At 42.3% G+C, this 115,343-nt stretch carries 103 protein-coding genes (1 of these 103 running past the window's edge); 51 read left to right on the forward strand and 52 right to left on the reverse strand.

Annotation, left to right across the window (positions count from 1 at the left end; genetic code table 11):
• Nucleotides 1-511 precede the first annotated feature (511 nt).
• A complete protein-coding gene (locus tag TY87_RS13595) occupies nt 512-1,069 on the reverse strand; it encodes a hypothetical protein (RefSeq protein ID WP_100187485.1) in 558 nt (185 codons plus the stop codon).
• A 638-nt stretch (nt 1,070-1,707) separates the two neighbouring features.
• On the reverse strand, nt 1,708-3,087 hold the full coding sequence (locus tag TY87_RS13600; protein ID WP_100187486.1) for an MATE family efflux transporter: 1,380 nt from the start codon (nt 3,085-3,087) through the stop codon (nt 1,708-1,710).
• A 136-nt stretch (nt 3,088-3,223) separates the two neighbouring features.
• Between TY87_RS13600 and TY87_RS13605 the strand changes: the two genes are divergently transcribed.
• Nucleotides 3,224-4,108: a LysR family transcriptional regulator gene (locus tag TY87_RS13605; RefSeq protein WP_100187487.1), complete on the forward strand. Its 885-nt coding sequence runs from the start codon at nt 3,224-3,226 to the stop codon at nt 4,106-4,108.
• Here the strand turns inward: TY87_RS13605 and TY87_RS13610 are convergent.
• Genes TY87_RS13610 through TY87_RS13625 form a run of 4 tightly spaced genes read right to left on the reverse strand, consistent with a single transcriptional unit; the run spans nt 4,101 to nt 7,048 of the window.
• The gene (locus TY87_RS13610) at nt 4,101-4,640 is read right to left on the reverse strand and encodes a GNAT family N-acetyltransferase (RefSeq protein ID WP_100187488.1); all 540 of its coding nucleotides are present in this window, start codon (nt 4,638-4,640) and stop codon (nt 4,101-4,103) included. The genes TY87_RS13605 and TY87_RS13610 overlap by 8 nt on opposite strands.
• Nucleotides 4,641-4,680: 40 nt before the next feature.
• Nucleotides 4,681-5,187, reverse strand: coding sequence for a GNAT family N-acetyltransferase (locus tag TY87_RS13615; RefSeq protein ID WP_100187489.1), 507 nt, complete (start codon nt 5,185-5,187; stop codon nt 4,681-4,683).
• Between the two features lie 7 nt (nt 5,188-5,194).
• A complete protein-coding gene (locus TY87_RS13620; protein WP_072838154.1) occupies nt 5,195-6,211 on the reverse strand; it encodes a DUF2333 family protein in 1,017 nt (338 codons plus the stop codon).
• A 12-nt stretch (nt 6,212-6,223) separates the two neighbouring features.
• Complete coding sequence (locus TY87_RS13625) at nt 6,224-7,048, reverse strand: tetratricopeptide repeat protein (RefSeq protein WP_100187490.1); 825 nt, start codon at nt 7,046-7,048, stop codon at nt 6,224-6,226.
• A gap of 117 nt (nt 7,049-7,165) precedes the next feature.
• On the opposite strand from TY87_RS13625, the gene dsbD reads away from it, so the two are divergent.
• The 9 genes from dsbD to purD all read left to right on the forward strand — a co-directional run bounded on the left by dsbD (nt 7,166) and on the right by purD (nt 18,111).
• The gene (gene dsbD, locus TY87_RS13630) at nt 7,166-9,001 is read left to right on the forward strand and encodes a protein-disulfide reductase DsbD (protein ID WP_100187491.1); all 1,836 of its coding nucleotides are present in this window, start codon (nt 7,166-7,168) and stop codon (nt 8,999-9,001) included.
• Between the two features lie 250 nt (nt 9,002-9,251).
• Nucleotides 9,252-9,695: an acetyl-CoA carboxylase biotin carboxyl carrier protein gene (gene accB / locus TY87_RS13635; RefSeq protein ID WP_100187492.1), complete on the forward strand. Its 444-nt coding sequence runs from the start codon at nt 9,252-9,254 to the stop codon at nt 9,693-9,695.
• Between the two features lie 20 nt (nt 9,696-9,715).
• Entirely contained in the window at nt 9,716-11,056 is a 1,341-nt protein-coding gene (gene accC, locus TY87_RS13640) for an acetyl-CoA carboxylase biotin carboxylase subunit (protein ID WP_072838158.1), read from the forward strand.
• Between the two features lie 119 nt (nt 11,057-11,175).
• A complete protein-coding gene (prmA, locus tag TY87_RS13645) occupies nt 11,176-12,066 on the forward strand; it encodes a 50S ribosomal protein L11 methyltransferase (RefSeq protein WP_072838159.1) in 891 nt (296 codons plus the stop codon).
• A 45-nt stretch (nt 12,067-12,111) separates the two neighbouring features.
• The gene (locus TY87_RS13650) at nt 12,112-13,470 is read left to right on the forward strand and encodes a zinc-ribbon and DUF3426 domain-containing protein (RefSeq protein WP_100187493.1); all 1,359 of its coding nucleotides are present in this window, start codon (nt 12,112-12,114) and stop codon (nt 13,468-13,470) included.
• Nucleotides 13,471-13,626: 156 nt separating this feature from the next.
• Complete coding sequence (dusB, locus tag TY87_RS13655) at nt 13,627-14,595, forward strand: tRNA dihydrouridine synthase DusB (RefSeq protein WP_100187494.1); 969 nt, start codon at nt 13,627-13,629, stop codon at nt 14,593-14,595.
• A 118-nt stretch (nt 14,596-14,713) separates the two neighbouring features.
• The gene (gene fis / locus TY87_RS13660) at nt 14,714-14,992 is read left to right on the forward strand and encodes a DNA-binding transcriptional regulator Fis (RefSeq protein ID WP_012070668.1); all 279 of its coding nucleotides are present in this window, start codon (nt 14,714-14,716) and stop codon (nt 14,990-14,992) included.
• Between the two features lie 87 nt (nt 14,993-15,079).
• Complete coding sequence (purH, locus tag TY87_RS13665) at nt 15,080-16,657, forward strand: bifunctional phosphoribosylaminoimidazolecarboxamide formyltransferase/IMP cyclohydrolase (protein WP_100187567.1); 1,578 nt, start codon at nt 15,080-15,082, stop codon at nt 16,655-16,657.
• A gap of 167 nt (nt 16,658-16,824) precedes the next feature.
• On the forward strand, nt 16,825-18,111 hold the full coding sequence (gene purD, locus TY87_RS13670; RefSeq protein ID WP_100187495.1) for a phosphoribosylamine--glycine ligase: 1,287 nt from the start codon (nt 16,825-16,827) through the stop codon (nt 18,109-18,111).
• A gap of 90 nt (nt 18,112-18,201) precedes the next feature.
• On the opposite strand, the gene TY87_RS13675 is transcribed toward purD, so the two are convergent.
• Entirely contained in the window at nt 18,202-18,459 is a 258-nt protein-coding gene (locus TY87_RS13675) for a hypothetical protein (protein ID WP_072838163.1), read from the reverse strand.
• A 58-nt stretch (nt 18,460-18,517) separates the two neighbouring features.
• Here TY87_RS13675 and TY87_RS13680 point away from each other — a divergent pair, with 58 nt between their 5' ends.
• The 4 genes from TY87_RS13680 to pdxH are packed head-to-tail and all read left to right on the forward strand — an operon-like array spanning nt 18,518 to nt 22,492.
• The gene (locus tag TY87_RS13680) at nt 18,518-20,815 is read left to right on the forward strand and encodes a sensor histidine kinase (protein WP_100187496.1); all 2,298 of its coding nucleotides are present in this window, start codon (nt 18,518-18,520) and stop codon (nt 20,813-20,815) included.
• Nucleotides 20,816-20,859: 44 nt separating this feature from the next.
• On the forward strand, nt 20,860-21,201 hold the full coding sequence (locus TY87_RS13685) for a histidine triad nucleotide-binding protein (protein ID WP_100187497.1): 342 nt from the start codon (nt 20,860-20,862) through the stop codon (nt 21,199-21,201).
• Between the two features lie 14 nt (nt 21,202-21,215).
• A complete protein-coding gene (gene coq7 / locus TY87_RS13690) occupies nt 21,216-21,848 on the forward strand; it encodes a 2-polyprenyl-3-methyl-6-methoxy-1,4-benzoquinone monooxygenase (RefSeq protein WP_100187568.1) in 633 nt (210 codons plus the stop codon).
• 2 nt (nt 21,849-21,850) lie between these two features.
• Nucleotides 21,851-22,492, forward strand: coding sequence for a pyridoxamine 5'-phosphate oxidase (gene pdxH, locus TY87_RS13695; protein ID WP_072838166.1), 642 nt, complete (start codon nt 21,851-21,853; stop codon nt 22,490-22,492).
• Between the two features lie 44 nt (nt 22,493-22,536).
• Here the strand turns inward: pdxH and TY87_RS13700 are convergent, their stop codons facing one another.
• Nucleotides 22,537-23,094 carry an alpha-ketoglutarate-dependent dioxygenase AlkB family protein gene (locus TY87_RS13700; protein WP_072838167.1) on the reverse strand — a complete coding sequence of 186 codons (558 nt, stop codon included), beginning with the start codon at nt 23,092-23,094 and terminating at the stop codon, nt 22,537-22,539.
• On the opposite strand from TY87_RS13700, the gene TY87_RS13705 reads away from it, so the two are divergent.
• The 4 genes from TY87_RS13705 (at nt 23,076) to yfaE (ending at nt 27,985) form a co-directional block, all read left to right on the forward strand.
• A complete protein-coding gene (locus TY87_RS13705; RefSeq protein WP_232617141.1) occupies nt 23,076-23,843 on the forward strand; it encodes a heparan-alpha-glucosaminide N-acetyltransferase in 768 nt (255 codons plus the stop codon). The genes TY87_RS13700 and TY87_RS13705 overlap by 19 nt on opposite strands.
• A 298-nt stretch (nt 23,844-24,141) precedes the next feature.
• Nucleotides 24,142-26,406, forward strand: coding sequence for a class 1a ribonucleoside-diphosphate reductase subunit alpha (gene nrdA / locus TY87_RS13710; protein ID WP_072838168.1), 2,265 nt, complete (start codon nt 24,142-24,144; stop codon nt 26,404-26,406).
• Between the two features lie 165 nt (nt 26,407-26,571).
• The gene (gene nrdB / locus TY87_RS13715; protein WP_100187499.1) at nt 26,572-27,705 is read left to right on the forward strand and encodes a class Ia ribonucleoside-diphosphate reductase subunit beta; all 1,134 of its coding nucleotides are present in this window, start codon (nt 26,572-26,574) and stop codon (nt 27,703-27,705) included.
• Nucleotides 27,689-27,985, forward strand: a complete 297-nt coding sequence (gene yfaE / locus TY87_RS13720; protein ID WP_072838170.1) for a class I ribonucleotide reductase maintenance protein YfaE — start codon at nt 27,689-27,691, stop codon at nt 27,983-27,985. Before nrdB ends, yfaE begins: the two co-directional genes overlap by 17 nt.
• A 21-nt stretch (nt 27,986-28,006) precedes the next feature.
• On the opposite strand, the gene TY87_RS13725 is transcribed toward yfaE, so the two are convergent.
• A complete protein-coding gene (locus TY87_RS13725) occupies nt 28,007-28,612 on the reverse strand; it encodes a CDP-alcohol phosphatidyltransferase family protein (RefSeq protein ID WP_100187500.1) in 606 nt (201 codons plus the stop codon).
• A gap of 113 nt (nt 28,613-28,725) precedes the next feature.
• Here TY87_RS13725 and TY87_RS13730 point away from each other — a divergent pair, with 113 nt between their 5' ends.
• Entirely contained in the window at nt 28,726-29,487 is a 762-nt protein-coding gene (locus TY87_RS13730; protein ID WP_100187501.1) for an alpha/beta fold hydrolase, read from the forward strand.
• 3 nt (nt 29,488-29,490) lie between these two features.
• On the opposite strand, the gene TY87_RS13735 is transcribed toward TY87_RS13730, so the two are convergent.
• Genes TY87_RS13735 through TY87_RS13745 form a run of 3 tightly spaced genes read right to left on the reverse strand, consistent with a single transcriptional unit; the run spans nt 29,491 to nt 33,286 of the window.
• Complete coding sequence (locus TY87_RS13735) at nt 29,491-30,393, reverse strand: hypothetical protein (RefSeq protein WP_232617142.1); 903 nt, start codon at nt 30,391-30,393, stop codon at nt 29,491-29,493.
• Between the two features lie 17 nt (nt 30,394-30,410).
• Complete coding sequence (locus tag TY87_RS13740; RefSeq protein ID WP_100187502.1) at nt 30,411-32,417, reverse strand: TonB-dependent receptor plug domain-containing protein; 2,007 nt, start codon at nt 32,415-32,417, stop codon at nt 30,411-30,413.
• A gap of 2 nt (nt 32,418-32,419) precedes the next feature.
• Nucleotides 32,420-33,286, reverse strand: a complete 867-nt coding sequence (locus tag TY87_RS13745) for a prephenate dehydratase (RefSeq protein ID WP_100187503.1) — start codon at nt 33,284-33,286, stop codon at nt 32,420-32,422.
• 112 nt (nt 33,287-33,398) lie between these two features.
• On the opposite strand from TY87_RS13745, the gene yidD reads away from it, so the two are divergent.
• On the forward strand, nt 33,399-33,674 hold the full coding sequence (gene yidD, locus TY87_RS13750; protein ID WP_100187504.1) for a membrane protein insertion efficiency factor YidD: 276 nt from the start codon (nt 33,399-33,401) through the stop codon (nt 33,672-33,674).
• 2 nt (nt 33,675-33,676) lie between these two features.
• On the opposite strand, the gene TY87_RS13755 is transcribed toward yidD, so the two are convergent.
• From TY87_RS13755 to TY87_RS13770, 4 genes are all read right to left on the reverse strand, one after another.
• Nucleotides 33,677-34,324 (reverse strand): LuxR C-terminal-related transcriptional regulator, encoded by a 648-nt coding sequence (locus TY87_RS13755; RefSeq protein ID WP_072838176.1) that lies wholly within the window; start codon nt 34,322-34,324, stop codon nt 33,677-33,679.
• A gap of 28 nt (nt 34,325-34,352) precedes the next feature.
• The gene (gene acs, locus TY87_RS13760) at nt 34,353-36,311 is read right to left on the reverse strand and encodes an acetate--CoA ligase (RefSeq protein WP_100187505.1); all 1,959 of its coding nucleotides are present in this window, start codon (nt 36,309-36,311) and stop codon (nt 34,353-34,355) included.
• A 99-nt stretch (nt 36,312-36,410) separates the two neighbouring features.
• Complete coding sequence (locus TY87_RS13765; RefSeq protein ID WP_072838178.1) at nt 36,411-37,151, reverse strand: class I SAM-dependent methyltransferase; 741 nt, start codon at nt 37,149-37,151, stop codon at nt 36,411-36,413.
• Nucleotides 37,152-37,238: 87 nt separating this feature from the next.
• Nucleotides 37,239-37,856, reverse strand: coding sequence for an HAD family hydrolase (locus TY87_RS13770; RefSeq protein ID WP_100187506.1), 618 nt, complete (start codon nt 37,854-37,856; stop codon nt 37,239-37,241).
• A gap of 280 nt (nt 37,857-38,136) precedes the next feature.
• Here TY87_RS13770 and TY87_RS13775 point away from each other — a divergent pair, with 280 nt between their 5' ends.
• Both TY87_RS13775 and TY87_RS13780 read left to right on the forward strand, forming a co-directional pair.
• Nucleotides 38,137-39,165: a TAXI family TRAP transporter solute-binding subunit gene (locus TY87_RS13775; protein ID WP_100187507.1), complete on the forward strand. Its 1,029-nt coding sequence runs from the start codon at nt 38,137-38,139 to the stop codon at nt 39,163-39,165.
• A 96-nt stretch (nt 39,166-39,261) separates the two neighbouring features.
• Nucleotides 39,262-41,385 (forward strand): TRAP transporter permease, encoded by a 2,124-nt coding sequence (locus TY87_RS13780; protein ID WP_072838181.1) that lies wholly within the window; start codon nt 39,262-39,264, stop codon nt 41,383-41,385.
• A 128-nt stretch (nt 41,386-41,513) separates the two neighbouring features.
• On the opposite strand, the gene TY87_RS13785 is transcribed toward TY87_RS13780, so the two are convergent.
• Nucleotides 41,514-43,007, reverse strand: coding sequence for a peptidoglycan DD-metalloendopeptidase family protein (locus tag TY87_RS13785; RefSeq protein ID WP_232617143.1), 1,494 nt, complete (start codon nt 43,005-43,007; stop codon nt 41,514-41,516).
• 424 nt (nt 43,008-43,431) lie between these two features.
• On the opposite strand from TY87_RS13785, the gene fdhD reads away from it, so the two are divergent.
• Together fdhD and TY87_RS13795 are read left to right on the forward strand one after the other, a co-directional pair.
• Entirely contained in the window at nt 43,432-44,319 is an 888-nt protein-coding gene (gene fdhD, locus TY87_RS13790; protein ID WP_100187509.1) for a formate dehydrogenase accessory sulfurtransferase FdhD, read from the forward strand.
• Entirely contained in the window at nt 44,303-46,630 is a 2,328-nt protein-coding gene (locus tag TY87_RS13795) for an FdhF/YdeP family oxidoreductase (RefSeq protein WP_100187510.1), read from the forward strand. The genes fdhD and TY87_RS13795 overlap by 17 nt, the downstream gene beginning before the upstream one ends.
• A 113-nt stretch (nt 46,631-46,743) precedes the next feature.
• Here TY87_RS13795 and TY87_RS13800 read toward each other — a convergent pair whose 3' ends face one another.
• Nucleotides 46,744-48,198: a TrkH family potassium uptake protein gene (locus TY87_RS13800; RefSeq protein ID WP_072838185.1), complete on the reverse strand. Its 1,455-nt coding sequence runs from the start codon at nt 48,196-48,198 to the stop codon at nt 46,744-46,746.
• Nucleotides 48,199-48,463: 265 nt separating this feature from the next.
• On the opposite strand from TY87_RS13800, the gene TY87_RS22925 reads away from it, so the two are divergent.
• Nucleotides 48,464-48,589: a hypothetical protein gene (locus TY87_RS22925; protein ID WP_269777514.1), complete on the forward strand. Its 126-nt coding sequence runs from the start codon at nt 48,464-48,466 to the stop codon at nt 48,587-48,589.
• A 96-nt stretch (nt 48,590-48,685) separates the two neighbouring features.
• Here TY87_RS22925 and TY87_RS13805 read toward each other — a convergent pair whose 3' ends face one another.
• The 9 genes from TY87_RS13805 to TY87_RS13845 all read right to left on the reverse strand — a co-directional run bounded on the left by TY87_RS13805 (nt 48,686) and on the right by TY87_RS13845 (nt 59,044).
• A complete protein-coding gene (locus tag TY87_RS13805) occupies nt 48,686-49,618 on the reverse strand; it encodes an electron transfer flavoprotein subunit alpha/FixB family protein (RefSeq protein ID WP_100187511.1) in 933 nt (310 codons plus the stop codon).
• Nucleotides 49,618-50,367, reverse strand: a complete 750-nt coding sequence (locus TY87_RS13810; protein ID WP_100187512.1) for an electron transfer flavoprotein subunit beta/FixA family protein — start codon at nt 50,365-50,367, stop codon at nt 49,618-49,620. Before TY87_RS13810 ends, TY87_RS13805 begins: the two co-directional genes overlap by 1 nt.
• Before the next feature lie 20 nt (nt 50,368-50,387).
• Entirely contained in the window at nt 50,388-50,804 is a 417-nt protein-coding gene (locus TY87_RS13815) for an acyl-CoA thioesterase (RefSeq protein ID WP_072838188.1), read from the reverse strand.
• Between the two features lie 30 nt (nt 50,805-50,834).
• Nucleotides 50,835-52,688 (reverse strand): feruloyl-CoA synthase, encoded by a 1,854-nt coding sequence (locus TY87_RS13820; RefSeq protein ID WP_100187513.1) that lies wholly within the window; start codon nt 52,686-52,688, stop codon nt 50,835-50,837.
• A 133-nt stretch (nt 52,689-52,821) separates the two neighbouring features.
• Nucleotides 52,822-54,600, reverse strand: coding sequence for an acyl-CoA dehydrogenase family protein (locus tag TY87_RS13825; protein WP_198432097.1), 1,779 nt, complete (start codon nt 54,598-54,600; stop codon nt 52,822-52,824).
• 13 nt (nt 54,601-54,613) lie between these two features.
• The gene (locus tag TY87_RS13830) at nt 54,614-55,381 is read right to left on the reverse strand and encodes a 3-hydroxyacyl-CoA dehydrogenase (RefSeq protein WP_100187515.1); all 768 of its coding nucleotides are present in this window, start codon (nt 55,379-55,381) and stop codon (nt 54,614-54,616) included.
• A gap of 79 nt (nt 55,382-55,460) precedes the next feature.
• Nucleotides 55,461-56,219 carry a crotonase/enoyl-CoA hydratase family protein gene (locus TY87_RS13835; RefSeq protein ID WP_072838192.1) on the reverse strand — a complete coding sequence of 253 codons (759 nt, stop codon included), beginning with the start codon at nt 56,217-56,219 and terminating at the stop codon, nt 55,461-55,463.
• Between the two features lie 24 nt (nt 56,220-56,243).
• Nucleotides 56,244-57,446, reverse strand: coding sequence for a thiolase family protein (locus tag TY87_RS13840; protein ID WP_072838193.1), 1,203 nt, complete (start codon nt 57,444-57,446; stop codon nt 56,244-56,246).
• Between the two features lie 32 nt (nt 57,447-57,478).
• Nucleotides 57,479-59,044 carry an acyl CoA:acetate/3-ketoacid CoA transferase gene (locus TY87_RS13845; protein WP_100187516.1) on the reverse strand — a complete coding sequence of 522 codons (1,566 nt, stop codon included), beginning with the start codon at nt 59,042-59,044 and terminating at the stop codon, nt 57,479-57,481.
• A 329-nt stretch (nt 59,045-59,373) separates the two neighbouring features.
• Here TY87_RS13845 and TY87_RS13850 point away from each other — a divergent pair, with 329 nt between their 5' ends.
• From TY87_RS13850 to TY87_RS13870, 5 genes are all read left to right on the forward strand, one after another.
• On the forward strand, nt 59,374-60,408 hold the full coding sequence (locus tag TY87_RS13850) for a TRAP transporter substrate-binding protein (protein ID WP_072838414.1): 1,035 nt from the start codon (nt 59,374-59,376) through the stop codon (nt 60,406-60,408).
• Between the two features lie 303 nt (nt 60,409-60,711).
• Nucleotides 60,712-61,749, forward strand: a complete 1,038-nt coding sequence (locus TY87_RS13855) for a TRAP transporter substrate-binding protein (RefSeq protein ID WP_072838195.1) — start codon at nt 60,712-60,714, stop codon at nt 61,747-61,749.
• A 27-nt stretch (nt 61,750-61,776) separates the two neighbouring features.
• Nucleotides 61,777-62,280 carry a TRAP transporter small permease gene (locus TY87_RS13860; protein WP_072838196.1) on the forward strand — a complete coding sequence of 168 codons (504 nt, stop codon included), beginning with the start codon at nt 61,777-61,779 and terminating at the stop codon, nt 62,278-62,280.
• Nucleotides 62,273-63,592, forward strand: a complete 1,320-nt coding sequence (locus tag TY87_RS13865; RefSeq protein ID WP_100187517.1) for a TRAP transporter large permease — start codon at nt 62,273-62,275, stop codon at nt 63,590-63,592. Before TY87_RS13860 ends, TY87_RS13865 begins: the two co-directional genes overlap by 8 nt.
• A 131-nt stretch (nt 63,593-63,723) precedes the next feature.
• The gene (locus tag TY87_RS13870; protein ID WP_072838198.1) at nt 63,724-64,182 is read left to right on the forward strand and encodes a MarR family winged helix-turn-helix transcriptional regulator; all 459 of its coding nucleotides are present in this window, start codon (nt 63,724-63,726) and stop codon (nt 64,180-64,182) included.
• Nucleotides 64,183-64,312: 130 nt separating this feature from the next.
• Here TY87_RS13870 and TY87_RS13875 read toward each other — a convergent pair whose 3' ends face one another.
• Nucleotides 64,313-68,611 carry a PAS domain-containing hybrid sensor histidine kinase/response regulator gene (locus tag TY87_RS13875; RefSeq protein ID WP_100187518.1) on the reverse strand — a complete coding sequence of 1,433 codons (4,299 nt, stop codon included), beginning with the start codon at nt 68,609-68,611 and terminating at the stop codon, nt 64,313-64,315.
• Nucleotides 68,612-68,903: 292 nt separating this feature from the next.
• Between TY87_RS13875 and TY87_RS13880 the strand changes: the two genes are divergently transcribed.
• Nucleotides 68,904-69,893, forward strand: coding sequence for a 2-hydroxyacid dehydrogenase (locus TY87_RS13880; protein WP_100187519.1), 990 nt, complete (start codon nt 68,904-68,906; stop codon nt 69,891-69,893).
• Between the two features lie 141 nt (nt 69,894-70,034).
• Nucleotides 70,035-70,985, forward strand: coding sequence for a sugar-binding transcriptional regulator (locus TY87_RS13885; RefSeq protein ID WP_100187520.1), 951 nt, complete (start codon nt 70,035-70,037; stop codon nt 70,983-70,985).
• A gap of 139 nt (nt 70,986-71,124) precedes the next feature.
• Here the strand turns inward: TY87_RS13885 and TY87_RS13890 are convergent, their stop codons facing one another.
• The 8 genes from TY87_RS13890 to TY87_RS13925 all read right to left on the reverse strand — a co-directional run bounded on the left by TY87_RS13890 (nt 71,125) and on the right by TY87_RS13925 (nt 79,511).
• Entirely contained in the window at nt 71,125-71,697 is a 573-nt protein-coding gene (locus TY87_RS13890; RefSeq protein ID WP_100187521.1) for an RpiB/LacA/LacB family sugar-phosphate isomerase, read from the reverse strand.
• A gap of 130 nt (nt 71,698-71,827) precedes the next feature.
• Complete coding sequence (locus TY87_RS13895) at nt 71,828-72,880, reverse strand: ABC transporter permease (RefSeq protein ID WP_100187522.1); 1,053 nt, start codon at nt 72,878-72,880, stop codon at nt 71,828-71,830.
• Between the two features lie 2 nt (nt 72,881-72,882).
• Nucleotides 72,883-74,412, reverse strand: a complete 1,530-nt coding sequence (locus TY87_RS13900) for a sugar ABC transporter ATP-binding protein (protein ID WP_100187523.1) — start codon at nt 74,410-74,412, stop codon at nt 72,883-72,885.
• Nucleotides 74,412-75,002 (reverse strand): DUF2291 family protein, encoded by a 591-nt coding sequence (locus TY87_RS13905; RefSeq protein ID WP_100187524.1) that lies wholly within the window; start codon nt 75,000-75,002, stop codon nt 74,412-74,414. The genes TY87_RS13900 and TY87_RS13905 overlap by 1 nt, the downstream gene beginning before the upstream one ends.
• 79 nt (nt 75,003-75,081) lie before the next feature.
• Complete coding sequence (locus tag TY87_RS13910) at nt 75,082-76,014, reverse strand: D-ribose ABC transporter substrate-binding protein (protein WP_100187525.1); 933 nt, start codon at nt 76,012-76,014, stop codon at nt 75,082-75,084.
• 226 nt (nt 76,015-76,240) lie between these two features.
• Complete coding sequence (locus tag TY87_RS13915) at nt 76,241-77,725, reverse strand: FGGY family carbohydrate kinase (RefSeq protein ID WP_100187526.1); 1,485 nt, start codon at nt 77,723-77,725, stop codon at nt 76,241-76,243.
• 18 nt (nt 77,726-77,743) lie between these two features.
• Nucleotides 77,744-78,688 carry a transketolase family protein gene (locus tag TY87_RS13920; protein ID WP_100187527.1) on the reverse strand — a complete coding sequence of 315 codons (945 nt, stop codon included), beginning with the start codon at nt 78,686-78,688 and terminating at the stop codon, nt 77,744-77,746.
• The gene (locus tag TY87_RS13925; protein WP_100187528.1) at nt 78,681-79,511 is read right to left on the reverse strand and encodes a transketolase; all 831 of its coding nucleotides are present in this window, start codon (nt 79,509-79,511) and stop codon (nt 78,681-78,683) included. The genes TY87_RS13920 and TY87_RS13925 overlap by 8 nt, the downstream gene beginning before the upstream one ends.
• 288 nt (nt 79,512-79,799) lie before the next feature.
• Between TY87_RS13925 and TY87_RS13930 the strand changes: the two genes are divergently transcribed.
• Nucleotides 79,800-80,654, forward strand: coding sequence for an inositol monophosphatase family protein (locus TY87_RS13930; RefSeq protein ID WP_100187529.1), 855 nt, complete (start codon nt 79,800-79,802; stop codon nt 80,652-80,654).
• Nucleotides 80,655-80,692: 38 nt separating this feature from the next.
• Here TY87_RS13930 and TY87_RS13935 read toward each other — a convergent pair whose 3' ends face one another.
• Nucleotides 80,693-81,592 (reverse strand): LysR family transcriptional regulator, encoded by a 900-nt coding sequence (locus TY87_RS13935; RefSeq protein ID WP_100187530.1) that lies wholly within the window; start codon nt 81,590-81,592, stop codon nt 80,693-80,695.
• A 122-nt stretch (nt 81,593-81,714) separates the two neighbouring features.
• On the opposite strand from TY87_RS13935, the gene TY87_RS13940 reads away from it, so the two are divergent.
• Both TY87_RS13940 and TY87_RS13945 read left to right on the forward strand, forming a co-directional pair.
• Nucleotides 81,715-82,581, forward strand: coding sequence for an MBL fold metallo-hydrolase (locus TY87_RS13940; RefSeq protein WP_100187531.1), 867 nt, complete (start codon nt 81,715-81,717; stop codon nt 82,579-82,581).
• Complete coding sequence (locus tag TY87_RS13945; RefSeq protein ID WP_100187532.1) at nt 82,575-83,195, forward strand: DsbA family protein; 621 nt, start codon at nt 82,575-82,577, stop codon at nt 83,193-83,195. The genes TY87_RS13940 and TY87_RS13945 overlap by 7 nt, the downstream gene beginning before the upstream one ends.
• 70 nt (nt 83,196-83,265) lie before the next feature.
• Here the strand turns inward: TY87_RS13945 and catA are convergent, their stop codons facing one another.
• The 4 genes from catA to TY87_RS13965 all read right to left on the reverse strand — a co-directional run bounded on the left by catA (nt 83,266) and on the right by TY87_RS13965 (nt 86,947).
• Nucleotides 83,266-84,183 carry a catechol 1,2-dioxygenase gene (catA, locus tag TY87_RS13950; protein ID WP_100187570.1) on the reverse strand — a complete coding sequence of 306 codons (918 nt, stop codon included), beginning with the start codon at nt 84,181-84,183 and terminating at the stop codon, nt 83,266-83,268.
• Between the two features lie 70 nt (nt 84,184-84,253).
• On the reverse strand, nt 84,254-84,532 hold the full coding sequence (catC, locus tag TY87_RS13955; RefSeq protein WP_012070723.1) for a muconolactone Delta-isomerase: 279 nt from the start codon (nt 84,530-84,532) through the stop codon (nt 84,254-84,256).
• A 36-nt stretch (nt 84,533-84,568) separates the two neighbouring features.
• The gene (locus tag TY87_RS13960; protein WP_100187533.1) at nt 84,569-85,687 is read right to left on the reverse strand and encodes a muconate/chloromuconate family cycloisomerase; all 1,119 of its coding nucleotides are present in this window, start codon (nt 85,685-85,687) and stop codon (nt 84,569-84,571) included.
• A 258-nt stretch (nt 85,688-85,945) separates the two neighbouring features.
• Nucleotides 85,946-86,947: a DctP family TRAP transporter solute-binding subunit gene (locus tag TY87_RS13965; protein ID WP_100187534.1), complete on the reverse strand. Its 1,002-nt coding sequence runs from the start codon at nt 86,945-86,947 to the stop codon at nt 85,946-85,948.
• 186 nt (nt 86,948-87,133) lie between these two features.
• Between TY87_RS13965 and TY87_RS13970 the strand changes: the two genes are divergently transcribed.
• On the forward strand, nt 87,134-88,036 hold the full coding sequence (locus tag TY87_RS13970) for a LysR family transcriptional regulator (protein ID WP_100187535.1): 903 nt from the start codon (nt 87,134-87,136) through the stop codon (nt 88,034-88,036).
• A 19-nt stretch (nt 88,037-88,055) separates the two neighbouring features.
• Here the strand turns inward: TY87_RS13970 and TY87_RS13975 are convergent, their stop codons facing one another.
• Complete coding sequence (locus TY87_RS13975) at nt 88,056-88,856, reverse strand: IclR family transcriptional regulator domain-containing protein (protein ID WP_100187536.1); 801 nt, start codon at nt 88,854-88,856, stop codon at nt 88,056-88,058.
• A 185-nt stretch (nt 88,857-89,041) separates the two neighbouring features.
• On the opposite strand from TY87_RS13975, the gene TY87_RS13980 reads away from it, so the two are divergent.
• The 5 genes from TY87_RS13980 (at nt 89,042) to TY87_RS14000 (ending at nt 93,895) form a co-directional block, all read left to right on the forward strand.
• On the forward strand, nt 89,042-89,857 hold the full coding sequence (locus TY87_RS13980; protein ID WP_100187537.1) for a CoA transferase subunit A: 816 nt from the start codon (nt 89,042-89,044) through the stop codon (nt 89,855-89,857).
• Between the two features lies 1 nt (nt 89,858).
• Nucleotides 89,859-90,692: a CoA-transferase subunit beta gene (locus TY87_RS13985; RefSeq protein WP_072838218.1), complete on the forward strand. Its 834-nt coding sequence runs from the start codon at nt 89,859-89,861 to the stop codon at nt 90,690-90,692.
• Nucleotides 90,689-91,900 (forward strand): 3-oxoadipyl-CoA thiolase, encoded by a 1,212-nt coding sequence (pcaF, locus tag TY87_RS13990; RefSeq protein ID WP_100187538.1) that lies wholly within the window; start codon nt 90,689-90,691, stop codon nt 91,898-91,900. Before TY87_RS13985 ends, pcaF begins: the two co-directional genes overlap by 4 nt.
• Entirely contained in the window at nt 91,900-92,670 is a 771-nt protein-coding gene (locus TY87_RS13995) for an alpha/beta fold hydrolase (RefSeq protein ID WP_100187539.1), read from the forward strand. Before pcaF ends, TY87_RS13995 begins: the two co-directional genes overlap by 1 nt.
• Nucleotides 92,671-92,932: 262 nt before the next feature.
• Entirely contained in the window at nt 92,933-93,895 is a 963-nt protein-coding gene (locus tag TY87_RS14000; RefSeq protein WP_072838221.1) for an AraC family transcriptional regulator, read from the forward strand.
• 54 nt (nt 93,896-93,949) lie between these two features.
• Here TY87_RS14000 and TY87_RS14005 read toward each other — a convergent pair whose 3' ends face one another.
• The 6 genes from TY87_RS14005 to TY87_RS14030 form a co-directional block, all read right to left on the reverse strand.
• Nucleotides 93,950-94,759 carry an IclR family transcriptional regulator gene (locus TY87_RS14005; protein ID WP_100187540.1) on the reverse strand — a complete coding sequence of 270 codons (810 nt, stop codon included), beginning with the start codon at nt 94,757-94,759 and terminating at the stop codon, nt 93,950-93,952.
• A gap of 195 nt (nt 94,760-94,954) precedes the next feature.
• A complete protein-coding gene (locus TY87_RS14010) occupies nt 94,955-95,665 on the reverse strand; it encodes an ABC transporter ATP-binding protein (protein ID WP_100187541.1) in 711 nt (236 codons plus the stop codon).
• A complete protein-coding gene (locus TY87_RS14015) occupies nt 95,665-96,426 on the reverse strand; it encodes an ABC transporter ATP-binding protein (RefSeq protein WP_100187542.1) in 762 nt (253 codons plus the stop codon). Before TY87_RS14015 ends, TY87_RS14010 begins: the two co-directional genes overlap by 1 nt.
• Nucleotides 96,416-97,384 carry a branched-chain amino acid ABC transporter permease gene (locus TY87_RS14020; protein ID WP_100187543.1) on the reverse strand — a complete coding sequence of 323 codons (969 nt, stop codon included), beginning with the start codon at nt 97,382-97,384 and terminating at the stop codon, nt 96,416-96,418. The genes TY87_RS14015 and TY87_RS14020 overlap by 11 nt, the downstream gene beginning before the upstream one ends.
• Nucleotides 97,385-97,399: 15 nt before the next feature.
• Entirely contained in the window at nt 97,400-98,263 is an 864-nt protein-coding gene (locus tag TY87_RS14025) for a branched-chain amino acid ABC transporter permease (protein WP_072838226.1), read from the reverse strand.
• A gap of 90 nt (nt 98,264-98,353) precedes the next feature.
• The gene (locus TY87_RS14030) at nt 98,354-99,529 is read right to left on the reverse strand and encodes an ABC transporter substrate-binding protein (RefSeq protein WP_100187544.1); all 1,176 of its coding nucleotides are present in this window, start codon (nt 99,527-99,529) and stop codon (nt 98,354-98,356) included.
• A gap of 218 nt (nt 99,530-99,747) precedes the next feature.
• Here TY87_RS14030 and TY87_RS14035 point away from each other — a divergent pair, with 218 nt between their 5' ends.
• The 10 genes from TY87_RS14035 to TY87_RS14080 all read left to right on the forward strand — a co-directional run bounded on the left by TY87_RS14035 (nt 99,748) and on the right by TY87_RS14080 (nt 111,024).
• Nucleotides 99,748-101,289, forward strand: a complete 1,542-nt coding sequence (locus TY87_RS14035) for a methyl-accepting chemotaxis protein (protein WP_100187545.1) — start codon at nt 99,748-99,750, stop codon at nt 101,287-101,289.
• 158 nt (nt 101,290-101,447) lie between these two features.
• Entirely contained in the window at nt 101,448-102,488 is a 1,041-nt protein-coding gene (locus TY87_RS14040; protein ID WP_100187546.1) for a 2-keto-3-deoxygluconate permease, read from the forward strand.
• Nucleotides 102,489-102,878: 390 nt separating this feature from the next.
• Entirely contained in the window at nt 102,879-104,225 is a 1,347-nt protein-coding gene (benA, locus tag TY87_RS14045) for a benzoate 1,2-dioxygenase large subunit (RefSeq protein ID WP_100187547.1), read from the forward strand.
• A 10-nt stretch (nt 104,226-104,235) separates the two neighbouring features.
• Nucleotides 104,236-104,730 (forward strand): benzoate 1,2-dioxygenase small subunit, encoded by a 495-nt coding sequence (benB, locus tag TY87_RS14050; RefSeq protein ID WP_100187548.1) that lies wholly within the window; start codon nt 104,236-104,238, stop codon nt 104,728-104,730.
• A 102-nt stretch (nt 104,731-104,832) separates the two neighbouring features.
• Entirely contained in the window at nt 104,833-105,849 is a 1,017-nt protein-coding gene (gene benC / locus TY87_RS14055) for a benzoate 1,2-dioxygenase electron transfer component BenC (RefSeq protein ID WP_100187549.1), read from the forward strand.
• 11 nt (nt 105,850-105,860) lie between these two features.
• Complete coding sequence (locus TY87_RS14060; RefSeq protein WP_100187550.1) at nt 105,861-106,646, forward strand: 1,6-dihydroxycyclohexa-2,4-diene-1-carboxylate dehydrogenase; 786 nt, start codon at nt 105,861-105,863, stop codon at nt 106,644-106,646.
• Nucleotides 106,647-106,731: 85 nt separating this feature from the next.
• Nucleotides 106,732-107,124: a RidA family protein gene (locus tag TY87_RS14065; protein WP_100187551.1), complete on the forward strand. Its 393-nt coding sequence runs from the start codon at nt 106,732-106,734 to the stop codon at nt 107,122-107,124.
• Between the two features lie 43 nt (nt 107,125-107,167).
• The gene (locus TY87_RS14070) at nt 107,168-108,343 is read left to right on the forward strand and encodes a benzoate/H(+) symporter BenE family transporter (RefSeq protein WP_100187552.1); all 1,176 of its coding nucleotides are present in this window, start codon (nt 107,168-107,170) and stop codon (nt 108,341-108,343) included.
• Nucleotides 108,344-108,360: 17 nt separating this feature from the next.
• On the forward strand, nt 108,361-109,830 hold the full coding sequence (locus tag TY87_RS14075; protein WP_100187553.1) for a benzaldehyde dehydrogenase: 1,470 nt from the start codon (nt 108,361-108,363) through the stop codon (nt 109,828-109,830).
• Between the two features lie 63 nt (nt 109,831-109,893).
• Nucleotides 109,894-111,024 (forward strand): NAD(P)-dependent alcohol dehydrogenase, encoded by a 1,131-nt coding sequence (locus TY87_RS14080; protein WP_072838236.1) that lies wholly within the window; start codon nt 109,894-109,896, stop codon nt 111,022-111,024.
• A gap of 126 nt (nt 111,025-111,150) precedes the next feature.
• Here TY87_RS14080 and TY87_RS14085 read toward each other — a convergent pair whose 3' ends face one another.
• The 4 genes from TY87_RS14085 to TY87_RS14100 form a co-directional block, all read right to left on the reverse strand.
• Nucleotides 111,151-112,092, reverse strand: coding sequence for a lipid A deacylase LpxR family protein (locus TY87_RS14085; RefSeq protein WP_232617144.1), 942 nt, complete (start codon nt 112,090-112,092; stop codon nt 111,151-111,153).
• Between the two features lie 358 nt (nt 112,093-112,450).
• Nucleotides 112,451-113,824 (reverse strand): short-chain fatty acid transporter, encoded by a 1,374-nt coding sequence (locus tag TY87_RS14090; protein ID WP_100187555.1) that lies wholly within the window; start codon nt 113,822-113,824, stop codon nt 112,451-112,453.
• A gap of 129 nt (nt 113,825-113,953) precedes the next feature.
• Nucleotides 113,954-115,129, reverse strand: coding sequence for an acetyl-CoA C-acetyltransferase (locus tag TY87_RS14095; protein WP_100187556.1), 1,176 nt, complete (start codon nt 115,127-115,129; stop codon nt 113,954-113,956).
• 48 nt (nt 115,130-115,177) lie between these two features.
• Nucleotides 115,178-115,343: the 3' end of a CoA transferase subunit B gene (locus TY87_RS14100; RefSeq protein WP_100187557.1), read on the reverse strand. 500 nt of this gene lie beyond the right edge of the window; the window shows 166 of its 666 coding nt (coding positions 501-666); the start codon falls outside the window, past its right edge — the gene reads right to left on this strand; the stop codon is at nt 115,178-115,180.

Genomic DNA, 115,343 nt, shown 5'->3' on the forward strand with positions numbered 1-115,343 from the left:
GCGTGATCTGACGCTGAAAGCGAAGCTTTCATATTCTAGGGTAGGTCGCGGCTTGAGCCCGACGCGGAATTTAGACGCCATTCAAACGCTTTGTACTCCAGACCTTTTTTCCGCCCTGCTGGGCGGGTAACTTTTGTCCAGATCCACAAAAGTAACCAAAAGGTCTCTTTATCGGGCTTTCGCCCAAACGTCTTATTCATATTGTTTGACATCACGTCTAGCAACACGATTTTTATCGTAAGGCATAGATTGAGCTTATTGTTCGAGAGAGTCCTTCCGTTAATGACTCTGAAACTCCATAAAGTCGCGCAACTTCGTCGCGTCGAACAGACTTCTTCGGTCTGCAGTGATGGAAAACAAAGACGTAGAGTGACATGAGGGAGGTACGACCGTAATGCGCCGATGAAAGCGAAGCTTTCATTTTCTATGGAGGTCGAATATTGAAGGTAACGTTTACTAATCACTAAATCCCTTCCCCTTTTGTCTTCCAAGGGGGAGGCGGAGGATGGGATTAATCTCTTCTTTGGGTACTATTCAAATACATTATCTCTTCACCATATCCTTGGAAATCGTAATTCAAAGACAATTTGTTCATAAAACCGTGAAGATAGGATACTTGGCGAATGGACACGTTTTGCTTTCCCGATAGTTGATGAATCAATTCATCAACTGAGAAATGACGCTCCATGGAAGGAAACACTAATTCGATAGGAAACCGTGGATTACAAACAACATTGCTTCTAATCTGCGAGCCGTAGTAACAGATCGCTTTTTTGACTACCGTGATAGACTCATCACCTGAAATATTCCAGATAGCTGAAGCACCAACACTGAAGCCAATCAACAACACCCCACCTTGTTGTTCCAGCAAAACTTGCTTTAATTTATCAGCGTAGGAACCCAAACCGACATTCTCAGAAAAATACGCATAAGCAGCCTCTTCGTTTTTAAAATTCATAAACTCTGAATCATATGGATCTAAAATTAACGCGTCTTCGCTTATCTCTGCGGTAAGGCGTTCAAGGGCTGCGGTTCTACCAAAAATATCTGTGATTATGATGGTTTTCATTGGTGTATCCAGTGGTATTTCTGCGTAAAGTTTGTCTGACAATATAACCTAGTTAAGGGTAACCTACATTTTTGTTTAATGCCTGTGATACGTAATTAACTAGAGAAATCGCCTTTAAACTATTAAGCTTGCTTCCGTAATCTAGTGATTCGCCATGCAATACCATATGCCTATTAAGAAGATTAAACCCTTTTTCACTTTATTCCAGTTTTCTGTCGTCCAGAAGGACAGCCTACCTTAAAGATGAAAGCTTCGCTTTCAACCGGCACATTACGCTGCGCTTAAGATGCCCTACGTTTTGGTTATACACGAATAGCTACGAAGAAGTCAGTTCGACGCGACGAAGTTGCGCGACTTTATGGAGTTTCAGAGTCATTAACAGACAAAGTCTCTCGAACAGAAAAAACCAATCTATGCCTTACGATAAAAATCGTCTTGCTAAACGCAACATTAAACAAAGTAAATGATACGTTTGGGCGAAAGCCCGATAAAGCGAATTTTTGGTTACTTTTTGGGTGCTAGCAAAAAGTTACCCGCTCAGCAGAGCGGAAAAAACTTTAGGAATACAAAGCGTTTGAATGGAAACGAAGAAGCCAAATTTGAAGAACACTTTGAGCAAAGTGTTCTTCATCGGGATGTCACTGGCAAACAGCCACGCCCCCATCTGAATTGTTCTGCTGTCTATGCATTTTCATTAGTCCTTTCAGGTTGATCAATAGCATCGGCAGTACAATCAGTGCGAAGGTGATGTTGGAAAGAGGAACGGCTAACCAAACACCATCAATGCCTAGGTATTTCGGCAAGATGAATAGGAATGGAAACTGTATCAACATGTTACCTACGGAGACAAACAGGGCTTGCCCGCTTTTACCGACGGCAACAAAGTAGATGGACGCCATAAATAAAAAGCCGTCTAAAAACAGTGCCATTAAGTGCAGGCGAATGCCATTTTTACTTGCTTCAAGTAATGCATCGTTGCCTGTGGTAAAGATGCTAATAAAGAGCTCAGGAACAATGTTAAACAGTATAACCAAAGCGATGCCGGATCCAACGGTAACAGAAAAAGCCAGTTTTACGGTTTCGATAATGCGCTTGTATTGCTTGGCGCCTAGGTAGTAACTCACCGGTGGCTGCAAGCCGCTGACTAAGCCTTCAGCGAAGAAGTAGTAACAGCTCGCTAAGTAGCCAACAATCGCGAAAGCGGCTAATTGCGTGGTGTCTCCGTAGGCCATAAATTGCATATTATGGAACGCCATGACGAAGCTGAAGTAGATAAACATCACTAAGTTTGACGCACCCAATTGCACGATACGAATGGCGATGGTTTTATCAAGTTGCTTAATAGTCAGCTTGGTTTTGACTTTTGCCGACGTAAAATAACGTAGACACAATACACAAGTCGCCAGTTGAGCTATTAGGGTGGCAATGGCTGCACCTTTTAACCCCATGTCAAGATGGCCTAAGAAAACATAGTCCAAGACAATGTTGGTCAAGGCGCCAACGATGATGAATACCGTCGCAAGATTTGGGCTGTCGTCATTTCGGACCAACATCGGCATGGCACTCGCACCAATCGAAATAAGCGCACCAAACGACATTACCTGCACATAACTCCAGCTCATTTCTAGGATGACGCCCGTCGCGCCTTGAATATTGAGCAAACTTTTACCAAAAGCAATAAACACGATAGTTGCCAATAAGCCAATCAAAATGATCAAAAAAAGCGCCGTGACGAGTGTTGCTTGAGTGGCTGCGAGGTTTTTCTCGCCACGATATTTAGATAATACACTGCCGCCGCCCATACCCACAAGCAAGCCAAAACCCATGATTAAACCAAGCAATGGAATGGCCATGTTGATGCTTGCGAGTCCGTGTGCACCAACAAAGTGACCAACGAAGAAGCCATCAATAATCTGATATAGACCACTGACTAACATAGCGACTATGGAAGGAATGGCAAAACGCCAAAATGTGCTTGCCACGGATTGTGACGGTTGAACAGGTGTAGCGGCTTGCATAACTTAAATATCCAGAAAGTAAGAATGCAGGCATAATATATATAATTGAGATATAAGAAAGTTAGTTACCATCCGTTTATAGGATGGATTAAGCAATAATCTATGCCGCGAGAGTAACCATTTTATGAGCAAAGAAATGAATTGGACACTGGATCAGTTACTGGCTTTTGTTACCGCCGCAGAGTTGGGTTCTTTTTCGGCAGCAGCAAGGCAATTACAAAAGGCACAATCGCGTATCAGTAGTGCCATCGCCAATTTAGAATTGGATTTAGGGTTTGAGTTATTTGATCGCAGCTCTAAATTCCCCGCATTAACGCCTCTGGGTAAAGAAATGCTCCCCGAAGCGCGAGCCGTGCTTAATCAGTGCTTACGTCTAGACTCACGTGCTTTATCAGCAGCGAACAAAGAACCCATTTCATTACGCATCGCGCTAGATGAAGCCTTGCCATTGGAAACCATCCACTCTATTTTTTCTCAAGTTGGCGATTTATTTCCTAACACGCATTTAGTTATTACCAATGGGTCACAAGACGACATCGCCATAGCCATTGCTAATCAAAAAGCTGACATTGGTTTTATGATTAGCAACAGTGCTTTGCCACCAAAGTTAACTTTGCAGTCTTTGGGATATTTTAAAAAAATCCTGATTGTCGGTAAAAAGCACCCTCTTGCTAAAGAAAATATATTGAGTCTTGCGCAACTACAGCAATACCGTCAATTCGTACTATGCAATCGTTCAGGAGAAAACCGCGAAAATGCCCTAAGCCCAGATCATTGGGATTTAGACAGTTATTATCTAATTTGTGAATTGGTAACGCAGAATCAAGGTTGGGCCATCGTACCTGAGCATATTGCCAAGGCACATTGGTTTTTTGAGCAAATAAAAATCGCCAAAAGTGACTTTTTAACGGATCAATTAATTGAAATAGGTATAGTGAAACGACTCGACAGCCCAAGTAATAAATTGACAGATTGGATCACTGAACAGATGCGCCACTTAACGGATAATCACTCTATTTAGATAATAAAAGCTTTTCAGCCAAGGTGTCTGGCAGCCCCCAGCTGTAGATGAATTCTTTTGTTTGGTTGCCACAAGGTGTATGCCAATAAGAAGAGCCGATATTTTTAGCGCCAAGGGCTTCATAGAATCCAATGGCTTTGGCATTAGACTCTAAAACTTCTAAATATAAGTCTGTGTTTTTATAATGAGCCGCAGCCCAAGATACCACAGCGGCGAGTAATTGACGGCCAGTACCTTTGCCTTTATTACCCGATTTTACATGTAGGTTATCGATGATAGTGCCGAAAGTTGGATGATTATCGCCAAACGCACAAATGAAGCCGCATATATGGTCATCTATCTCAGCGACTAACACCAACTGGTTGGTTAAAGGGTTGTTTAGTCGAGATGTCCATACTGCTTGCCTATCAGTAAATACAATTTTTTCAAGGTACTCTTCAGACAAGACATCACGGTAATTGTCACGCCAACTTTGGGCATGTAGGTTTGCAATACTGGACAGATCGTCTAAACACGCTTTTCGAATGATCATATTTTCATTCAGTTCCTATCAATCGTACTGATATTGATCACTAGAAAAACTCTCTTCCAAGAATAAACACGTCTTCTTTAATCTGTTCATTCTGAGCAATATTCGGCAGCAATCCCCATTGATCAAATCCTTGGCGTTTGAAGAAGCCTTGGCTTTCGAGGTTGCTGGCATAGATGTAGGCAACGAGATGGGTGAAACCAAGTTCTGGTCGGTTCGTTTCTAGGTATTGAAATAACTGTGTGCCAATGCCTTTCCCCTGCCTGTTTGGTAATACATAGAAGCTGACCTCACAAGCAGTATCAAAAGCGGGTAAGCCATAAAAAGGTTCAACGGAGCACCAAGCAATCACATTGCCCTGTTCTTCTAGGACTAACATGGGATGGTTATCAGTGACGCTTTCTAGCCAGTCCATGACATCGATCAAACCAATATGATCTTGTCGATGGCCTGTGCTGGCAAAAAGGTCGCAGTGCTGAAAGATGTCTAATATCGCAGGGGCATCGTCTAATACCGCTAGACGAATTTCCCTGCTGTGACTAAGTGGCATTGCCGCGTTAGCCTTGTTCAAGCAAACGACGTAGGTCGATAATCGCGGTATTTGCACGTGCGATATAAGAAGCCATAACCAAGGAATGGTTCGCCAATACGCCGAAGCCACTGCCGTTTAAGATAAAGGGCGACCAGACATTGGCTTGGGTTGCTTCTAGTTCACGGATAATTTGACGCAAGCTAACCAGTGCGTTTTTGTCCTGTAAAGTGAAGATGAAATCTACTTCTACAGCACGCAACATGTGGATCAGTGCCCAGCTTGTGCCACGAGCTTCATAAAAAACATCATCTACTTTAGACCAAGGCGTACGCACGTAACGGGTATTTTCGTCTGATTCCAACTGTGGTTTGTCTTCTATTACACTTGCAGATAAACGCTGAGACAAGCTACCAAGACGAGTACTGACGTCTGATAACCAGTCCGAAAGGTTATCGGCACGAGCATAGAATTGGGCTTTGTTGTTTGATTGGCCAGCCAAACGATCAAGATACTCCATTAGCTCTTTATTACCACGACGATATTCGCTTTCACTAGATGGCAAGGCCCAGCTTTTGTTGTCGAAGTTGAATTGTGGCTCGGCTATTTTTAAGTTTACATCTTCTGTGGACTGGGACTGAGAGCGGCTAAACTCTTTACGGAACGCTCTAGCCAAATCGCGAGACTGAACCAACACACCAAATTCCCATGCTGGCATGTTGTCCATAAACACACCTGGCGGCAGTATGTCATTGCTAATAAAACCGCCTGGTTTGTCCAGTAATGTTTCCATGATGGTGTGCAGTGTGCTTGCAGTTGTGTAGCCAACAACGAGCTTTTTACTATTGTTTAAATAACCACGCTCGGTAGCCTTTTCTTTTGCTGTAGCAACGACATCAAATTGATCTGGTTCACTACTCCAATACATACCTAAAAAGCTCAACAATACAGCAGCAATGAGCACAGCAGATATGGCGACTTTCCCCACACTCGAGAAATTAATACTTGGCTTTAAACCTTGTAACTTATTCGCTAACCACGACATTCTTGACCTACCTTAATCTTGTTGTAATTCGACCATGTAATCAGCACGATGATATGTCATCGCACGAACACGAAATTCGGGAACACGGCTATTAATGATTTGATAAATCAAACGTGCTTCTTTGTCATTTGGCCAGTAAATAGCGATGGGACGATCCGCTGTTGCCACTTCATCTATAATAGGCTGAATCTTTGCGATTATCTCTTCTTCACTCAAACTAAAAAGTGTTTCGGGCAATAAAAACTGTCCCTCTTTTAGAGCTTTCGGTTCTTTCGACTCTGGCTTTGTTTTTGAAATCTTAGCAGCCTGCTCTCGTTTCGCTTTCAAATCACTAACACGCGACGTCATTTCTATGATGGCAGGATCTTCTGGATTAACGGAGCGTGCAGAATCTAAATATTTTGCAGCCTTCTTATAATCACCGTTTCTAGCCGCTTGCCATGCCCATTGCGTATAAACATCCACAATGGCAGTAATGCCTTGAATTGCACGGAAATTACCAGGATCACGTCCTAGCGCAGCCTGAAAGTACAAGTTAGCATTGTCGTCTACTGGCGTTAAAAATCGCTCTGCAGCTAAAGCTATTTCGCCCTGTTCTATCAATCGCTGCGTCAATCGTTCAAAAGCCGTTGGGACTTTGGCAGCTTTAGGTTGCTGTGTTTTTATCGCCGTTGGCTTTTCAATATTGACTGATTTATTAACAGAAGCCTTAGCTACTACAGCTTGGGTGACTTCCACTTCTTGTAGTGGCTGGCTTTTCTCTGTTGACTTCACATTTTCCTGACAGCCTGTCAGGAAAACTACAACAATTAGAAAAGAAACTAGGTTTTTACTCAATTTGCCCCCTTGCGATTGGCAACTTAAAGGTGGATTGGTAGTCTACACCTTCTATCTAGCGTGATGAAATATGGATTTACAATTTACACAATACGCTCAATTTGATTGAAGATATTTATGCGCCTACTTGTTCTACTGTTTTTACTGATATTTCAAAGCGTTTCTCACGCCTTCACTTTCGGCCCCACATCAAGACTTGCAGAACCAGAATTTTTAACTGTAGACCAAGCTTTCCAACTATCCGTCTCGGCTCCTAAAGACGGAAAATTAATGGCAACATGGCAGATTCATGATGGCTACTATTTATATCAAGAACAATTCGCCTTGTCTGGTGATGCTGCAGATAAACTGCATTTTTCGCCTTTTCCTGCCGGCGAAATCAAACAAGATCCTTATTATGGTGAAGTAACGGTTTATCGCGAGCAATTAACTCTGCCCATTTATTACGACATCAAACTGACAGCAGGCACTAAAGTTAATGCCGTACTATCTTATCAAGGCTGTGCCGATAAAGGCTTATGTTACGCGCCACAAAAAATGCCGATTCAATTTACGGTTCCCGCACTATTATCATCAACAGAAAAACTGGCATCGACAGAAAAACATCTAACAGCATCTCAACCTGGAGCAGAAAACCCTCAATCTTCCAACACAATACTTGTACCTTCCGAAGCGCAATCAGTAAGTCAGTTGCTCAGCAATAACAATACTTGGGTAACTCTCATTGCTATCTTTAGCTTAGGGTTACTTTTATCACTAACGCCTTGCGTACTTCCTATGGTGCCTATTGTCAGTGCGATTGTCATTGGCACTCGTAATTCAAAATTAGGCGCATTTTATTACAGCTTTATTTATGTACTAGCCATGGCATTGACCTATGCGGCCATTGGTGGATTGGTCGGTGTTTTTGGTACCCAGCTCAATCTACAGGCCCAGCTACAAAACCCTATTTTATTAATTAGCAGTGCAATCATCTTTGTATTACTGGCCCTAGCAATGTTCGGTGTCTATGAAATAAGACTGCCAAGCTCATGGCAACAGCGCCTTCAAGTGTCGACCAAATCAACAAGTTCTACTTGGAAATCAACCGCGAGTATTTTTATCGCTGGGGTTTTATCTACGCTAATAGTCTCACCATGCGTCTCTGCACCACTTGCTGGTACCTTACTATATATAAGCAGCCATGGTAATGCGTGGTATGGCGCGACGATGCTGTTTGTCATGGCGCTAGGCATGGGGGTTCCACTATTACTAGTCGGCCTTTTTGGGCCTAAAGTATTACCCAAAAGCGGAGAGTGGTTGCACGATATTAAGGTACTCATGGGCTTTGGTTTACTCGCTATGGCAGTCTGGATGATTACTCGTTGGTTACCAATGAACAGCCACTTGTATCTATGGAGCATTCTTGCATTGGCAATAAGCGGCTACTTCATTCATCGAGCTTATAAAGTAACCTCGCACCCTATTCGTTGGTTTTTGGCCTTAGCCTTTTTCCTTATCGGCAGTGTTGAGTTTATTGGCGGCACAACAGGTAGCAGCAGTCCACTGCAACCCTTGAAAAAATTATCATCACCCTCAACAACACTAGAGGAGAAAGTAATATTTGACGCCACAATTACGAACTTAGACGAACTTGATGGAATTATAGCAAATCAAGACTCTCGCCCTATCATTTTAGATCTTTATGCAGATTGGTGTATCAGCTGCAAAATATTAGAAGACATGTTTGCTTCATCTGACGTGTTACCACTGCTCGATAAGGTTCAATTAGTTCGAGTTGATGTCACGGAAAATTCAGCGAAGAACCAAGCATTAATGCAGAAGTTCAACTTATTTGGGCCGCCATCACTGGTATTTTTAGATAGTAAAGGCGAAGAGCGTAAAGCATTAACTTTGATGGGCGAACCGACAAAATCCTTACTAATTGATCGCTTAAATCACGCTATCGACTAATAACTTTTATAAAAAAGCACGGCAGTTTACTTTTGACTAAAAATAAACCAGCAAGAACATTTTTCGGTTTTTTTAACGCAAAACTGGACAATATCCCGCTTTTTATCGATAATTTCGCGTTACAAGCTTTTACAATTCGTTTTTTTATAAAAGCCCTGTTTGTTGGATAACACAAGCAGTACACAGATTTTATAATAGTCAGTGGATAACATAACCACTGAAACACCAACACAGACAGAAGAGAGTATTTATGGACATTCGTAAAATCAAAAAGCTAATCGAACTTTTAGAAGAATCTAACGTCTATGAGATTGAAATCAAAGAAGGCGAAGAAGCTGTTCGTATTAGCCGTGGTGGTGCTCCAGTTCAAGCACCTATGATGGCCGCTCCAATGATGGCTGCACCTGCTGCTGCACCAGTTGCTTCTACTGCTGCACCTGAAGCACCAGCTGCTTTCGCCGGTCACTCTGTAAATTCTCCAATGGTCGGTACTTACTACAAGTCTTCTGCACCAGGTGCTAAGCCTTTCATCGAAGTAGGTCAAAAAGTTAACGCTGGCGATACTATCTGTATCGTTGAAGCAATGAAAATGATGAACCAAATTGAAGCAGATAAATCTGGTACAATTGGCGCTATCCTTGTTGAAGACGGCGAGCCAGTTGAATTTGACCAGCCTCTTATTACTATCATTTAATCCAACGCAAAGGTTTCATCATGCTCGATAAGGTATTGATTGCTAACCGAGGCGAAATCGCGCTACGTATTTTACGTGCGTGTAAAGAACTCGGTATCAAAACCGTTGCGGTTCACTCTAAGATTGACCGTGACTTGTTACATGTGCGCCTTGCAGACGAATCTATCTGCATAGGGCCAAATCCATCAGCTCAAAGTTATTTGAATATTCCAGCTATCATCAGTGCTGCAGAATTGACAGACACTTCAGCTATCCACCCAGGCTATGGATTCCTTGCTGAAAATGCGGATTTCGCAGAGCAAGTTGAGCGTTCTGGTTTTACCTTCATCGGTCCTAAGGCCGAAACGATTCGCCTAATGGGTGACAAAGTTTCCGCGATTAAGGCAATGAAAGCAGCTGGTGTTCCGACTGTTCCAGGTTCAAACGGCCCAGTACCTACAGATCCTGAAGAATGCATCCGTGTTGCTAATGAAATCGGCTTTCCGGTTATCGTTAAAGCAGCGGCAGGCGGTGGTGGCCGTGGTATGCGCGTTGTTCACAACGAGGGCAGCCTACTAAAATCTATCAGCATTACACAATCTGAAGCAGGTTCTTACTTCGGTGATAGCACGGTTTATATGGAAAAATTCCTACAAAACCCGCGTCACGTCGAAGTTCAAGTATTGGCTGATGGTCAAGGCAATGCCGTTCATCTATACGACCGTGATTGCTCTTTGCAACGTCGCCATCAAAAAGTGCTGGAAGAAGCGCCAGCACCGATGCTGAACGAAGAATCTCGCCAAGCTTGTTTAAAAGCGTGTGTTGATGCTTGTATCAAGATCAACTACCGTGGTGCGGGTACTTTCGAATTCCTATACGAAGACGGCAACTTCTACTTCATCGAGATGAACACTCGTGTGCAAGTAGAACATCCCGTTACAGAAATGGTAACTGGCGTAGATATCGTTAAAGAACAACTTCGTATTGCTAGCGGCTTGCCATTGTCTTTTAAACAAGAAGATATCAAGTTAAATGGCCACGCTGTTGAATCTCGAATCAACGCAGAAGACGCTAAAACCTTCATGCCTTGCCCTGGTAAAGTGGAATACTTCCACGCTCCAGGCGGTATGGGTGTTCGTGTTGACTCTCACTTGTACAGTGGCTACACAGTACCACCTACGTATGATTCTATGATTGCTAAAATCATTTGTCATGCACCAGATCGTACTGCTGCACTAAAACGCCTTTCTGGCGCTCTAGATGAAACATTCATCGATGGTATTAAAACCAATATAGAGCTACAAAAAGACCTAGTAAATGATGCTAATTTCATTGCTGGTGGCGTTAATATCCATTATTTGGAGAAAAAACTCGGTCTATAAAGACTGCAGTTTTGCCCCTAGTGACTACATAAATCACTAGGGGCAATCATTTTCCTCTCGCCTCTCGCTCTAAGCTTCGCTATTCTATTCCTGTTTGTTTTACTGTTGGACTTCACTTTATGCCTTGGCTTCAAATACGTATCAATACCACGCCCGATCACGTCCCAGCTTTCGAAGATACTCTTCTTGACTGTGGCGCCATGGTTGTCACCTTTGAAGACGTCCATGACGATCCTGTATACGAACCAGACCTAAACACTACACCTCTATGGAAAAACACTAAGGTGACTGGCCTGTTTGAAGCAGACGCCGATATTGAACACATTCGTCCAGTAATTGAACATAAAGCCGAGTCCCTTGGTGAAACTGATATCGATATGAAAATAGAGATAGTCGAAGACAAAGATTGGGAAAGAGAATGGATGGACAACTACCATCCAATCCAATTTGGTGAACGTCTTTGGGTTTGCCCTAGCTGGCGTGAAGTACCAGATCCAAACGCAGTTACACTGATGCTAGATCCAGGCTTAGCATTTGGTACAGGCACTCACCCCACTACCGCATTGTGCCTACAATGGCTAGATAGCATTGATTGCAAAGATAAAACCATCATAGATTACGGTTGCGGCTCAGGTATTCTTGGCATTGCGGGCTTACTACTTGGTGCAAACAACATGGTTGGTATCGATATCGACCCACAAGCTGTGCAAGCAACAGAAGCTAACGCTGAACGCAACAAGATCGACCCAAGCCGCTTAGAAGTAAAACTGCCTCCGTACGAATCTGACCTACAAGCCGATATCGTAGTTGCAAATATTCTTGCAGGCCCTCTTGCTCACCTTGCGCCGACTATTTCCGCTCTGGTTAAAAATCAAGGTCAATTAGCCCTTTCTGGCATCCTTGCCAACCAGGCCCAGGAAGTGATTGAGGCGTATAAAGAGTGGTTTACAATTGACTCCATTACCGAAAAGGAAGAATGGATTCGTATTGTAGGTACTAAGCACGCATAATAGCCGTTTTACTCAGCACAGTTTTAGACAGGAAGATTACACCCTATGGCCAATAGCCTAATAACACGTTGCCCAAAATGTTCAACCGCATTTCGAGTAAGCGATGAAGTATTAAGCATGGCCAAGGGCAAAGTCAGATGCGGCCAATGCTTCCATATTTTTAATGCCAACGATGCGGCAAACAACAAGACTAATCCTGCCAATACAAGAGAACAGTCACTACAAGAAAACAATGATCCAGCAATAGAAACGGTCGCGCCCAAAAAACAAGCACAAGCTGATTTGACTCGCCAGCCGACAGATCAAAACAACATAGCTCAAAACACTATAGTTCAAAACAACACCCCTCCAAGCAATGAAGCTCACGCAAACTTAAAAGCATCTATTGATAATAGGCTCGCTCCTGCAGAAGAAATTGTTAATCCAGATTGGCTACACACGCTATTTGATGACGAGGACCTGCAACCACAGAGTGAAGATACAACAAGTTCAAAAATCAGCAGCATACTAGAAGAAGACGAAGCCTTCGAAGCAAACAATGCTTACCAAGAGTCCGTTCACAAACAAGAACAAGCCAAAAGAGCAGCTGCAGAAACAAAAAGACAAGATGAGCCAGCACCATGGGAGTTAGAGCTTGCTGAAGTAGAAGCCGCACTTAAGGCGACACCACAGCAACCCTTTACAGCAAATAAACCCGCAGCCAATCCAACAAAGCCAGCCGCGACTGAAGCCTCTGTAGCAGCCAATCCTGAGCCAGACTATATGGTTGCCCTGCATTCCTTAGCGCAAACTGCTGCGGAACAAACACGCCCATCCGACATAAAAAATCAACACACCATCCTTGAGCAACTATCCGCTCAACAAAGCTTAGCGCCATTAATGGGCGAGAGCGAATCATTCACAAGCAAGAAAAAAGGACACCCTTGGCTATGGTTTTTTGCTTCGTTATTAGGAATCGCCTTATTGACTGCACAAGTGGCTACGCATTTTTTTGAAGAAGGCAGTCGCTCCTCTAATTTTAGAGCCATCTACAAAACGATTTGCTCTTACTCTGGCTGTGCACTACCAAGATTCGAAGACATCAGCGCCATCACCATTCAACATGTTCGCATCCAAAGCCACCCGTCCATACCGAATACACTTTTAGTAAACGCCATTATCACCAACACCAGTGATTTCTCTCAGCCAATGCCAAAAATTGCCTTAGAGTTTTTTGACTTAAACGGTCTACCAGTGGCAGCAAGACTCTTTTCGCCAAACGATTATCTGCACAAAGACTTTCTCGATATCACCTATATGCCACCAAATACCCCGATCCACTTGGTCATTCCGATACAAGATCCAGGCGCTCGAGCGGTCACTCATCAGCTTAGAGCCTTCCCAACAGACACTCGCTCTTACTAGTTTTTCACTGTTTTAGTACTAAGGTTAAAAAAAGAACAAAAAATAGTCAGTTTTTAGCCTGTCAAGACTTCAAAAACAACGATTGCATAGGTATTATTCACGCCCGCTCGACGCTGTCGACGATCTTTAACATTCAATCCAGTATTCAGGAACATCATGGCATTTGCTATTGGCCCATATTGCGTTGACAAGCCCGTTATTCTTGCCCCTATGGCAGGCGTAACAGATTTGCCTTTTCGCCGCCTTTGCCATGACCAAGGCGCAGGCTTAGTAGTATCAGAAATGGTCACTTCTGATGTTCGCCTGTGGAACTCGACAAAAAGCCGCCATCGTTTAATTCACGACGCGGAAGTCTCGCCGAGATCCGTTCAAATTGCTGGCGGTGACCCTCAAATGATGGCTGAAGCCGCTCAACAAAATGTTGAGCTAGGCGCACAAATCATTGATATAAACATGGGTTGCCCCGCTAAAAAAGTATGCAATAAAGCGGCAGGCTCTGCATTACTTAAAGATGAAGCACTTGTTCGAGAAATACTGGAGTCTGTTGTAAATAGTGTTTCTGTTCCAGTCACTCTAAAAATCCGTACTGGATGGAGTCTTGATCAGAAAAACGGTCTTGCGATTGCGAAAATGGCAGAGGATATTGGCATTCGAGCATTAGCGATTCACGGACGAACACGGGAATGTAAATTCCAAGGACAAGTTGAATACGACACGATTGCAGAGATTAAGCATCATTTAAACATCCCTATTTTTGCTAATGGAGATATTAAAGACGCGCAATCCGCAAAATTCGTGAAAGATTACACCCAAGCGGATGGCATCATGATTGGTCGAGCCGCCCAAGGAAGACCGTGGATTTTTCGCGAAATAAACCACTATTTAGAAACAAACGAATTGTTAGCGCCTCCTTCTTTATCTGAGGTGAGACAGCTTGTTATCAACCATGTGAACGCCTTACACCAATTTTATGGTGATTATTTAGGCGTGCGTATTGCTCGCAAGCACGTTGGTTGGTACCTGCAGACGTTAGCGGATAAAACACAATTTCGCAGTCTGTTTAACCGTATTGATAATACGCAAGAACAGCTTGATAAATTGGAAGAGTTCTTTGTTTGCCAATAGGCAAACGAACCTTACACTTAATGTACTGAAAATCAAAAAAGAAGACCTAGATCACCCTTCTCAATGACAATCAACGTGCATTAATAAATGGTTAGCTTTAAAAATAGAAGGTCATTCTGTGGTAGAACAAACTCATACTCATACGTTTCAAGCCGCTTCTTCAGAGCAGTCACAAACCCTACGTGACAATGTTGAAAAAGCCCTACAAAACTATTTCGCTCATCTTGATGGGCAGCCAATAACAGACTTATATCAGTTAGTCTTAGCAGAGGTTGAGGCGCCTTTGCTGGAGTCTGTCATGAGCTACACAAAGGATAACCAAACAAAAGCATCCACCATCCTTGGTTTAAACCGAGGTACACTTCGCAAGAAGCTGAAGCAATACGGTATGCTATAAGCACAAAGAAAAAAGGGCGAATTCGCCCTTTTTTTCGTCTTACCTTCCCCTTGTTTATTTAGTGTTAAATTAATTGCGAGAACCATGATGGCAAATCAAAATACAGTAACTCCAATCAAACGAGCGTTAATCAGTGTTTCCGACAAAACAGGCATTGTCGAATTCGCACGCGAACTGACCGCTCAAGGTGTTGAAATTCTTTCAACTGGTGGTACTTACCGTCTTTTATTGGACAGCAACGTTAAAGCAACTGAAGTTTCTGACTACACAGGCTTTCCAGAAATGATGGATGGCCGCGTAAAAACTCTACACCCAAAAGTGCACGGTGGCATTCTTGGTCGTCGTGACATCGATGGCGCCATCATGAAAGAACACGGTATCGAAGAAATCGATATGGTGGTTGTAAACCTTTACCCATTCGAAGCGACTATCGAACGTCCTGATTGCGATTTACCAATGGCGATCGAAAATATCGACATCGGTGGACCAACTATGGTTCGCTCTGCAGCGAAAAACCATAAAGACGTTGCTATCGTAGTTTCCCCTTCTAACTACGAAGACATCTTGGCATCTATTAAAGCAGATGGTGGTTTGACTTTCGAACAGCGTTTCGACCTTGCTGTTAAAGCATTTGAACATACTTCTCACTACGATGGCGCTATTGCTAACTTCCTAGGTAAAAAAGTAGAAGGCGGCAGCGACGACTTCGCTCGTACCTTCAACCTACAATTCCACAAAAAAGAAGAAATGCGCTACGGTGAGAATCCACACCAGAAAGCCGCTTTCTATGTTGAAGCAAATCCTAAAGAAGCGTCCATCAGCACTGCTAAACAAATCCAAGGTAAGGCACTGTCTTATAACAACATCGCAGACACCGATGCGGCTCTTGAGTGCGTAAAAAGCTTCGATAAGCCAGCATGCGTTATCGTTAAACACGCTAACCCTTGTGGCGTAGCAACAGCAGCGACTCAATTTGAAGCCTACGATCTTGCTTTCCAGACAGACCCAACGTCTGCATTCGGTGGCATCATTGCTTTCAACCAAGAGCTAGATGCTAAAACAGCTCAAGCGATTGTTGATCGTCAATTCGTTGAAGTTATCATTGCACCAAGCGTAAGCAAAGAAGCCGCCGATATCGTTGCTGCGAAGCAAAATGTTCGTGTACTTGAATGCGGACAATGGTCAAAAGACAAGCCAGCAGCACTAGATTACAAGCGTGTTAACGGCGGCTTATTGGTTCAAGACCGTGACGATGGTGTGATTACTTTAGACGATCTTAAAATCGTTTCTAAACGCCAACCTAGCGAAGAAGAGCTAAAAGATCTATTGTTTGCTTGGAAAGTGGCTAAATTCGTTAAATCCAATGCGATTGTTTATGCAAAAACGGAACAAACTATTGGTGTAGGCGCAGGCCAGATGAGCCGTGTTTACAGTGCTAAAATCGCTGGCATTAAAGCAGCTGACGAGAAACTAGAAGTAATTGGTTCTGTCATGGCGTCTGATGCATTTTTCCCATTCCGTGATGGTATCGATGCTGCAGCACAAGCTGGCATTACGGCTGTTATCCAGCCTGGTGGCTCTATGCGTGATGAAGAAGTCATCGCTGCTGCTGACGAAGCAGGCATGGCAATGGTCTTCACTGGCATGCGCCACTTCCGCCATTAAGAACGCATCATTAATAGCACGTTATTAAAAGCGTATCATTAAGAGCGTATCATTAAGAGCGCACCGCTAAGAAGCCGTATTAATGGAAACAACCATTAATACTTCAAAACTTTTTAGTTAGTCACTGGAGGCTTCGGCCTCTGGTTCGCAATACAAAGGATTAGATCATGAAAGTTCTTATTATTGGTAACGGCGGACGTGAACATGCTCTAGCATGGAAAACCGCAGAATCTAGCCATGTCGAAAAAGTTTTCGTTGCTCCAGGCAACGCAGGCTCAGCAACAGAAAACAAAGTCGAAAACGTTAACATTGGCGTCACTGATATTGCAGATCTTGTTGCTTTTGCAAAAAAAGAAAACATCGACCTAACAATTGTTGGTCCAGAAGCGCCATTGGTTATTGGTGTAGTAGACGCATTTGAAAAAGAAGGCCTAGCTATCTTCGGCCCAACGGCGGCAGCAGCACAACTAGAAGGCTCTAAAGCCTTCACTAAAGACTTCTTAGCTCGCCACAATATCCCAACTGCGGCTTACGGTAACTTCACCGAGATCGAACCTGCTATTGCTTACATCAAGCAGCATGGTGCTCCAATCGTTGTTAAAGCCGACGGCTTAGCAGCAGGCAAAGGCGTTATTTTGGCGCAAACAGAAGCCGAAGCTATTGAAGCTGTTGAAGACATGCTACAAGGCAACGCTTTTGGTGATGCAGGTAGTCGTGTTGTTATCGAAGAATTCTTGGTTGGCGAAGAAGCTAGCTTCATCTGCATGGTTGATGGCGAGACCGTTTTGCCAATGGCGACAAGCCAAGACCACAAAGCACGTGATAATGGTGACAAAGGCCCTAACACTGGCGGCATGGGCGCTTACTCTCCAGCACCTGTTGTTACACCAGAAATCCATGATCGCATTATGAACGAAGTCATCATGCCAACGGTCAAAGGCATGAACGCTGAAGGTAATCGCTACCGCGGTTTCTTATACGCTGGCGTGATGATCGCACCAGATGGCACACCAAAAACGCTCGAATACAACTGCCGTTTTGGTGATCCAGAAACACAACCAATCATGATGCGCTTGCGTTCTGATTTGGCACAAATGTGTTTGGCTGCAATCAATGGCAAGCTAGATACAATCGAAGCTGATTGGGATCCTCGCGCAAGCTTAGGCGTGGTTCTTGCTGCTGGCGGCTACCCTGCCGATTATCCTAAAGGCGATGTAATTTCTGGTTTGGACACAGTACTTCCTGCAGGCCAGAAAGTATTTCAAGCTGGCACAGCATTAAAAGATGGCCAGGTGGTTACCAATGGCGGCCGTGTTCTTTGTGCCGTTGCTCTTGGCGATACGGTTGCAGAAGCACAAGCGTCTGCTTACGATGTGGTTAAGACATTGTCTTGGGACAAAGTTTATTTCCGCACCGACATCGGCCATCGTGCAATTGCTCGTGAGCAAAAGTAATCTGCAGTCGACTTAAAGTGTAAATACGTTATTTATTAACAAAAAAGGCCTCAATTGAGGCCTTTTTTACATCTTAAAATTGATCCAGACTTATGACTTATTTTTCAGCTGAGACTCTTTTTTGTCTAACCAAGCCTTAAACAAGCGCCCTACTTCCAGCACCAATAAACCAAAAATAATGCCAGCAACCCAATCTAAACCAAGCACAAAACCTAGCGCTGCAATCATTCCATAGCCGTACATTAGATTAGTTCGGGTTGTCGGTTTTGCTTGCCTAGCAAACCAAGTTACACCCAACAAGAGTATGCTAAACCAAACATAATACTCCACCAAAATTGGATATAGCATTTGATCCCCTATCTAGTTAATAATGATAGCCTTTATACAATATAATTAGGCTAGCGTTTTGCTTTATCGATTTATTTTACTGTTTTTACTTAGCATCTCCAACACCGCGTGGAGCACAAACACTATTGCCATCATTGATGATACGAATAGTACGTTCAATATTAGCAAAAGCGGCTCTTATTTTATCGATGAAGATCAAGCCCTCCCATTTAGCACTATTGCGTCTGACGAATATGCAAAGAGATTTCGTCCAATTAACCGTGAATACTTACAATTGGGATTGGTAAAAGGCAACATATGGATTCGCACCGATGTAGCAATACGAACTACCAACAGTACGCCTATTTTACTAGAAATAGATTCGCCTAGACTACAATATCTAGACATCTACCTACCTAATTTATACGAAAATCAGATCCAGGCAGAGCTCGGTGGTGCGCGCCCTTATAACAACAAAGAAATCAAAGCACCAAACTATATTTTTTCAATTCCAGCCAACTCGCCCCCCGTGTTCACCTTGTACATTAAGCTATCATCTCACTTACCAATTAATGCACAAATCGAGCTTAAAACCCTTTCTCAACTAAGCCAAGACACTCAAAAAAGCCTAACTTTCACCGGGGTTCTCATTGGCATATTGTTGGCTTTACTAGTTTGTAATGCCTTCTTTTTTGTCAAAACATCACACCCTATGTATTTAATCTACTGCATCTTGCTCATTGGCATAGCAGTTCTACATCTCGCACTTCACGATCAGATTTCTCAGCTGTTTCCAAACCAGATCAATATTCAAGAACGAATATACAATCTAGCCGCATTATCTTGTTTATGCGCCATTGTATTTTTCTCCCGCCTCTATCTTGATACCAAAGAACATCTGCCTAAATTAGACAAACTATTAATCGCAGTCGGTTCTATTAACGCGTTATTTGCCATCATTTTCACCGTTTCACCAGAAAAAATAAACATAGCGGCTCTTTCTTTCATAGTGGTTGGCACTCTTATTATATTAACTGTGCATGCTGTCATCGCCTTTATGAAAAATATACCGTTTTCTGGGTACTACCTGGTTGCTCGACTAACATTACTTTGCGGCCACTTTGCTTGGCTTATGTCAGCCTATGGCGTTATTCCAAGCGCGTTATTGTTTGAGTGGGGGTTAACCATCACTATAATCATCGAAGCAATGATTCATTTCACTGGTATGATTGCGCAAACAACGCCACTACTACAAAGGCATTCGAAAAAGAGCAAACAAGCTCAAACAGAAATAACAGACCTTTTATCCGACATTTCCAACAGGCTTCGCCGTCAAATCAATATTCTTGGAGGTACGCTCTCCCACCTTGAACAAGCAGCTACATCAAATGATACCAAGCTGTTTTTAACCAGCAGCCTGACTGCCAACAACAACCTAAAAAATCTGATTGAGCGAATTGACCTAATTAGTGATATTAAAGAACATACGCCACCAGATCAGCCGTACCCGCTATCACTTAATCAATTAATAGATAATGCTTACAATAACGTTCAACGCTTAGATCAAGATAACACGCAGATTGAGCTGAATACTTACAAGACAGATCAAGTTGAAATCTTACAGAATGCATCTATTTTGCAGCACCTTATAGAAAGCCTAGCGCAAGAATTCAAGCACTTCACAGATCAAATATTAACCATCAACATTACCCGCCATGAAATAAACAGAGAAGGTGTAACTTTACTAGAGCTCAGCTGCTTTCCGCTGCCGACACAAGTTCGCACTACTGCAACCAGTTTTGATCTTGGAATGCATTACATATCACTTCTCACCCAACACTTAGAAGGTGAGATACAAATATCTGAAAATGCTCATATGCGAAGCGTTAACATCCAGCTCCCTATACGCGCGCACATACGCCCTTTAAATAACGATATCAGCCAACAACATCACTTTGACATCATATTATTTGGCCAAGAAGACAGCGACCTACAAAAAGCACTAACGATCTTGCAAAGTCATACCAATAAAATAGAGCACTTCACCACTCTAGAAAGTTTATTGGATTATTTAGAGCTGCCTGCAAAAAGAGAATCAGGCTCTGTTATTTTAGTATTTGATAACGGCGGGCACATTCCTCACATTACACAGCAAAGATTACTTCCTTTAATGCGGCATGAAGATCAGTGCTTACTCATCAGCAACAATGTTAAAATGTCGCTAGATTATGCAAAAAAGCTGGGATTTGATGAATTACTAGCCTGCTCTGAGTTAGAAAACCATCTAGAGCAAAGGATATCGCGCCTTATACAAAAAGGGGACAGACTAAAGAACACATCTTTGTCACGGATCAACCCTTTGCGCAAAACGCCTTGAAGCAAAACCACTAACCTTGAATAATACAACCGAAAGGAGATGATATGGACTGTTTATTTTGCAAGATAGTAAAGGGTGACATTCCGGCAAACATTTTATTTGAAGACAATGACGTTATTGCTTTTGAAGATATTATGCCTAAAGCGCCAACCCATTTTCTTGTCATCCCGAAGCGTCACATTAGTACGCTGAATGACCTTACAGATGAAGATGCTCCAGTGGTTGGCAAACTACAAATTACCGCTGCGAAAATAGCAAAACAGAAAGGCATCAGCGACGCAGGCTATCGCGTTGTCATGAACTGCAACGAAATGGGTGGGCAAACCGTTTACCACATTCACATGCATGTATTGGGTGGCCGCGCGATGACATGGCCTCCAGGTTAACAAGAGGAAATATGATGATCTCTTTTCTAGATAAAGCCGTATTACAGTTTGACCGCGCTTTACAAACGCTTGTCCCTCACGCAGCGAAAGCAAATCGATCTTCCCCTGCTGATAAACTAGAAGAAGCAGAATTGGATCAAAGCGAGCGTAAGCATTCATCAGGTCTAATGCGTATTAACCATACTGGAGAGGTATGCGCACAAGCCCTTTACGCGGGCCAAGCTACTACCGCAAAACTAGCTACAGTTCGCCAAGAGATGGAGCATGCCGCAGACGAAGAAATAGATCATCTAGTCTGGTGCGAACAGCGTCTTTATGACCTAGGCAGCAAGCCGAGCATTTTGAACCCATTATTTTATGGTGCGTCATTTATGATAGGAGCTGGAGCTGGCCTTATTAGTGATAAATTAAGCTTAGGCTTTGTTGCAGCAACAGAAGATCAGGTTTGCATTCATCTTCAAAAACACATGGCGACCCTGCCAATGCAAGATGCAAAAAGCAAAGCTGTATTAACGCAAATGCACATAGACGAAGCCAGACACAAAGCAATGGCGTTAGAAGCAGGCGGATACGAGTTTCCACAACCTATTATGGCCATCATGACCCAAGTATCCAAAGTCATGACCATAACCACTTACCGGATTTAATCATGAACAGAGATCTTCATTCTATTCGTCGTGACTACCAATTCGACGATCTTTTGGAAGAACAGGCTGGTAACAACCCACTTGCTTTATTTGACAATTGGCTCGAAAAGGCTATCGAATCTTGCCCTGATGATCCAACAGCAATGGTATTAAGCACTATTGGACTAGATGGTTGGCCTCATTCACGCGTGGTGCTATTGAAACAACGTAACGACGCTGGATTTTCATTTTTCACAAACTATGACAGTGAGAAAGGCCAACAGCTCGCGCAAAACAATAAAGCTAGCATGACCTTCTTTTGGCCTGCGCTGTCTCGTCAAGTTCGTGTAGAGGGCACTATAGAGAAAGTTTCCCGCACAACTTCAGAGACGTATTTTGCAACTCGCCCACGCGGTAGCCAGCTAGCAGCAAGAACATCAAAACAAAGTACTGTAATTGCTAGCCGTGACGCACTGCAAAAAGCCTTTAACGCAGAAGAACAAGCTTTTAATGATTTAGAAGTACCTTGCCCAGAAAACTGGGGTGGCTATGTGCTAAAGCCTAGTTTCATTGAATTCTGGCAAGGACGACCAAGCCGACTTCATGATCGCATTTGCTACACACTCAAAGACAACGATTGGCTAAGAACACGCAAAGCGCCTTAATTATTAGACTCTACCAAAGAAGTATTAAAGTAAGTAGATAAGGATCAAAGCAGGAGACGAAACGTTAAGCTTATTCGCTCCTCTTTGATTCGCTTTCTTACTGGTAAAGAATGCTGCCACAATACTTGCGTTGAAGCAGACATAACCAACCAGCTTGCGTCTTCTAATTCCACACTGTGTTTAATTTGATGATTCGCTTTAAGGCGAAATAGAAACGGCCGACTCGCTCCGAGGCTTAACATAGCAACGACTGGCGCAGGCCCTAATGATTTTTCATCATCGGCATGCCAGCCCATATATTCATCACCATCTTGGTACCAATTCAATAACACCGCATTAAAAGGCTGCTCTGCAAGGTGTTCTGCCTCTTCTTTGATAGGCAATAGCCAATCAGGCCAACCAGCACCATGATGATCTTTACCAGAATAGCGATAACAAATACCAAAATCCGCAATAAACGCAACTTTTCTTGGCACCGATATATCGCGGCCAAACATGAGCAAATTTTCTCTTTCCCACAGTAAATTCAACTTAAGCTGTGGCATAAGCTGCTGCAAGCTTGAGCTAGAAATTGAGTATCGGTATGATGGCCGAGCTTCCATTTAATTATTCACCTTGGACTTCAATGCAAACCTCTTCCGTTTTCGAACCCACCAAACGCAGTGCATTTTTAGACGTTTATCGCGGTACCGCCGTACTACTGATGATGATATTCCATTTCTGCTGGGATTTGCGGAATTTTGGCTTTATGGAGTTTTCCATTTACGACCCTTTTTGGGTCTATTTTCGCAGCCTAATTCTAACCTTATTTCTATCTGCAATTGGCTGGTCAACTTATCTAGCATTAGGAAAGGCTAGTAGCCAGACGTTTTGGAAACGCGATGTAAAACTATTTATTTCCGCCGCTGCTATTTCGTTAGCTACCTATCTTGCTGTCCCTGACCAGTGGATATATTTTGGTATTTTGCATTTTATCTTTATCGCATCGTTGATCACTAGACCCATTGCGCAATGGCCAATTCTTTCAGCACTATTCGGTGCCATAATTATAATCATCTATCACACAACTAACTGGCTACACTTCCCTAACGCCTTCTCGACCATCACTTCCTACATAGCTCTGCCACAAAGAACCTTGGATATCGTGTTTCCATTCCCATGGATTGGTGTTGTTTTAGTTGGCCCTCTTCTTGGATACCTAAATTGGCATAAGTGCCCCATACCAAACAACCCAATAATACATATTTTGGCATTTATGGGACGTTATGCACTACCAATATACCTTACCCACCAAGTAATTTTATTTGCACTGGTTGCGGCGTTCAAAATGGTGCTTACCCTCATTTCTTGATCACTTTTCGTGCGTTCAGGCAGTTGAGTTTTTTTCAGCAAAAAATAGATAAAAATAGCCCTTATGGTATTGCCAATTGCTAACTTTACGCTTTTTCAGGCAAGTAAAGTAAGTGACCACTTAGCTATTATTCAATTATCATTTTAGAGTTTTTTTCAAGCCTTGATTTTCACCTAAATGAGCACTATTGTTCGCTACAGATTAACAACGAAACACTACATATAGTGTGTTAGCTAAAAAATACACACTACATAGAGTAAATATCCTTTTTTATATTGCGCTAATGGGAAGTCATTGAATGAGCACTCTCACAGTTACTAAACGTAACGGGACGACAGAAAACATCAACCTAGAAAAGATTCATAAAGTCATCGCATGGGCTGCCGAAGGGTTAGACAATGTTTCTGTTTCCCAAGTAGAGCTAAAAGCACGAATTCAGTTCTTTGAGGGTATTCGTACTACAGACATCCACGAAACACTTATTAAGTCTGCTGCAGATTTAATCTCCGAAAGCACTCCAGACTATCAATATCTAGCAGCTCGTTTAGCTATCTTTCACCTACGTAAAAAAGCCTTTGGTGATTTCGAACCACCACACCTTTATAAACACGTAAAAAGTCTTGTTGAGCAAAAGCGCTATGATGCACAGTTGCTAGAAAAGTACACAGAAGAAGACTTTAACGAGCTAAATACATTCATTGATCACTCTCGTGATATGGATTTTTCTTATGCTGCGGTGAAACAGCTTGAAGGTAAGTACTTGGTACAAAACCGAGTAACTGGTGCAATATACGAAAGCCCTCAGTTTATCTACATACTTGTCGCTGCTTGTTTATTTGCTGAATACGACAAAAAAGAGCGTTTAAACTTAATCCGCCGCTTCTATGACGCAGTATCTAAATTCAAAATTTCATTACCAACACCTATTATGTCTGGTATTCGCACACCTACTCGTCAGTTCAGTAGCTGCGTATTGATTGAATGTGGTGACTCTTTAGATTCTATCAACGCCACATCAAGTGCTATCGTTAAATACGTTAGCCAGCGCGCTGGTATTGGTGTAAACGCCGGTGCAATTCGTGCTCTAGGTAGCCCTATCCGTGGTGGCGAAGCCTTCCACACAGGCTGTATTCCATTCTACAAACACTTCCAAACAGCGGTAAAAAGCTGTTCTCAAGGTGGTGTTCGTGGTGGCGCAGCTACCGTTTTCTACCCAATTTGGCACTTAGAAGTCGAAAGCCTATTGGTACTGAAAAACAACCGTGGCGTAGAAGAAAACCGTGTTCGTCATTTGGATTACGGCGTACAGTTTAACCGCCTGATGTACCAACGTTTGATTAAAGGCGGCAATATCACTTTGTTTAGCCCATCTGACGTACCAGGTCTATACGATGCTTTCTTTGCTGACCAAGAAGAATTTGATCGCTTGTATACTATGTATGAGCAAGATGTTTCTATCCGTAAGCAAACGATTAAAGCAACGGAACTATTCACTCTATTTGCTTCTGAACGTGCAAGTACTGGTCGTATATACCTACAAAACGTGGATCACTGTAATACTCACAGCCCATTCGATCCTAAAGTTGCTCCAGTCAAGCAAAGTAACTTGTGTTTGGAAATCGCCCTTCCAACCAAGCCACTGAATAGCATTGATGATAAAGAAGGCGAAATTGCCCTTTGTACTTTGTCTGCATTCAACCTAGGTGCACTTGAAAGTCTAGATGAGCTAGAAGAGCTAGCAGAGCTTATTGTTCGCGCTTTAGACAGTTTGTTGGATTACCAAAATTACCCAATCCCAGCAGCACAACGTGCTACTGAATTGCGTCGTACTTTAGGTGTGGGCGTTATTAACTACGCGTACTACTTAGCGAAAAATGGCGTTAAATACTCTGACGGTAGTGCAAACGAACTAACTCACAAAACATTTGAAGCGATTCAGTATTTCCTACTAAAAGCTTCTAACAAGTTAGCGAAAGAGTTTGGTCCATGCTTGGCATTCAACGAAACGACTTACTCTAAAGGTATTTTGCCAATCGATTCTTACAAAAAAGAAATCGATAACATCGTTTCTAACGAATTGTTCTACGATTGGGAAACCTTGCGTACTGAGATCGTTACTCACGGTCTACGTAACTCAACACTAACTGCATTGATGCCATCTGAAACCTCTTCTCAGATCAGTAACGCGACTAACGGCATCGAGCCACCTCGTGGTTTCGTATCTGTTAAAGCAAGTAAAGACGGTATTTTGAAGCAAGTCGTACCTGAGTTTGAACGCCTAAAAGATAGCTATGAATTGTTGTGGACCATTCCATCAAATGATGGCTACCTACAATTAGTTGGCATCATGCAGAAATTTGTCGACCAAGCGATCTCTGCCAATACAAACTATGATCCACAGAAATTTGAATCTCAAAAAGTACCGATGAAGGTGATTTTGAAAGATCTACTTACCGCTTATAAACTTGGTGTGAAAACACTGTACTATCACAATACTCGTGATGGTGCTGATGATAAACAAGAAGACATGGATGATTGTGCTGGCGGTGCTTGCAAGATCTAACCTGTCAGCCATCGTACAAAGATCTTTTGCATGATCTGACAAGCAAAGCCTCATAACAATGAGGCTTTGCTACGTTTATCGCTTTAACGAAATACTAAAATCTATTAATAACTAAGGCATCTTCTCATTGAATGTGCCTTACGCTTTTGAGGAATACCCTGAGACATGAGTTACTCGACTTTCAACCGTAAGCACTTCGATAGTACAAAAGAACCTATGTTCTTTGGTGAAAATGTCAACGTTGCTCGCTATGATCAGCAAAAGCATCCTATCTTTGAAAAATTAATCGAAAAGCAATTATCTTTCTTTTGGCGCCCGGAAGAAGTCGACCTTTCTACAGATCGTAAAGATTTTCAAAGATTAGAAGAACACGAACAACATATTTTCTTGAGCAACCTAAAGTATCAAACCCTGCTCGACAGTGTGCAAGGCCGTTCGCCAAACGTTGCATTATTACCAATCGTTTCTCTACCTGAATTAGAAACTTGGATCGAAACTTGGTCATTCAGCGAAACCATTCACAGCCGCTCTTACACACATATTATTCGTAACATCGTTAACGATCCGACCAAGATTTTTGATGATATCGTGACGAACGAAGAAATCACTAAACGTGCTGATAGTGTTTCTAAATACTATGACCGTCTAATCGAAATGGTCAATTTGTATAACACCATGGGCATGGGAACCTTTGATGTTCCAGGCAAGGGCCCAATTGAAATTTCTATGCCTAAGCTTAAAAAGGCACTTTACCTAACAATTGCATCCGTCAACGTATTAGAAGCGATTCGTTTCTATGTGAGTTTTGCTTGTAGCTTCGCCTTTGCTGAACGCACGCTGATGGAAGGTAACGCTAAGATCATCAAATTAATCGCTCGTGATGAGGCTTTGCACTTAACAGGCACTCAACACATGCTGAACTTGATGGCTTCCGGTAAAGATGACCCAGAGATGGCCATCATTGCTGCAGAATGCCAAGACGAAGTTCGCCAGATTTTCATTGAAGCAGCAGAGCAAGAAAAAGAATGGGCAACTTACCTATTCAAAGACGGCTCGATGATTGGCCTTAACGCTCAAATTCTAGGCCAGTATGTTGAATACATTACCAATGTACGTATGCAAGCCGTTGGATTTGAAACTTGCTTTACAACTAAGCATAACCCAATCCCTTGGATTAATGCTTGGTTGGTGAGTGACAATGTTCAAGTTGCCCCACAAGAGGCAGAAATCAGTTCTTACCTAGTGGGTCAAACTGACAATAGCTTAGATGATTCAGACTTCGATGACTTCGACCTCTAAACCAAAAGCACCCGAGAAAAAAGAACAAGTGCATCGTGTACTGCTAGGGAAAAAACAAATTCTCGTCACCGAAGATGAGCCCTTGCTAGTACAACTTGAGAGAGCTGGTATTCACGTTGAATACCAGTGTCGTGAAGGATATTGCTCTTCTTGCTCAATCAAGCTCTTGTGGGGAAATGTAATTTACCCATTTGAGCCCCTTGCATGGGTGCAAAGCGGTTATTTATTAGCATGCTGCGCTATTGTCAAAAGCGACATTGAAATCGCTTTTTTCGACTAATTTTTGTTTACTAATTACTGCCTAACGTAACGTACGGTAGCCCGCGTAAATTCGAGTTGTCGTCGTTACCCAACATATCACACCAAACAAATACGCCATGACGGCAAAGTAGTCAGGCAATAAACAAATCAATACCAGAAACACAATAGTTTCTGTACCCTCAGCCAATCCCCCTAAAAAATACAGAGATTTACGACCATACTCTAAACGTTCAATGTTTCGCTTCTCGGCCATAATGGCAAACGCTAAAAAACTACTGCCCGTGCCCATAAAAGAAAAAATCAAAAAGCTCGCCGCTAACGCATTGTCCACTGGATTCATCAAGGCAAAACCGAAAATCACCGCCGAATAAAAAATGAAATCTAAGGTGATATCTAAATACCCCCCCAAATCTGTGGGGCCTTGTATCCTAGCCACCGCGCCATCTAAGCCATCCATCACCCTGTTTATAATCACCAACACCAACGCTAAAGAGGTGTTTCCAAAGTACAAAGCTGGCAATACCATCATGCCAATCAAAAAACCAAGCAAGGTAATCCAATTGGCTTTTACTCCTAACTTATCAATCACTAAAGCCGTTAAACGCAACGGGTGTTTGAGGGCTTTAATAAAAAATGTATCTAACATTCAAACAACTACCTTGATTCTATAGGGACGAAATATTCCAAGACTTGATACAATGTAAGCATACTAGTGTTAACTAATACCATTCATCTACTTAGCAGAATAATAAGGTTTTTATGATACACGCAAAACAATATGGCTCATCAGGCCCAAATCTTATTGTCATACACGGTTTATTTGGCAATGCTGACAACTGGCATTCAATTGCACAATCTTTAGCTGAGCACTTCACTGTTTACTGCATCGATCTTCCGAACCATGGTAAATCAGACAGCATGCCAGACGCCAGCTACCCAAAAATGGCAGAAGCGATACTTAACTGGGCTGAGCTCAATAAAATCGACTCTTTCTACCTACTCGGTCACTCTATGGGTGGGAAAGTCGCCATGCAAATGGCGGCAATGGCAACAGCGGGACAAATTGAAAAACTTATTGTCGTCGACATTGCTCCAGTCGATTACCAGCCTAGCCATACTCGGATCTTAGAAGGCTTAAAGGCGATTGATGAATCACTACCCTCTTCAAGAAAAGAAGCAGACGCGCTATTAAGTAAATACGAGTCAAACTTGGCCGTCAGACAATTCTTATTGAAAAACCTAGCAAGAAGCGAAGAAGGCTTCAAACTAGAGCTCTCTGTGAACAATATAGCCGATAGCTATTCTACTATCCTGAAAAAACCAGTGATTAAAAGTGCGGTAAGTATTCCAACGCTATTTATCAAAGGTGAAAACTCAGACTATATCTTGGCAGAGTATCAGGAAGCTATTTTGGCATTCTTTCCAAACGCCAGCTTTAAGATAATATCTGGTGCTGGTCATTGGTTACATGCTGAAAAACCATTACCCTTTACCAGTCTAGTGAAACGCTTTCTACAGTAACCTCTAACACCCAGTTTCGGAGCAAAGACCATACTTATCTTTCAAGTAAGACGGAGACGGCAACACGACACCGTGTGATTTAATCAGATAGGGGTTAAAACTCACTCTCAGCTTATCGGGGTACACAGCGTCCAGCAGTACCCCTTTTGTTTGCCACATGCTGATATGATTAGCCAAAATATCTAGTTTCGTATCAGTATCAGAATAAATTGCAAACAATGAACCTGCTCGAACAAAAGCAAAAGAAGGTCCTATCATCACCCGTTGTTTATGAAATAGTAATTTCAGTATGTCCTGTGCTATACCATTTTTATATAGCTCAGTATCAACTAATGAAAAAACCACAGCTGAGCCATCTAAGACGAAATTAACCGACTTCAACACAGACAGTCGGTCCACCTCTGTTTTAATAAACTGAAACTCAAAGCCATGCTGCGCGGCCTGTTCCTGCATATTTTGCACATCGATCAAAAGATTATCACTATAAAGTACAGCCAGAGGTTTACGATCAAACCAAATGGCCTCAAGCAAGGCCAAGCGCTTATCCAAAGGCGCCCCAGAAAACACAGCACTATTAGGAAGCCCACACTGCGGCCGTGCTTTAAGATACTCTTCTTTACCAATAAAAATAGCCATAACAGCCCCTTCCGAGACCGATGAACACACCTGACGAAAGCTTTCAGAACCAATTGCAACCGTCACATCTTCGCTTTTCAAAAAAGAAGCGTTTTGTATAAACAAAGAACGACGCACTGGGATCAGTTGCGTATTGGCTGGCAATAATTTAGAAAGCTGGAATGCCAAAGAGCGTGCTGAACTCTCTTCTATATCATGGACAACATAAATAGCCGCAGACACATTTATGGATGTCAGCGACAAAATAATAAAAATAAAAATCCTTTTCACGTTTCTATTTATCCACATTAGAAAGTGATATTGGTGAAAACATAAGCAAACGTATTTTCCGTCAAATTATTATGTTTCGAAACAAGTGAGTTATCATCTAAACGCGTTTCCACACCAGCTCCCATTGTAGCCTTAGAGTACCCTCCGAAGGTCAATTCGTATGACAACCATGTATTAAGTAATTCATAATCTTTACCGCCTAACTCTTTTCCATACCAATAATAGCTTTGAATAGCCCAGCGATCTGTTAGAGGCAAGCTACCAAAGAAAGAGATCATAACAGGTGTTGTAGCCTTCAGAAGAGTAGCGTTGTCTGTTTGAGTATCTTGATAAGCATAGGTGAAACGAGTAATAGCACCAGAACGAAAGCGCCAATCAAATTCTAGTTCAATTCCATTGATATCAACATCTTCCGTTATGCCCTCTTCGACTTGAGCATCTCCAGTATAGGATGTGAATTTTTTCTGACTTAAGACCATGTCCTTAACTTCATCATGATAAAACTTTATATCAAACGATAAACCGCGACTCGGCCAATAATGATAATAGCCCACTTCATAAGAAGTAATTTTTTCCTCTTTTTCTCCATTCACCGCATACGAGGTTGGAGAGCTATCCCCATTAGCTAAAACATAATGCCACTTAAAATATTGATCTGATAAATCAGGAGTTCTTACCGCTTTGGATATATTAAATCGCATAGACTCTTGCTCGGATAACTTATAAGTCATACCGAATTTAGGCGATAAAAACGCCCCTCCCATTTGACTGCGCTCAAACATAGCCCCAGCATTTATTATCCAACTCTCGCTAGCTCTGTACTCTATGTTAGAAGAAAGGCGAAACACCTCATCACTCGCTTTTCCTGATAAATAATGCTCAGAATCCGCTTCATCCCAACGATAGCCCACAGCAGAAATCAAACGCAGTCTATTGGATGCTTCCCATGTGCTTTGTAGCTCAATATCTTGACGAGTTTCCAGTAGATCAACAATTGTGGACTCATACACTGGAACAGTACTAGAACCATCAAATAACGCGTTATAAAATCCAGAGCTGAGTATAGCTTCATGATATTCATTCAGATCAGATTGATCATAATAATACTGTATTTTCACCTCATGACTCGGTGATACTTGTTTGCTATAGCTTAACTTAATATGTTCACGATCAATCAAGCGCATTGGCTTATTAATATCATAAGAACCTGTGTCATATTCCACCGGATCAATCTTATCTTTAAGGCTATTGGCCCCCACATCTAGATTAAAGGTGCTGCTTGCAGTCTCCTTTTGAATAAGCACATTGCCCATTTGGGTTCGATGCCCATCATGACGTTCATATCCATCAGCATTTTTATCAAAGCCACTTACATTATTTGTAGAGGCCGATGCTCGATAGCTCCAATCACCATTTAAACCACTGTGCTGTCCATATAATCGATAATCACCATTCGACCCTGAATAAGCGCTAATACTGTCGCCCAACGTTTCTAAAGGAGATCTGGTAATAATATTCACCACAGCAAAAAACGAATTAATACCATAGCTTGCGGCATTCGGTCCTCGGTTAACTTCCACACGAGCGACGTCTTCAATACTTAATGGTAACGTTGCCCATTCAACTCGCGCCAACCCTACACTGTAAACAGAACGACCATTAACCAACACCTGAATACGGCGATATTGATCCAACTGAGTACCGTGATAAGAGGACTCTTTTTGGCTGGATGACTTATAAGGTGCAACAGAAAAGCCGGGGACAAACTGCAAAAGATCTTCCACATATTGCATATTAATACGTCGGATAAATTCACCGTCTAATACAGATAACGTAGAAGACACGTCGACTCTAGGCTGAGGCATTTTAGACGGCGTAACAACCACAGAAATATGATCGAAAAAGCCATCATACGAACCTAGATCAGAAAAATCTCCTCTAGCAGAAGACAAATCTTCCATTTCAGCCCAAGCATTGAAACTAAAAAACAGATAAAAACTAACGCACAAAAAACGAGTTATCATTGCTACTTCGACCTATAATCATCCGCTAAATAGGTTCCTAACATTCGGACTTCTTCAGAGAAAAAGCGCAACTCTTCTAATGCAGCCTGCATAGAGGAAGATTGAAAATGCGCTTCAACATCTACATAGAACTGGGTCGCGGTGAAGTTACCATTCACCATATAGCTTTCTAATTTCAACATGTTAATCCCTTGAGTAGCAAAACCACCCATCGCTTTATAAAGGGCTGCGGGGATATTTCGTACACGAAACATAAAAGAAGTGATATACGTTAAGCCATCTTCATAAATAGGCATTTTTTGCTGACGAGAAAAAACCAAAAAACGAGTTGTATTGCCTATAGTGTCGTTAAAAAAAGTTTTAAGCACATTTAGACCATACAATTCTGCTGCCAATTCAGATGAAATAACCGCTAATCCAGGCTCATCAAACTCAGCAATATGCTTAGCAGCACCTGCGGTGTCATACATGGCCTGACTTTTCGCACCTAACGCCTTAATATTAGCATCACATTGCGCCAACGCTTGAGGGTGACTGCCAATGCGGGTAACTTGATCTAATGTCATAGAATGACGAGCAATTAAACAATGATTTACTGGCTCAAAATGCTCTTTCACAACATACAGCTGGGTGCGTTTTAATTCTCGATAAATCTCTTCCACTCGACCAGCAGTAGAGTTTTCAACGGGGATCATGGCGTAATAAGCATCACCTCGCTCCACCATCTGCAAAGCATCAACAAAGGTCGCACAATGAATGCTGGTCCAATCAGGAAAGGTATGTTTGCAAGCAAGATGCGAATAGGCTCCAGGCTCGCCTTGATAAGCAACGACTTGCATTGCATCAAGAGTAAAATGTTGATCTGGCATAGTAGAATCGATTCTGTGATATATTTCCGCTACAGTAACAAATAGACGTTACTATTTACACAAAAATGACATAACGCGATAGTCATCCAATCATTCACTAGACAAGTGGCACATGAAAAGAATCTTCATATTAATAGTAAAAGGCTATCAATTTTTAATTAGTCCGTTATTGGGTAATAACTGTCGCTTTTATCCTAGCTGTTCACATTATATGATCCAAGCTATTGAGCGTTTTGGAATTTTTAAGGGTATGTACCTTGGTTTGAAAAGATTATCTAAATGTCATCCATGGCACGAAGGTGGCATGGATCCGGTTCCCGGTTCATGCCACTGCAAGGACGAAAAAAATGGAAAAGATCAGGCTAAAAGAGAGAAAGAAAAGAATTAACTTTATACGGTAGTCATTTGTAGCTTCAAGTCACTAGCAACCAATACTGCTTGCGTCCTATTATTGATTTCCAGCTTACGAAAAATCGCCGTAATATGTGCCTTTACTGTTGCTTCAGAAATAGATAATTCATAAGCAATTTGTTTATTCAGCAGACCTTCATGCAGATAACACAAAACTTTATATTGCTGAGGTGTCAGTTCTGTTACTTTGTGCTGCATAGATAAATCTGGTTTAGGTTGATTGGCAACCTCTTGTCTAAGACCATCTGGGAGCCAAATATCACCCGCCAAAATGGCATGAATGGCCTGTACATAAGTGGCAGGCTCGCTAGTTTTGGGAATAAAGCCCAAAGCGCCAGCATCAATCACTTTAGCAACCATTGCACTGTCCTCACTGCCGGAAATAACCGCCACAGGCACATCAGGAAAGTCTTTACGAATTCGAATTAGCCCATACAAGTCACCACTACCAGGCATATTTAAATCTAGTAGCAGTAAATCAAGATCATTTACGTTCGCTAAACATTGTAATGTCGAATCTAAGTCATGTGATTCGACAATTACAATTCCCTCAATTTCTGCCCGTAGTGCACCACATAGCGCACTACGGAACAAAGGGTGATCATCCGCGATAACAAGTGAAATCACTGTGTATCCTTTTTAAATGTGTAAACGTTCACACATTTAAACGGTTTTCGATTAAATCATCAACCACACTTGGATCAGCTAATGTACTTGTATCACCAAGTTGATCATGTTCGTTCGCGGCAATCTTCCTTAAAATTCGACGCATAATTTTACCTGATCGCGTTTTCGGCAAACCTTTACTTGTCCATTGAATAAGGTCAGGCGTTGCAATAGGACCAATTTCTTGTCGAACAAATAGCTTTAATGACTTAGTCAATTCTTCATCTGGAATCACACCAGCAATCGCACTGACATAAACATAAATGCCTTGCCCTTTAATATCATGAGGGTACCCCACGATAGCGGCTTCAGCGACAGAAGGATGAGCTACTAATGCACTTTCGATTTCAGCGGTTCCCAAGCGGTGCCCTGAAACGTTCAATACATCATCCATACGCCCAGTAATCCAATAATGACCATCTGCATCGCGAGATGCGCCGTCACCAGTGAAGTACATACCGTCGAAAGTACTGAAGTAAGTTTGCTCGAAACGCTCATGATCGCCATAAACAGTTCGTGCCTGACCAGGCCAAGAATCCGTAATAACCAAACCACCTTCCACTAACACGCCCTGCTCTTCTTGTAAGACGCCTTGCGCGTCTACCAACGCAGGTTGCACACCATACAAAGGACCAGTACATGAACCAGGTTTTACATCACCTTGAACAATACGTGGCGTCATCATCATGCCACCAGTTTCAGTTTGCCACCACGTATCAACGATAGGGCAAGAGGAATTACCAATTTCACTGTAATACCAAGACCAGGCTTCTGGGTTGATAGGCTCACCCACACTGCCCAATACTCGTAAGGAATCTCGCTTACTTGAACGCGTCGCCTCATCACCTTTCGCCATCAAAGCACGAATGGCCGTTGGTGCAGTGTACAAAATGGTCACGTCAAATTTATCAACCACACGACCAATTCGACCTGAATCAGGATACGTTGGCACCCCTTCAAATAAGATGCTTGTTGCGCCATTAGCAAGCGGCCCGTAAACCATATAGCTATGGCCTGTGATCCAGCCCACATCAGCGGCACACCAATAAATATCATCTGGCTTAAGATCAAACACCAATTCATGAGTTAACGAGGCATATACTAAATATCCGCCTGTTGTGTGCACCACACCTTTTGGCTTACCGGTTGAACCAGAGGTATAAAGAATAAACAACGGGTCTTCCGCGTTCATACGTTCTGCTGGACATTCAGTACTTTCGTTTTCTACTTCAACCGCCCAATCTAAATCACGGCCTTCAAACCAAGGCACGTCTTTTTCTGTGTAACGGTAGACAATAACATTTTCAACAGTTGGACAAGCATTGTTGTCCAACGCCATATCAACATTGTGCTTAAGAGGAATAGTGTTACCAGCACGACGACCTTCGTCTGCGGTAATAACAAGCTTTACTTCACAATCGTTTAAACGATCGGCGATAGCATGAGCTGAAAAACCACCGAAAATAACAGAGTGAATCGCACCAATTCGAGCACACGCCAACATGGCGTAGACGGCTTGCGGAATCATTGGCATGTAAATAGCAACGCGGTCGCCTTTTTTAACGCCCTGACGTTTTAACAGATTGGCTAAACGCCCAACCTCATCGTGTAATGTTTGGTAGGTAATTGCGATTTTTTCATCGCTTTCTTTATCACCTTCACAGTAGTAAGCGACTTTATTTGCAGAGTTAGCTAAGTGACGATCAATGCAGTTATAAGCCACATTTAACTCACCATCTTCAAACCACTTAATGTTAACTCCGCCTCGTTTAAAAGAGGTGTTTTTAACTTTTGTATAAGGTTTAAACCAGTCTATACGCTTCCCTTCTCGACCCCAAAACTCATCTGGATTTTCAATCGATTCTTGATAGCGTTTTTCAAATTCTGCTTGACTAACATTGGCATTTTTTGCTGCCTCATTTGAGGTTGCGCTATATAATGACTTCATAACCCGCTCCATTGTTAAATTTGTTATTCGGATGCTGAACTACTATAACTCGCTAGAGGTTCCAATCTATTCCACTTTAGTCTTATTGCAAAAGCAAGCCTAAGCGAAACGCCCTGCTTTTACGAAGAATGGCAGGTGTATCTCTTGCTTTTTTGTCGGCTCCGACCAAGCCTCACGAATAATAGGTGAAGCATTTAATAAAAAGTCATCTCCCTGTTCTTGTATACGCAACTGAGATGCAGACCAAGTACGAATAAAATCCAGCGTTTGCGCCACAGACCAATGACAATTTAACTCAAATTTTGGGACGTCTATTAATTCAAAAGGAAACTTAATATCACGATATTGATTCCACAATAAACGGCTTTCTGCAGGCCAATAAGTTTCAAGATGAGGCAGCACAGACTCTGCTATCGCTTTATCCTCCGTCTCGCCTACCTGTAACCAGTTATATCCCCAGCAAATAAACATGCCACCAGGTTTTAATACTCGCTTTAATTCTTTCCAAAACGCGTCTAAATTAAACCAATGCAGTGCATGAGCAACACATACAACATCAAAATAATGGTCAGGATAGAGCGTCTTTTCAGCAGGAAAAACCTGATAATTCACCTTCCGGTGAGGTGTCGCAGCAGTTACTTGAGATTCACTAATATCAGACGCTTCTACGCGATCAAAGTACGCAGCAAGATCAACCGAAGCTTGGCCAGTACCGCACGCACAATCCCATACAACACTTGATGCAGGTACTTGTTGGGATAGCCAATAATAAAGCTCAGCCGGATACATAGGCCGAGTACGTGAATAGCTAGTAGAAGATTGTCCATCAAACGTACGCATAGAAACCTCTAAACCTAATGGTGTTTAACCTCAACTGCTTAATTTAAGGCTTCAAGCAATTCTAGTACTGTTGTCTCAGCCTATAATTTAGCTAGACAACACCCCATGTTGATGAAGCACGACACGTGCTTCATCAACCCCCTTGACTCGAAACGCTTTCATCCCTAGAGCATTGGCAGTATCAATATTGACCTGATTATCATCAATAAAAAGAATCTGCTCGGGAGCAACCTGTAAATTGCGAATAACATGCTGGTAAATAGCTTCATCCGGTTTTACGAAACCTACCATATGAGAAGCATAATAACTGTGAAATTTACCTGCCAGCGCCATTTCATCCATTAGTCGCGGCCAATGAGCGGCATTAGTATTGGATAAAATAGCACGATGATATTCAGGCTTCACCGCTTCAACCAACTCAAGTGCCCCCGCAAACAAGCCTCTTGGCCATGCTTTAAAAGACGCCTTGAATATTTCTTTATCTATATTACTGCCAACTTCTTTTAGTAATCTATCAGCAAATTGATCAAAAGTAATTTTCCCAGAGTCAAATGCAGCCACTGTCGGTGATCTTAGCCACTTCAACCAGACTGCAGACTCCTCACCTTGCGTATTCAACATAGCATGCATTTCAGAAATATCGCCTAAGTCGACTAAGACATTTCCCAAATCAAACAATACAACACGAATATTATGATCTTTCATTAATTTCTCACTTTGAACTCATCGGCAATATTTTGCTCATCACATAAACCCCTATGACATAAAATAGCATGTTAACAGCGGTTTTTACTCACTTACACCGTAAGCAATTTATTGCCGATACTGAAACGTCAACGATAAGCAATAAATAGCCCATATGTGTATAAAAAAAGAAAGGAAATACCAAGGATAAAATAAAAACCATATATATCAATGATATATATATTTGGCATGATAATCGCTATAGATTACGTAACCATCCCATCAATAGGAGAAAAATAATATGAAATTGGGCTTTGTTACTAAAACTATTCTTACTAGTGCAACCGCTGCTGCGATTGCTTTATCAGCATCCGGTGTATCTGCTGCAGATAACCGCAATTACATTTTAGCTACCGCATCGACAGGGGGAACTTATTACCCAGTTGGTGTAGCTATTGCCACTTTGAGCAAAGTAAAACTAGAACCTAAGTTTGGCCTATCAGTTTCTGCTATCAGCTCAGCTGGCTCAGGTGAAAACATCAAACTTCTACGTGAAAACCAAGCGCAATTCGCCATTCTACAAGGTCTTTACGGTGCATGGGCTTGGGACGGTGAAGGCCCATTTGCAAGCTCAGGCAAACAAACCGAGTTACGCTCTGTTTCTATGCTTTGGCAAAACGTAGAGCATTTTGTACTAAAAACAGACCTAACTAAAACAGGCACTATGTCGGATCTAAAAGGTCTTGAAGGAACAAATAATAAGTTCTCTATTGGTACTAAAAACTCTGGAACCGAAGGTTCTGGCCGTCAGCAACTAAAAGGTTTAAATATTGACCCAGACAAATTTGCTCTTGCTTATATGGGCTACGGTGCAAGTGCCGACGCGATGCAAAATGGCAATATCGACGGCATGAACACACCTGCTGGCGTCCCAGTCAGCGCGGTAACTAGACTTTATGCTTCAATGGGCGACAAGGTAAAAGTATTAGACTTTACTGACGAGCAAATTAAAGAAGCAAACGGTAACTACGAGTTGTGGACCCGTTACGTCATTCCAGCTAACACTTACCCAGGCCAAACAAAAGACATAAACACGGTTGCTCAGCCTAACTTCCTTGCAACACGCGCTGACTTATCAGAAGACGATGTCTATGAGCTAACCAAATCACTTTATGAAAACTTAGCGTATTTAAGTGCCATTCATAAAGCGACATCAGTGATGTCTCTTGAGAAAGCCATTGCAGGTCTTCCTGTTCCGCTACATCCAGGTGCCGCTCGTTACTACCGTGAACGCGGTATTAATATCCCAGCTCGCCTGATCGCAAAATAACATCATTCACTATTGTTCTAGCGCCGTACACTAGTGCGGCGCACCTTTTACGTCTTTGCTCAATCAGTTTTTTGCACACATAAAGGTAGCTTGTCTATGACTGCTTCATCGCAACCAACCGCACCTCAAGACATCAATCTTGAAGATTTTGAAACCAAACATCGCTCTGGCCCTTGGCTAAACCGTTTTGTATTTGCCCTTTCGGTTTTCTTGGCAGTTGCACACATTTACATCAACACAATAGCAACACTTCCAGAACTTTGGGTATCTGCTTTTCATTTTGCAGGCTTCGGTATTTTGTGCGCCTTACTGATACCAGCAAACCCTAAATGGCAAGACAGCAAAGTCGCTCTATTTTTTGATGGTGCTATTGTGCTCGCCCTTATAGGTATGGTGCTTTACATCATTTTCTTTGAAGACGCACTCTATGCTAGAGGCGTAACCTTCAACACCTCAGACTGGATAGTATCCAGCGTTGCTGTTTTACTATCTCTTGAACTGATTCGTCGCACCAGTGGCTGGTTCATTCCATTTCTAATTATCGTCGCTCTAACCTACGTTGTACTTTGGGGAAGCTGGCTTGGTGGCATGTTTAACTTCCCCGGACTTAGCCTTGAAACCCTTTTGTATCGCAGCTTTTTTAGTACCGATGGCATGTTTGGTTCTATCTCACGAATCTCATGGAGCTTTGTCTTCATGTTTATTTTATTCGGCGCCTTTTTAGTAAAATCCGGTGCAGGTGATTTTATTATTGATCTATCACGCTCGCTTGCTAGCAAAATGATCGGTGGACCCGGTTTTGTGGCGGTATTAGGTTCTGGTTTGATGGGTTCTGTTTCTGGCTCGTCAGTGGCCAACACTGTATCGACTGGTGTTATCACCATTCCACTAATGCGCAGAGCGGGCTTTCCGGCACGTTTTGCTGCTGGCGTCGAAGCTGCAGCGTCTACCGGTGGACAATTGATGCCGCCAGTTATGGGTGCTGGAGCTTTTATTATGGCTTCTTATACACAAGTGTCTTATGTCACCATCATCAGCGTGGCAGCCATTCCGGCGTTATTGTATTTCCTTTCTGTTGGTTTCTTTGTTCGTGTCGAAGCAAAACGCAGTAAAGTAATTGCAACAGAAAGCGATGATGCGGTCGATATTTCACAAGTCCTCAAAGACGGCTGGCATCATATTGTACCACTTGGCGTTTTAGTCACCTTGTTGGTACAAGGCTTTACACCAACGTACGCTGCGGGGATCAGTATTTTGGCAGTTATTGCCGCATCCTTCCTTTCCAGCAAGCATAGAATGGGGCCGGCTGCGGTTATCGATGCGATGGCTCAAGGCGCGAAGAACATGTCTACTACTGCAGTTTTACTGGTAGGTATTGGCTTAGTGGTTAACGTAATTAGCACCACTGGCGTTGGTAATACTTTCTCTTTGTTAATAACCAATTGGGCTGGTGGTAGTCTGTTCTTTACCATTATTTTAGTTGCAATTGCGTCTTTGATTTTAGGTATGGGCTTGCCAGTAACGGCGTCTTACATCGTGTTAGGAACGCTATCGGCTCCAGCTCTATTTAATCTCATCGCAGAAAGCCAGCTATTGGATATGATGTCTTCTGGTAGTTTACCTGAAGCCGCCAGTGCTGTTTTCATGCTGGTAGACCCTTCAGCTATTGCTTCTTTAGCGCAAGGCATGCCGATGGAGCAAGCACAAGCATTGTTGGCTCAAGTGCCTAACGATTTCAAAAGCATGTTGATGGATCAAGCCCTAGGTGCTCAGAGTGTCGCGATGATTTTGGTAACAGCACACATGATTATCTTTTGGCTTTCACAAGACAGTAACGTAACACCACCGGTATGTTTAACCGCTTTCGCTGCAGCTGCTATTGCTAAAACGCCGCCGATGCTAACGGGTCTGACTGCATGGAAACTTGCAAAAGGCTTATACATTGTCCCGCTATTAATGGCTTATACTCCATTAATTGGCGGTGATACCGAAACACTATTGCGTCTGTCTTTCTTTGCCATCTTTGGCATGTATGCCTTAGTTGGAGCTATGGAAGGTTACTTAGAAGATAAGCTGTCGATCTTTTCACGATTCATTGCTTTAGTCGCTTCTTTGATGATGCTGTGGCCACATCTAGCGCTTTGGATTAATTGTATTGGCCTCGTGATTTTCTTGGTACTTTTCGTCATAGGCAACAAGTCTTATAAGAAAAGTATGTGAGTGATAATACATCACAATATTGAAATAATAGTTAATCTCTAACTGCAATAATAACTAAACGAAAAAGGCGTCTCTTCATAAGAAGAGACGCCTTTTTTATGTTGCATCACTCAGTTTTAAATCGATATTTAATTTGCCGCGGCATCCAATTCGGACACGGGTTCAGACTCTGATTCAACGTCTGTATTCTTAGCTGAACCTGCTGCCTGAGCACTTGCCATCATGGCTACCCAGCGCTTAACATTACTGGCATATTCTTTTTTATCACCTTTAGGTATGGATTGGGTGGTCGGAATATCCGTCGTCATTGGATTAACTGGGCGGCCTCTTATGTGCAATTCATAATGTAAATGAGCGCCAGTTGTTCGGCCCGTATTACCAGACAAAGCAATTACTTGACCACGTTTAACCTTCTGGCCTTGTTTCACTAATATTTTACTTAAGTGTAGAAAGCGCGAGCTGTAAGGCCCCGTATAATCAACCACAACATACTTACCTGCATACTTATGCGTTGCGATTCGAGTAACAACACCATCACCTGTAGCAAGAACTTCTGTCCCTGAAGGAGTTGCTAAATCAACACCATTGTGTGGTGCTGGGCGACCCGTAATAGGATGTAATCGATTGGCATTAAAAGGTGAACTAATTCGATACTGCTTACGTGTTGGCCAACGTAATAAGGCAGGTGTTAAGCTGTTGCCATCGAGATCATAAAAACGTCCATCTGAATGTAAGAAAGCACTGTATTTCTGACCTCTTACCGTTATTTCCAGGGCTTCTAGTTGATTTTCCCCTACCTTCACACCACCAATATTGCCTTTTTTGACAATGACATTAAAGTCATCTCCTGCTCTAAGATCTTTGCGGAAATTCACTCGACCTTTCAGTAAATCGTTAATAATTAAAATGTTCGTATCCGACAAACCTACTTTTTTAGCTGATAGATAAAAATTTCCGCTTATTTTACTGTGCATAGCTTCTTGCGTGTAAGTGATGGGATTAACCTTTTCTTCGTAGCTAAAACCACCACCATCATGCTGCACATAGGATACACTTTTACTAATATCTATACGGCGAGTCATCCTAAGTAGGTCACCGTTTTCATCCAACTTAAACGTGAATTTATCATCCGGCATCAAAGGCTCAAGAACTAAAAATTCCTGGTCCGCTTCCAATACAGAATACAAGGATTCTCGAGATAACCCCAAGCGCGCAAATATGCGAGCCAAGGTATCACCAGGCTTGATGACGTATTCTATTGAAGGAATAGAGGCTGTAACCTTCTCTACATTTTGCAGAGGGTCGGTCGTAACCAGCGAATCGTAATTATTATCTTCATCAGTATTCGAACTGGCTTGTGGAGGCGCTATGCTTTTATTGTCACTGCTCTTAGCAGTATCACTCTTAGCAGTATCACTCTTAGCAGTATCACTCTTAGCAGTATCACTCTTAGCAGTATCACTCTTAGTGGTACTAGGTAACGTGTAGTCTTTAGGATTATTTGTTGGTGATACAAGAGACTTATATACAAACAACAAAGCGATAAAAGCAACAAAAATGATAGATAACCAAGCTCGCGGGCCAGATAAAGCCCAACGCGAGAGGCGATTAATAAACTGCATAAATAAAAAACTCATTAAACAAAAAGTGGCTCACGGAGAACCTGGCTATGTGCTAACACCTAGGTCACACACGTTCTCGATATATGACAAAAACAGAACCACACTTTGTAGCATGTGCTTTTTCCTTGCCACTGTTGGAGTGCAAATAATCACAGTCCATACCCTTTTAACCTATAGTTTTACAAAACCAATACGGATGAGGGTTTTTGAAGCTTAATTTTTCGGGGTAGGATACGGCATTTTAGGATCTAAAGAAATACTTAGGCCTTTGAAACACGGTCGCATATCGCCTCTTTTTTAAACAAACAATATCTATTCAAAATTCATGTCGTTTTCATGCTCTTTCTTAGCGCAAAAGCATTGGACGCTCCTGTTCTCTCTCCGTACTATAAGTACATCTTCTTAATTAACTGATTTCAATATCATGCAACATTCGCCTATTTCTTTTATCAGCCACAGGTGCCAAAAATTTGGCCGCTGCGACGCTTTACAGGACAAGACTGCGCAGCAAGGCATTCAGCTAGAACAAGAACCATTAGAAGCGACAGAGCTCGTTGAAGAAATGCCATTAGCCATCAGTATCAACGATATTTCTTATGCCGTTATGATGGTCACACCAGTTAACTTAGAAGCCTTTGTTATCGGTTTTGCTCGCAGTGAAGGCATTATTGAACATATTAACGACATCCGAGACATTGCAGTCCAACTCACGCAGACTCCACCAGACATCGACTGCATTGCGATCAATTTAGAGCTTAGCCCACGCCGATTTGCTCAATTCAAAAAAAGAAGACAAACACATCTTGGCGCGACCGGTTGTGGTTTATGCGGAATAGAATCTTTAACTCAAGCCATTCCAATACTGCCAAAACTACAGCCTAGCCAAGCGATAAAAGAAGCCAATTTAATCGCATTAAGGCCACGCTTAGGCGAATACCAAATCTTGGGTAACAAAACTGGGGCAGTTCATGCGGCCTTGCTAATATCCCCCGAAGGCGAACCCATTTTATGTATGGAAGACATAGGCAGACATAACGCCCTCGATAAGGTGATTGGCTATGCGCTCCAACAGAATATAAACTTGCATAATTACAGTGTTTTAATGTCGAGTCGTTGCAGCACTGAATTGATTCAGAAAGCCGTACGAGTCGGACTTTCTAGACTAATACACCTAGCGTCGCCAAGTACACTCGCAGTCAAATTAGCTCAACATTACGGATTAACATTAATTCATTTACCCAAGCAAGATGCGCCACGACTGTTCGCATCTTCAGCCAAGCCAGAAGGAACAGACGATGAGCAAAAAAAATGATTTTTACACGCCATACAAGGGACCGGCTGGCGGCTGGGGAGCACTACAAAGCACCACAAAACATTGGCTAAAAAGTGAAAATGCTGTCCGTAACATTAACACCTTATTAAAAACTAACCAGCCTCATGGTTTTGACTGCCCGGGCTGCGCTTGGGGTGAAAAACACGATCCAGCCAAGATTCGTTTCTGTGAAAATGGCGCTAAAGCGGTGAACTGGGAAGCGACGTCTCGAAAAGTAGATGCCGCTTTCATGGCGGAACACAGTGTGACTTGGCTAAACACACAAAGTGACTACTTCCTTGAATACCAAGGTCGACTCACAGAGCCAATGCGTTACAACCGCGAAACAGATAACTACGAAGCGATTTCTTGGGAACAAGCTTATAAACAAATCGCTAACACACTAAAAGAACAAACCAATCCAGATAATGTGGCCTTTTATACCTCTGGGCGAGCAAGCAACGAAGCGGCTTTCCTATACCAACTTCTTGCTCGTGCTTATGGCACAAATAACTTCCCAGACTGCTCAAACATGTGTCATGAAGCCAGCGGTTATGCACTGACCAGCAGCATTGGTATCGGCAAAGGCACGGTTGAAATTGACGATTTTGAACGCGCAGATGCCGTTTTGGTTTTTGGCCAAAATCCGGGGACAAACCATCCTCGTATGCTAGAAACCTTAAAAGAAGTAGTGCAACGTGGCGCCCAACTACTCATCTTCAATACACTGCGCGAGCGGGGTTTAGAACGTTTCCAAAACCCTCAAAGTCCAGTGGAAATGCTCACCAACGGTTCTAAACCAACCAATACCGGCTACTTTTGCCCTAAAATCGGCGGAGATATGGCGGTAGTGCGCGGCATGGTCAAAGTGCTTATCGATTTAGAAGAAAAAGCTCAGCAACAAGGCAAAGCCGTTTTTGATCACGACTTTATTAAAGAACACACTCAGGGTTTAGATGCCTACCTAGAGCAAGTTAAACAGACATCTTGGCAAGACATTATTGATCAATCAGGTCTAACAAAAGAAGAAATAACTCACGCAGCCAACGTCTATGCCGAAGCCAATAGCACCATTCTCACATGGGCAATGGGCATTACTCAGCACCATCATTCGGTGGCCATGATCCATGAAATGGTCAATTTGCTCGCGCTTAAAGGTAACATTGGCAGACCTGGCGCTGGCGCTTGCCCAGTTCGTGGTCACAGTAATGTACAAGGCGATAGAACCATGGGCATTAATGAGCGCCCTTCTCAGGCCTTTCTTGATGCATTGGAAAAACGCTTCAACTTCACGCCACCACAAGAACACGGTTTGGCTGTTGTTGATACCATTCGAGCCATGCGTGATGGAAAAGTCGGCGTGTTTATCGCCCTAGGCGGTAACTTCGCTGCAGCGACGCCAGATACACAAGCCACAGAGGACGCGTTAAAGCAATGTCAGCTCACAGTGCAAATAAGTACTAAGCTAAACCGCTCTCACCTTATTACTGGCACTGAGGCGATTATATTGCCTTGCCTTGGTCGTACCGACATAGACCATCAAGCGAAAGGTCAGCAAAAAGTCACTGTAGAAGACTCTTTCAGTATGATTCATGCTTCTGGTGGCGTATTAGAACCATTGAGTAAAGAACAAAAATCTGAGCCTGCCATCGTCGCAGGAATCGCAGCTGCGACTCTAGGCAATTTCCCAATTGATTGGAACGAAGTAGTCAGTGACTACGATCTTATTCGTGAACACATTGCCGCCGTTGTTCCGGGGTTTAATGACTTCAACCAGCGCATTTTACAAGATGGTGGTTTCTACCTAGGTAACAGCGCACGAGAAAGAAACTGGAAAACACCGGCCGGCAAAGCCATTTGCCATACTCATGTATTGCCTGAATCTATTCTGCCGAAGCGCGCCCAAGATTTGCTGTCAGACAAGACGCTCATCATGCAAACGCTGCGTTCTCATGACCAATACAACACCACGATTTATGGCATGAACGATAGATATCGTGGCATTAAAGGCGAACGCAAAGTGGTGTTTATCAACCCTGCGGATATACAACGTCTCGGCTTCGAAGAAGGTCAAAGCGTTACACTGCGTTCAATTTGGGATGATGGTGTGGAGCGAAAAGTTAGCGGTTTCAAGTTAGTTCCTTATAGTATTCCAGCAGGCAACATTGCCGCTTACTACCCAGAGACTAACCCATTAGTACCGCTAGACAGCCATGGTGAATTCAGCAATACACCAACCTCAAAAAGTATTGCTATAGAACTAGAAGCATACGAAGAAGAAAACAATGGCATCGCGGTTGCCGCCGTTTAACCTTCTCTTTAAATAATACGCTCTTTAATGTGGTAATTAAAAAGGTGCAGATATCGATGAGATATCCGCCCTTTTTTTTGCTCTTACTATTTATCAAAACGATCAAATGCTTATTAATGACGCCACATTACGGGGAAGAAAAGCACCAGCACAGTAAAGTATTCCAAACGCCCCAAGATCATCGCAAAACTCATCAACCAAGTACCTGTGTCGCTTAGTGGTGAAAAGTTACTGCCAAGCTCAGCAAAACCCGGTCCCAGCACATTCAAGCAAGCAGCCGTGGCGCTCAAGGATGCCATAAAGCTCATGCCTGTCATCATCAGCAAAATCGTAAAGAACACGGTAACCATAGCAGCAAGACACATAAAGCCCATCACAGAATGACGAACATCTGCACTGATCGTTCGCCCCTGAAACTTCATCGCAAAGACACCATTTGGATGCACCAAACGCTTTAATTCCAAAGAAATAGATTTCAAAGAAATAATATTCCGAATCACTTTATTACCGCCCGCTGTAGATCCTGCACAGCCGCCAATATAACCAACAAAAATCAATACTATTGAGGTCACTGCAGGCCAAGCACCAAAGTCGGTTGCGGCAAATCCGGTGCTGGTAATAAACGAAATAACATGAAAGAACGACTGCGTAATAGATACCCAAAGCCCGTCTTCTGAACCTGTCTGGAAAAGAAACAAAGCCAATAATAACGCCACAAAAGTAATGATTTTAAGAAAGCCACGCGTCTCTTCGTCTTTCCAATACAGTCTAATGCTACGGGCAATATAAATACGATAATGCAAAGCAAAGTTGACCGCGCCTAGCACCATGAAAAGATTACAAATCCACAAGATTAACGGGCTTTTAAAATAGCCCATGCTGGCATCATGAGTTGAAAAACCGCCAGTGGATACCGTGGTAAAACTGTGGCCAATGGCATCAAACGCCGACATACCAGCAAAGTAGTAACTCAGTGCACACAAGCCGGTAATAGCCAAATACACCATCCATAAATAATGGGTTGTACTAGATACACGAGGAGAAAGCTTATCGTCTTTAATCGGCCCCGGCGTTTCCGCTTTTAACAAACGCATGCCACCGATGTTTAACATAGGAAGAATCGCCACCACAAAGATCACCACACCAAGACCGCCCATCCATTGCAAAAACTGGCGATACATCAAAAAGGTCGGCGGCATATCATCCAAACCAGACAACACAGTAGCGCCCGTAGTCGTCAAAGCACTAATGGATTCAAACACGCCATCGGTAAAGGAAATATGCGTAACCGATATGATAGGAATCGCACCCAATACACCAACAGCTAACCAAGTTAACGTGGCAAACAGCATGGCTTCACGAGTATTTACGGAGGGTAAAGGGTATTTTTTAAAGCCCAATAAAAGAACCAAAGATATGGTAAACGTAATCAAGGCTGGCGTCGCAAAAGCACGCCCAACATCATCTTTAAATAACATAAAGGACAATTCACCGAATACAAACTGCACCACACTCATCCATAAACACGGCATAGTCAGCAAACGCATAATCAACAATGGGCGAATCATGAGTCGTCACGACTCCTATAAACAATCTGCACGGTATAAAAACATCTTTTATAGAGGGAATATTTCAACAGAACTATAGGACCGAGGCACGCTATTGATCCTGATGCACACTATAAGTCAATAAAGCTAAATTCAAAACTTTTCATTACCGCAAACAAACATTTTAAGAAAGCCTATTTCGCAAATAGTATGGACGAATTATGAAACCTGTGCTTTTATTAAATAAAATAACAATGAATAAAAGCGCCAACAAAAGGAACGATCTATGGAAAACATGCTACTCGTTGATTTTTTTCACCTTTCAGCTCTTGCCACCACAGTTTGCTGTTTTTTAGTTATCAGCGGCAAACGCGTCATTGAACTTTGCTCGCAAACCAATTCAAGCAAATAAAAAAACCGAGCCTAAGCTCGGTTAAAGTCACCAAATTCACAACAGACTGCCTAACTTAATGCTAGGCGGTCATATTATCTATACTCTAATACAATTCTAAAGTTTGCTTGTCATTTCAGGAAGCACATCAAAAAGGTCGCCGACCAAACCATAATCTGCAACTTGGAAAATAGGCGCGTCTTCGTCTTTGTTTACCGCCACAATCACTTTTGAATCCTTCATGCCAGCCAAATGCTGAATGGCGCCAGAAATACCAAACGCCATATACAAATCTGGCGCAACAATTTTACCCGTCTGCCCGACCTGAAGATCATTCGATACAAAACCCGCATCAACTGCTGCACGAGAAGCACCAACCGCTGCGCCTAGTTTATCAGCTAAGGCTTCAACCAGCGCAAAGTTATCGCCACTACCAACACCACGACCACCAGATACAATACGGCTAGCACTAGCAAGATCAGGTCGCGCCGACTCGGTAATGTCATCTGATTGCCAACTAGACAAATTACTATCAGCAATAAAATCTACCACTTCAACAACACAGGCTTGATCATTCTGTTGAGTACTTTTATCAAATGAAGATGCTCGCACTGTAATGACTTTTTTGTCGTCTAACAGGGTTACCGTCGCAATGGCATTACCGGCATAAATTGGACGTTTAAACTGATCTGTGCTCAATACAGCGGAAATATCAGACACTTGACCAACATCTAATAAAGCGGCCACTCTTGGCATAAAGTCTTTCGATTCAGAATTAGACGGCGCGACAATATGCGAATAACTCGCAGATAAATGCACGACTAAATCGCCCATTGGCTCAGCCAATGCGTATTCATAGGTATCAGCATTTGCGCAAAGGACCTTAGTGACGCCAGACAAACGAGCTGCTGCATCCGCGACCGATTCAATGTTTTTACCTGCCACCAGCACATGAATCTCATTACCAATGGCTTGAGCTGCCGTCAACGCAGATAAAGTAGAAGACGAAAGTACGCTTGAATTATGTTCTGCAATTAATAAAGTCGTCATTAGATCACCTTCGCTTCGTCTTTTAATTTACTGATCAATTCATCCACCGACGCCACTTTAATACCGGCACTACGAGTTGCAGGCGCTTCAACCTTATCTATTCGGCAATGCGCCTTTGATGTCACGCCTAAATCTACCAAAGATAGAGTCTCTAGTGGTTTACGCTTGGCTTTCATAATATCAGGCAATTTAGCGTAACGCGGTTCATTAAGGCGTAAATCTGTCGTAACTATCGCAGGCAATGTAAGTGCAATAGTACGTAAGCCGCCATCAATTTCACGAGTAACGAGTGCTTTATCACCGTCAATAACCAACTTAGAAGCAAAGGTTCCCTGTGGACGTTTTGTCAAAGCCGCCAACATTTGTCCCATTTGATTATTGTCTGAATCAATCGATTGCTTGCCAAGAATAACTAATCCAGGTTGCTCTTTTTCAACCACGGCAGCAAAGGCTTTGGCGACATTTAAAGGCTCAACGTCGCTTTCAGCTTCAACCAAGATGGCACGATCGGCACCTAACGCCATGGCGTTGCGAAGTTGCTCTTGGCTTTGTGTTGTTCCAACACTCATCACGATGACTTCTGACGCAACACCTGCTTCTTTAAGGCGAACCGCTTCTTCAACAGCGATTTCACAAAATGGGTTCATCGCCATTTTGACATTGGTTAAATCCACATTGCTTTGATCTGCTTTAACACGAACCTTGACGTTGTAATCAATGACTCGTTTAACACCCACTAAAATTTTCATTCTTTCATTAACCTTTCTGTTTAACCATGACTCAACATTTTGGCTCTGATGTCATCTGGGATTGGTTTGGCTTTAAGAACACCTTCTGCATTATGACAAGCCCAGACACGTTTTTCCGTGCATTCGACCGCTAAGTTACCATCATTAAAAAGCTGATGACGAATCCCAAAGCTAGCACGACCGACTTCAGTAATTTCGCTTTTGATAACCACCTTATCACCGAACTTAGAAGGCTTAAAAAACTGCGAGCGAGTATCGACCATTGGAAAGCCAACATCCTTTAACTCGTCTCGAATATGTCGAAGCGTATAACCCATCGCTTCAAACAAGGCGCCAGTTGATGCATCAAAGAATGCAAAATAACGCGGATAAAAAACAATATCGGCAGGGTCACAGTCGCCCCACTCGATTTGTAATTGACGCTCATTTTTAAACATGATGCTGCCTCTTTAAAATTATGGTTCTTCTTAAAGACTGATAACTAAGTCTGATAAGGGTTCTTGGTACAAAAGCTCAATTTGATCTTCTCGATGAGCTTGTACCGCACGCTGATTCAACGAACCTTTATCAGTAACTTCATGGGCATCAATACTGGGTGGAATCGCCTGCAACAGAATGCGTTGTACGACTGTTGAACTGCCCGTACTGTTATTCGAAAACTCAACCAACTTTTGTTTGAAAGCTTCACGAACTGCAAAATGTGCGATGATTTCTTCATTTGTCTCCATCAAATCATGAGGAAGAATCGCCTGACAATGAGCCCAATCCGGGAAAATTAACGCGCTAATATAACCACGGTTTGTGCCACACAAGACAACATCCTGTACAAATGGCGCAAACGCGCTGATGAACTTGGCACGCAATGTCCCAGCACTTACCCAAGTTCCGCTATCTAGTTTAAAATCTTCCGAAACACGGCCATCAAAACGGAAGCCGCGCTGTGGTTCGTTTTCATCAAGATAAGCGAAAGCATCGCCTAGACAGTAATAACCATCTTCATCAAACGCCTTTGCGGTCAACTCAGGTTGACGCCAATAACCTGGCATCACGGTTTCCGCTTTGACACGTGCTTCTAATTTGCCCTCGTTTGGAACAAGCTTGATAGACACACCCGGTGCTGGTACACCGATAACGCCTGAAGCGGATTCCTCAACCGAAGCAAATGTCGCTGACGGTGCAGTTTCAGTACAGCCTAAGCCGGTTACCATGGGGATTTTCTTGCCAGTATACTTAATCGCCAAGGCATCCAAATCGTCCCAAATATGCTGAGCCAAGCCTGCTGCGGCAAAAAATGTAAACTGCAAGCGTGAAAAAAACTTCTCAGCCAAATCATTATCGGCTTTTAAATTTTTCACTAATAACTCAAAGCCCTTTGGCACATTGAAATAAACAGTTGGAGAAACCTCAGCCAAATTCTTTAAGGTCTTAGCAAACAATTTTTCGGTTGGTTTGCCATCATCAAGATACAAACTACCGCCATTGTACAAAGCAATACCGATATTATGATTGCCGCCAAAGGTATGATTCCAAGGAAGCCAATCCACCATAATAGGCGGCTGATCTTTAAAGAACTGCATAACCTGATGAATCATCACTTGGTTGGCGCAAATCATTCGCTGAGTATTGATAACGCCTTTTGGCATACCCGTTGTGCCAGAAGTGAAAAGCACTTTAGCAATGGTATCGCCATTCACTTGAGCGTTCTTTTCATTTATCGAGTCAGATTCAGGAAAATCCCAAAATGACTGAAATGAGAGCGTTGGATTTTTAATTTTCTGCGGAGTAATGTCGCCTTTAATAACAGCAACTGGCGTATCCAGATCTTTGCAAACCGCTTGAATAGCATTTTCATAAGGTGCAAGTTCATCCACCACAATTAAACCAGGCGTCAATATATCGAAGATATGCTGTAACTTGCTATAGTCTGTAGCAACCAAAGAGTACGCTGGAGACACAGGGGCATGGGCAATTCCCACATACATACCAGCCAGCGCCAACATCAAATGTTCTAGACTGTTGCCACATAGAAAAACGATAGGACGCTCAACAGAAACTGGCTGAGTAATTAACCAAGATGCAATTTTACGCACTCGGGTTACTGCTTGTGCGTAGGTCACTTTCTGCCATTCACCTTGATCATCACGTTCTGCAACAAACATTTGATCAGGTGTTTTTGCCGCCCAATATTCAAGCTGATCCGTCCAACACCGCGCATACTCATCTAGCGCTCTTTGGCTATTGATGATTTGCACTCCGCCTTCGCGATTTTCAATGTGGATAGGATGCGCTACGACCTTAATTGGATGAAATTCACCGTTCATTTTTTGCTCCCACTCTCATCTTTTGCCCTTAAAAGGCACTTTGATTATTTTTATGGCTAGAGTTTTAGGGAGTGGTTTATAAACCACTGCCGAATTGTTATTGTTTTCTCGACTTCAGACCTCTCGGTCTATTTCAAAATTCATACTCACTGACACCCGCGCCAGCGTTTTCAACGACCTTCAAAGCAGCCATCGCAGAAGGCAAACGATAAGCACCATAGAATGCTGCCAACGCTCTAAGATTCTGCATATAGGACTCGTCAGTGTTCTCTTGTACTTGCTGATAAGCCAACACATTTAATAACTGCCAAGTGCAACATAAGATGCCCATCGCTTCTAAAAAAGGCACCGACACAGCATGTAAAGACGTTGCATCGCTGCTACTGGTATTCCCCTGAGAGTTAAGCAAGTGAGAATCCAACAAAGACGTCACTTTAGTAACCACTTGCTGGGTTTCTTTTGCCATGGCAGCGAACACTTGGTCAGATTCAAATGAGCTCGCCAACTGAGTAATATCTGCAAGTAACTCAGTCAAGGCTTTGCCCTGATCACCACGGACTTTTCTAAACATCAAGTCACGGGCTTGAATGCCGGTTGTGCCCTCATATATCGTCGTGATTCGAGCATCCCGCATGATTTGCGCAACACCAGTTTCCTCAACAAAGCCCATACCGCCAAAAACTTGAATCACCTGTCCCGCCATGACATTGACACGCTCTGTCGCAAAGGCTTTAAAAATCGGAGTAAGTAAAGCGACTCTGTCTTTTTTGATTTGATTGCTTTCCGTTTTATCAACAGCTGATTCAGTTGCATCAATTTGTGCTGCAATCTGATAACCCAATGCGCGTAATGCAAAAGTTTCTGAACGCATTTCTAACAACATACGTTTCACATCAGCATGTTCAACAATGGCCACTTTTTCGCCTTGGCTATTTGTACCCTGAGTTCTTTCTTTGGCATATTCCAATGCCCGTTGATACCCTAACTCACCTAACGCTACACCTTGCAAACCACAACTTAAACGAGCTTCGTTCATCAGTACGAACATAGCCATTAAGCCTTGATTCAATTCGCCAACCAATTCACCAACGCAGTCGTCTTGATCACCGTAACTAATGGAGCAAGTTGGGCTGCCATGAAGTCCCATTTTGTGCTCAATGCCAGTACAGTGAACATCGTTAAACTCACCCAAAGAGCCATCATCAGAAACACGATATTTAGGTACGATAAAAAGCGAAATACCACGACTACCCGCTGGCGCATCAGGCGTTCTCGCGAGCACCAAATGGGCAATATTATCGGTAAGATCATGATCACCATAGGTAATGTAAATCTTCTGGCCTTTGATTTTATAAGTGCCATCTTGTTGTAGAATAGCCTTGGTATTCAATGCGCCTAAATCAGAGCCAGCATTGGGTTCTGTCAACGCCATGGCGACTGTCCATTCACCGCTAACAATCTTTGGCAAATAGCGCTTTTGAATAGATTCGTTGGCAAAGGCCAATAAAATTTCAGAACCACCTTGTGCCAAGGCATGAAACATCACAAAGGCCAAATTCGCCGACAACCACATTTCGTTCACAGGTTGAGCTATGTACTTTGGCAGACCTTGACCACCAAACTCCTCGGGCAACGCCAAGCCAATCCAGCCCGATTCAGCAAATTGCTGATACGCATCTTGCCATCCATCTGGTGTGATCACATTGCCATCCTGAAAGCGGCAACCTTGCATATCACCAACTGAGTTCAGTGGTGCAAGCACTCCAGCAGCAAATTTCGCTGCCTCTTCCATCACTGCATTGGCTAGCTCTGGATCAAAACCATCCAATGAATCATAAGCATCTAAGCCTTGTTGCTGATAGGCTTGTGCTACCAGCAACTGCATGTCTTTATAAGGAGCTTGATAAGTCATCATCTACTCCGAATTACTTCGCGGCCATACGAATCGCACCGTCAAGACGAATCACTTCGCCATTCAACATGCTGTTTTCGATGATATGTTGAGCCAAAGAAGCGTATTCATCAGGTTCGCCAAGACGCGGTGGAAATGGTACAGATTCACCCAAAGACTTTTGCACTTCTTCTGGAAGCACATCCATCATTGGTGTTTTAAATAGACCCGGCGCGATAGTCATCACACGAATACCGAAGCGCGCTAGTTCACGGGCAATCGGTAACGTCATGGCGCAAACACCACCTTTTGAAGCCGCGTAGCCTGCTTGACCAATCTGACCATCAAATGCTGCTACAGATGCGGTATTAATAATCACGCCACGCTCTAAATTGGCTTCTTGTTCGTTGTGCTGCATTTTGTCTGCAACCAAACGAATCATGTTAAAAGTACCAATTAAATTAACCGATACCGCACGCTGAAATGATGCTAAACGATGTGGACCTTCACGGCCGACGATACGTTCTGCGCCTGGAATACCAGCGCAGTTCACCAAACCACTAATAGGACCAAACGCTTCTACGGCTTTATCGACCGCATTTTGTACCGATTCTTCGCTGACGATATCTGTCACGCAACCTTGTACACGTTCACCTAAAGAGGCTTTCACACGTGCTAAACCTTCTTCATTTACATCCGCTAGAGTGACTTTTGCCCCTAGACCATGTAAACGACGCGCAACCGCTTCACCAATACCAGAAGCAGAACCTGTAACCACAAAATGTTTGCCTTGAATTTGCATAAAATACACCTTTAATTTGCTTTGTTATTTTTAGAGCAACATCATTTACAAAAGAAAAATCTCTTACAGAAAAAAGCGCCTAGGATTTTTTACGATTCAAAAAAGCATCAATACGAGCTTTTACTTCGTCGCTGGTTTGCGTAATACCGCAAATCAATGACTCGGTGTACAAACCTTCTTGCGCAGACATATTGCTAATACGGCTAAGCCCTGTTGTCATTGCCCAGTTAGAATATTTAGAGTTTTTACCAATGCCTTCTGCGATCTCAAACGCCTTCGCCAACGCTTCACCATTACCAACAACATAATGTGCTAAACCAATACGCAAGCCTTCGTCAGATCTTACGTCTCGCCCTGTTAGCATCATTTCTGTCATACGGCTTGCTCCAATAACACTCGCCACGTTTACAGAAGCACCACCACCGACAAAAATGCCGTGCTTGCCTTCAGGTAAACGGTAAAAAGTATTTTCTTCGGTGACTCGAACATGAGCACAAATAGCCAACTCCAAACCACCACCAATAACCGCACCATGCATCGCTGCCACAACAGGAATACCAGAATCACGGATATGACCAAAGACGCGATGCCACATATTGGAATGCTTAACCACCTCGAAAGGCTCGCGGGCTTTATGCTCTTGCAAATCAAGGCCAGAGCAGAACTCAGGACCATTTCCGGAAAAAACAATGACATTTACGTCATCGGTTAAATTCAAAAAAACGTGTTCAATCTCAAGACATAAGCTGTCATTGATGGCATTTTTCTTTTCTGGGCGATTAAGCTGCAAATGCGCCACGCCATTCTCTACGGAATAATTAATAAATTGATAAGTCATCTTGGATTACCTTTAATCTTATAATTAGCGATCTGAAACCTTGATTACTACGGCCATTCCAGTGTCCCCAGCAGCACACCCAGTGAACAAACCATAACCGCCGCCGTTGATAACCAGCTCTTCAATCAACTCAATAATGGCGCGCATACCGGTTGGTCCTTGAGGATGCCCCCAAATCAAAGAACAGCCGTAGTTGTTCATTGTCATCACATCAATGCCCATGGCTTTTGCAAAGGCCACATCGTTAACCGCAAATGGATTGTGTGTTTTGATGGCTTTGACTTGTTTAATATCGATACCCGCAACCGCTAGCGCACGTTTCGCAGCTTCTATTGGTGCAGCTGGCATGAAAGCAAGATCATCACGTGCTTGACCAAAACCTAGTACTTCAATCTTGATTTCAGGACGAGAAGTAAGGGAGGTCACTTCTTCAGATCGGCAAAGAATTGCAGAGGCATTACCATCAGCAGGATGAGTTTGGTTACCGAACGTAATTACTCCGCCTTCTTGAATCGGTTTAAGTTTCTGCAAACCTTCTAGTGTGGTTGGAAAAACTCCTTCATCACCTGTGATCACGGTCTCTTCTTTTTTGAAGTTGGCCGTTGGAACAGATAAAGGCAGCGTCATGTAACGCTTTTGAAAAGCTTGATCATCTTTTAATGCATCTTGGTACTGTTCGTAACGACGATAAGTGACTGTGTCTAATTCTTCACGAGTGATATCAAAACGCTTGGCAACGTTTTCACCAGTTTGCATCATCGAATGACCGCCAATACAATCGTTCATCATGTTGTAGGTCACTTGATCTTCTGAAGATCCAGCTGGGCCTTTCGCATTCGGGTAATAAATATGCGGACCATTTGAACAACGGTCTGCTGTCATCAAAAATGAGACATTCGCCATACCGCACACAATCTCTGATGCGGCAGCAAACAAACCACGCGCACTGGTCGCACATACCTGATTGACCGCATGACCCGCTGTATTCACAGCACCAATTTCATATAAAGGCCAAGGTGCGCCGTTAAAAGATTGATATTGGTTGATCGTCATGCCCAATACGCCAGAATCAAATACCAGCGGATCAATATTGCGTTTTGCCAATTCGGCTTTTGCCACATGAGCAGCAAACTTCATCGAGTGCAAATGCTGCAATGAACCTTGCCACTTGGTAAACGGAGTACTCCAATAAGCACCGTAAGGGATTTCTACATTCTTGATCGACATAAAATTTTCTCGCTTATTTATTCTTGTTGTTTTTACTGACCAGCCGCAGCCATCATGTCACCCAAACCACCCCACTGCTCAGCAAAGATAGCTGCTGGCATGGTTTTAATATCGTCAGCTATGATCGGACGAAACGCCATCACACTTAGTACATCTTTTTCTAAATCTAATCCCGGTGCAATTTCGGTTAATACCATGCCTTCTTGGCGTAGTTCTAACACACAGCGTTCAGTTACAAACACCACAGGTTTATGGTTTTCTCGCGCTACAGCACCACTGAAAGTAATGTGATCAACGGCTTCGACAAATTTCTGCACCTTGCCTTCTTCTAATACTTTCATCTTGCCGTTTTCAAAGCCAAGTTTGGCGCCATTCACTAAAGTGCCGCAAAACACGACTTTTTTAGCGCTCTGGGAAATATTGATAAAACCACCCGGCCCGACTACTTTTGGACCAAATTTACTAACGTTTAAATTGCCTTCTTTATCTGCTTGCGCCAGTCCCAAGAACGCAATATCTAAACCGCCACCGTCATAAAAGTCGAACTGAGCTTCATGTTCAATAATGGCATCTGCGTTCCACGCAGCACCGAAATCACCACCAGATGCAGGAATACCGCCGTATGTGCCAAGCTCAGTTGTTAAGGTAAATAAATGAGAGACTTTTTCTTCCGCAGCGATGGCCGCCACGCCATCAGGCATACCAATACCAAGGTTCACCATAACGTTGGCTTTTAGTTCCATTGCAGCACGACGGGCAATCACTTTACGGTCGCTGAACGGCATTGGTGGTAAGGCATTTAGCGGCACACGGGAATTACCCGCTAAACCTGGGTTGTAGGTTGTTGTGATGGTTTGTTTGTGATCTTCGGCTGGGGCAACGGTGATGTAATCCACCAACACACCAGGAACTTTAACTTCTTTTGGATGAATAGAATGGCGTTCGGCAATATATTTCACTTGCGCAATAACAATACCACCACTGTTTTTAGCGGCTTGAGCCATAGGCAAAATTTCCGCCAACATGGCTTCTTCTTCAACTGACAAATTACCGTCTTCGTCTGCAGTAGTCGCACGAATCACTACGACATCTAATGGGAATTTTTTATAAAGAAGCCATTCTTCATCTTCAATTTCAATGCGTTTAACCAGATCTTCTGTAGTTAAAGACGTAACTTTACCGCCGCTAATCAAAGGATCAACATAGGTTCCCATGCCAATTTTAGTAATCACACCTGGTTTATTTCCCGCAATTTGACGCCACATGGTGGTCAATACACCTTGTGGCAGTAAATAAGCTTCAATGGCATTATCCGTGATCATCTGCGCCATTTTGGGTGCTTGGCCTGTGTGACCAGAGATCAAACGTTTAACTAGATTTGGATGCGCCATGTGCGACATGCCAGCGTCTTTTCCATCACCACAACCGCAGTCATGAATAAGTGTTAACTGCTGCGGATGGCCTGTTTCTTTAAAACGTTGCTCAACCGCTTTGGCTACAGCTTCGGCAAAATAAGACATGCCCACTGTTGACCAAGCAACGTTGGCACCATCAGAAATCAAGTTAGCGGCTTGCGCTAGGGAAATAACCTTACTCATTTTTACCCTCACATCTCTTTTATTTATTTGGTTAATCGGGCTTTAGTTTGTCGACTTTATTTTGTCAGGAATAATTCTGTTGTACACCACAACTATTTTTTTTACAAACATTTTGTCTGGGTGTTACTTTTTTTGAATACCTTGGGTGAAAATTAAATAAATACAAATGTTGAAAACAACAACAATTTATGTGAAAAACAAACTATGGTTTAGAGGGTAACAAGAAAAGCGGCCAGATAACGACTATGGCTGACTGTGCTAAAAGCTCACTGAACGACTGAATGAATGAAAATAGCGCTATAAATAACAATAAAATCAAAGGTGAAAAAATGAAAAAAATCCAACTAGCAGGCTTGGCTTTAATGGCTGGCTCAATGATATCTATGAATTCATTAGCTGCGGAGCCAGAGTATAGCCTCAAGCTACATCACTTCCTTCCGCCGATGTCTATGGCTCATACCCAATTTCTTGAGCCTTGGGCTAAAAAAGTAGAAGTCGAGTCAAATGGTCGAATTAAAATAGATGTCTATCCTGCAATGCAGTTGGGCGGTAAAGCGCCACAATTGTTTGATCAAGTGAGAAAAGGCATTGTCGATATTTCTTGGACTGTGGCTGGCTACACTCCTGGCCGTTTCCCTAAAATGACGTCATTTGAACTGCCATTTATTCCGGGCACAGCCAAAGCTACCAGCATGGCATTGCAAGAATACGCAGAAACAGAAATGCAAGATGAACTAAAAGATGTGCATTTAATTGCAGCTCATACTCATGCTCCCGGATCTTTTCATTCTAGAGACAAAGCCATTAAGACATTAGAAGATATAGAAGGGCTAAAAGTACGAGCGCCAAACAAAGTCATGTCAGATGCATTTAAAACTATTGGTACAAACACAATATTTCTACCAGTGACTGAAATGCCAAGCGCACTATCAAAAGGCGTAATTGATGTCGCTGTATTACCATTCGAAGTCGTTCTACCAACAAAAATTTATGAGCTAGTTAAACACCACACCGAATTTAAAGGGGCTGGCTTATACGCCAACACCTTCATATTCTCTATGAACAAAGATCTCTATGACAGTATGCCAGCAGATTTACAGAAGGTTATCGATAACAATTCAGGTATTACGTTAGCCGGACATATTGGTGATTTGTTTGATAATTATGAAGTTTTTGCTCGTAAATACGCAGTTGACCAAGGCAACAGCTTCGATTACATCGAAGGGGCTGAACACCAACGCTGGGAAAAGGCTATGGCTCCTGTGACAGAGCAGTGGCTTCAAGATATGAACAAGGATGGCTATGACGCTCAGCGCCTTTTAGACAAAACCAAATCTCTTATCAAAAAATATAATGACTTTTAAGCGATAGGTTTATTGCAATAAAAAAGCAACTACCGGCATGAAGCGCTCTTTTCTAGAGCGCTTTTTAGCTTTTTTAAGAAGAATGTTTTTTTTGAATACCTTGAGTAAAAATTCTATAAACATGATTGTTGAAAAGCACAACAATTTATGTCACAAAGGATATAATTCTTAAGCATAAGCTAGAAAAGAAACAAAAATGACATTGTATTCAGCGATTATGGAAGGTTGTGAAATGTCATTAGAAATAGCAAAAAAACACTTAATAACAAAAACCACTTAATAAAAAAAATAAAGGTGATAAAAATGAAAAAGTTCAAACTACAAAGCTTGGCGTTAATTGCTGGCTCTATAATGTCAATCAATGCGATAGCTGCAGAGCCTGAATACACCTTCAAGCTTCACCATATGCTTCCTCCTGTGTCTAATGCACACACAAATATTCTTCAGCCTTGGGCGGATAAAGTAGAAGCTGAATCCAATGGCCGTATTAAAATTGATATCTACCCAGCCATGCAATTAGGTGGCAAGCCACCACAGCTTTTTGACCAAGTTCGTAAAGGCGTTGTCGATATCACTTGGACTGTAGGTGGCTATACCCCAGGACGATTCCCAAAAGCGACAGTATTTGAATTACCTTTTATTCCGCTAAACGCTCGCATTACGAGTATGGCATTACAAGAATATGCTGAAAAAGAAATGCAAGATGAATTAAAAGACGTTCATCTGCTTGCCATGCACACTCACTTCCCAGGCTCACTTCATTCTCGTGATAAAGACATCAAATCACTAGAAGACCTTAAAGGTCTAAAAGTTCGTGCGCCAAACAAAATGATGGCTGACATCTTCAGCCAACTAGGCGCTAATACTATTTTCATGCCAGTACCAAGCATGCCGAGCGCCCTCTCAAAAGGCGTTATTGATGTAACAACGCTGCCTTTCGAAGTGGTTAAACCGCTCAAAATTGAAGAATTAGCACCACATCACACTGTGTTTAAAGGTGATCACGGCTTTTATACTCAGTTCTTCATTTTCGCAATGAATAATGATTCGTACGCAAAGCTTCCAGATGATTTAAAAGCCGTAATAGATCGTAACTCTGGCGTTAATTTAGCGGGCTTCTTCGGTGATGCATACGATGCTTATGAAATTGGGGCTAATGGTGATGCAGTAAAACGCGGCAATACGTTCAACTCAATTGAGGGTGCTGAGTTTGATCGCTGGAAAGAGAAATTTGCTCCAATTACAGCTCAATGGCTGAAAGAAATGAATGCTGACGGTTACGATGGACAGCGTCTATTAGATGAAGCTAAAGATCTTATCAAGAAGTATGAAAACTTTTAAGCCATACCGCACGTAGGATAATTAAACATGATACGTTTTACTACCGACTTACAGCGCTCTCTCCTAGGGCGCATCTCGGACATATTTGCACTGACAGGTGGGTTTATCATGTTAGTGGTAGCGGCGGTTACCGTCGCTAGCATTATTGGTCGAACCACTATAGGTCAATCGATAGAAGGCGATTACGAAATTACAGAAATGGGCCTAGGTATGGCCATATTTCTTTTTCTCCCTGCTTGCTATATACGCAAAGGCCACGTCATTGTTGATTTGTTTACAGCCAACTGTAAACCAAGCACCCTGCTCACTTTAGAAGTGATTAGCGACATAGTGTTTACCGTTGTTTCTTTTACTTTTGCTTATCGTATGAGTTTGAGCGGCATGGAAGCAAAAGAATATTTAGAACAAAGTATGCTACTTGAACTCCCCACTTGGTGGACTTTTATTATTGGTGTCGTTGCAATGACACTGTGCGGCCTATGCGGTCTATATCGCTTGTTCGCTACGCTTCGTGGAGGTAATCATGAGTAATATCGAATTGGCTTTTTTGATGATGGCGGTGCTACTGGTTTTAATGAGCATCCGCATTCCAATTGCGCTATCCATGTTAGTGTGTGGTGCTGTTGGTTACTCGATGATTGGCGGTTTTCCCGCTTTATTAGAATACCTAGGAACCACACCGGTTTCTAAATTTTCAAGTTATGATTTATCGGTCGTACCACTGTTCCTACTAATGGGCGAACTGGCTACCCGTTCTGGCATTACTGCTGAACTTTTTAGAACCTGTAATACTTGGATTGGACGTCAACGTGGCGGTATTGCTATGGCTGCGATTGCTGGTTGTGCAGCCTTTGGTGCCATTTGTGGATCATCATTAGCAACAGCATCAACCATGGGTAAAGTTGCCTTACCAGAAATGAAACGACTCAATTACTCTGGTAGCCTTGCTGCGGGTGCTCTGGCTGCGGGCGGAACACTGGGAATTTTGATTCCACCTTCAATGGTGCTAATCATCTTTGCGGTACTTACCGAGCAAAATATTTCAAAAATGTTTATCGCTGCGTTTATACCGGGTTTTTTAGCGGCAGGCGGTTACATTCTCGCCATTGCGATTTATGTGCGGATATACCCTGAATCAGGTCCACGCGGTGAAAAAACCACCTTTGCGCAAAAGATAAAATCCACTAAAGACGTTTGGCACATTACAGGGATTTTTCTCATTGTGTTGGGCGGTATCTATCTAGGGATTTTCACGCCTACTGAGGCTGCATCTGTTGGTGTTATTTTGACAGCAATCCTAGCATTCACTCACGGAAAAATGCGCCTAGATGGTTTGCTAGTCTGCTTAATGAAAACGGCCGTATCTTCTGCAATGATCTTTTTCATTGTATTGGGCGCGGATCTTTTTAGTGTCTTTATCGCTCTATCAAGATTACCAGACTTGGGCGTGGAGCTTATTCAAAACTCCGGGCTTTCGCCTTATACCATCTTAGTCGTCATGCTTTTAACCTATTTGGTTATGGGTTGTTTCTTGGACAGCTTAGCGATGATATTGCTAACAATTCCAATCTACTTCCCTATGATTATGGCAATGGATTTTGGCATTCCTCAGGCAGACTTAGGAATTTGGTTTGGCATACTCGCCTTGATCGTTGTTGAAGTGGGGTTAATTACTCCCCCGGTTGGTATGAACGTCTTTATTATCAAATCGTTTGACGACTCACTGAAACTAAAAGAATGTTTCAAAGGCGTGATTCCATTCTTGATTTCTGACTTTGTTAGGGTTGCTTTGTTAATCCTCTTCCCTGGAATCACTCTTGGATTAGTCCACCTAATAGGCTAATACACATCAACAATAGCTGGAAACCAATCCAGCTATTGTTGTATAGAGAAGATTCTCAACAGTTTAGTGTTACACCAAATTAGTATTTTTATATTACAATGCTGGTTTATTTGATTAAAAATGAGACTTACATGGCAGACGATACAAAAAAAACAGACCAACCAGTAGACTTTGGAATACTAAATAACTTAGTTGGTTATCGCCTACGTCGAGCCCAAATGAACTTTTTCAGCAAGTTTTCGGAAGTCTGTTCTGACCTTGGCATTAGCCCTGGTTTATTCGCTATTATCGCCATAGTAGAACGTAACCCAGGGTTAACTCAAACTGCGGTAGCTCAAGCACTTGGCAATGACAGATCTGCTATGGTTGCAGCGGTCGACAAATTAGAAAAAATGGACATTCTCGAACGCCGCCCAGCTATCAATGATCGCCGTTCTTATGCTTTATTTATGACCAAAAAAGGCGAGAAGTTTTTCTTAACTCTAAGCGAACGCGTTATGGAACATGAACAAATCATGGCAGCACGTTTAGAAGGCGATAATGAACTAGATTGGTTACTAAAGACGCTAGATACCTTGTCTCATGGCTAAGGTTATTCTTGAAATCTAAAGTGCTGCGAAAGCTATCCGATTGAAACACGGCCTATTTTAAATATTGTTACTGATAAAAATAGCCTGATCATTATGTGATGATCAGGCTATTTTTTAATGCATCAACTAATTACTTTAGTTGAGCAATGATAGTAGCAAGCTCTTCTTCTAGCTCAACATGCAATGCAGTCGTGTTAATAGAAACCATGCAGGCTTCAATTTCTGTACTGTCTTCAGAGGTTTTTAATACACTTTCAAAGGCAAACAAGTGATTAGAAAGCTTCAGTAATCCCATCGTCAATGCTGCGCCTTTTAAAGTATGAAGGTGCTCACGTGTTTTTACTTTGTTTTTCTCATCAACGCCTTCTTTTATCTTTTCTAATAAATCATTTGCCTCAAGAGTAAAGCCTTCAACGACGCTTTTATAAAGATCAACACTACCACCAAAGCGACTCAAGATAGACTCTATGTCTTCGTATTCATTAGACTCTGTCGCTGGCTCGACAGGATCAGATGACGTGCTCTGACCTTCCTTATGTTCATTGTGCTTGTGCGAACTTGCCTGATGTTCACTTTCCTGATGCTTAATAACAGTGTACTTAAGGATACAGGCAACCATTTGGTCGATGTCTAATGGCTTACCAATGTGGTCATTCATACCAGCATTAAAACAAGCCTGACGATCGACTTCCGATACATTAGCAGTCATGGCAATAATAGGAAGTGTGGTAAATCTCGCATCTTTACGAATTTGTTTGGTCGCTTCCAAACCATCCACATCAGGCATTTGCATATCCATCAGTACCAAATCGAACATTTCCTCTTCTCGATTTAATACCATGGCAACGCCTTCTAACCCGCTTTCCGCCACCATTACACTAGCGCCTTCAGCAATCAATAATTCTGTCGCTACCTGCCGATTAAAAACATTGTCTTCGACTAACAGCAACGACACGCCAGTTAAGCGCCCTTCTTCACGACTATTACTGTGAACTATCTCTATGGGCGTTTTCACATCTGAGAGAGATTGATAAACAGCTTCTGATAATTTACTTAAGGTGACAGGCTTCAATAAATAGCCAGAGACAGACTCAAGTTCGCTTTCAGATTGATCGCTCATCATACTGGTTAATAAGATTATTTTTGGATGACTTTCAGATGAAGAAGTTACCGCGTTAATGCTTTCTATACTTTTTTGTCCGCTGAAATCAGATGTTTTTGTGTCTAATAAAACAACATCATAAGGCTTGCCCTGTTTGATAGCCTCGTGAACTAATTTGCTAGCATATTCAAGTGATTCGGCTTTTTCACTCATCCAGCCCAGACTGAGTGCCATACGAGCAAAAATGACTTGCGTCGCAACATTTGTATCAATAATTAAAATACGTAGCGCTTTTGACGATGTTTGATTAGGTATTTTTTCAACTTGAATATCAGCAATGGGTAAATCAATCGTAAAGTAAAAACGGCTACCTTCACCAAGAACACTGTCTACCTGTAAGGAGCCTCCCATTAACTCCACAAAACGACGACATATAACCAAACCTAACCCTGAACCACCGAAGCGTCGCGCCGTAGAAGATTCTCCTTGAGAAAACACATCAAAAATAGAGTCTATTTGATCTTTCGCAATACCAATACCAGTATCTTTTACAGATACAGACAAGCGCGACACTCTTGGATCAGTAGATAGCGGCTTGATTTCTAAAACTACGCTACCTTCTAGGGTAAATTTCACGGCGTTGCTTACTAGATTAATCAATATTTGCAGCAGGCGTAATTTATCGCCAATAAGATAAGCGGGAATGTCTTTATCAATATCAAAAATCAGCTCAACATCTTTTTCTAACGAACTTCCAGACAAGACAGTAGATAGTTCACATAATAATTCTTCGACTTCAAATGGCGCCTTCTCTAACTCTAACTTTCCAGCATCAACTTTAGAGAAATCTAAAATATCATTAATCAAACTCAACAAGGATTTCGCTGATATCTGCGCTTTTGACACATAGTCATTTTGTTGATGAGTTAAAGTCGTACGTTTGACTAAATGGAGCATGCCGAGAATTGCATTCATTGGCGTACGAATTTCATGGCTCATGTTAGCCAGAAAATTGGACTTTGCCGCGCTAGCAGCATCCGCTTCATCTTTGGCTTTTCGTAGCTGATCTTCTAACTCTCGCTCTTGGGTAATATCACGGTTAATGCCTGTTACTTTCGTCATCTTGCCTTCGGCATTTTTGTGCAAAGAAGCTCTGGCAAAAATAAAACGGACGCTATCATCTGGCAACACGATTCGGAACACTAAATTGTATTCATTAATTCCCTCAACAGCCTCTTTTAAAGCATTTTCGGCCATGTCTCTATCATCAGGATGAACTCGGTTATACCAATGTGCGTATTTAATCCCTTCTTGTTTTTGAGATTTAGAAAGGTGGTATATTTCAAACATTAAATCACTCCACTCAAGAGTGTCGTTTTCTATATCCCAAGTCCAAATCCCAAGCTCGGCAACTTCGGCAGCCAATAACAACTGATCTCTGGTAGAAATTAACTCACGCTGGGTTGTCTTTTGCTCGGAAATATCCATCGCGATACCAAGAAAACCAATCACTTCATCATCGCTACTTTTCATTGGTGTGACTACCAAGGAGACGGGGCGAGCAACGCCATTTTTAGCAATATAAGTCCATTCTTGACTATCGTAGTTCTCGCGTAATGCTTTAAAGATTAAGACTTCCAGATTATCAGTAACATGCGTTCCCGTTGCTTTAAATATATCAGCACGCTGCTGCTCTATCTCAGATTGTAAGTGAAACCCCACTGGTGTTCTCTGGCCGACTACTTCCTCAGTGGTATAGCCCAGCATTCTCTGTGCACCATGATTAAATAGCGTAATGATGCCCTTCGTATCAGTTGCAATGATTGAAACTTCTGACGACGCATTGACCACATCATTCAAGAGTAAGTTCAGATCAAGTAGTTCAGCGGTTCGCTCCTTAACTTGATGTTCTAAATTAGTATTCAACTCTCGGATTTTAGCTTCTGCCTTTTTACGCTCTGATATATCTCGAATACTTTGAGATACACCAATAATTCCATAGTCATCATTAAAAATAGGAGAAAATGTTAAAGAAACGGGAACTTCAGTACCTGCTTTAGTCGTTCTTCGAGTCTCTATCGATATCGACTCCTTTTTATCTTTGACACTAGAAAATATGCTTTTGTCTTCGTCTTGAAGTGAGTTTGGTACTAGCAGATCAAGTACTTTTTGCCCAATAACCTCCTCCTTTGTGTAACCGAAAATTGACTCAGCACCTTTATTCCAGCTAACAATAACGCCATCTAGATTTTTACTAATAATGCCATCGGCTGAGCTTTCTACTAACGCAGTAATTCTTGACTGATGGGCCATCACTTCGCGCTGACGAACCATGTTAACTCTAACCACGATCACCAAAATAGTACTCAGCAAACTGATTAAAAAGCCAACCACTAAAAATACAAATGGATCGGAAAGGTGTAGATCAGCAATAAAGGCTGAGGAAACATGTAATCTACTCTGCCAATGACGACCATAAACTAAAGTCGTTTGAACCTGTTCATAACCGTCATCTTCTATTTCACCGCTATTATAAAAGAGAATAGGGTCGTCTAAATCCGTAATATCAATAAGCTCATAATGAAATTTAGTAGGATCATAATTTAAGCCAGCCAGCACTTCTTCCATTATCAAAGGCGCGTAACTCCAACCAAAACCTTTTTCTATTCTCTCTGCCTGAGTTACTGGAGTACTACCACCACGGTAAATCGGCATTAAGATTAAAAAAGATTGCTGTGGTTTTCCTGAGGCTTGTACCAAGGTAATTGGGCCGGTTAGGCGGACTTCACCTGAGTATAAAGAGGAAGTCGCGGCTTCCCGTCGATTTTTCTCAGAAGCAATATCCAACCCTACAGCCTGACGATTGCGCTCCACAGGTTCAATATATTGAATGACATAATGCTCGTTGAAATTAGGATTAAGCATTTTTATAGAAAAGTCCGGCCAACCGTCTTGGCGAGCCAGTGATGTAAAATTATCTACGTCTGATTGTGGCACGCGACGAATAAAACCGAAACCACGGGCACCAGCGAACTCATTATCCACATCTCTCGATCGGCTATAATGTTCAAAAATATCGCGCGTTATCGTATTTTCACCAGCCGTAAGTACAGCACCGCGCGCACCGCGAAGTCCATACTGGTAGAGCTCTATTCTTGAAGCAACTTCCTGCTTTAAGTTAACGGATGTATCGTAAGCAGCCTGCTTAATTCTTTCTTCGTTTGAGTGCTGAACGTTATAAGTAATGACGCAAGTTATCAGCGTGCCAGTCAGCAAAGTAACCATCACCCAGCGGTTATAGATATTTTCAGATGATATCCAATTCACATTTGCCTCCTGGCAAGGATCTTATTCAGCATGGACACCTAAAAAAGGCGTAATGAAGCCAACTAAATTAATTTTTAAGTGTAGATGAATTAATAACTTATAACTTAATAATGTGCGATAAAAACTAGCTGAGATTACAAAATCTTACGCTCTTTAAATAAGGTAAACTTTCCTTTATAAGCAAAAACCCATTGCCATAAATCAACACATTAACTATAAAAAGCACATCATCAGCCTTTTTTAAGTTATAACTGGCATAACCTTTTCTAACAAAACGACAGGATCACGTTTTATGAAAGTCGCTGTTTTCTCCTGCAAGCCTTATGACAAAAGAACTCTTTCTACCTTCGCCGACATGACAGACTTATCCATGACCTACTTTGAAAGCCGTCTAAGCATGGAAACTATCAGCTTAGTAAAAGGTTTTGATGCCGTCTCTTGTTTCGTCAACGACGATGTTAATGCCGAAGTCATTCAGTGTTTAAAGCAACAAGGCGTCAAAACCATCGCCTTGCGCTGCGCAGGATTCAATAACGTCGATCTCGATGCTGCAAAAAAAGAAGGCATCAAGGTATTTCACGTACCCGACTACAGCCCAACCTCTGTCGCCGAACACGCTGTTGCCCTCATCATGACGTTAAACCGAAAAACGCATCGCGCATATCATAGGGTAAAAGAAGGTAACTTTGCTTTAGAAGGGTTAATGGGCTTTAATTTAGAAGGAAAAACCGTCGGTTGCATTGGTACAGGAAGAATCGGCGCGGCGTTTTGTCGCATAATGAAGGGCTTCGGCTGCCATGTTTTATGTTATGACCTTTATCCATCACAAGAACTTATCGATCAAGGCTGTCAATACATTCCACTCGATGAAATCTACCAAAAAAGTGACATCATCAGCCTGCATTGCCCTTTGAACCCTTCGACTCATCACCTGATCAACAAAGACAGCCTAGCCAAAATGAAAGACGGCGTGATGATCATCAACACCAGCCGTGGCGCACTCGTCCATGCACAAGAAGCAATCGACGCACTTTACAGCGGAAAAATCGGCTATTTAGGTTTAGATGTATACGAACAAGAAAACAAAATCTTCTTCGAAGACATGTCATCTCACATTATCCAAGACAGCGTCTTTCAACTTATGCTCACCTTCCCTAACGTCGTCGTGACTGGTCATCAAGGCTACTTCACCATAGAAGCCCTTAACCACATCGCAGAAACCACAATCGACAACTTACTACACCACCAAAGTGACAGTAGCGGTGCAAGGCAACTGGCGTAACATAGTATTGTGTGACCTGATTCGCTTATGTAGTGATAGTGGCTGTTATCAGCCGCTAAACAGGCGAAAAGATAGTATTTTGATGGTACGACCTTTATTATTGTTCTCAAGAATAAAAGACCGTTGAGAGACCAAGAGATAATGTCAAAAGCTGATGAAAAAAGACTACTATTAAAAATAGCTACACTCTATTACCAAGATGGTTTAAAACAAGCAGACATTGCAAAAACACTACGACTATCACAATCTCAAGTGTCTAGAGCGATTACTCGATGTCTCAAAGAAGGCATAGTAAAAATCAGTGTTATTCAGCCGCCTTCTGTTTTTATTGGTTTAGAATCCCAAATTCAACAGCGTTTCAACGTCTCTAACGTAATTGTCGTCGACATTGAAGATAACCCCAGTGATACACAGATCAAACGTGTGATAGGCTCTTCAGCCGCCCATTATTTAGATACTTCATTACGAGACGGTGATCTAATTGGTATCTCTTCTTGGAGTGATACCATTCGCTCCATGGTCGACCACTTACACTCAACCAAAGCAAAAGCAAAAGGCGTTATTCAAGTGTTAGGTGGTGTCGGACACAATGGAAATATTCAGGCAACCATACTAACGCAAAACATGGCGGATATTCTGTCCTGTGATGCCTTTATGCTGCCAGCACAAAGTATTGAGCATTCTCTAGAAGACAAAAATAAACTGCTCAGCACAGACGAAGTATCAGAAGTAGTGGAAATGTTTAATAAAGTAAACCTTGCCATTGTCGGCATCGGCATGCTTGAACCATCGAACCTACTACGAAATTCTGGCAACTACTACGATACAAAGATATTAAAAGAACTGGCTAGCAAAGGTGCCGTAGGCGACATTTGTCTACATTACTACGATAAAGAAGGTAAGCCGGTTATTAAGCTTGAAGATGACCCTGTAATAGGTATGTCGCTAGAACAACTTGAATCATGTGAACTCGTCGTTGCTCTAGCGGGCGGCCTAGATAAAGTAGAAGCCATAAAAGGCGCATTATCTGGAAATTATATTGATGTGTTGATCACAGACAGAGTGACTGCAGAAGCGATTTTGAACAATTAACCTAAGCGACATTTTTTAACCGCCAACGCCCACGCCCACGCCCACGCCCATCCATGATAGCGGTTTTGCCAGTAATAATTTAAAAAGGAATAAAACAAAACCCCAGCAAAACGCTGGGGTTATCAATACGAATACGCTCTTACCGTCCTTCAGGTCTTTCCACTAGACTTAGGGTCAAGTCACCTAATTTGTGCACCTCAAAATTATTAGCTTTGTATTCGTCGTAATCAAATGCTTCCATCTCATCCACAGCAATTTTATGATATTCATAAAAGTCTGGCCACCATTCATGGTCATCACCAAATTTTGTGTTCAAGAACGCATCAACGGCTGCCTTACCCATTTCTGGCGCGACATACCAAGCTCCCAGAGACAACACGTTAACATCGTTACCAATCACGCAACGACGAGCAGCAGGAACACTTTCTACTACGCCACAACGAACACCTGGACACTTAGCCGCGGCCAAATGAACACCCATACCAGTTCCACAGAAAATAATCGCACGTTCGAACTCTTTTTCAGTAATCTTTGAGCCTGCGCGTAAACCAATGCGATGAAACATTTCCACATCTGGATCATCAGGGTCTTTCACACCAATATCTGTCACTTCCCAACCTTTGCTTTCCAAATACTTAACGATAACTTCTTTAAGCGGAAAACCAGCCCAATCAGCAGCAACTAAAATCTTTTTGTCTTTTATTAGTTTCATTTTTATTCTCCAAAGGACACTCTAAAGTGATAACAAATTTAGGCGGTTGCTTCTTGCTTTATTATTTTCATTTAATAAACCTCTATGTTTAAATTTTTAAAATCATTTTACTAATGTCTTAACCAATAAATTAAGATGCTAATTTTTGAGAGCTAATGGCCGCTTTGTATTGCAATTTATTCTGCATTTGATCAATGATGACAGCGATAATAATCACAAGCCCTTTTATGACCATCTGCCAAAATTCACTGACGCCCATCATGACCAAACCATCAGCCAATATACCAATAACAAAGGCCCCTATTAACGTTCCCATTATGGTGCCGCGGCCACCCGCCAGAGACGTACCGCCCAATACAACGGCCGCAATAGCGTTCATTTCAAACGCCGTCCCTGTCGCTGGATGACTAGCAACCAACTGAGAAGTCACCACAATACCAGCAACAGCAGCACACAAACCAGCAATGGTATACACCCAAATTTTAACATTATTCACTTTTATGCCCGACAGTTCAGCAGCACGTTCGTTATCACCAATCGCATACACATGACGGCCAAAAGGCAATTTTTTAGCAATATATGCGATGATGGCGGCCATAATAAACATCAACCAAATTGCGATAGGCAGACCAAGAAGATACCCCGCACCAATAGCATCAAATCCTGTATTACCCAATTCAGGATTACCCTGAAGCCCAGGGAAGGTTTCACCACCAGAAAGCAACATCGCCGCCCCGCGGATAATATACATAGTCCCTAAAGTACAAATAAATGGCGCGACTTTATATCGAGTAATAATCAGTCCATTCAATGCGCCTATTAGCCCACCAATAACAATCACAATAGGTACGACAACCCAAACACTAGGAAAAATAGCAATACCTAATGGTTCGATAATTAAACCGTTAGAAATAAGATAACCAGCAACCATTCCGCAAAAACCTAATGTCGCACCAATCGATAAATCGATCCCAGCCGTAATAATGACAAAAGTAATTCCTAAGGCGAGAAAAGCATTAATCGAAATATGCTTAATCATAATAATTAAGCTAGTAGGCGCTAAAAAACCATCTACGGTTAAAGAGAAAAAGCCTAAAATTATAAACAGCGCAATAAAGGTTCGCATCTTTAAAATAAGTAACGCAATATTACTGGTGTCGTAAAAAGTACTTTTATTATTCATTTTTAAAATCCTTGGGCACTGGCAAAAACCAAACTTGATTCATCTGCTTCATCTCTCAATACATTTGCGGTTATTTTCCCGTTGGACATAACCAGTATGCGATCAGAAACCGCCATAATTTCTTTTAGATCCGAAGTGGAAAATAAAATACCGATCCCTTGCTCTGACAGCTTCACCATCATTTCAAATACATCGCCCTTTGCGCCAACATCAATGCCCCGCGTTGGTTCATCTAGTAAAAGCACAGTGGGTTCTGTTAGCAAAGATCGGCCAATAACAACCTTTTGTTGATTGCCACCACTCAATGCTTGTATCTCAACCATAGGAGATGACACCTTGATAGAAAGCTCTCTAATGGCATAGCTGACTGATTTTCTTTCTTCTAGCTCATTAATCGCGAAACGCTTTAATCGCTTCCATAAACTGGACATAGACAAGTTATTTGAAACCGAACTAATAGGAAAAATACCAGACTGTTTTCGATCTTCAGGAACCAAACCAATCCCCATTTTTATCCGTTCTGAGGTGGGTGTTTTTGCATTGATATTTTGATTGTTCAAAGAAAAAATGCCGGAGTAATCTGCTTTACCAACTAGACACTCAAACAACTCGGTTCTTCCGGCTCCCATCAAGCCATAAATACCAACAATCTCACCTGCTCTTAATGAAAATGAAACCTCATCAACCAAACGAGATTCAGCGTCATTAATCTGAGTAATGCCTTTTGCTTCTAGCACCACATCACCAAAAGTTCGACCGGGCTTTAAGAAGTTACTCACAGGATCGCTACCCAACATTTCCCGTACAATCCACGCCACATCAATCTCGTTAACCAAAGCGGAAGACTGAAATTTACCGTCTCTCAAAATAGTGATGTATTGACCTATTTCCATCAGCTCTTCTAAGCGATGAGAAATATAGACAATCGACACGCCCTGACTGGTCAGATCATTAATGACATCAAATAAAATCTTCACTTCTTTTTTACTTAACGCAGAAGTAGGCTCATCTAATATCAAAATATCAACATTGGTAATCAGAGATTTGGCAATTTCGACTAACTGCTTTTGACCCACTTTTAAATTGCCCACCAATTCATTCGGATCAATGTCTTGTTTTAATCGTGCCATGACCTCTTTGGCGGTCTGATTTTGACTCTTGGTATCTATCGGCGACAGACCTGTTTGTTTTTCGCGCCCCAAGAAAAGATTTTCAGCAACAGAAAGGTTCTCAGACAAATTTAATTCTTGATGAACCATGCCAATACCATGCTGTGCAGCAAATCTAGGGCTAGTAATATTGATGGCCTCTCCTTTCAAATAGAGTTGCCCTTCTGAAGGTTGCTGAACACCAGAAATAATTTTCATCAGAGTCGACTTGCCAGCGCCATTTTCACCAATAATGACATTTACGGCGCCTTTATAGACCTTATAAGTGACCTGGTCTAACGCTTTGGTACCAGGAAATATCATGGAAATATTTTCTGCTTTTAAGATGACATTCTCATCAGCGATTTCATCAACTACCGACATTACAACCCCCCCTCTTTAATCTCTAAAGGAACAGCATAAGTAATCTTATTGTTGTTAATCGTCACAGCAGCAAGCACATTGACTGTTTTTCCAGCCCAACTTGCATCAGGTTGAATAACTTGGCTGATAGACTTTTTATTTAAGGCTTTCGATAATTGAGCAAATTGAATTTGGTTTTTAAATTTATCAAAAGAAATAATAGAAGCAGAATCCCGAATGGAATTGCCTTTAATAATAGAGCCTATTTGTAGCTCAATGTCGTAATCACCACTTTTTATGATCAGAGATTTTTTAATAACTGACTCATCTAAACGGCTAACAACCCCCTGAAATCTTACAAAAGACACTAAACTGGTATCTTTTTTAATGCTTGATAACTCGACAGCATTATCTCGTGCATCTTTCTTAACTAAAGGCCAAAGCTTTTCAGATATTGCCTCCGGCGTCATGTTTTTGAGCAACCCAGCCTCGGCAGCAGACATAGGAATAATAGGTTTACCATTTTCATCTAAATCAACAACGTGACAACCCGCTAAACTAATAGTCATAGCGCTCAAAAATAATATTTTAAATACAGCATTTTTAAACATTTTCTACATCCTTTGGCACTTATAATTTCCAAACGAAGAGGAAATAAAGCCAAAACTTGGCTTTATTTCCGAGTGGTCATTACTTCAATGCAAAAGTATCTAATTGATTAGCATTAGACTCGTCGATTAGCACACAATCCATAAGCTGCTTCTCTTCTAAGCCTGTAGAACCTGTTTTAATGTATTTATCTGCTTGAACAACCGCCATTTGAGCTTGTTCCCAAGCTGGCTGCAATACAGTGGCTTTTATGTTCGCCCCCGCCAAAATAGAGTCACGAACGTAGTCGCTTCCATCAAAGCCAACAACAATAACATCACTGCGGCCAGCGGCTTTTAAAGCAGCTTCGGCACCCAATGCCATAGTATCGTTCCCTGAAATTACCCCTTTAATATCAGGATGTGCTTGTAGAATTGACTCCATACGAGTGAACGCTTCTGTTTGACTCCAGTTTGCCGTTTGCTGAGCCACCATTTTAAGGCCAGTGTAGTCATCAATCACATCATGATAACCCTGAGAGCGAACTCGGGCATTGGTGTCAGACTCACGACCCAATAATTCAACATAGGAGCCTTCCGCGCCCATTAGCTCAACAAATTTCTCAGCACCTAACTGCGCACCTTGATAATTGTTCGAAACAATCTGCGAAACAGCAACGCCCGTTTTATTGATTTCTCGGTCAATAAGAAACGCTGGCACACCAGCCGCTTTGGCTTTTTCAAGCGCGCCAATAGTGACGTCAGCTCCAGCATTATCAAGGATAATAGCTTTTGCTTTTCTTGCTATCGCCGTCGAAATTAACTGGTCTTGCTTATTAGCGTCATCATCATGGGACACAACAAGCGTCGTATAACCTAACGCTTCCGCTTTGGCTTTAGCGCCCATCGCTTCAGATTTAAAGAACGGATTATCATGAGAAGGCGTGATGATAGCGATCAACCCACTTGCTGAGGCAACCCCAGAGAAGGCAACAGATAAACCAAACAAAGCAGAGATAAGGATTTTCTTATTCATATTATTACCCTTCTTGAATATTTATTCAAACTTAGTTATTTATGCAATTATAGTGTAATAAACACCTCAGTAGATGTCTACATCACCAATGAAATAAATTAAATTGAAGCATTATTTATTTAAAAAAGACAAAGATGAAAATAAAAAATTAATAAAATCAAATAGATATGACGGATCAGCCATTACATCAATGATTCATATTTAATGCTTTTCATCTAACAAAGTATTAAGCCGACAATCTAGATTTCTTAACCGCCAATGCCCAACCCTGATAGCGATTTTGCCAGTAGTCATATTTGTCTTTTCTAGGCGTAAATAAATGACTGCGACTTTCTAAGTGGGTGAGTTCTTCCTCGTTCTTCCACCAACCAATGGCCAACCCGGCAAGATACCCTGCTCCTACAGCAGAGACTTCCGCTACTTCCCCCCGACGAATAGTAACGCCCAACAAGTCCGCTTGAGCTTGCATCAACCAATCGTTGAGCGTCGGACCACCATCTACAGACAAATATTCAATCTTTTCTGGCAGCTCTTCCGCTATAAGATTAAACACATCCGCCACTTGAAAAAGCACCGATTCAAACGTAGCGCGAGCAATATCCGCTCGCTCAGTCGCACTTTTCAAGCCACAAAACACACCTGTCGCCTCCAAATCCCAATAAGGAGCGCCAAGCCCTGACAAAGCCGGCACAAAAAATACCGAATGATCGACATCAGCTTGCGCGGCCAACTGACACATCGTCTCCATATCTTCAACACCCAACATACGTCGAGCCCAATCGATTGCCGATCCCGTATGGGTAATATTGCCTTCTAAACCATAAAACAATGCCGAATCATCCCAAGCAATGGTCGTACTGATTTCATTCCGTATCTTAGGCAGTGTCGGCATCGCCGCCATTACTGAACTGCCTGTCCCATAAGTTGCCTTAACCACTCCGGTTTGATAGCCGCCATGACCGTATAAAGCAGCGTGAGAATCGCCAATTTGCGACGCAATCGGAATACCATGCGAAAGCACACCAAATTCATGAGTCAAACCCACCACATGGGAAGAAGGCACAACGACAGGCAAAGCCGCCGCTGCAATGCCTAAACGTTCTAAAATAGTCTCGTCCCAAACTTGCTTCTCAATATTATAAAGCTGTGTTCGAGAAGCATTAGACGCATCCGTCACAAACACATTATTGGCGGTCATATTCCAAACCATCCAAGAATTCATTGTGCCTATGCAAATTTCTCCTCTCTCAGCTCGGCCATGACCATCTGGGATCTGCTGAAGAGCCATGGACACTTTCGTAGCAGGAAACATAGGATCGAGGATCAAGCCAGTTGCCTGCTGAACATATTGACTAAAAACGTCGTCCTTTCGCAGTACTTCGCAAAGCGATTCAGAACGACGGCATTGCCAGCTCATAACTTGAGTTAAAGGCTTACCGCTACTTCTTTCCCAAAGCACAACAGATTCTCGCTGATTACTGATCGCCACCGCCTCAATCACCACTTCATCGGCAACAGAGTTCACTGCCAAGGCAATAGAGGCTTTCATTTTTTCAATGATCTCAATAGGGTCTTGTTCCACTAGACCCGCTGACGGATGACTAATCGACAAAGCAACAGAACCTTTACCAATAACCGCTCCGCGCTTATTCAAAAGCAGCGACTTCACATTTGTCGTACCTTCATCTATCGCTAAAATTACATTACGCATTCGATGTCTCGCTTTGCACTATTTTTCACTAACCAATTGTTGGCAAACAGCAACAATACCCATGCTATCGATAGAAAGCATTTTACGAGTATAGGGACGATCTCCTGCGGCCGCATAAGCACCATCGCCGACACCAAGACGTACCAACTTAGCTACAATGCCCTGCTCTGCCATGATTTCTGCAATCACACTTCCCAGCCCACCATTAATATTGTGCTCTTCCATACTAATAATGTGTTTCGTCCCGCCAAGCATCTGACCCAAAGTACTTTTATTAAGAGGACGAATAGAGGACACATTGACCACGGAAGCTTCTATTCCTTGCTCTTTCAATGCGTCCGATGCAGCGACAGCTTCGTGAACCACAGACCCTAACGCACAGATAACCACGTCTTTACCGCTACGAAGTAAAGATGGCTCCCCTGCAATAAACCGATAATGTTCATCATGCAATTCTGGCAAAGCTTTGCCGTCCATTCGAATATACACAGGGCCTTTTTCAGCAATGGCGTATTCAATGATTTGCTTGCATTCAATAGGACAACCCGGTGCAAAAATCTTAATATTGCCAAACCCACGCATGACGCTAATGTCATCAATAGAATGATGCGTACTGGCCAATGGCCCATAGCTTGCGCCAGAGTTAAGACCAAATAACTTCACATTGGTATTGTTGTAACAAATATCGACTTTGACTTGTTCATTAGACCGTGAAATTAAAAAAGGCGCGGCGTTACATGTCACAGCGACCTTCCCCGCGAGCGCTAAACCTGCCGCTGTACCAACCATCGCTTGCTCTGCAATTCCCACATTCACCAGACGATCAGGAAACGCCTCCACAAAAGGTTTTATTTTGGCAGTGGAAGTTGAATCAGCAACAACAGGTACAAGATCTACGCCGTTGTTTACCGCTTCTATAAAGCACTGCACCATGATATTGGCAAAATGTTCACTGTTAGACATCGCTTAGCTCCTTCAATGCAAGTTCTACTTCTTCACCTTTTGGCACTCTATGATGCCACTCAGGACGGCCAGCAATAAAAGAAACCCCAGCGCCTTTCGTAGTATTGGCAATCACCACATTGGGTTTACCTTCAGCTTTAAGGCCTTCCAATGTCTCCACCACGGAAGCAACATTATTGCCATCACATTGAGTGACAGTAAAACCAAACGCCTGCCATTTTTTATCTAGCGGGTCGGTTTTCATAATAGATTCGGTTGAACCTGCCAACTGCAGTTTATTTTTATCATTAATTACAATAAGGTTATCCAGCTTATAATGGGCAGCTACTAACGCGGCTTCCCAGTTACTGCCTTCGGCTAACTCACCATCTCCCGTTAATACATACACCTTTCTCGGGCTAGCATCACGTTTCGCCGCCAAAGCCAATCCAACAGCAACAGGCAAACCATGACCTAAAGCGCCAGTATTTAACTCCACTCCTGGTGTTTTCTGACGCACAGGATGACCAGGCAAATGAGAGTCGTTATATTGATACGTCGGCAGCCATGCTTCAGGAAAATAACCCGCCTCAGCCAAACAACAGTAATAACCACCGACAGCATGGCCTTTGGATTGGATATAAATATCTCGCGTATCATCTGCCAACCGATCAGGAGCGCAATTCAATATACGAAAATACAACGCAGTGATAATTTCCACCTGCGAAAGATCCGCACCAGTATGACCACCTGCTGGACTATCAGCATTGAGCCTTATTATTTTTCTTCTAATCGCTCGAGACTTATTTTCAAGCTCTTCAATGCCAAGCTGGAAAGGATTCATACATCCTCCTAATGAATATTTATTTGAATTTATTTTCAGTTATGAATATTTATTCAGGATAGACAAAAAAAACTAACCCGAATTAGCCTATACTTTTTCGCCTATTAGTAGGCAAACATTACAGGATGAATATTTATTCATAAAAGGATCTTTATCCTGACCTTTTATTTTAGTCTTGTCAATACAGATCACCTTAAAGCTAAAATCCTTTCTTACTGATCAACAAACCATCATCCTCATCAGATATAATTCTGTATTATGTAAAGCAGATATAAGGAATGGCAGCGTATGAACCTCAATAAACCAACTCAAGAAAGACTGATCAGCATCGTCCGTAGAGCAGGCCAAGAGATCGTCATGCCAAGCTTTCGCCAACTTAGTGCCACAGACGTAGAAACCAAAAGCAGTCTAACGGACCTTGTCACCATTGCCGACAAAGCCAGCGAAGCCTTCATTACCGATGAAATTCAGCAAGCGTTTCCTAATTGGGAAATCGTCGGCGAAGAAGCGGTAGCCGAAGATCCATCGACTATTGATAAAATTGGTACAGCAGATACTTGCGTAATCATCGACCCAATCGATGGCACATGGAACTACGCACATGGCTTATCAGATTTCGGCATCATACTTGCCGTGGTAGTGAAAGGCGTAACGCGTTTTGGCTTGCTTTATGATCCCGTCAACGACGACTGGATTTATGCCAACCTAGGCGAAGGCGCATTTTTCCAACGCACCGCCATGAATGAAAAAGGCAAGAATCAAACTCCCGCTCAAGCGCCACTGGCCTTGCACATCACTGCAGAACCAGATCTAGATAAACTCGCTGGCATCATGTCGGTTAACTCTTATACCGGTCAGAGAAAACAAGACTTCGCACTAAAAGGCTCTCGCTTTGTACGCATCAACAACCTACCCTCTTGCCCAGCTTATCGACAAATCGCCCTAGGTCACTTTAACTTCAGTTTGACTTACAAAATGCTTCCTTGGGATCACGCCGCTGGCGTACTGGTTCACACCCAAGCTGGCGGTATCTGCCGAACACTAGACGGTCAAGAATACAGCCCAACCATGCTAGACGGCGAAATGCTCGCTGCTCAATCAGAAGATCAATGGCAAGCGTTGGCGGAACACTTTAGGAAATAGGCTGAACGAAAACTCTATTCGAATCGTTACTTTTATTATCACCAAGGATGCTTAGCAAAGTAGCTGTCTAGATGATCGATTAAAGCGCGAACATTGGGTGATAAATGCTTTCGAGACGAATAAAGCGCGTAGATAATCAGGTCTTTGGGTTTCCATTCCGGCAGGACATGGCAAAGGCTGCCGTCGTTAATATAGCGATTCGCTAAATAAGTAGGCTGAAGACAAACACCCATTCCATTCAATGTAGCATGCAAAAGTGCCGTTGCTTCATTGATGCTTAAACGACAATCCAAAGAAACAGATTCAAATTGGTCATGCTGGGATAGATGCCAGATATGACGTTCTAAGTTTTTGTAACCCAAGCAATCGTGGTTTATTAAGTCTTGTGGATGCTGAATGTCACCTATCGTTTGGCGAGATTTTTCAAGGTAAGCCGGAGACGCAACTAAAACAGATTCACAAACAGCAATGGGTTTACCGATTAAAGAAGGATCTGGATTAGAGGCGATTCGTATGGCAAGGTCGATGCTTTTTTCGGTTAAATCTGCGGTGCTGTCTTCTAAATCAATATCGATATGAACTTTAGGATGTTGATCCATGAAATCTTGAATGGCAGGCATCAGTTGAGAAAAACCAAACGACATGCTGGACGTTATTCTCACCAAGCCTGACAACTCCTCGCTGGTATTCACCAAGGATATAAAATTATCGGCTTGCTCCAACCAAAGCTCGACGTCTTTTAAGCAGGCTTCACCAGCGCTAGTCAGTGATATTTTTCGTGTTGTGCGATGCAACAAACGAATCTTTAACCAATCCTCCATCGCTTCTATATACCGCGTCACCATTGGTCGTGACATATTCAAACGATCTGCGGTGCGAGAAAAGCTCCGCGATTGGGCAACATCGATAAAAACTTTTGCTGCTATCACTCTGTCCATAATTCTACTCACCCACTTGCACGATATAAGAAACAATCATGCTCATTTTTGTGTATTTTTCCGAGCACGTCAATTCTCTATTATGGCCACATGAATTACACAATCACTCTTTGGAGAGAATCATGAAAAAATTGATTACATTGGCGGCTTTTGCACTTATCGCTCATTCTGCTTTTGCTGCAGACACTAAACCATTAACTCTAGATATATATAATGCAGCGCCTGGCAGCTTTGGTGTTACCTCTACTTTGGTTTATGGCGAAACCGAAGCCATGGTTGTTGATGCAGGTTTTACTAAAGCCGATGCACTGCGCATTGCCGCCAAAGTATTGGATGCCAATAAAGAACTAAAAACTATTTTCATTAGCCAAGCGGACCCTGATTATTACTTCGGTGCCGAGACTCTGCACACTATTTTCCCTAAAGCAGATATCATTACGACTCCTGCGGTAAAAGCTGCAATTGAACAAAAACTGGCGGGTAAATTAGCTTTTTGGGGACCTCAAATGGGTGCAAACGCACCAGTTAATCCTATCGTTCCTACGGCTTACACTCAGTCTACTTTGACTGTTGATGGTCAGACTATTGAGATTCGTGGTACTGAAGGTGTTTTGGCAAGCTGTCCTTACCTTTGGATTCCTGCAAACAAAGCCATTTTGGGTAACGTAGCGGTATTCGGAAATATGCATTTATGGATGGCAGATGCACAATCTGATGAGACTCAAGCTGCTTGGAAAGCACAGTTGCAAGAAATGCTTGCGCTTAAACCGACAACAGTTGTTCCTGGTCACATGACTCAAGGTACCGAGTTGACTGCAGATAACATTACCTTCTCTCTTAACTACATCACAGACTTCCAAAAGGCGAAGAAAAACAGCAAGGACAGCGCTGAATTGATTAAGACAATGTCAGCAAAATATCCAGATGCTCAAGGTGCGTTGAACCTAAACATCGCTGCGAAAGTACATAAAGGTGAAATGAAATGGTAAAAGTTCATTACTTCTTCGATCCAATGTGTGGTTGGTGCTATGGCGCAACAGCCTTAGTCGAAATACTGGCAGAAGTGCCTGAGTTTGAAATCACTTATCACCCTGGTGGCATGATTCCGAAACGAGCAATTGATCCGTCTTTTAGGCAACATATTTTGCAAGCTGACAGTCAAATAGCCGCTATGACGAAAGCACACTTTGGTGATGCTTATAAAGCGAGAGTTGCTGGCGCTGGCGATTTTATCGTGGATTCGTATTCCACAACTCGCGCCTTTCTTGTTGGTCAAGACATGGGGATCGAAGCACACAAGATGCTAGCAGCGATTCAAAAAGCACATTACCAAGATGGTAAGCATTTAGATGAGTTGAATGTTTTAGCGGATCTAGCTGTTTCTATGGGATTAGACAAAACCACATGGAGCGAAAAAATGGCTGACTCTGAAGCAAAAATGCTAAGCCAAGTGCAAGAAAGCCATGATCTCATGGGACAATTGCAAGTTAGCGGCTATCCTACTTTTATCTTAGAAAAAGATGATCGTTTAACGCGTTTACCACACAGTAATTATTATGGCAAAACTAAAGAGTGGAAAAACTATCTAGCCGAATTGGTTTAATTGTTTAAATTAAAAATCCCTTGTTGATTATTGATCTCAACAAGGGATTTTCGTTAACAGCTAATTAGTGTTAAGCAACTGACGCACGTGCACGAGTATGCTTATCTGCTAATTCTGCTTTGTCCGTTTTAAGGATTTCAACATTGAATTCAACGTCCAAATATTCGCTGTCAAAGCCGTGTGCATTGTCACTCTTTGGTGTTGCGTCAACAACCAATTCATTACGAGTGGCAAAAGCGAAGTCATCGTAAGTGTATGCATCACCCGCCAAGTTAATCTGTGTTGTTAGATGCTTGTAGCCTGGTTTAGATACAAAGTAATGAATATGAGCTGGACGGTTACCGTGACGGCCAAGGCTCTGAAGTACTTTAATGGTATTACCTTCTGGTGGAACGCCGTAGCCGTTTGGCACGATACTACGAGCACGGTAGCAACCGTCTGCATCCGTGATCACTCTGCGACGTAGATTGAATTCACTTTGTGTTGGGTCAAAATAAGAGTAACCACCTTTAGAGTCTGCATGCCAAAGGTCAACAACAGCACCCGCTACAGGTTTGCCATCTTCATCCACTACTTTACCGTGAAGCCACATGCCTTGGCCTGGAGATTGACCATCATCCATGCGCGTTTCACCCTCAGAAATTGGTGCATTCTCTACATATAGAGGGCCTTCAATAGTACGTGGTGTACCACCTGCTAGACCTGCTGCTTCATCTTTCGCATCTTCACGAATATCTAAGAAGTGATCAAAACCTAAACCTGGTGCAAGCAAAACGGCTTCTTTCGTCGTACCAAGGTCATTTAGATAGTTCACACCCTGCCAAAATTCATCTGGTGTAATATCTAGATCTTCAATCATCTTGTAGATGTCTGACACTAAACGAAAAATGATTTCCTTCATACGTGGGTTGCCTTGTTCTTTGTCCAAGCCAGCCACTTTTTTCAATAACGTTTGTACTGCTTCTGTTTGAATTGTTTTAACAGTCATTTTAATCTCTCCGCTTTTGTGTGCCATAACAGCACTTTTATTAAATTTATTTTTATTTAAAAAGTTAGAGCTATTTAATAGACGATGGATGCTGACATAAGGCTGTCACTTCCATCGTCATAAATGGGTATAAAGGCAAGCCAGTAAGGATTTCATGCAAGTGAGCATTATCTTTTACGTCAAAGATACTCACATTAGAATACTGTCCCACGACACGCCACAAGTGCACCCAAATACCAGCTTTTTGTAATTCTTGTGAATAGTTTTTTTCCTTCAATTTGATTGCATCTGCCTCTGCAACCGGAAGGTCTTTAGGAATATTCACCGTCATTTCAACTTTAAAAAGCATGTTCATTTCCTCGTTATTGTTTACGTTGGTGCTGTGTTATTTACGTCGATAAAGCGCAAGCTTTATCTCGTCAATTTCGATTCCTAACCCTGGTAACTGTGGAACATCCACGCCGTTATCATGGTAACGAAGCGGCTGTTTGATAATGTCATCTTGCAAAAGAAGAGGACCAAACATTTCACTGCCCCAATGCAATTTAGGTAAAGTTGACCAAGCATGAATAGACGCCGCGGTGCCAATGGAACCTTCTAATAAAGTACCACCATATAACCCCATACCAGATGCAGAGGAAACGGTAGCGGCATAAAGCGCCTCAATCGGTCCACCTGCTTTGGCAATTTTCAAAGCGATACCGCCATTAAAACCACGTTGAGCAAGCTGGAAAACGTCTGAAGCATCAGCGACACCTTCATCCGCTAGGATAGGAATAGTAAATTTTTGCGACAGTCGAACTAAAGCATCCCATTCTTTTGCTGGGGTTGGTTGCTCAACTAAATCCACACCTGCTTCTTGAAGTGCGGCCATGCCTTTTGTAGCCGTTGCCTCATCCCACGCTTGGTTTACGTCAACTCGCACACTCGCACTATTGCCCAATGCTGCTTTGATAGCCGCCACATGAGCAACATCGTCATTAACATGTCGAGAACCAATTTTAAGTTTGAAGTCGCAGTGACGACCGCTAGCGATCAGTGCTTTTGCTTCAGCAATGTCTTTATCTGTATCGCCAGAGGCCAATACCCATAGACATGGAATATGTTGGTGAATAGCACCACCCAACAAGGTGGAGACAGGAACGCCTAGATGTTTGCCTTGTAAATCCAACAACGCAGTTTGTAAGGCCGATTTGGCAATCATATTGCCTCGTACGGACATGCTTAAACGTTGAACAAGCAGCTTTATGCTATGAAGCGGCTGACCGATAAGCAAAGGGGCAAGGTAGGTATCAATGTTCATTTTAATGCTTTCTGGGCTTTCAGGACCATAGGCCAAACCGCCAATAGTCGTGCCCTCGCCTAAGCCTTCACGACCTTGATCATCTTTGATACGAACAATCACCATGGTTTGCACGGCCATAGACGTCATAGATAATTTATGAGGGCGAATCGTGGGAATATCCACAAGCATTGTTTCAATATGGGTAATTTTCGATGTCATGCTAAGGTGCGTCCGTTTATTGTTTTTTCCTACACTAGACCCACTCTAAACAGAGGACAAATATCAATTTAGTTCTTAGCAATACTTTTTAGGTATTACTGCTATCAAATGTGGCAATGCCATAACCTTCATGATGTTAATGTAATTATCATTAGCGATAAAAAAAGCGCCTTAAAATGAAGTGACCCCCAATAGTTGGACAAACAACATTGGGGGTCACTTCAAAATGGGCGCTTTTTTAATCAGCCAACGAATACATCAAGCACCCGCGGCGGTTTCAATCAAACCTTTACCTATCGAACCTTCAAACTCTTTCCATATCGGAGCCATGGTATTGACCCATTCCGCTCGTTGTTCCGGTGTTAAAGTATTTATTTTTCCACCAGCACGAAGGATATTCTCGCGATTCACCGCATCTTTTTCTTTTACTAGCTTGTTGGCTGATTCCGTTGCCCTGTCCACCAGACCTAAAAATTGTGTGCGATCGTCATCAGACAGACTGTTTAAAAAATCGCTCGAAGTGACAAACAAATAAGCGAGAACTTGATGGTTGGTTTCGGTAACACTGTCTTGTACTTCGTAAAACTTTTGCGTGTAAATATTTGACCAAGTATTTTCCTGACCATCGACCACGCCCGTTTGCAAAGCACCATAAACTTCGGAGAATGCTATGACTTGTGGCGAAGCCCCCATAGCTCTGATCATTTCTTTTGCAATTGTGGACGATTGGACACGAATTTTTAACCCTTTGGCATCACTTGGCACAAGCAAAGGTTTGTTCGCGGTAAAGTATTTCATACCTGACATCCAATAACCTAAACCAACAAAACCGGCGGAATCTTCCATAACATGAAGTAAATCTTTAGCTTCTGGCGTTTTTGTAAAGCGGATAATCTGGTCGAGATCTTTGAACAAAAACGGTAAATCAAATACGGCGTATTTATCTGTAAAGGCACCAAACTTTGCAATAGAAGGCGCTAATAATTGAACATCACCTAAAAGCAAGGCTTCCAGCTCTTTTGAATCGCCAAAGAGAGTAGAGTTCGGATACACCTCAACACACAATCGACCATTCATTTCACGATTGACGTTTGCGGCAAACTCATTAATCAAAATGACTTTAGGATGTGTTGTGCCTCCAGTAACATGGCTAAATTTAACAACTCGCTCTCCAGGGTCACATTCAGAAGCATGAAGAAAACCACTGAATAAAGAAGAGCACAGCGCTAGAGTAGTAAAACAGGAAGATAATTTTTTCATTACGAATAACCTATTTTTATAATTATTATTTGCTGGATCAAATGATGTGACGTAAGTTGCTTACTGCCTCATGCAAATGATTATGCTAGAAGTGTATGTTCCATTATTTTTAGTTGCTCTACGTTAAACTCTGCAGATACAGAGAACCAATATCAAATAAGTTGTTAGTAATACCTTGGAGGTATGATGGAGTTAAGACATCTACGTTATTTCTGCGCTGTTGCCGAGGAGAAAAACCTAACCCGTGCTGCTGAAAAGCTCTTTATTGCTCAACCGCCATTAACAAGACAGATAAAGCAGCTGGAAGAAGATGTTGGTGCGCAACTTTTCGATCGTCACTCTAGAGGATTAACACTGACCCCTGCGGGAAAATATTTTTGGGAGCAAGCAAAGCAGATGCTGGCTAAAGCCGATATGGTTATCGAAAATACCCGCCGAATAGCTGAAGAGCAAAAAGCTGTATTCAGTATTGGGTTTGTGCCTTCGGTATTTTATGGTCAATTGCCATCGCTGGTTAGGGATTTACGCCAACAAACCAACGCCAATATTTTGCTGCACGATTTAAAAACAGGCGAACAAATCGAGGCATTAAAAACAGGGAAAATTGATATTGGTTTTGGTCGTTTAACAATTCCCGACGAACAAGTGGAACAAACTATCTTATTCCAAGAACCCTTATTAGTTGCATTACATGTCGGGCATCCGCTTCTTAAAAAAGGTGAACCGACTCTGGAAGAACTAGCGAAGATGCCGATGATCTTGTATCCGGCAGGCCAAGCTGCTACTCCTACCTTCGCGGATATTTGCACTTCATTGTTTACCAGTCGAGGAATGACAACAAATGTAACTCAACAAGTAAATGACTTACAAACGGCGTTGGGCTTAGTCGCTTCTGAAATGGGGTTTGCTCTGGTGTCCGAACAAGTAAGGCATTTTGGACGAGATGATGTAGTGTTTATTCCTTTGCAGGATAAATCCATCACCTGTCCGGTTATTTTTAGTCGTAGAAAAGAACCTATGGATTCCATTACAGCGCTGGCCGTTAAGATCCTCAAAAATCTGGTTGAGAATCATCAAAGCAGTTTATAACTATTAATGAATACCAAGGTTATTTGGTGTGCAAACGAATTTGTTCTGCTACTTCCCGCAGCACAGGTAAGTATTCTTCTATCAAAGTTTGGTGGCTTACTCGCGATGCATTAGTGCTGAGATTAATCGCCCCAAGCAAGGATCCATCAAAAGTGAATGCTGGAACAGCCAACGAACGTAGACCAAGATCTAGCTCCTGATCAACTATGCAGAAATTCTGTTCAGCAACTTGTTTAAGCATCTGCTCAAAAGCAGGCTTATCGACAATACTAAGCTGAGTAAACGCCTCAAGAGAAACATTTTTGAGCCATTCTTTTTGTTCTTCTGATGGCAACTTAGCAACCAGCATACGACCCATAGAAGTATAAGCAGCAGGCAATCGTGTTCCAGCACTTAAAGCTATCGACATCAAACGATGGGCTGCTGGCGAACGAACCACATACATGATGTCTTGTTGATCCAGCACGGCAAGAGACGAAGATTCACCAAGCTGTGCGGTGATGTCATGCAGATAATGCTCAACCACATTGAGATGATCATTACTGGCATTATAGGCATAGCTGAGCGCCAATACTTTAGGTGTTAACGTAAACTGTCGCCCTTCCCGCTTAATGTATCCAAGCGCATGCAGGGTTAACAAAAAACGTCGAGCTTTTGCTCTGTCCATTCCTGTTTGCTCGGCCACTTCAGACAGCGTCATTTCCTTATGCTGTGGATCAAATGCCATTATGACATCCAGTCCTGACGCCAATGCACCTACATAATCTCTATGATCCGGTGACAGCTTTTCCTCATTCATACCCAGTTTACTCATTGCCATTAATAACCTCGCCATTATTTATGATTCGTTACAGGCTAGCTAGAGGGAAGAGACTTTTCATCGCATTTTTTATCTAAATCCAGATAAAAAAGACAAATACAAAATTTTGGCTTGACCATTAATCCTAGATTGATCTATCTTGTTCGTATTGCAAACTTAAATTCGTATAACGAACAGGATACATTATGACGAAGTTTATGACACTTAAAGACGCTGTCGCTACTTATGTAAAAGATGGTGACTCCATTGCACTTGAAGGCTTTACACATCTAATCCCTTTCGCCGCAGGGCACGAAATCATCCGTCAAAAGCGACGTAATTTGTCCCTAATTCGTATGACACCAGATCTTATCTATGACCAATTAGTAGGCGCAGGTTGTGTTCGAAAATTAACTTTTTCTTGGGGCGGAAACCCTGGTGTTGGCTCGCTTCATCGGGTTCGTGATGCCATAGAAAATAATTACCCTTGCGCACTAGAAACGGTTGAACATAGCCATGCTGCTATGGCGAATGCTTATGAAGCTGGTGCGGCTGGTCTCCCATTGGCGGTTTTTCGCGGTTACGTGGGCAGTGAGTTGCCACTCGTCAACAAAGAGATTGCCTCCATAATTTGCCCTTTTACTGGCGAGCAGTTAGCGGCCATTCCAGCCATTAAACCTGATGTGGGCATTATTCATGCCCAAAAAGCAGATCGCGCAGGAAATGTGCTTATCGAAGGAATTATTGGCGTTCAAAAAGAAGTTGTTCTGTCAGCCAAACGCAGCATTGTCACAGTAGAAGAAATTGTCGATAACTTGGAAGTCACACCAAACGCTTGCGTCTTACCAGCATGGACAATTGACGCTATTGCAGTTGCACCAGAAGGCGCGAAACCTTCTTATACGCTTGGCTATTACGACCGAGACAACAACTATTACAAACAATGGGACAACATCAGTCGCGACAGAGACAGCTTCAACCAATGGTTAGAATCCCATGTGTTTGGCCAAGGAGATGTTTAATATGACAACACATAACGATACGACTCAATATACTTCTGCTGAAATGATGACCATCACAGCAGCACGCGCCTTGACTAATAATATGACCTGCTTTGTGGGGATTGGTTTACCTAGCGAAGCCGCTAACGTAGCGCGTCTGACTCATGCTCCTGATGTTACCTTGATCTACGAATCCGGCACCTTGCAAACCAAACCTGAAGTGTTGCCTTTGTCCATTGGCGATGGTGAACTGTGCGAATCCGCTCTCACCACCGTATCTGTACCTGAAATGTTCCGTTATTGGCTACAAGGTGGCCACATCGATGTTGGCTTTTTAGGGACAGCACAGATCGACCGTTTTGCGAATTTGAATACCACGGTTATTGCAGCTAATCATCCTGAAGGCGGAAAAAACGGCGCTCACAGTTATGCAAATCCAAGAGTCCGTTTACCGGGTGGTGGCGGTGCGCCGGAAATTTCTACTAACGCCAAAGAAGTTTTTATTACGGTTAAGCACTCAAAACGTACTTTTGTAAAAGACGTGGACTTCATCACCACTATTGGTTTTGGCCGTGATGGCAAAGGCAGAGATAATTTACCAAATATCGGTCGTGGCCCAAGCGTGGTTATTACGGATTTATGTATTTTAAAACCTGACCCAGCGACCAAAGAGCTGATTGTCACCAGCTTGCATCCTGGCACAACAAAAGAAGACGTCATTGAAGCGACTGGCTGGGAAATTAAATTTGCCGACTCTCTTGAGACCACCCCAGTACCAAGTGAAAAAGAACTGCACGTATTACGCGAATTAAAAGCACGAACTGAAAAAGCACACAGTGCTCAGGAGGCAATATGAGCACTGTTTACATCTGTCACCCTAGACGCTCAGCCGTTGGCCGTTATGCAGGCTCCCTTGCGGCCGTTCGCCCAGACGACATGTTAGCTCAAGTCATTCAAGCGGTGCTAAGTGATGCACCAGATCTTGATCCAGCGGCCATTGACGATGCTATTTTTGGTTGTGCCAATCAATCAGGTGAAGACAATCGTAACGTGGCGCGCATGGCTACGCTACTTTCTGGCATGCCCTATAGCGTGTCTGCCACAACGATGAACCGTTTATGCGGATCAGGTATGGATGCGGTCGGTACCGCATTTCGAGCCATTCAAGCCGGTGAAGCTGAATTAATATTAGCTGGCGGCGTTGAATCCATGTCTCGTGCTCCATTCGTTATGGGCAAACCAAGCGCAGCGTTTGATAGACAGCAAACATTAGAAGACACCACTATGGGCTGGCGTTTTATTAATCCAGTCTTAAAGTCATTGTATGGCACTGAATCCATGCCAGAAACGGCGGAAAACATTGCTGAGCGCTACAAAATAACGCGCCAACAACAAGATTTATTCGCTTTGCGTTCTCAACAAAAAGCCAAAGCGGCACAAGATGAAGGCCGCTTTGCTGAAGAGATAACCCCTATTACAATTAAGCCAAAACGTGGCAATCCAATTATCGTCGATCAAGACGAGCATTTACGCCCTGATACCACTTTGGAAGATTTAGCAAAACTGAGAGCACCGTTTAGAGACAATGGCTCAGTAACGGCGGGCAATGCATCCGGTATAAACGACGGTGCCGCTGCAATGTTGATTGCCAGTAAAGCAGCGGTCGAAAGCCACAAGCTTGAACCTTTAGCGAAAATTATTGGTATGGCAACCGCTGGTGTGGAACCAACAGTGATGGGCATGGGACCCGTTCCCGCAGTGCAAAAATTGCTAAAACGTACCGGCCTTACTCTCGCCGACATGGATGTGATCGAATTAAATGAAGCCTTTGCGGTACAAGGGTTAGCCTGTATACAAGAATTGGGGCTTTCACCAGAAGATGAACGCATTAACCCAAATGGCGGCGCGATTGCCCTTGGACATCCATTAGGTATGTCAGGCGCTCGTCTATTACAATCCGCCGCTATGCAGTTAAAACGCACAGGCGGACGCTACGCTATTTGCACCATGTGTATTGGCGTCGGACAAGGCATTGCCATGCTAATCGAACGGAGCGACATTTAATGAAGAACCTATTTTTTACACTTGAAGGCGATAGCAGCAAACCCGCTATCGTGCTTGGTCATCCTTTGGGAATGAACAGCCGAGTTTGGGATGGTATTGTTCCAGACTTATTGAAACAGTTTCGCGTCATTCGCTGGGATCTTCCTGGACACGGACTAAGTGCTGCCCTTGATTCAAATTCTTCACCATTAACAGCGAATGCTTTGGTTGATCCATTAATTGAAAAATGCGATGAACTTGGTATTAAGCAGTTTCACTATGTGGGGACATCCATTGGCGGCATGATTGGTCAACAATTAGTAACTCAATATCCTGAGCGTTTATTGAGTGCGACCTTAACCAATACTGGGGCAAAAATTGGCAGCAAAGATGCGTGGCTAACCCGCCAACAGGACGTTATGGCTCTGGGTTTGAAGAGTATAGCGGCAACCTTAGTACTACGTTGGTTTAGTGAGCACAGCGTGCAAACTAAACCTGCTTTGGCAAGCTACTGGCAAGAACAGCTCGCCCACGTCGATGACTTCAGCTACGGCGCACTCTGTGCTTGGCTTGGTAATATGGATCTCACCGATACATTGGGGCCAAGTTCACTACCGATACAATTAATCTGTGGTGAAAAAGACGTCGCAACGACGCCAGAACTGATGGGAACTCTCGCTTCGTTGCTACAAGTCGACAAGCTAGAAGTTATCAATCAGATTGGTCATGTTCCATCGGTGGAATCACCAGATCAACTCACCAGTCTACTTAAAAACTTTATCTCTCAGTGAGCGGTTCTCAGTAACCGGCTCTGTGTGATCCATGCTTCGACTTAAGGGCGTTAAGATAACGCTCTTAAGTTAATAAATGATCATTACTATAAGCTTTTACGGCTGCTGTGCACGCCAATAAAGTGTTAAAAATAGACTCAAAATGCTCATTTATAACTCGTTAAGAAACTAAAAACATTGACTAAAAATTAGGCGTTGCTAGCTCTACAAAGTTCACCTAATATAAACAAACTAATAATAATTACAAAAATGGTCGTCAACTATGTTTACTAATGCCCTAAGCAATGCCGTTATTTTTAATCAGGCTCATCCGCTAGAAGTATCAGATTACATAAACAGCCACATTGGACATCATACTTTGCTGTCTGAGTCTGTTAAGGATTCAGACGAATTCTGCTCCCAGCTAAAACATCGAGATTTTGCCGAATTAGGATTATCTTCAATCCATTATGGTAACGAAGTTAAAATTCACTGTGCTGATTTAAATGACATTTACCACTTTCAAGTCGTCACTCATGGTCAATGTTGCTGGCAATTTGAAGAAGAGTCTTTATTGCTAAAGCCAGGCCAAGCTTTGATGATGAACCCACACGAAAAAATGGATATTTCCTATTCTGCAGATTGTGAAAAAATCATTGTCAAAGTTCCACAAGCCTTTATTAGAGATTTGTGTCTGGAGCAAAACAGGGTTATTTCAAGCTCTGGAATTTTATTTGAAAGGAAGGTTATTGAATTAGATAAGTCTTTGGGATTTCTTAGCTTGATGGGAGCTATTTTGCACGAAGCAAATGACGCTGAACTCGATTTATTGCAAATGCAATTACCTTATCGCGACCTACTTATTCGCAAGCTATTTCAACAATTCGACAATAATACCCCTGCCCTCTTAGACTCAGACTTGAACGATCGCAATTTCAATGCATTACTCAAACATATTGAAGAAAATATCAAAGAGGATATTGATGTAGAAGAGTTAGCAAATGTGGCCCATATCAGTATCAGAAAAGTCTACAACCTATTCGCCAAGCACTACCACATCACTCCAAAAGTCTTCATCAAGCAATCTAAGCTTAAACACTTAAGAAAAGAAATTATCATGAATAGTGACATACGTAACGTCACTGAAATTGCGCTGGATTATGGTTTTTCCCACCTTGGACGCTTTTCGTCTGATTACCGAAAAATGTTCGCAGAGTTGCCTTCGGAAACACTAAAGCGTCGATAAATAAAATCCGTGGATAAGGAAGGGATTTCCTATTCCATGGTCAAAAAACAAGACTTAAAAAGAAGCCGCACCACATATTTCTTCAGTCACTTTATTCGCGTACTCTTTGACCAATCTTGGGTATAAGCTATTTACTTTAGTGCAACAGTCATTAGCCATTCCCATTAGGCTGATAACAGAAGATACATTGCCATTGATGTCATAAATACCACTACCAATTACATTGATATCCGGTAGGAAATCGCCAGAAAATGTACAAAGATTACTTTCTTTGATTGCATCTAAATGCTCATTAAAGGCTTCTTGATTCAGCGGCTTTCCCTGAAAGCGAGGTTTTGCAGGTAAATCTGAATAAAAGTCTTCTACCAGTTTTAATCGTCTCGCCAAAGGCAGATTGGCTAAAAAAATACGTCCAGAAACAGAAAAAAACGGCGAGAGTTCAGTGCCTAATCTCACATTCACTGCAATTTGCTGACTCGCATCTAACCACTTAATAACCAAGGGCGCGTGACCATTCCAAATAGTCACAGACACTGTTTTATCTGTTTCTTCAGATAAACGCTCCACGGCTTCCAACGCTTGCTTGATTGGATCTATTTTTTTAATTGATGCTATGCCTAAGGTCAAACTGGCCTTTCCCAAAGCATATTGACTGCCATTTATTTGAGTGATGTATTCCATTCTTAATAGACTAACAAGATACTTATGCAAGCGGCTTGGTGAGTGAGACAGCTGATCGGATAAGCTTTTTAAAGTCGGAGGCTTAGGAGATTGAGCAATAATATTTAGAATTCTTAAACCAATTTCCAAAGAACCAATTCCTTGACGCGTACTATCTTGTTTCATTTCCGTTGTCTCAGACATCCGATATACACCTATAAAAACATAAAAGCAGTACTGTCATGACAAAGAAGCGTGTAAACGCCTGGCTCTAAGAGCCAGAATTCCGTTAATTAGATTGCCGTTAATAGAACAAACTACAGCGCGTTCCTTGTCATGCGTAACTTAAACACATCAGTATAGTCATATTGCCTGACTGACAGAAGACGGATAAAGCCATTACACGCCTAAATAACCTTCAACTTGGGCTAAGTTAGATTGTAGTTGCTCTGCGTCAAGGTTCATTACGACTTTCCCCTTCACAAGTACCACATGACGATCACAAAGCTTTTGTAAAACTTGAATGTTCTTGTCGACAATAATGGTCGATATACCGCTTTCTTTTATCGTGCGGATCACTTCCCAAATTTCTTTGCGAATGAGTGGCGCAAGCCCTTCTGTTGCTTCATCTAAAATCAACAATTCTGGGTTGGTCACTAGAGCTCGGCCTATCGCTAACATTTGCTGCTCACCACCAGATAATTGTGTGCCTAAATTTGAAAGTCGTTCTTTTAGACGTGGAAACGTATCAAGTACGCGATCATAGTCCCAAGTTTTTTCGCCTTGGTTATTCGCGCGAGCTGCCACCTGCAAGTGCTCTTTAACCGTTAAGTTATGAAACATTCCTCGACCTTCTGGGACATAAGCAATGTCTCGTTTCATCCGCTGCCAAGTGGCTAAATTGGTAATGTTCTCACCCTTAAACGAAACCGTGCCACTTCTAGGTGTCACTAGCCCCAAAATAGACTTCAAGGTGGTGGTTTTTCCCATGCCATTTCGCCCCATCAAACTAAGGGCTTGGCCTGAATCTAACGAAAAGCTAACGCCGTGTAACACATGACTTTCACCATACAAACTATGAAGACTTTTTACTTCTAATAGATTACTCATCAATACACCTCATCACCTTGCCCAAGATAGGCTTCTTTTACACGCGGATCATCTCTTACTTCATCCACACTTCCTGTCACCAAATGCTGCCCGTCAACCATCACAGTCAATTGATCCGATAACTCAAAAATGGCATCCATATCGTGCTCAACTAAAACAATGCAATACTCTTTTTTTAGACGACTAAGTAAATCGATAATTAACTGTGACTCTTCATGCCCCATACCAGCCATCGGTTCATCAAGCAATAAAACCTCTGGCGAAGTTGCTAATACCATGGCGATCTCAAGCTGCCTTTGCTCACCATAGCTTATCTGTGAGGCGATATGATCGCGTCGCTGTCCAAGCCCTACTTTTTCCAAAGCTTGCGTGGCAATCTCGTCGAGCATTTTCTGGGAATATCGTGAACGAAAGAAATTAAAGCTGCCGCCCATCAAGCGCTGTACAGCCACGCAACAATTTTCCAGACACGTCGAATTGCTATAAATATTGGTTTTTTGAAAGCTTCGTCCAATGCCACGACGAGCAAATTCATAAGGCTTTATAGAGCTAATCGATTCGCCTCGATGAAGGATCTTGCCACTTGTCGGTTTATAATGACCACATAGCATATTCAATAGCGTGCTTTTTCCTGCGCCATTTGGGCCCACGATACCGTGTAGCTGGTTATCATGAAATGCTAAAGACAGATCATCTAAAGCCTTCAATCCCCCCCAGTATTTACATAAACCTTCTGTTTCTAGAATGACATTATTTTCCATCACGTTTCTCCAAAAGATCTTCTAAGAAGCCAGCAATCCCCTTCTTAAATACCATCACCATCAAAATAATCAGCCCTCCCATAAAGAGCAGCCAATGTTCGGTTAAATGCTCTAATGAATAATGCAAACCTTCATATACCAACGTTCCTAAAATCGCCCCATAGATACTGCCCATTCCACCTAAAATCGACATAACAAGTGCGGTACCCGAGGTTGTCCAAGACAACATTGAAGGGTTTACAAAGCCGTACTGTAATGTAAATAAATACCCAGCGTAGGCACCCAACGCTGACGCAACAACATAACTCACTAAACGGTAGATAAAAATGTTGTAACCTAGCGCCACAGTGCGCCCAGGATTCGCATGAATCGCATCCACAAGACGACCAAATCGAGAACGAATTAGAACTTTAAAAAAGAGCAAAGTATTAAACAAAGAAAGCAAACAGAGGTAATAAAAGTGTGTTGGATTATCCAGATCAAATAAGCTTAATCCAAATATGCTGGTCTCAGGCTTAACATAAACAAAGACGCCATCAGTACCACCAAAATCAATGGAGTCAGAAAAGTAATAAAAAGTCATTTGCGCAAACGCGAGGGTAATCATAATCATATAAATGCCATTGGTGCGTAACACTAAAAAACCAATAACAAAGGCGACCGTGGCAGAAATCGCACAAATATAAAAAGTATATATCCAAAAATTAACCGCTTCGTACTCAGGCGCTATCATCACAAAAATATAGCCACCTAAGCCATAAAACATAGCGTGACCCAATGTAATCAATCCACACTTGCCAACAAGATAATCTAGTGACATGACAAATATTGATAAAATCATGATGGTCGTTAGCTTATTAACGTAATACTCATTTTGCTCAAGAAACATCGGCATTAACAAAGCTAAAGGAAAAAATATCCATACAAACAGCCGCTCGGCCCGTTTATTTAACAACATAACCACACCTCCAAATTAAGAAGAAAACAAACCTTGAGGCTTTAATAAAAGAATGAAGGCCATGAAAATATAAATCATCATGCTAGAAAGCTCGGGGACTAAAACTGATGCAAACGTATCCACCAGCCCTACCATCAGTGCACCAATGAATGCGCCTTTAATCGATCCCATTCCGCCAATAACTACCACCACAAAACAGGTGATCAAGATATGCTCACCCATACCAGGAACAATAGAGCTAATCGGTGCCGCCACCACCCCCGCAACAGCAGACAACATCACCCCAATCGCAAAGACAATGGTATAAAGTCGGCTAATATCTATTCCTAAACATTCGACCATTTCGCGATTAGATTCACCTGCGCGAATTAACATCCCTAAGCGTGTTTTACTGATTACGTAATACATAACACCCGCAACCACGACACAGAACACAGCGACGAAAATGCGATAAACCGGATACTCAATAATTCCAGCAAGAGGAATAGAGGCAGACAATGCTTGCGGCACATCTACGCCTAACGGATCATTGCCCCACAACAGACCCTGCAGCGCGTTAAAGACAAAAATCATGCCTATGGTGAGTAAAACCTGATCAAGATGATTACGGCGATATAACTGACGAATAAGTGTCCGTTCGACTAGAAAGCCGATTAATAAAGCAATAACGGCTGAAATCACCGCACTAAAAGCAAAGCTGCCCGTTTGCTGAACAAAATACCAAGCAAGATAGGCTCCCACCATAAACATAGAGCCATGAGCCAAATTCAAAATACCCATGACTCCAAACACTAATGTGAGACCAGAAGCAATCAAAAAGAGTAACAGCCCATACTGAAGACCATTGATCAGCTGCACGATAAAAAGTGTGCTATCCATTAGAAAACCTACGACGTTAAGAAGAAAAAATTCGCTTCTTTAGATAACTATCAAAATGCAATCTAAAGAAGCGCAAACAACCAGAGAAACTTACATTGAACAACCGCGGGCCGGATCTTCAAGAGCAGAGGCTGCTAGTTTCACTACTTGGTTTTCACCATTTTCAACACGACGAAGATAAATATTTTGAATTGGATTGTGGGCTTTAGAGAAAGTGAAATCACCGCGAGGGCTTTTCACCTTAGTGTTTTCTAGGGCGTGGATCAGCGCTTTCTGATCACTGATATCACCATTAAGTGCTTTTACTGCACTGGCAATCATCAGACCTGTATCGTAACCCTGCACAGCGTATAAGTCAGACGGCTTACCGAACTTGTCGGCATAACCACGTCGGAATGTTTGATTTTCTTCATTTTTAAGAGGATCTGCATAATGAAGCGTAGTAAGTATGCCTTCAGCTGAATCACCTTGAGCCTCAAGCGTTCCCTCCGTTAAGAAACCAGCACCAAGCAACGGAATTTTTCCTTTCAACCCCATCGCATCATAGTCTTTAACAAACTTCACCGCTCCGCCACCTGCGAAAAACACAAAGACAGCATCTGGTTGAATAGACCCGATTTCAGATAAATAGGATTGGAATTCAGTTTTAGGAAAAGGGACCAGCATTTTTTTAACTATCTCGCCCCCACCTGACGTAAAGGACTCTTCAAATGCATCAAGACTTTCTTGGCCAAAACCGTAGTTCCAACTTAAAGTAACAACTTTTTTGAAGCCTTGCTCTAAAGCGACTTTGCCCATCGGATAAGAAGGCTGCCAAGCGGAAAAAGAAGTACGGAAAATATTAGGCGCACACAATGGTCCTGTTGCTGCATTTACCCCAGCATTCGGAATAATCATAATCGTATCTTTATCTTTCAATACTTTGATCATCCCCATCGCAACGCCTGAATGCACCGGACCAATAATAAAATCGGCATGAGATTTATTTAACAAGGAATTCGCTATTTCAGGAGCTCGGGAAGGTTTTGCCTCCGTATCCATTTCAATGAATTCAACTTTACGCCCCTGCAGATCCGCAGCGTGTTCTTGTAAAGCCATTTTCAGTCCATTTCTAGTAGCTTCACCTAAACCACCGTAGACACCACTAAAGGGCAACATGACGCCCACTTTAATAGGATCCTGCTCGGCAGCAACCAGAGTGGTGCTGAGACTTACCAGTGACATTCCCAATAAAGCAGTATTCAGAATCTTATTTTTATTTTTCATTCTAGGCCTCTACATAGCATTTATTAATAAACGTTATCGATTAAAGAGAAGGCCAAGCAATAACAATAGCCAATAGATGCAGAACTATGTCCAAAAAATGCAACTAGACAAAAGTTCACATTTATTAAATTTGGAAATTTATATTACAAAGTATTGCGATTTGATTAACGACTGAGCTAAGGTGAAAAAAAATAAAAACGACCTTATCGAGAATATCTATGACTAAAATTAACGTCCTTACTCCTGTACTTTGTGTTGTGCTTTGCTTCTTTTTGGGTATCAATTTGGCCACAAATGAAGCGTCATCTTTGCTGATGCAAATAACATTTGGATTAGCCATCATTTTAATTTTTTTATCTATTTACCCATTAAAATCAAACATTCAATCACGATCTCGAAATCCACCGGACGACTTAAGAGCAATGACTACAGCCTTATCCAATGGCGATTTCACAGTAAAAATAGATAAAAAAAAGCTCACCGATGACAGCATTTCAGCGTCGATCAGTACATTCTCTGAACGTCTAAAAAATACCTTAGTGTATCTCTCCGAAGGAACGGTCAATGTGTCTATATCCGCACAGTTACTGCAAAAGAACTCAGAAAATCTAGTTCACAATATTGATACTGTGGGCGACCAATTAACTACCTCAGCGGCCGCAAGTGAGGAACTGTCGGCCACCGCTTTAGATGTCGCACAAATCTGTAATATTGCTACCCAAAATGCAACGCAGGCCATGAAAGTGGCAGGTGAAGGACAAGAAACTATTCAGAAAAACCTCATGTCTATTAATAAAATTTCCGACATCGTTAACCTCTGTGCAGCCACCATGAATAAGCTTGGTAAACGCAATGATGAGATTAATCAGATCGTAGAATTAATCAAAGGCATTGCTTCACAGACCAATTTATTAGCACTTAACGCGGCTATAGAGGCAGCAAGAGCTGGCGAACATGGACGGGGCTTTGCTGTTGTCTCTGACGAAGTTCGTAAGCTCGCCACAGAAACAGCGAATGCGACAGAACAAATAAGCCAAACAGTTGGCGCAATGCAATCTGAACTACAAAATGCATTAACAAACATGTCCGCAAGTGAACAAGCTACTCAGCAAGCAAAACAGGAAGCGACTTTTTCAGAGCAAGCGTTAAAAAACATTGTTGAACAAATAGAGCGAGTAGCAAAAGAGGTACAAAACATTAATCATACAACGACTGAACAAAAAAATACCGCCGTCGGGCTTTCTGAAACTTTGCAGCACATTGTGTCAGCAATGGACGAAAGTCGTAAAGATGTACATTCAAACCTCAGTGCGGTTACCAAGCTTTCTAATTTCTCTAAACTTGCCAAAGCGACTATTGGCGAATTCCGCCTTTTTCATCCAGAAGATGCTGAAAACTTACTTAACAAAGCCTATGAGCACATAGAAAAACACGGGGAAGAAAAAGCCTTCTGTGATTTTGCGGATCCTAATGGCGGCTTCATTTATGGTGAACTATTTATCGTTGCTATTACCTTTAGTGGTGAAGTATTAGCGTACGGAGCAAACCCAGAGTTAGTAGGTAAAAACCTTTATAATGCCAAAGATGCTGACGGACAATTAATGGTACAAGACATGATAAAGGTTGCAAAATCAGAAGCGAAGTCATACCAGTTTCGATTTGTAAATCCACAGACAGACCAAGTTGCTAGTAAACTTCTCTATATTAAAAAGTTAAGAAATAATGCCTTTATGGGCTGTGGTGTCTATTTAAATCATTAAAATTTTATCACCCCCTAAAAAACCTTAAATTAAAAAATCAAAATTGTACGGAGATACTTTATAGGTATAAAAACAAACTTTTATAGTATTAGATAAAAAAAACATAAAAACCTTATGATTAAATACTCAAAAAAACAAAAAACAAAAAAGAGAACAATATGGAAAATCATACATTTTTAGACAAGCTACTTCTTAAGGTTTTAAAAATACCAGGGGCATTGATGATCGTACCTCTATTTCTTGGGGTAATGGTTAATACTTTAGCCCCTGACATATTAAATATTGGCAGTTTCACTACAGCCCTTTTTAAGAATGGGCTAGCTGTTTTGATTGGTCTTTTTTTCTTAGCCGTGGGCTCTCAAATTAGCTTTAAATCAGCACTACCATCTGTAGAAAAAGGTTTTGTCCTATTAATCTCAAAATTTGGTATTGCAGTTGTTTTTGGTCTATCTGTTGCTTTCTTCACTCCAGAAGGCATGCTGTTTGGGCTATTGCCCTTAGCTATTATTGCAGCAATGTCCAATTCAAATGGTTCACTATTTGTGGCACTTACAAGTCAATTTGGCAATAAAACTGACAAAGGGGCAATTTCTATACTTTCGATTAATGATGGGCCTTTTCTTACTATGGTTGCTCTTGGTGTAGCTGGTCTTGCTGCATTTCCGCTTCTAGCTCTTTTTTCTGCAGTTTTTCCGATGATCTTTGGGTTTATTCTTGGAAATAGTAGCACTATCGCCAAGAAATTTTTAGAACCGGGGGAGAAGCTAATTATCCCTTTTGCTGCTTTTACAATTGGGGCTGGAATCAATTTAGAGGTATTACTAGGGCAAGGATCTATTGGGATTTTATTAGGAATTGCTGCAGCAGTAATTTCTGGAGGAGCAGCTATTGCTGCTCTATATATCTGGCACGTGATACGTAGACACCCTAAACAATGCAGGAATTTAGTTTCCGCTGCTTCTGAGGCGAGTGTCGCCGGTAATGCTATCGCCACACCTGCTATAGTTGCTTCTTTAGATCCGAATTATTTAACTATCCAAGGAGCTGCAACGTCCCAAATCGCTGCAGCTGTAGTTACTACTGCTTTTATTCTACCCTTCTTTGTTGCTTGGCTAGCAACTTGGCAAAAGCAGCGTGGGATTACGCCGGAAAATGAAGAGGCATTCTACGAAGAAGCGCAAACAAGAAAAGCACCTTAACAACAAAACAACTTTGCTAATGATCATTATTAAATAAAAATCGAACCTAAGTTATCATGCAAATTTTTATTGGAAATCACTCCAATATTAATAGGTATAATGTGAATCAGCCTCTGAGAATAATCAGAGGTCGATCCATAAAAACAATTATCTATGTATTTTCCCCTACAAATAACACCCCATAAAGAACACGTTTACGGTAACTTAAAGCCGTACTGTGGTTACTAAAAATAGGTTCTCTCTTCTTTACCTTAGCAAACAAAGTAAAAGGCTTTGCACTCCTTAATTAAAAGCACCTTTTTTGCAGATAAAGGATAAAGAAAAACACAAGCTGGATAGTGACTAATAGTCTCAAAGCCTAATCTGTTTATAAATCAGGAGGGCATTACAATGCATAACGAACTCATTACAAAAATAAAAAGTATGATGGAAGTCGATACGGACAAAGGTCTTTATCGAGCTCGTCGAGATATGTTTACCGATCCAGAACTGTTTGACCTTGAAATGAAACACATTTTTGAAGGCAACTGGATCTATCTGGCCCATGAAAGCCAAATCCCTAATAAGAATGATTTTTTCACCGGTTATATGGGCCGCCAACCCATTTTTATTACTCGCAACAAAGACGACGAACTAAATTGTTTTATTAATGCTTGTAGCCACAGAGGCGCAATGCTTTGCCGTACGAAAAAAGGTAACAAGTCAGTGATGACCTGCCCTTTCCATGGCTGGAGCTTTAACAACTCAGGCAAGCTTATTAAGGTGAAAGACGCCACAGACGCTGGCTATCCTTCTTCCTTTAACTGTGATGGCTCTCATAATCTTAAGAAAGTTGCTCGTTTTGAATCCTATCGAGGCTTCTTATTTGGCAGTATCAATCCTGATGTTAAACCACTTACAGAACATCTAGGCGAAGCGGCAAAAATAATAGATATGATTGTCGACCAATCACCACAAGGTTTAGAGGTGTTAAGAGGCTCTTCCACTTATGTTTATGATGGCAACTGGAAAGTTCAAGCCGAGAATGGTGCAGATGGTTATCATGTATCTTCCGTGCATTGGAACTATGTCGCTACGACTGCGCGCCGCAAATTAGGTGCTGTTTCCGATGAAACCAAAGCCATGGACGCGAGCACTTGGAACAAACAACAAGGCGGCTTCTATGCTTTTGAACATGGTCATATTTTATTATGGATGCGCTGGCCTAACCCAGAAGATCGGCCATTAGCAGAACGTCGCGCTGAGCTAGAAAAAGACTTTGGTGTAGAGCGTGCCGACTGGATGATCTCTAACCTACGTAATTTATGCTTATACCCTAATGTCTTTTTGATGGATCAATTCAGCTCTCAAATTCGTGTCTTCCGTCCTATCTCCGTCAACAAAACCGAAGTGACTATCTATTGCATTGCACCTAAAGGTGAAAGTGATGTAGCTCGTGCTCAACGTATTCGCCAATACGAAGATTTCTTTAACGCTTCAGGCATGGCAACACCAGACGATTTAGAAGAGTTTCGTTCTTGCCAAGAAGGCTTTCTTGGTACTGATCTTCCTTGGAATGATCTTTCTCGTGGCGCTGAACACTGGGTGCAAGGCCCAGATGAAGCCGCTCAAAAGATACATTTAACCCCTCTTTTAAGTGGTAGGAAATCTGAAGATGAGGGTCTATTCAAAGTCCAGCATCAATATTGGGTAGACGCGATGACAAACGCCCTTCAAAAAGATAAAGAGCAGCAATAAGGAGCACACCATGACAATTCAATATGATGAAGTACGTAATTTTTTGTACGCCGAAGCTCGCTGTCTTGATGACAAAAAATGGGATGACTGGCTGACCTATTATCACCCTGATGTGGATTATTGGATGCCAAGTTGGGATGACGATGGTGAGCTTGTTACCGACCCGCACAGAGAAGTTTCTCTAATGTACTACGCCCACAAAGGTGGTCTAGAAGATCGTGTTTTTCGGATCAAAACCGAACGTTCCAGTGCATCAAGCCTACCTGAAGCCAGAACCAGTCACATGATCAGCAATATTGAGATCATGCAAAACTCAGAAGAAAGTACAGCGGTTCGCTACAACTGGAGCACAAACAGCTACAGATACAAAACAGTAGACACTTACTTTGGTACCACTTTTGTCACCTTAGTCAAAAATGCCGAAGGTCAAATACAAATCAAGCGTAAGAAAATCATCTTGGTAAATGATTATATCCACCACGTGATTGATGTTTACCACGTTTAATTATGTTGTGTACTTCAAGTTAATTTCAGCCAACTACATTTTTTCTTTTTAGATAAAAAAATAATAAAAAGCCGCCCCATAAAGGGGCTCAAGGTGATTTCTATGTATAAAATCGCACTGAATTTTGAAGACGGTGTCACCCGTTTTGTGCAAACACTTCAGGGAGAAACGGTTGCTGACGCAGCTTATCGCTCTGGCTTAAACATTCCGATGGATTGCCGCGATGGTGCTTGTGGTACCTGCAAATGCAAATCTGAGTCAGGTCAATTTGAAATGGAAGGCTATATAGAAGACGCCTTATCAGATGAAGAAGCAGAAGCAGGAATGGTATTAACTTGCTGCATGCGATTAGAATCCGATTGCGCTATTTCGGTTCCGGCCTCTTCCGAAGTTTGTGTCCGCAGCCAACAAGAAGATGTCAAAGGCACGATTTCCGATATTAACCGCCTATCGGATTCAACCCTCAGCTTTAGCATTGCGGGCGATCAAGTGAAGTCGATGAACTTCTTACCCGGCCAATATGTCAATGTCCATGTGCCAGGAACAGACCAAAAACGCGCCTATTCTTTTAGCTCTCTAGTTCAAGAAAGCAATGACTCTGCATCCTTTCTAATACGCGTAGTGCCAAACGGCCTCATGAGCACGTTTATGACAGAAACAGCAAAGGTAGGTGACAATATCACCTTGAGTGGTCCATTTGGCAGCTTCTATTTACGTGATATCAAACGCCCAATTTTAATGCTAGCTGGAGGCACCGGATTAGCTCCTTTTCTTGCCATGCTAGAAAGAATTAAAGCCATAGGAACTAACCAACCAGTTCATCTCATCTATGGCGTTACCCATGATGCAGATTTAGTAGAAATAGAAAAACTAGAAGCCCTGACTGCAACAATAGAACAGGTCACTTTTAGCGCGTGTGTCGCTTCAGAAGAAAGTAGCTGGCCAAAAAAAGGCTATGTGACTCAACATATTACGCCGTCTCATTTGAATGATGGCGATCTGGATATCTATCTATGTGGACCACCGCCTATGGTAGAAGCTGTGAGTCAATTCATGAAAGAAAAAAACATCACACCTGTTAATTTTTACTATGAAAAATTCGCCGCTAGCAGCCATTAAGGAAGAACAAAATGAGAGCACTACGTTTCGAAAATAAGGTGGCAGTTATTACAGGATCGGCACAAAGTATTGGTCGCCAAGTAGCGCTGCAAATGGCAAAGGAACATGCCACGTTAGTATTACTTGATCGATCAGAGCTAGTTTATGACGTAGCTGAAGAGGCTAAAGCTGCAGGCGCAAAAGATGTGTTAGTCATCATCGCTGATTTAGAGAAATTTACAGACAGTCACAACGCCATGGCCTCAGCTGTAGAGAAATTCGGCCGCATTGATATTTTGATCAACAATGTGGGTGGCACTATTTGGGCCAAACCGTTTGAGCACTATGAAGAAGCGCAAATTGAAGCAGAAATACGACGTTCACTCTTCCCTACTTTATGGTGTTGTCATGCAGTACTAGACACTATGCAAAAACAAAAATTTGGCAACATAGTCAATGTGTCTTCAATCGCTACTCGCAGTATAAACCGAGTTCCCTACGCTGCAGCTAAGGGAGGCGTTAATGCCATGACGGCCTCTTTAGCATTTGAAAATGCTAAATATGGTATTCGCGTTAACGCAGTGGCCCCAGGCGGTACAGACGTTGGTGAGCGAAAAATACCACGCAACCAAGAGGTTATGACAGAACAGGAAAAAGCTTGGTATCAAGAAATTGTCGACCAAACTATCGATTCATCTTTAATGCATCGTTATAGCTCAACCGAAGAGCAAGCCGATGTTATTTTATTCTTCGCGAGTGACGAATCGTCCTACCTCACAGGCACGCTTCTTCCCGTTGGCGGTGGTGATTTAGGTTAGTTCATCACAACCAGTCATATTTCTGCTGGCTGGTTGTGACTCATTGTAAATTTATCCCTAACACAAACTTTGTAAGGTAATAAAAATGACAACTCGTAAAGCTATTCTACCTAAAGGCATGGAATTCGTTCGTGATGAAATCGGCTATGCTCCAGGCGTCTTAGTCGGTAGTACTCTTTATATTGCGGGTCAAATCGGACGCAATTCAGAGCGACAACTCGTTGAAGACAAACGCCAACAATTCATTCAATGCTTTGAAAATATGAAAGCAGTATTAAACACAGCAAAAATGAGTTTTAACGATGTTGTCGAAGTCACCAGCTACCACACTGACATGAGGGATCTTCCGCTCTATATGGAAGTTCGTAATCTTTATTTTGGTGATTGTCTACCTGCTTGGACAGCTATTGGGGCGGCATCTCTGTGCGGTATTCCTGGGTATTTCCTAGAAGTTAAGGCCATAGCTGTAAAAGGGTAACCGAAACAATAGGCTTTAGAAGTCCTGTGAAGGAGACGATAGGATGCTAAAAGATTTACACCTTTCAACTATCACTGCTGGATTGGTTGCTGTGCTTGTATCTTACTCAGGTCCACTGGCGATTTTTTTCCAAGCAGCTAACAGCGCTAATATTTCACCAGAGATGATGACATCATGGGTTTTCGCCATATCGATTGGCGCTGCGATCAGTGGTATTGCCCTTAGCATCTATTTTCGAGTACCGATTATTACTGCTTGGTCTGCACCGGGTACCGCTTTACTTGTGACGCTGTTTCCAAACCTTAGTTTAAATGAAGCTATTGGAGCGTATATAACGGCTGCCATTATTATCTTTTTCATTGGCATAAGTGGATGGTTTGACAAAGTCATCCATTGGATTCCGAAGAGCGTCGCAGCTGCTATGATGGCGGGAATTCTATTCAACTTTGGCATTTCTGCCTTTCAGTCGTTCAACAGTATTCCAATTTTGACGGTTTCGATGCTCATTGGTTTTGTTGTTTTTAAAGCCATCAGTAAAACCTATTATCTAATGTTATTAGTTGCCCTAGGTAGCCTTTTATCTATTACGGTTTTACATGCCGATTTCAGCCATTTTACATGGCAATTGGCATCACCTATTTGGATATCACCACAATGGAGCTGGTCATCAACTTTAAGCCTAGCACTTCCCCTCGTTATTGTTAGTCTTACAGGTCAGTTCTTACCGGGTTTTACTATTTTAAAAACATTTAATTATCAAGTGCCTACTCGCCCAGTTATCAGTGTACTTGGGCTAGTCTCCATCCCTATCGCTTTTTTTGGAGGTATAACCACTGTTATAGCTGCGATTACTGCGCCTATTTGCACCAGTCCAGATGCCCATCCAGATCCAAATAAACGCTATATAGCAGGTATTTTTAATGGGGTATTTTATTTAATTGGTGGTATTTTCGCAGGTAGCATTGTTCTATTTTTCACCACTTTCCCTGCACAAATGATTGCTATTATCGCAGGGTTGGCTCTTCTCGGGGCCATATTTAATAGCCTTACTCTTGCTTTAGAGGATAAGTCTAATATTGATGCAGCTGCTATTACGTTTATGACAACTGCCTCTGGTATTCAGCTATTCGGTATAGGATCAGCCTTTTGGGGCGTGGTACTAGGTACGGGAGCCTATGGGCTACTAATAGGTCTAAGGAAGTTCAAAAAAAATCAATAAAAACAATGAGGTAAACTATGACAACCACTACAGAATTCTTACCCGCTCCGTTATGGAATGAAGCACTTTTTACCGGTGAGTGGAGCCGCCCTGCAAAAGCATTAAGCTCAGTCGTTGAACCCGCCACAGGAAAATCTCTCGGCCAGATAGCCATGGCTGATGAAGTTTTAATCCAACAAGCCTGCCAAGAAGCTCGACAAGCGCAAAGAAAATGGGCAGACCTACATTATGATGAACGCGCGAGCATCTTGCGAAAAGCCATTAGTATCGCAGAGCAACATTCAGATGAAATCGTAGACTGGTTAATAAAAGAAAGCGGCTCAATAGGACCTAAAGCTCAAGCGGAACTGGGTTTTACCATCAAGTCTCTAATTGAAAGTGCTGGTCTACCATCTCAAAGCCACGGGCAAGTTCTCCCATCTAGCGCTGGCCGACTTAGTATTGCAAGAAGAAAGCCCCTAGGCGTAGTTGGTGTTATCTCTCCCTTTAATTTCCCACTGTATTTGGCTATGCGTGCTGTCGCTCCAGCCATTGCCTTGGGTAATAGTGTCGTATTAAAGCCTGATCCTCGCACTGCTATTTCAGGTGGATTTGTGATTGCACGTATTTTTGAATTAGCAGGTTTACCTAAAGGAGTTCTATCTGTTCTTCCTGGTGATGGCGCTGCAGGTGCCGCATTAGTAGCTGATCCTAATGTAGCAATGATTCAATTTACCGGTTCAACTCCCGCCGGTCGTAAAGTTGGCGAAGCAGCTGGCAAACACCTTAAAAAAGTCTCATTGGAACTAGGTGGTAAAAACTCACTCATTATTCTTGATGATGCTGACTTAGATATTGCATTAGCCAATGCCACATGGGGGGTTTATTTACACCAAGGACAAATTTGCATGTCTACCGGTCGAGTCTTGGTACAGCGCAAAATTTACGACAAGTTCAAAGCTATGATGATTGAAAAAGCGAAAAACCTACCTGCAGGAAATCCTGCCACGGAGCAAGTTGCATTGGGTCCATTAATCAATGAACAGCAACGAGACCATGCCGCGAATCTTGTTAAAGCAGCCGTCAAAGCAGGAGCAACATTGGAAGTCGGAGGAAACTACAATGGTTTATTTTTTGAGGCCACGGTCCTTAGCGATGTAAAACAAGATAACCCTGCTTTTATTGAAGAAGTGTTTGGGCCTGTGGCAATTTTAGTCCCTTTCGATACAGACGCAGAAGCAATAGAACTGGCTAATGATACCGAATTTGGCTTGTCTGCAGCCATTATTTCGCGAGATGTTGGCAGAGCATTAGCACTAGGTGAGCGTTTACAAACAGGGCTATTACACATAAATGATCAAACAGTAAACGATGAAATTATTAACCCATTTGGTGGTGTTGGCGCATCTGGTAATGGAACCAGTATTGGTGGTCCTGCGAACTGGGAAGAATTTACGCAATGGCAATGGCTAACGTTAAAAGGCGAAGCGCCACAATATCCCCTTTAATGAGTAACAATTAGAGTCATCAACAACCATTAGAATTATCAATAATAAAAAAGGAAGCTTAATATGACTGATACACAATTCACTCAAATAACCGCCGCCGTCACTCGCTCAAAAGGTGCGCCTTTTACTATAGAAAAAGCGCAAATCAGAGCACCTAAGGCAGATGAAGTACTTGTTAAAATCGTTGCTACGGGCATGTGTCATACGGACATGATTGTACGCGATCAGTATTACCCAGTACCTTTACCTGCAATTCTTGGTCATGAAGGATCAGGTGTTGTAGAAGCAGTAGGACCTTTAGTAAAAAACATCGCTGTTGGAGATCACGTTGTTTTGACTTACGGCTATTGTTCGCAATGTAATTCCTGTCATACAGGTCATGAATCTTATTGCCAAGAGTTCTACCCAAGAAACTTCGGTGGTGGCGACATGGAAGGAAAATCGGCTATTCAAGATGCCAAAGGCGAACCATTACATGATCACTTCTTCGCCCAATCCTCTTTTTCTACCTACGCATTAAGCCTTGAAAGCAATACCATAAAGGTCTCAAAAAAAGCACCTCTTGAGTTACTTGGGCCACTGGGTTGCGGTATTCAAACGGGTGCAGGAGCGGTAATTAATTCGCTAAAAGTCAGCCCCGGTAGCAGTTTCGTCACTTTTGGAGCTGGTGCTGTTGGTTTGTCGGCAGTACTCGCCGCTCAAGTTGCTGGCGCAACGACCATCATCGCAGTAGATGTCGTTCCTTCTAGATTAGAGCTTGCGAAAGAACTTGGAGCGACTCATGTCATCAACAGTAAAGAAGAAAATGCTGTCGAACGAGTAAAAGAAATCACAGGAAATGGTGCCAAATTTGCGCTTGAGTCTACCGGCATACCAGCTGTACTACGTCAAGGCATCGACGCCCTTGGGTCTCTGGGTACAATAGGCGTTGTTGGTGCACCTGCATTAGGAACAGACGCCAGCTTTGATGTGAATGACCTGCTGCTTAATGGTAAATCCATTCGTGGTGTTGTAGAAGGTGACTCCACAACAAAAATATTCATCCCGCAATTAGTGGAACTCTATCTACAAGGCCGATTTGCCTTCGATAAGCTAGTTAAATTTTATGCTTTTGAAGATATCAATCAGGCTGCAGAAGACAGCGAAAAAGGGATTACATTAAAACCCATTATTCGCATTTCTGACCACGTTTAATGGCAAATATCTAAAGGCCATAAAAAGTATCCTTGTGATTGGCAAGGATACTTTTATTATCTATCAATTCAAACAAGGACAACTAAGTTTTAGAGATAGCCTCTACAGCAATAAAATCAAACATAATTAAATTTGCCATGAAAACGTTAGTGTTCCATAACGCGTAAATTTATCCATTTCCCTGTCATTCTTATCACCATCAATACTAAATGGTGAATTAATAGCAAAAGCCAAAGCCATATCACCCCAAGAGTAAGTCAAGCCAGTGGTAAACGAATTACTGTTGTGGTTATAGTCTATAGATCGACTATTGCGGAAGGTATTACCATCGGTAAATATTTGATTAAATGTATAACCTACTTCAACTCCTGCAAAAACAAACCAACCTTCGTTAACAGCAATTGGGTTAGATGTTCTAGATTCCGCTAATAATACTGTGGCATAAGAATCATCAAGGTTCTGTCCATAACGCAACATAATCCCAGTATTTACTCCACTTCGTAAGGTACCAATACTCGCATTTGCACCAGACAAAACATCAGTTCTACCATTATCCGCTACCCATGCTCGCCAAGTTCGTCCTCTGGATAACTCAAACACAACCTCGTTTTTTAATTGTGTATCCCAGCCCCTTGGGGTTTTAGCACTAATGACTCGATGCACTGCTTTTTGTGTTTGCTCACCCATTGCAATAGGACCAACAACACCTAAAGTCGTGCTGACTCTATCTGCATAATTTGGAGTCACGGAAATATAAGTATTCGTAAAACTTAATAGAGCGGAATAAGGGAAAGTTCCTTCAGCAGGGACCTTTTCTTCAATATCATATGGCGTAGTTAACGTTTGACCTGCACTATAGATATTAACTGACGTTTTAACGTTTTCATTAGGCATACTCCACAATAATGGCTTAACCCAAAAAACAGGTTTCTGAATGGATTGAGCATCGTCACTAATCTCGAAGAATGAGACATATATACCATTGGTATAACCGTTGTCTTCATTGACAAAAAAGTCGTTATCTAGTGTTGCAGACATCCAGTTAACATCAGCATAAGCTGGCAGCATAAAAATCCAACAAAAGCCTATAAAACATTTCCGTAATCTTATAAGCCCTTTTTGATTATTAGAAACTGCACCGCACTGCCCGCCCATTACTCACCTGCTTTGTTAGTATAAAAAAGGTAAATTATAAAGAGATCTTGGTGCAAAAACTGCATTAGATTACATCTATAACAATTTAATCATAAAAGAACAATTGGTGAGGAAACCCTTATGAATACGATTCTTTTGTGCACTTTTACAAACCATCAAAAAATAGAGGTATGAAAGTACAAAAACCTCTGCCGGGCATTTCCAGACAGAGGTTTCTATATATAATGCCAAATAGGAAAAATGGCAGACGAACTTAGCTAAGTGATATCTCTTAAAAAATCAAAAAACCTAGTGAAATAATCACTCCAGAACCGATTAAGGCCATCAAGCAATAACCCATTACGTCTTTTGCACCAAGCCCAGCAATTGCTAACGCTGGCAATGCCCAGAATGGTTGAATCATGTTTGTCCATGCATCACCCCAAGCAATCGCCATAGCCGTTTTCGCGGCATCAACACCCAATGCAGCGCCCGCTGGCATCATGATTGGCGCTTGTACCGCCCACTGACCACCACCGGATGGAACAAAAAAGTTAACAATACCTGCACTCAAGAAAGTGAACAGCGGAAAAGTCGTTTCATTGGAGATAGACACAAACGCCTGAGAAATCACACCAGCTAATGATGCACCAGAATCACCCGTTGCTGTCATCATCCCCATGATCCCAGCATAGAATGGAAATTGCAGCAAAATACCAGAACAGTTACGCGCTCCTTGAGAAACCGAGCTCAACAAACTCTTTGGTGTTCCATGTAATAAAACAGCCGAAAACAAGAAGGTAAAGTTAACGACGTTTAAGTTAAGTGCAAAACCATTATTCACAAAGTAATAAATAATATAAGCAAAGCCCATTACACCTAGAAGCAATGACAAAACACGGCTATTTTCAAGACGTTCTGCCGGACTCATATCCGCTTTATTTGGGGTATCGACGACCTGCTCTTTTAATAATTCAGCGTCAATAGTAACCGTGTCTTGTGGTGCGGGATGCATCAAACGATTCAATAATGGAATCGTGATAAACATAACCGCCAAAATAGTTAGGTTCATCGTTGAGAAAATAGTCTCAGAAGTTGGAATAGGACCGGTCACCGCGCCATTGGTGACTTTCGAAATATTCGCCCCACCAGCAATAGACAATGGAATAGAGCCAGACAACCCGCCATGCCAAAACAAAAAACCGCTGTAAGCAGAAGCAATCAATAGACGGTAATCAACCCCCTTTACACGAGCAGCAATTTCTTTAGCAAAGATAGCACCTACTACTAAGCCAAAACCCCAGTTAACCCAGCATGCCATCGCACTGATAACGGTCACCAAGATAATCGCTTGCCCTGGTGTTTTCGCAACGCCTGCCAACATGGCTAGCTTGCGCTTAAACGCTGGCGCACTCGCCATGGCATGTCCTGTTACTACGACCATTGCCATCTGCATAGAGAAGCTAAGCAAGTTCCAAAACCCACCTGCCCACGCGTTTACCACTTGCATTGGCCCCTGCCCGGTACTAGGCATAACCAATAAAAACACGGCGAAAGTTAAAACGATGGCAAAAATGAAAGGATCAGGAAGGTAGCGCTGCAACAGAGTAACGAAGAATTGGCTTACTTTTTGTAAACCTGTTTGTTTTTGTTCGAGAGTATTCATCAGTTTTATCCTGTTTTTTATATTTTTTATTGGACGAAAAAAGCAAAAAACAGAAAGAGAGACTAACTAGGAGTCCCCTTTCTGCATCACTTATTACGTTTATTAATTAGATTTTTTGTGCCAATTTCCTTAGCGAGAAACCAACATAGCAACGCCCATTCCGCCACCAATACACAAGGTCGCCAATCCTTTTTTAAGATCTTGACGTTGCATTTCATGGAGCAATGTAACCAGAATTCGACAGCCCGAAGCACCAATCGGATGGCCCAAGGCCACCGCGCCACCGTTCACGTTCACCTTACTAGCATCCAAATCAAGCTCTTTGTTGACACACAAAGCTTGTACCGCAAAAGCTTCGTTGGCTTCAATTAGATCCAAGTCAGATACTTGCCAATTAGCTTTCTTCAACACTTTTTGAGTGGCGGCAATGGGGCCTGTTCCCATGATTTCAGGATCAACACCCGCGCCATTCGCGGCTTCAATAACAGCAAGAATCGGCAAACCTAAACGCTTAGCTTCTACATCAGATGTCACTATCACCATGGCAGCACCATCGTTCAAGGTAGACGCATTACCTGCGGTGACTGTGCCGTCTTTAGCAAACGCAGCACGCAGTTTGCCAAGAGATTCAGCGGTAGTATCAGGACGAATTTGTTCATCGGCATCGACAATAACAGGCTCGCCTTTACGCTGAGGAATGGAGATAGGCAGAATCTCTTCAACAAATCGACCCGCAGCCTGTGCTTGAGCAGCTTTTTGCTGGGAGTTTGCGGCGAAAGCGTCTTGCTCTTGGCGGCTAATATCCCAACGATTAGCAATATTTTCAGCCGTTTGTCCCATATGATAATCGTTAAACGCATCCCACAAACCATCGGTCACCATGGAATCCAACAGTTCCCAGTTGCCCATTTTTTTACCAGAGCGACTGTTTGGTAACACATGTGCCGCTTGACTCATGCTTTCTTGACCACCTGCAACGACCATGCTGGCATCACCGTTCAACACAGCTTGCGCCGCTAATTGCACAGCTTTTAAGCCAGAACCGCAGACTTTATTAATCGTCATAGCGGATACATGTTTTGGTAAGCCTGCATGAATAGCTGTTTGACGAGCAGGGTTTTGACCGCAGCCTGCAGCCAGTACTTGGCCTAAAATTACTTCTTCAATGTGATCTTTCAAAATAGGTTGTTTGGCTAACATGCCAGACAAGAGTTGAGTGCCTAATTGCACCGCACTCAACGAAGATAAAGCGCCATTAAAAGCACCAATAGGTGTTCTTGCAGCAGCAACGATAACGGCTTTCATAAAAAGCTCCTGTAGTTATTATTCGTTATTGATCTGATGATTTATCACTTATAGAGAGACAAACGTCATTTCAGGAACATGATCCGGCACGATGAGTTTGCCTTGAGTTTTTTCGATAATTTCTTCCACTGAAACACCCGGTGCTCTTTCTTTCAACACAAAAGCGCCATTTTCAATTTCCAGCCAAGCTAAATCTGTTAAAACTTTTTTGATA

This window comes from Marinomonas sp. BSi20584, assembly GCF_002792415.1.
Classification (GTDB): Bacteria; Pseudomonadota; Gammaproteobacteria; order Pseudomonadales; family Marinomonadaceae; genus Marinomonas; species Marinomonas polaris.

Bases quoted from the DNA above. Each gene is read 5' to 3' on its own strand.
- acs (WP_100187505.1), bottom strand. From the start codon at position 36,311: ATGAAGTCATTATATAGCGCAACCTCAAATGAGGCAGCAAAAAATGCC.
- TY87_RS13845 (WP_100187516.1), bottom strand. From the start codon at position 59,044: ATGAGTAAGGTTATTTCCCTAGCGCAAGCCGCTAACTTGATTTCTGAT.
- TY87_RS13870 (WP_072838198.1), top strand. From the start codon at position 63,724: ATGGCAGACGATACAAAAAAAACAGACCAACCAGTAGACTTTGGAATA.
- yidD (WP_100187504.1), top strand. From the start codon at position 33,399: ATGAAAAGAATCTTCATATTAATAGTAAAAGGCTATCAATTTTTAATT.
- purD (WP_100187495.1), top strand. From the start codon at position 16,825: ATGAAAGTTCTTATTATTGGTAACGGCGGACGTGAACATGCTCTAGCA.
- TY87_RS13610 (WP_100187488.1), bottom strand. From the start codon at position 4,640: ATGATCATTCGAAAAGCGTGTTTAGACGATCTGTCCAGTATTGCAAAC.
- coq7 (WP_100187568.1), top strand. From the start codon at position 21,216: ATGATCTCTTTTCTAGATAAAGCCGTATTACAGTTTGACCGCGCTTTA.
- TY87_RS14065 (WP_100187551.1), top strand. From the start codon at position 106,732: ATGACAACTCGTAAAGCTATTCTACCTAAAGGCATGGAATTCGTTCGT.
- benC (WP_100187549.1), top strand. From the start codon at position 104,833: ATGTATAAAATCGCACTGAATTTTGAAGACGGTGTCACCCGTTTTGTG.
- TY87_RS13780 (WP_072838181.1), top strand. From the start codon at position 39,262: ATGACTGCTTCATCGCAACCAACCGCACCTCAAGACATCAATCTTGAA.
- TY87_RS13815 (WP_072838188.1), bottom strand. From the start codon at position 50,804: ATGTTTAAAAATGAGCGTCAATTACAAATCGAGTGGGGCGACTGTGAC.
- TY87_RS14085 (WP_232617144.1), bottom strand. From the start codon at position 112,092: ATGCTGCCAGCTTATGCTGATGTTAACTGGATGTCTGCAACACTAGAT.
- TY87_RS13825 (WP_198432097.1), bottom strand. From the start codon at position 54,600: ATGACTTATCAAGCTCCTTATAAAGACATGCAGTTGCTGGTAGCACAA.
- TY87_RS13915 (WP_100187526.1), bottom strand. From the start codon at position 77,725: ATGCGTAATGTAATTTTAGCGATAGATGAAGGTACGACAAATGTGAAG.
- dsbD (WP_100187491.1), top strand. From the start codon at position 7,166: ATGCGCCTACTTGTTCTACTGTTTTTACTGATATTTCAAAGCGTTTCT.
- TY87_RS14070 (WP_100187552.1), top strand. From the start codon at position 107,168: ATGCTAAAAGATTTACACCTTTCAACTATCACTGCTGGATTGGTTGCT.
- TY87_RS14075 (WP_100187553.1), top strand. From the start codon at position 108,361: ATGACAACCACTACAGAATTCTTACCCGCTCCGTTATGGAATGAAGCA.
- TY87_RS13805 (WP_100187511.1), bottom strand. From the start codon at position 49,618: ATGACGACTTTATTAATTGCAGAACATAATTCAAGCGTACTTTCGTCT.
- purH (WP_100187567.1), top strand. From the start codon at position 15,080: ATGGCAAATCAAAATACAGTAACTCCAATCAAACGAGCGTTAATCAGT.
- TY87_RS13935 (WP_100187530.1), bottom strand. From the start codon at position 81,592: ATGGACAGAGTGATAGCAGCAAAAGTTTTTATCGATGTTGCCCAATCG.
- TY87_RS13650 (WP_100187493.1), top strand. From the start codon at position 12,112: ATGGCCAATAGCCTAATAACACGTTGCCCAAAATGTTCAACCGCATTT.
- TY87_RS13920 (WP_100187527.1), bottom strand. From the start codon at position 78,688: ATGTCTAACAGTGAACATTTTGCCAATATCATGGTGCAGTGCTTTATA.
- TY87_RS14020 (WP_100187543.1), bottom strand. From the start codon at position 97,384: ATGTTGTTAAATAAACGGGCCGAGCGGCTGTTTGTATGGATATTTTTT.
- accC (WP_072838158.1), top strand. From the start codon at position 9,716: ATGCTCGATAAGGTATTGATTGCTAACCGAGGCGAAATCGCGCTACGT.
- TY87_RS14040 (WP_100187546.1), top strand. From the start codon at position 101,448: ATGGAAAATCATACATTTTTAGACAAGCTACTTCTTAAGGTTTTAAAA.
- TY87_RS13820 (WP_100187513.1), bottom strand. From the start codon at position 52,688: ATGAACGGTGAATTTCATCCAATTAAGGTCGTAGCGCATCCTATCCAC.
- TY87_RS13615 (WP_100187489.1), bottom strand. From the start codon at position 5,187: ATGCCACTTAGTCACAGCAGGGAAATTCGTCTAGCGGTATTAGACGAT.
- TY87_RS13855 (WP_072838195.1), top strand. From the start codon at position 60,712: ATGAAAAAGTTCAAACTACAAAGCTTGGCGTTAATTGCTGGCTCTATA.
- TY87_RS13620 (WP_072838154.1), bottom strand. From the start codon at position 6,211: ATGTCGTGGTTAGCGAATAAGTTACAAGGTTTAAAGCCAAGTATTAAT.
- TY87_RS13895 (WP_100187522.1), bottom strand. From the start codon at position 72,880: ATGAATAATAAAAGTACTTTTTACGACACCAGTAATATTGCGTTACTT.
- TY87_RS13945 (WP_100187532.1), top strand. From the start codon at position 82,575: ATGGTAAAAGTTCATTACTTCTTCGATCCAATGTGTGGTTGGTGCTAT.
- TY87_RS13865 (WP_100187517.1), top strand. From the start codon at position 62,273: ATGAGTAATATCGAATTGGCTTTTTTGATGATGGCGGTGCTACTGGTT.
- catA (WP_100187570.1), bottom strand. From the start codon at position 84,183: ATGACTGTTAAAACAATTCAAACAGAAGCAGTACAAACGTTATTGAAA.
- TY87_RS13700 (WP_072838167.1), bottom strand. From the start codon at position 23,094: ATGGAAGCTCGGCCATCATACCGATACTCAATTTCTAGCTCAAGCTTG.
- fdhD (WP_100187509.1), top strand. From the start codon at position 43,432: ATGCAACATTCGCCTATTTCTTTTATCAGCCACAGGTGCCAAAAATTT.
- TY87_RS13880 (WP_100187519.1), top strand. From the start codon at position 68,904: ATGAAAGTCGCTGTTTTCTCCTGCAAGCCTTATGACAAAAGAACTCTT.
- TY87_RS13800 (WP_072838185.1), bottom strand. From the start codon at position 48,198: ATGATTCGCCCATTGTTGATTATGCGTTTGCTGACTATGCCGTGTTTA.
- TY87_RS13830 (WP_100187515.1), bottom strand. From the start codon at position 55,381: ATGCAAATTCAAGGCAAACATTTTGTGGTTACAGGTTCTGCTTCTGGT.
- TY87_RS13675 (WP_072838163.1), bottom strand. From the start codon at position 18,459: ATGCTATATCCAATTTTGGTGGAGTATTATGTTTGGTTTAGCATACTC.
- accB (WP_100187492.1), top strand. From the start codon at position 9,252: ATGGACATTCGTAAAATCAAAAAGCTAATCGAACTTTTAGAAGAATCT.
- pdxH (WP_072838166.1), top strand. From the start codon at position 21,851: ATGAACAGAGATCTTCATTCTATTCGTCGTGACTACCAATTCGACGAT.
- TY87_RS13985 (WP_072838218.1), top strand. From the start codon at position 89,859: ATGACAACACATAACGATACGACTCAATATACTTCTGCTGAAATGATG.
- TY87_RS14080 (WP_072838236.1), top strand. From the start codon at position 109,894: ATGACTGATACACAATTCACTCAAATAACCGCCGCCGTCACTCGCTCA.
- TY87_RS14035 (WP_100187545.1), top strand. From the start codon at position 99,748: ATGACTAAAATTAACGTCCTTACTCCTGTACTTTGTGTTGTGCTTTGC.
- TY87_RS13725 (WP_100187500.1), bottom strand. From the start codon at position 28,612: ATGTTAGATACATTTTTTATTAAAGCCCTCAAACACCCGTTGCGTTTA.
- TY87_RS13930 (WP_100187529.1), top strand. From the start codon at position 79,800: ATGAACCTCAATAAACCAACTCAAGAAAGACTGATCAGCATCGTCCGT.
- nrdB (WP_100187499.1), top strand. From the start codon at position 26,572: ATGAGTTACTCGACTTTCAACCGTAAGCACTTCGATAGTACAAAAGAA.
- catC (WP_012070723.1), bottom strand. From the start codon at position 84,532: ATGCTTTTTAAAGTTGAAATGACGGTGAATATTCCTAAAGACCTTCCG.
- TY87_RS13785 (WP_232617143.1), bottom strand. From the start codon at position 43,007: ATGCAGTTTATTAATCGCCTCTCGCGTTGGGCTTTATCTGGCCCGCGA.
- TY87_RS13605 (WP_100187487.1), top strand. From the start codon at position 3,224: ATGAATTGGACACTGGATCAGTTACTGGCTTTTGTTACCGCCGCAGAG.
- TY87_RS14025 (WP_072838226.1), bottom strand. From the start codon at position 98,263: ATGGATAGCACACTTTTTATCGTGCAGCTGATCAATGGTCTTCAGTAT.
- TY87_RS13890 (WP_100187521.1), bottom strand. From the start codon at position 71,697: ATGAAACTAATAAAAGACAAAAAGATTTTAGTTGCTGCTGATTGGGCT.
- benA (WP_100187547.1), top strand. From the start codon at position 102,879: ATGCATAACGAACTCATTACAAAAATAAAAAGTATGATGGAAGTCGAT.
- TY87_RS13740 (WP_100187502.1), bottom strand. From the start codon at position 32,417: ATGATAACTCGTTTTTTGTGCGTTAGTTTTTATCTGTTTTTTAGTTTC.
- TY87_RS13730 (WP_100187501.1), top strand. From the start codon at position 28,726: ATGATACACGCAAAACAATATGGCTCATCAGGCCCAAATCTTATTGTC.
- TY87_RS13960 (WP_100187533.1), bottom strand. From the start codon at position 85,687: ATGACATCGAAAATTACCCATATTGAAACAATGCTTGTGGATATTCCC.
- TY87_RS13810 (WP_100187512.1), bottom strand. From the start codon at position 50,367: ATGAAAATTTTAGTGGGTGTTAAACGAGTCATTGATTACAACGTCAAG.
- TY87_RS13595 (WP_100187485.1), bottom strand. From the start codon at position 1,069: ATGAAAACCATCATAATCACAGATATTTTTGGTAGAACCGCAGCCCTT.
- yfaE (WP_072838170.1), top strand. From the start codon at position 27,689: ATGACTTCGACCTCTAAACCAAAAGCACCCGAGAAAAAAGAACAAGTG.
- TY87_RS13795 (WP_100187510.1), top strand. From the start codon at position 44,303: ATGAGCAAAAAAAATGATTTTTACACGCCATACAAGGGACCGGCTGGC.
- dusB (WP_100187494.1), top strand. From the start codon at position 13,627: ATGGCATTTGCTATTGGCCCATATTGCGTTGACAAGCCCGTTATTCTT.
- nrdA (WP_072838168.1), top strand. From the start codon at position 24,142: ATGAGCACTCTCACAGTTACTAAACGTAACGGGACGACAGAAAACATC.
- TY87_RS13745 (WP_100187503.1), bottom strand. From the start codon at position 33,286: ATGCCAGATCAACATTTTACTCTTGATGCAATGCAAGTCGTTGCTTAT.
- TY87_RS13835 (WP_072838192.1), bottom strand. From the start codon at position 56,219: ATGACTTATCAATTTATTAATTATTCCGTAGAGAATGGCGTGGCGCAT.
- TY87_RS14015 (WP_100187542.1), bottom strand. From the start codon at position 96,426: ATGGAAAATAATGTCATTCTAGAAACAGAAGGTTTATGTAAATACTGG.
- TY87_RS13840 (WP_072838193.1), bottom strand. From the start codon at position 57,446: ATGTCGATCAAGAATGTAGAAATCCCTTACGGTGCTTATTGGAGTACT.
- TY87_RS13600 (WP_100187486.1), bottom strand. From the start codon at position 3,087: ATGCAAGCCGCTACACCTGTTCAACCGTCACAATCCGTGGCAAGCACA.
- TY87_RS13705 (WP_232617141.1), top strand. From the start codon at position 23,076: ATGATGGCCGAGCTTCCATTTAATTATTCACCTTGGACTTCAATGCAA.
- TY87_RS13900 (WP_100187523.1), bottom strand. From the start codon at position 74,412: ATGTCGGTAGTTGATGAAATCGCTGATGAGAATGTCATCTTAAAAGCA.
- TY87_RS13775 (WP_100187507.1), top strand. From the start codon at position 38,137: ATGAAATTGGGCTTTGTTACTAAAACTATTCTTACTAGTGCAACCGCT.
- TY87_RS13685 (WP_100187497.1), top strand. From the start codon at position 20,860: ATGGACTGTTTATTTTGCAAGATAGTAAAGGGTGACATTCCGGCAAAC.
- TY87_RS14060 (WP_100187550.1), top strand. From the start codon at position 105,861: ATGAGAGCACTACGTTTCGAAAATAAGGTGGCAGTTATTACAGGATCG.
- TY87_RS14090 (WP_100187555.1), bottom strand. From the start codon at position 113,824: ATGAATACTCTCGAACAAAAACAAACAGGTTTACAAAAAGTAAGCCAA.
- TY87_RS13940 (WP_100187531.1), top strand. From the start codon at position 81,715: ATGAAAAAATTGATTACATTGGCGGCTTTTGCACTTATCGCTCATTCT.
- TY87_RS13925 (WP_100187528.1), bottom strand. From the start codon at position 79,511: ATGAATCCTTTCCAGCTTGGCATTGAAGAGCTTGAAAATAAGTCTCGA.
- pcaF (WP_100187538.1), top strand. From the start codon at position 90,689: ATGAGCACTGTTTACATCTGTCACCCTAGACGCTCAGCCGTTGGCCGT.
- TY87_RS13910 (WP_100187525.1), bottom strand. From the start codon at position 76,014: ATGAATAAGAAAATCCTTATCTCTGCTTTGTTTGGTTTATCTGTTGCC.
- TY87_RS13970 (WP_100187535.1), top strand. From the start codon at position 87,134: ATGGAGTTAAGACATCTACGTTATTTCTGCGCTGTTGCCGAGGAGAAA.
- TY87_RS13995 (WP_100187539.1), top strand. From the start codon at position 91,900: ATGAAGAACCTATTTTTTACACTTGAAGGCGATAGCAGCAAACCCGCT.
- TY87_RS13980 (WP_100187537.1), top strand. From the start codon at position 89,042: ATGACGAAGTTTATGACACTTAAAGACGCTGTCGCTACTTATGTAAAA.
- TY87_RS14000 (WP_072838221.1), top strand. From the start codon at position 92,933: ATGTTTACTAATGCCCTAAGCAATGCCGTTATTTTTAATCAGGCTCAT.
- TY87_RS13965 (WP_100187534.1), bottom strand. From the start codon at position 86,947: ATGAAAAAATTATCTTCCTGTTTTACTACTCTAGCGCTGTGCTCTTCT.
- TY87_RS14095 (WP_100187556.1), bottom strand. From the start codon at position 115,129: ATGAAAGCCGTTATCGTTGCTGCTGCAAGAACACCTATTGGTGCTTTT.
- TY87_RS14030 (WP_100187544.1), bottom strand. From the start codon at position 99,529: ATGAAAAATAAAAATAAGATTCTGAATACTGCTTTATTGGGAATGTCA.
- TY87_RS13905 (WP_100187524.1), bottom strand. From the start codon at position 75,002: ATGTTTAAAAATGCTGTATTTAAAATATTATTTTTGAGCGCTATGACT.
- prmA (WP_072838159.1), top strand. From the start codon at position 11,176: ATGCCTTGGCTTCAAATACGTATCAATACCACGCCCGATCACGTCCCA.
- TY87_RS14010 (WP_100187541.1), bottom strand. From the start codon at position 95,665: ATGAGTAATCTATTAGAAGTAAAAAGTCTTCATAGTTTGTATGGTGAA.
- TY87_RS13765 (WP_072838178.1), bottom strand. From the start codon at position 37,151: ATGCGTACGTTTGATGGACAATCTTCTACTAGCTATTCACGTACTCGG.
- TY87_RS13850 (WP_072838414.1), top strand. From the start codon at position 59,374: ATGAAAAAAATCCAACTAGCAGGCTTGGCTTTAATGGCTGGCTCAATG.
- TY87_RS13885 (WP_100187520.1), top strand. From the start codon at position 70,035: ATGTCAAAAGCTGATGAAAAAAGACTACTATTAAAAATAGCTACACTC.
- TY87_RS13860 (WP_072838196.1), top strand. From the start codon at position 61,777: ATGATACGTTTTACTACCGACTTACAGCGCTCTCTCCTAGGGCGCATC.
- TY87_RS13975 (WP_100187536.1), bottom strand. From the start codon at position 88,856: ATGGCAATGAGTAAACTGGGTATGAATGAGGAAAAGCTGTCACCGGAT.
- TY87_RS22925 (WP_269777514.1), top strand. From the start codon at position 48,464: ATGGAAAACATGCTACTCGTTGATTTTTTTCACCTTTCAGCTCTTGCC.
- benB (WP_100187548.1), top strand. From the start codon at position 104,236: ATGACAATTCAATATGATGAAGTACGTAATTTTTTGTACGCCGAAGCT.
- TY87_RS13770 (WP_100187506.1), bottom strand. From the start codon at position 37,856: ATGAAAGATCATAATATTCGTGTTGTATTGTTTGATTTGGGAAATGTC.
- TY87_RS14005 (WP_100187540.1), bottom strand. From the start codon at position 94,759: ATGTCTGAGACAACGGAAATGAAACAAGATAGTACGCGTCAAGGAATT.